Below are 112,887 nucleotides of genomic sequence, written 5' to 3'. Positions count from 1 at the left end.
CGCCAGGGTCTGCGCGGTCTGCTCGTACTTGGTGGCCTCGGCCTCGTCCCCGGCTGCGCGCGACCGGTCCGCGAGCACCAGCGCCTGGCGCGCCATCGCCTGGAGCCGCTCGACCTCCGACATCTGGCGGGAGAGCCGCATCTCCAGCTGGCGCTGGTTGCCGATCACGGCGGCGGCCTGCTGTACGAGCGCCTGGTGCTGGCGCTGGGCCTCCTCGATCGCCTGCTGGATCTGCACCTTGGGATCGGCGTTCTCATCGATCGCGGCGCCGAAGCGCGCCATCAGGTACTTCCAACCCTTGACGAACGGGTTCGCCATCTCCCCGGTATCCCCTCAGTGTCAGCGCGCCGGCCGCGCCACGCGGCGGCGCTTCCATGGTCGCAGTCCGGCGCCAACCGGACCCGGGACCTCAGGGGATCCGTGCCGGAGCTGCCACCCGGTGACCAACCCTACGCCGGCCCGCCGGCCGCCAGCCAGCGCCGACGTCCCCGCCCGGGCGGGCCCGGACGCGGAAGAGGCCGCCAGCGGCGTCAGGCCACGCAGACCACGTCGCGGTTGCGGTCGGTGTCGGTGGGGCGGACCAGGCGGGTCGTCCGCAGGGTCGCCTTGAGCGGGGAGTCCTGCCGTACGGAGACCGCGACCTTGCCGTCGGTCGCCACCCGGTGCAGGTTGGCCGCCGCCTTCTGGGGCGACGCGTCGGTCCGCGCGGCGGGCTGCTCGACGGCGTCGGCGGCGCCGCCACCGCCCGCACCGGCCAGCGCCGGCACCCTCGACTCCCGCTCGCTCGCCCCCCGGGCCGCGCCGCGCGCCGCGAGCCGCTCCGGCGCGCCGTCCGGCGTCACCAGCACGTCCGGCATCTGCTCGGCCAGCGCCACCGTGTCGCTGACCTCGCGCAGCAGCTCCGAGAGCCGAGCACCCAGCGCGTCGCAGATGGCCGCGAGCAGTTCGCTCGACGGCTCCTTCTGCCCGCGCTCGATCTCCGAGAGGTATCCCAGGCTGACGTTCGCCGCGGAGGAGACCTCGCGCAGAGTGCGGTGCTGCCCCTGTCTGCGGGCTCGCAACGCGTCACCGATCACCCGGCGTAGCAGGACCATGCGCACCTCCCCCTCCCGGAACGATCCAACCTCCGGGAATCGCCGTGGTCCCCGCCGTACCGGCCGGAGCCGATCACCCGGGGACCACGAAGCCTTCCCGCAACCGTACCCGTTGCGAGCCCGGACGACATCCCACCCGAGCCGGGAATCCGGCCGGGTGGCCCCGGGGTGACCCCGGTCACCCGGGCCGGGCGCCTCCCGCGCCGTCCGCGGGTCCCGCCGGCCGGGGGTGCCGACCGGCGGCACGGGGCGCCGGTCAGCGGTGGTTGCTCGGCACGGCCGGCGGGGCGGCGTGGATCCGGTCGGCGACCAGGCGCAGCGCCGCCAGGGCGGCGCCGGTGCGGACCGCCTCCCGTCCGCCGGAGAACTCCGCCCGCCGTACCTCGCTACCGGTCGGGCCGGCGACCGCCACGAAGACCAGCCCCACCGGCTTGCCGCCCTGCGGTTCCGGGCCGGCCACCCCGGTGGTGGCTAGGCACCAGTCGGCGCGGCAGCGTTCCCGCCCGCCCTCGGCGAGGGCGATCGCCACGTCCGGGTCCACCGGGCCCCGGGCGGCGAGCAGGTCCTCCGGTACGCCCGCCAGGGACGCCTTAAGCTCGGTCGCGTAGACCACCAGCCCGCCCTGGAAGACGCTGCTCACCCCGGCAATGTCGACGATCGTGCCGGCCACCAGCCCGCCGGTGAGCGACTCCACCGTCGCCAGCGTCTCGCCCCGCTCGGAGAGCGCGTGCACCACCGCCGCGGCCGGGCTGCCGAGCTGCTCGCCGCGGGAAACCTCGCCTTCCATCACACCGTCCCCTCACCACGCCGTCCGGCGTCACGCCGGACGGTACGTCCAACGACCATGCCGCGGGCCCGGCGCGCGTACCCGGTCCGGGGCGGCACCCACCCGGTCCGGGGCGGTACGCCTCGGGCGGAGCCAACCTCCGCGCCGGGCGGCGAGCCTCGGGCGGGCCGGACTCCCGCGATTCCCGCACCGGGGCGGCGTCAGCCCGCCCGGCGGCGCAGGCGCAGCGCGCGCACCACGTAGTCGAAACCGGTGACGGCGGTCACCAGGACCGCCACGCCCATGATCCAGAGGCCGACGTCCGCCAGGACGTCGGGCAGCGGCCAGAGGTACCAGACGATCGCGACGATCTGGAGCGCCGTCTTGATCTTGCCGCCCCGGCTGGCCGCGATCACGCCGTACCGGATCACCCAGAACCGGATCGCGGTCACGCCGAACTCGCGTACCAGGATCACCACCGTGATCCACCAGGGTAGCCGGTCGTACCAGGAGAGCAGCACCAACGCCGCGCCCGTGAGCGCCTTGTCCGCGATCGGGTCGGCGACCTTGCCGAACGAGGTGACCAGCTTGAACCGGCGGGCGATCCAGCCGTCGGCCAGGTCCGTCGCCGAGGCGAAGACGAAGGTCAGGCAGGCGGCTACCCGCCAGCCGAAATGCGTCATTCCGGACGCGACGACCGTACCGACGAAGACCGGTACCAGGACGAACCGCAGCGCCGTGAGCGCGTTGGCGGCATTGACGAGGGGCACCCGCCCGATCGAGGCGGCCGGCGGACGGTCGGTCGCCTTCGTCACCGGATCACCTCGCCCCACCCGCGCACGTCCCGCTCACGCCCTCGGCCCCGCTCACGCCGCTGCCGAGATCATCTCAACCGGTACGGCGAGCAGGTCGACGCCCTCGGTACCGGTCACCGTGGCCCGCACCAGGTCGCCCGGGCGCAGCGCGGCGAGGTCGACGCCGCCCGTGACCGGCGCCACCAGCGTGGTCGACCCGTCCACCTCGGGCGCCTGGTGGGCCGCGCGCCCCTCCACCACGCCGCCGTCGACCGAGTCGACCAGCACCTCCACGGTCGAGCCGACCCGCTCCTCGGCCCGCTGCGAGCAGAGCTCGTCGGCGAGCGCGCTGATCCGGTCGTACCGCCGCTTCACGGTCGCCGCCGAGACCTTGCCGTCCATCCCGGCGGCCTCGGTGCCGTCCTCGTCGCTGTAGTCGAAGACGCCGATCGCGTCGAGCCGCGCCGCCGAGAGGAACCGGACCAGCTCCTCCACGTCGCGCCGGGTCTCGCCGGGGAAGCCGACGATGAAGTTGCTCCGCGCCCCCGCCTCGGGAGCCAGCTCACGGGCGGAGGCCAGCAGGTCCAGGAAACGCTCGGTCGAGCCGAACCGGCGCATCCGGCGCAGCACCGGCTCGGACGAGTGCTGGAACGACAGGTCGAAGTAGGGCGCCACGCCGGGCGTGGTGGCGATCGCCTCGACCAGCCCCGGCCGGGTCTCCGCCGGCTGGAGGTAGCTCACCCGCACCCGGACGATCCCGGTGACGGCGGCGAGCTGCGGCAGCAGCTTCTCCAGCGCCCGGGGGTCGCCCAGGTCCTTGCCGTAGGAGGTCGAGTTCTCGCTGACCAGCACCAGCTCGCGTACGCCCGTCTTGGCCAGCCACTCGGCCTCCGCGAGCAGCTCGTCCGGGGTACGCGAGACGAAGGCGCCGCGGAAGGCCGGGATGGCGCAGAACGCGCAGCGCCGGTCACAGCCGCTGGCGAGCTTGAGCGAGGCGACCGGGCCGGACTCCAGTCGCCGGCGCAGCACCGGCCGCAGGTGCGCCGGGGTGTGCTCGTCGGCCGCCAGCTCGCCGCGGGCGGGAGCGCCGCCGTGGCCCGGGAGCACGACGTGCTGCGCGCCGTCGCGCCGCGCCACGGGCGTCAGCGGCAGGAGTTCCCGCCGGTCGCGGGGGCGGTGCGCGTCGATCCGCTCGCCGGCCAGCACCGCGCCGAGCCGCGCGGAGATCTCCGGGTAGTCGTCGAAGCCGAGCACCGCCTGCGCCTCGGGCAGGCTGTCGGCCAACTCCCGGCCGTACCGCTCGGCCATGCAGCCCGCCGCCACCACCTTGGCGCCCGTGTCCGCGGCGGCGAGCAGCGTCTGGATCGAATCCTGCTTGGCCTTCTCCACGAAGCCGCAGGTGTTGACCAGGACCACGTCGGCGCCCTCGCCGTCGGTGCTCACCTGCCAGCCGTCGGCGTGCAGCCGGGCGGCCAGTTCCTCCGAGTCGACCTCGTTGCGGGCACAGCCGAGGGTCAACAGGGCGACGCGGCGGCCATCGGCCGAGGGGGTGGAGGTTCCAGACACCCCCCGAGGGTACCGGGCGCCACCGACCGTCCCGCCGACGCGGGGGCGCGGCCGTCCCGCGTCCGCCGTCCGCCGGGCCGACCGGGCGCGGGCGCGGCGACGGCCGGCGAGGTCAGCCGCGTACCGCCACCCGGGTGAGCGCGTCGAGGAGGAAGACCTCGGTGCCGGCCAGCCCGACCGAGCAGAAGAGGCTCACCTGGTCGGCGTCGGCGCGCCCGGGCAGCTCGCCGGCGAGCACGGCGCCGAGTGAGCACAACCGCCCGGCGTACGGGCCGACGGCCGCGAGCATCGGCGGCTCGTACGCCCGCGCCTGGGCCGGCGAGTCGGTGACCAGCAGCCCGGCCCGGTCGAGCAGGTCCGGCCCGAACTCGGTCCGCCCGTGCTGCTTGAAGCCGACCGCGTTGACGTGGGTGCCCGGCGCCAGGTCCGCCGCGCGGATCACCGGCTCGGGGCTGGTGGTGGCGAGCACCACGACGTCCCGGTCGCGCACCGCCGCGCCGGCGTCGCCGACCGCGCGGGCGGGCACGCCCAGCTCGGCCCGGACCCGCTCGGCGAAGCGCTCCCGGGCGGCCGGCGTACGGGCGAAGACGCTGACCTCGCGCAGGGGCCGTACCGCCGCCGCGGCCCAGACCTGCGTCCAGGCCTGCCGGCCGGCGCCGATCACGCCCACCGTGGCCGCGTCCGGGCGGGCCAGCGCGTCGACGGCGACCCCGCCGAGCGCCCCGGTACGCCGCGAGCCGATCTCCTCGCCGACCGCGACCGCGCGCACCCGCCCGGTACCGGCATCGTGCAGCACCACCAGTTGCTCGCCCTCGGCGTGGCCGAAGGTGTCGTAGGAGCGGAAGCCGTACCACTCGCCGGTCAGGTGGCCCGCCGTCAGCACCAGCCGGCCGCCGCCCAACGGCGCGGACGCGCGGGGCGGGGCGACCAGTTCCCCGGCGTGCGCCGCCAGCAGCGCGTTCCGCATCGCCACGACGGCGGTCGGGGCGTCCAGTCCGGCGGCGACCTCGGCATCGGTGATGAACAACGTCATTCCGGCATCCTGATACTTCAAGGATGCTTGAGGTCAAGCCCCGGTGAGCACCCACCGCCCCGCCGAGCGGGCCGGGCGGGGACAGGTCCGGCGCCTGGACCGGTCAGCGCCGGTCCGGGAGCGGCTGGTTCGGATCCTGGGCCGGGAAGGGCTGCCGGAGGGTGAAGGCCCCCGGCCCGGGGCCCTCGGCCGCGAGCAGTTCCCGGCGCTCGCGCGCCTCGGCGAGGGTCGGCAGCCGCCCCGCCGGGATCCACCAGAGCACCAGGCGCGGTTCGAGACCGTCAGGGTGGAACCACTCGCGCCGGCGGCGCAGCGACTCCAGGTGCGGGCTGCGGTAGACGTAGTCGCGCAGGGTGTCGACCGACTCCCAGACCGTGAGGTTGACCAGCACGTCCGGCCCGAAGGGACGCAGCCCGGTCGCGTCGGCGGCCTCCTCGTCCCGCAGCCGCCAGACGAAGCCGGGCGCGGTGTCGGCGATGCCGTTGAGCACGGGTAGGTCCGCGACGAAGTCGGCCAGCCGCGGATCGTCGAGGGGTGCCCGCAGCCGGGCGAGGTTGAGCTGGGCGAGGTGGAAGCGCATACGGCGCAGCAAATCACCCGGACGACACTAAAGTCAATCAGAATTGTTTTTAGATGTCCCGTCCGGCGGCTCGATCAGCACGCAGCAGTGACCCGGGATCGGGTCGAGCCGGGACCGCCAGTCGTCCCGGCCGGCGCCGGCCAGGACCCCCTCGATCAGCGCCAGGTTCATCCCGCAGACCAGCGGCGGAAACTGCTCGGCGAGCCGGTCGAAGGGGCAGTTGCGCAACCGGATGGCCGTACCGTCGGAAACCGGCTGGTAGCCCCGCTCGGCGAGCAGCCCCGGCACGTCGCCCGCGACCGCGTCGCCGGCGGCGGCGGCGGACGACTCTCCCGCCGCGCGGGCCACCCGGTACAGCGTCTCCTCGGCGCCGGCCCGCTCGACCGCCTCGGCGAGCAGTTCCGCGGCCGACCGGTAGGCGCGGGGTGGGACGGTCACGACGTGCTCGCCCGCCGCACGCCGGTACAGCTTCGCCGGCCGTCCCGCGCCCGGACCGGTACGCCCCGAGCGCCGCGCGTAGGAAACCGCCAGCAGCCCGGCGGCGACCAGCTTGTCGAGGTGGAAGGCGGCCAGGGTACGGCCCACGTCGAGGGCGGCCGCCACCTCGTCCCGCCCGACCGGCCCGCTGGCCGCCACCACCGCCTGGTACGCCGCCCGGCGCACCGGGTCGGCCAGCAGGGACACGGCGTCGAGGCCGCACTCCGGATGCACGCCGCTCGTCATCGCACCAGTCTATTGACCACCCACGTTGGCACTAGAACCTCCCGCCGCCCGCTCCGCATCGACCACGGACTCACGGCCGTCGCGGAAGCGGGGCGCCCGTTCCCCGCGTTCCGCCACAACTCCATGATCGACGTGGAGATCGTCCGCCGGGGGCGGGGCTGGCCTGCGATTCTGGGGCGGTGGAGCAGCAGCCGGCGTCCGAGGACGCGGACCAGCGCGAGACCGCCCGGGGCCGGTCGGCGGAGCGCGAGGACGTGCTGCTCGACGTACCGGCGCTGAAGATCGAGCAGATCGAGCTGCAGGTCTCCAACCTGCGGGCACACGTCGCGCTCAACGCCGAGGTGCTCGACCTGCTCCGGCTCAACATCGGTGTCGACGCGGTCCTCGGCGAGGTGAGCCTGGACATCCGGGGCGTCGAGGCGCAGGCCCTGCTCAAGGTACGGCTCGACAACGTCGTACAGATCCTGGACCGGGTGCTGGCCACGATCGACCGGAACCCGGAGATCATCCACTCGCTCACCCGGGGCGCCGGCGCGGCGATCGAGCGGATCGGTCAGGGCACCGGAGCCGCCCTGCACCAGACTGCCCAGGGCGTCGGCACCGCCCTCGGCCAGGCCGGACAGGGCGTCGGCACCGTGCTGGGCCAGGGGGTGGAAGACCTGGTCGAGCGGGCCGGTCGGGGTACCGGAGACCTGACCCAGCAGGCGATCCAAGCCGAGCAGCAGGTGACCCACGCCGGGCAGCGGGCGGGGCAGGCGGCACAACGCACCGAGCAGGCGGCGCAACGCACCGAGCAGGCGGCGCAACGCACCGAGCGGGCGGCGGAGCGGGCCGAGCGGGCGGCGCAGCGGGGCGTCCAGAACGAACCCGGAGCACCGGGCAGGGCGCAATCAGGCAGGGCGCCAGGCGCGGAACCGGGCGGACCAGCCGGCCCCGGCGGACCGCAGGGCTCGCGGCAACCACCGCAACGCCCGCCGGAGCCGGAACCGGACCAGGAGCCGGACCAGCGCCGGAACGAGCCGGCCCCGCGACCCGAGCAGTCCCGCGACCGACGGGGCTACCGCGGTCTGCCCCGCCGCATCCGCCGCCGCTGGTAGCCGCACCCGGGCGCCGCCGGGTGGCCGCCTCAGTCGGCGCTCGCGACGACGGCGGCGTCCAGGCCACCGCCCTCGCCCGCCCGGCCGGGCCCGTCCCCCGCCGCCGGGCCCGGCGCGTCCTCCTGGAGCACCCGGCCCGACCGGATCTCACCCCGCCAGCCCCGTACCGCGTCCGGGTCGAGCAGCGTCTCCGTCATGACCCGGCGGACGAAGCGCAGCAGTCCGGCGCGTACCCGCCGCCGCACCGGCCCGCCCAGGTCGCCGCCCCGGCGGACGAGCCCGCGCGGGTCGAGCAGGGCGCGCGGGGAGAGGAGCCCGAGCGGGCGGTACGCCAGCACCACGAGGATGCGGGTCAGGTCCGGCGTGAGTTCGTGAAAGCTGACGGTGCCGTCCGCCACCCCCGGCTCGCCCCGCGAGCGCCAGACGACGCGCTCGTCCGGCACCTGTTCGAGGATGGCCACCTCCCACTCGCCCCGGGACCAGAAGACCGGGCCCCGGCCGCCGACCGCGCCCTCCGGCCCGTCGGGCCGGTCCGTACCCGGACGCGTCGCGAAGCCCGGGAACTCGTCGATCTGGGTCCACTGGTCGTAGGCGAGGCGTACCGGGACGCCCACGTCGACCTGGTCGACCACGTCCACGGACCCGACCGGACGCCACGGTCCGAGCAGCGGCGCGACCAGCCCGACGACCAGGTTCGGCAGCAGGCCGGCGAACGGGTTCGGGTCGACCGACTCCGTGTGCGGGCCGGCGGGCTCCCGCCTCATCCGCCGTACCCACCGGCGCGCGTGGAATGCATGGCGCCCCCCGTCGTACCGTGGCACCGCCCCCGCATCGGCGGCGCCGCCGTCTGGTTGCGAGTATCCGCAACCCGGCCCCGCCCGCGTGGCCGAACGCCGGATCCGCCCGACGGCGCCGACCCGTACCCGGGGTCAGCCGTCGCCGCGCAGCGGGGCCAGCGCCTCCTCCAGCTCGTCCGGCTTGACCAGGACGTCGCGCGCCTTCGACCCCTCGGAGGGCCCGACGATGCCCCGGGTCTCCATCAGGTCCATCAGCCGGCCCGCCTTGGCGAAGCCGACGCGCAGCTTGCGCTGGAGCATCGAGGTGGAGCCGAACTGCGAGGTCACCACCAGTTCGATCGCCTGTACCAGGAGGTCCAGGTCGTCGCCGATCTCCTCGTCGATCTTCTTCTTGGGGTCCTGCACCGGCGTCAGCACGTCCGGCCGGAACTCCGGTTCGCGCTGGTCCTTGCAGAACTTGACGATGTCGTTGATCTCGCCTTCGCTGACCCAGGCGCCCTGGATCCGGATCGGCTTCGAGGCACCCATCGGCAGGAAGAGCCCGTCGCCGCGGCCGATCAGCTTCTCCGCGCCGGGCTGGTCCAGGATGACCCGCGAGTCGGCCAGCGACGAGGTGGCGAAGGCCAGCCGGGACGGCACGTTCGCCTTGATCAGGCCGGTCACCACGTCGACCGAGGGGCGCTGGGTGGCGAGCACCAGGTGGATGCCGGCGGCCCGGGCCAGCTGGGTGATCCGGACGACCGAGTCCTCCACGTCGCGCGGCGCCACCATCATCAGGTCCGCCAGCTCGTCCACGATCACCAGCAGGTACGGGTACGGCCGGATCTCCCGCTCGCTGCCCGGCGGCGGTTTGATCTGGCCGGCGCGTACCTTCCGGTTGTAGTCGTCGATGTGCCGTACGCCGGCCGCGGCGAGGTCGTCGTACCGCATGTCCATCTCGCGGACGACCCACTCCAGCGAGTCGGCGGCCTTCTTCGGGTTGGTGACGATCGGGGTGACCAGGTGCGGGATCCCCTCGTAGCCGCTCATCTCGACCCGCTTCGGGTCGATCAGCAGCAGCCGCACCTCGTCCGGGGTGGCCCGGCTGAGGATGGAGACCAGCAGCGAGTTCAGGCACGAGGACTTGCCGGCGCCGGTGGCGCCCGCGATCAGGATGTGCGGCATCTTGGCCAGGTTGGCCACCACGTAGCCGCCCTCGATGTCCTTGCCGAGCGCCACCAGCATCGGGTGGTGGTCGCTGGCGGCGGCCCGGGACCGCAGCACGTCACCGAGGGCCACGTCCTCCCGGTCGGCGTTCGGGATCTCCACGCCGACCGCGCTCTTGCCCGGGATCGGGCTGAGGATGCGCACGTCCGGGGACTTGACCGCGTACGCGATGTTGCGGGAGAGCTGCGTGATCCGCTCCACCTTCACCCCGTGGCCGAGCTCCACCTCGTACCGGGTGACGGTCGGTCCACGGGTGAAGCCGGTCACCGCGGCGTCCACGTCGAACTGTTCGAAGACGCCGGTGAGCGCCGCGATCACCTCGTCGTTGACGCGGCTGCGGGACTTCGGCGCGCTGCCGGCGCGCAGCAGGTTGGCCGGGGGCAGCGTGTAGTCGCCGGCGAGGCCGGTGATGGCGAGCTGCTCGGCCCGGGTCGGCGCGGGCGAGTGGTCCGGCGGGCTGGGCGGCGGCTTGCGGGCCGCCGGCACCTTCGCGGGCGGCTTGCGCGGCAGCGGGATCGTCTCCTGGAGATCCAGGTCGTCGTCGTAGCCGTCGTCGTCCGCCCCGTCGCCCTCGGGCTCGGCGAGGGCGGCCTGGCGCCGCCGGGACGGCCGGCGGCGGGCCGGCGCGGCACCGGACTTCGCGACCGCCTCCTCCTCGTCGTCCTCGGTGTCGGGGCGGCCCAGCACGGCGCCGGCGAAGAGACCCAGCCGCTCCGGGATCTTGTTGATCGGGGTCGCGGTGACCACCAGCAGCCCGAAGAGCAGCAGCAGCACGAGCAGTGGTACGGCCACCCAGGAGCTGACGGCGTTCTTGAGGGTCTCCCCCACGCCCGCGCCGACCAGGCCGCCCGCGTAGTCGCGCTGCACGTTGTCGATCGGGTGCTGTCCGATGTGCAGCAGCGCGGCGGTGCCCACGATCAGCGCGGTCCAGCCGACCAGGCCCCGGCCGCGGTGCTCCTCCTCGCGCGGGGAGCGCATCAGCCGTACCGCGCCGATGGTCAGCAGCACCGGCAGCGCCGCGGCGACCGCGCCGAAGAAGAGCCGCACACTGTCGGCGACCCACCGGCCGAACGGCCCCGCGCCGGAGAACCAGATGGCGACGGCGGTCAGCAGCGCCAGGCCGAGCAGGAGCAGCCCGGCGCCGTCGCGTCGGTGCTCCGAGTCCAGCTCGCGGGCGGTCGCCGCCTGCCGTCCGGCGGCGCGCACCGCCCAACCGACGCCGTGCGCCAGTCCCATCCAGACCGCTCGCGCGCCCCGGCCCGCGTACACCGCGAGGCCCGTGCGCTGTGGACGGCGCGCGGGGGTGCGACCCCGCGCGGGCTGACGTCCCCGGCTCGGTTGCCGGGCACGGCTCGTCGCGGCACCGCGCGCGGACGACGCGCCGCGGCGCCGGCTCGCCTGAGAGGCACGGCCCGCCATAAGGTCATACGGTAGCGGCGCGGTCCAGCGAACACCCGCTTTTGCCGACCGTGTCCGGTACCGCCGCCATCGCCACCCGCACCATTGGTGATCTTCATCACCAGAAAGGGACGCCGCATGCCATCGCCGGGCTTCGAGGACACGTCGGACTCCCCCTCCGGCGAGGGGCGGTTGCGGACCCTGCAACCGCTCACCCACGACCTCATCGCGGCGACGCTGACCGCGCGGGGCTACACGTTCTACACCGACTCCGACGGCGACCTGGTCGGCAAGTGGGACGACAACCTGATCTACTTCTTCCGGCTCGGTACCGACGGCGACCTGCTCCAGGTCCGCACCCTGGCGGCGACCGAGTTCACCATCGACGACGTCCCCGCGCTGCACGCCTTCTGCAACTCCTGGAACCACGACCGGCTCTGGCCCAAGGCGTACGTGCACGTCAACGACGACGGCAGCGCCCGGGTCTGCGGCGAGGTGGTGGCCGACCTCGAACGCGGCGTCACCCCCGAGCAGCTCGACCAGCTGATCAGCTGCGGCATCTCGACCGGGTGCCAGATGTCCGACGCCGTCGCCGAGCTGCGGTCCTGAGGGGCGGAGTGTCCATGATGGAGCGTCGGTTCCAGGTCGACCTGCGCGGCGTCGTCGACCTGCTCAGCCACCACCTCTACGCCAGTCCCCGGGTCTACGCCCGCGAGCTGCTCCAGAACGCCAGCGACGCGATCACGGCGCGCCGGGCCGCCGACCCGGACGCGCCGGCCGGCCGGGTCCATGTCGAGCCGCTCCCCGACGGCGCGCTGCGCCTGCACGACAACGGGATCGGCCTGACCGAGCCCGAGGTGCACACCTTCCTGGCCAGCGTCGGGCGTACCTCCAAGCGCGACGAGCTGGGCTTCGCCCGGCAGGACTTCCTCGGCCAGTTCGGCATCGGGCTGCTCTCCTGCTTCATGGTGGCCGACGCCATCGAGGTGACGTCCCGCTCGGCCGCGGGCGGCCCGGCGGTGCGCTGGACCGGGTACGCCGACGGCCGCTACGAGGTGGCCGTGGACGACGACGCCCGCGCCGAGGTCGGCACCACCGTCACCCTGCGGCCCCGGGCCGGCGCCGAGCACTGGCTCGCCGCGGACCGGGTACGCGAGCTGGTCACCTCGTACGGGCACCTGCTCGACGCGGACGTGCGGCTCGGCGCGCCCGGCGCGGACGGCGTACGGCTGACCGAGCCGCTGGCGCCGTGGGAGGTCCCGTACGACGACCCGGCGGTACGCCGCGACGCCCTGCTCGACTACGGCGCCGGGCTGCTCGGCATCCGCCCGATGGACGTGATCGACCTGGCGGTACCGGAGGCGGGCCTGCGCGGCGTCGGCTTCGTCCTGCCCACGGCCGGCGCGGTCGGCGAGGGCGGGCAGCGGGTCTACCTCAAGCGGATGCTGCTCGCCGAGGACGCCCGGGGGCTCGTACCGGACTGGGCGTTCTTCGTCCGCTGCGTGGTGGACACCTCGATGCTGCGGCCGACCGCGAGCCGCGAGGCGCTCTACGCCGACGACCTGCTGGACCGGGTCCGCGAGTCGCTCGGCGAGCAGCTGCGCGACTGGCTGCTCGACCTGTCGGTCAACCACCCCGACCGGCTCGCCGCGTTCCTGCGGGTGCACCACCTGGGCGTCAAGGCCCTGGCGGTACGCGACGACGACATGCTGCGGCTCGTCGACGCCTGGCTGCCGTTCGAGACCAGCCGGGGCGCCATGCCGCTGCGGGTCTTCCGGCGCTCCGCGTCGGTGCTGCGCTACGTGGAGACCGTCGACGAGTTCCGGGCGCTCGCGGCGATCGCCAGCGGCGCGGGTACCCCGCTGGTCAACGCCGGCTACGCGTACGACACCGAGATCCTGGAGCGGCTGCCCCGGATCGACCCGCAGGTCACCGTACGGCGGCTGGACCCCGGCGAGCTGGGCGCCCGGCTCGAACGGCTCAGCCCCGCCCAGGAGGCCGAGGTGGCGCCGTTCCTGGCGGCGGCGGGTGCGGCCCTGGCCGAGCTGGACTGCGTGCCGCGGATCCGCCAGTTCGACCCGGTCACCGTCCCGGCGCTCTACCTGGCCAGCCGGGCGGCGCGCAGCCAGGACGCGGTGCGCCGGGACCTGGCCGGGGCCGACGAGCTCTGGTCGGACGTGCTCTCCGCGTTCGCCGAGGTGGAGGTCGAGCACCGCCCCGAGCTGGTCTTCAACTGGCGGCACCCGCTGATCCGCCGGATCGTCGCCACCCCCGGCGGCCCGGCCCTGCGGCACGCGGTGGAGGCGCTGTACGGTCAGGCTCTGCTCGCCGGGCACCACCCGCTGCGGGCGGTCGACACCGCCGCGTTGAACCGATCGTTCCTCGCCCTGCTGGACCGGGCCTTCACCGATCCGCCCACCCCGACCGGCTCCACCACCCCCACCCCGTCCACGGACGCGGCCAACCCGTCCACGGACATCCCCACCGAGGAGACCCCGTGAGCGACCCGCGAGGCAGCGGCATGACGAACCGGCAGGAGCTGGTGGACGCGCTGGCCGAGGCGCGGGACCTGCCGGACGGCGAAGGCAAGATCGCCGAGCTGGAGCGGATCGCCGCGCACGCGGACGCCGCCGGCGACGTACGGCTCGGCTTCGACGCGCGGTTCGAGCTGATCGAGGCGTACAACAACCACACCGAGCGGTGGCGGATGCTGCCGCCGTTCGGCTGGTGCCTGGCCGCCTTCGACCGCGACCCGTCGATGTTCGACGACTGGGACGCCGAGATGCTGCGCTGGTACCACAAGTGGGCCATCACCGCCCTGCGCAGCACCCCCCGGGTCGGGCTGGCCCAGACCCAGGCCGCCCTGGACGACCTGGAGCGGCGCTTCCGCGCCGGCGGACACAGCATGCAGGCGGTCTACAACCTGCGCTGCCGCATCGCCGACCACCTCGGCGACGAGGCCGCCGCCCGGGACTGGCTGGCGAAGTGGCGCACCGCCAAGCGCGACGAGAACAGCGACTGCGCCGGCTGCGACCCGTCCCGCCAGGCGGAGCTGCTCGCCGGTTGGGGCGAGTGGGCGGAGGCGGTACGGATCGTCGAGCCGGTGCTGCGGGGCAGCCAGGGCTGCACCGAGCAGCCCGAGAAGGCGCTGGTCACGGTGATGATGCCGTACCTGCGCCTGGGCCGCTACGACGAGGCCGCCCAGGCGCACGTCCGGGCGTACCGGCGGCACCGGCACGAGCGGGACGCGTTCCCGTACCTCGCCACGCACCTGCGCTTCTGCGCCCTGACCGGTAACCACGCGCACGGCCTGGACCTCCTCGCCGAGCACCTGGGCTGGCTGGACCGGCCCTTCGACGAGGCGTCGGCGATGGAGTTCGCGACCGCCGGGGCGCTGCTGTGCCGGCTCGCCACCGAGGCGGGACTGGGCGAGCGGATCATCCACCGCCCCGCGCACGAGCAGCGCCCCGCCGCCGAGCTGACCGTCGCCGCGCTCGGCGCCGACCTGCTCGCCGCCTCCCAGGACCTGGCCGGCCGCTTCGACGCGCGCAACGGCACCAGCCACCAGTCCGGGCGGATGGCCGCCTGGCTGGCCGAGCGTCCGGTCGACGAGACCGTACCGCTGCCCGAGCCGGCGCCGGCCCGCGCCTCCTCCCCGATGGGCGACGCCCCGGACGGCGGCCAGCCGGACGTGGTCGCCCCGCTGACCGTCGAGGCGATCGTGGCGGTGCTGATCGAGCGCGAGGACCGCTACATCGTCGACGAGGACGGCACCGTACGCGGCCGCTGGGGCGACGCCTTCGTCCAGTTCGAGCGGATGGGCGAGCGCGGTGAGATCCTGCACGCCCGGATCGTGGCGGCGCGGCGGCTCCCCACCGACCGCCTCACCGACGCGTACGAGTTCTGCAACTCCTGGAACCACGACCGGCCGATGCCGAAGGCGTACGTACACGACACCGGCGAGGGCGAGCTGATCCTGGCCGGCGACGTCACCACCGACCTGGAGCACGGGGTGACCGGCTCCCAGCTCGCCGTGCTGGTCAACACGACCCTGGCGACCGGGGCCGCCTTCGCCGCCGCGGTCGGCAGCCTGGCCTGAGCCCCCTTCGGCGACCCAGCCCGGTCGGCCGGCGCGATCGGCGACCGGGCTGGGTCCGCGTACCTAGGCGGCGCGGGCCCCGGGCTGCGTAGCCTGACCCCGGAGGGTGCGATGGGCTACCGGCTGTTGACCGCGGGCATCTTGGTGCTGCACTTCGGGTTCCTGCTCTACCTGGTGCTCGGCGGGTTCCTCGCCTGGCGCTGGCGGTGGAGCATCTGGCCGCACCTGGCGGCCGCCGGCTGGGGCGTGGTGATCGTCGCGAAGCTCTCCGACTGTCCCCTCACCTACGCCGAGTACTGGTCCCGGCGCCGGGCCGGCCAGACCGGACCGACCGAGGGCTTCATCGACCGGTACGTCGAGGGCGTGCTCTATCCCGAGCGCTACACCCTGCTGGTCCAGCTGCTCGTGGCGCTGTTGATCGTCACGTCCTGGACCGGCTTCCTCTACCGCCGCCACCGCCGCGCCCCCGCCACCTGACCCGTCCCCCTGCGGCCCGCCCGGCACCACGACCCCGCCCGACGCACGTCAGGCGCGAGGCACGGCAAGGTGGGGCCCACCGTGCCCGGCGAAGACATCAAGCGTGACGGGCTGAGCCGGGCATGGTGGGCCCCACCCCCAGCCCGACCCGCGAAACCACCGCCCAGCCCGACGGCCTCAGACCTCCACCACCGTAGGGACGATCATCGGCCGTCGCCGGTACGCGTCGTTGACCCAACGGCCGACGGTACGCCGGACGATCTGCTGGAGCTGGTGGGTGTCGGTGATGCCGTCGGTGGCGGCCCGGCTCAGCGCCTCGGTGATCAGCGGGATCACCGCGTTGAAGGCCTCGGGGTCCTCGGAGAAGCCCTTCGCGGAGACGGTCGGCCCGCCCACCACCTTGCCGGTGACCGAGTCGATGACCACGGTCGCCGAGATGAAGCCGCCGTCGCCGAGGATCCGCCGCTCGGTGAGGAGCGACTCGCCCACGTCGCCGACCGCGAGCCCGTCGACGTAGACGTACCGGCTCTTGACGTGCCCGACCAGCGTGGCCCGCCCCTCGACCAGGTCGACGACGTCGCCGTCCTCGCAGAGCACCACCCGGTCGGGCTCGACCCCGGACTCGATGCCGAGCCGGGCGTGCGCGCGCAGGTGGCGCCACTCGCCGTGCACCGGCAGCAGGTTGCTCGGCCGCACCACGTTGAGCAGGTAGAGCAGCTCACCGGCGGGGGCGTGCCCGGAGACGTGCACCTTCGCGACGTCCTTGTGGATGACGGTGGCGCCGGCCCGGGAGAGCTGGTTGATCACCCGGTAGACCGAGGTCTCGTTGCCCGGTACGAGCGAGCTGGCGAGGACCACGGTGTCGCCGGGCGCGACGGTGATGTGCCGGTGGTCGCCGGTGGCCATGCGGCCGAGGGCGCTCATCGGCTCGCCCTGCGAACCAGTGGACATCAGCACGATCCGGTCCGGCGGCAGGGCGGTCGCCTCGTCCAGCCCGACGACCAGGCCGGGCCGGATCCGCAGCAGGCCGAGGTCGCGGGCGATGCCCATGTTGCGCACCATCGACCGGCCGATGAAGGCGACCTTGCGGTCGTGCTCGTGCGCCGAGTCGAGCACCTGCTGCACGCGGTGCACGTGCGAGGCGAACGAGGCCACGATGATCCGACCCCGGGCCTTCGCGAAGGTCGAGTCGAGCACCGGACCGATCTCCCGTTCGGGCGTCACGAAACCGGGGATCTCGGCGTTGGTGGAGTCGGAGAGGAGCAGGTCCACGCCCTCGGCGCCGAGCCGGGCGAACCCGGCCAGGTCGGTGATCCGGCCGTCCAGCGGCAGCTGGTCCATCTTGAAGTCGCCGGTGTGCAACACCAGGCCGGCGGGGGTGCGGATGGCCACCGCGAGCGCGTCGGGGATCGAGTGGTTGACCGCGAAGAACTCGCACTCGAACGGGCCGAGCCGCTCCCGCCCGCCCTCGCGTACGGTCAGCGTGTAGGGCTCGATCCGCCGCTCGGCGAGCTTCGCCTCGACCAGGGCGAGGGTGAACTGCGAGCCGACCAGCGGGATGTCCGCCTTGTGGGCGAGCAGGTACGGCACCGCCCCGATGTGGTCCTCGTGCCCGTGGGTGAGCACGATCGCCTGCACGTCGTCGAGCCGGTCCAGGATCGGCGTGAAGTCGGGCAGGATCAGGTCGACGCCGGGCTGCTCGACGTCGGGGAAGAGCACCCCGCAGTCGACGACCAGCAGCTTCCCGTCGTACTCGTAGACGGTCATGTTGCGACCGATCGCACCCAGACCGCCGAGCGGGATGACCCGCAGGCCGCCCTCCGGCAGCGGCGGCGGCTCCGCCAGTTCCGTGTGCGATCCACTCACGCTCATGCCGCCGCCTCGCTCCGTTCCCCGCCGCCACAACCGATCAAACTACCGCCGTACCGGAGAGCTCCGCTCATGCCGGCAGTCCCAGGCCCGCCTCGGCGCAGTCGATCCGCAACTGCGCCAGCTCGTCGTCGGTGGCATCCACCAACGGCGGGCGGACCGGGCCGGCCGGCAGGCCGGAGGCCGCGAGCGCGGCCTTGACCAGGATGGTGCCCTGGGTACGGAAGATTCCAGTGAAGAGTGGCAGCAACCGGCGGTGCAGGGCAAGCGCTGCGCCGACATCGCCCCGGTCGTACGCCTCGATCATCCGCTTGGCGAGCGCCCCGGTGAAGTGGGTCGAGGTGCCGACCAGGCCGACTCCGCCGATGGCGAGCGTGGGGACGGTCAGCGCGTCGTCGCCGCTGTAGAAGGCGAGGTCGGTCCGGCTGGTCACCCAGGAGGTGGCGGTGAGGTCGCCCTTGGCGTCCTTGACCGCCACGATCCGCTCGTGCTCGGCGAGCCGTACCAGGGTCTCGGTGGCGATCGCCACGCCCGCCCGGTGCGGGATGTCGTAGAGCATCACCGGCAGGCCGCTCGCGTCCGCCACCGCGGTGAAATGCCGGACCAGCCCGGTTTGTGGCGGCTTGTTGTAGTACGGCGAGACCACCAGCAGCCCGTCCGCGCCGGCCTTCTCGGCCGCGGTGGCCAGCTCGATGGTGTGCCGCGTGTCGTTGGTGCCCACCCCGGCCACGACCCGCGCCCGGTCCCCGACCGCCTCGACCACGGCGCGTACCAGGCGTTCCTTCTCCGCGTCCGTGGTGGTCGGCGACTCACCGGTCGTACCGTTCACCACCAGCGCGTCGTTTCCCTGCTCGTCCACGAGGTACGTGGCGAGTTGGGCGGCACCGTCGAGGTCGAGGCCACCGTCCGGGGTGAAGGGCGTGATCATCGCCGTCAGCAGACGCCCGAAGGGCCGGGACAGGTCCCGTCCGGTCGCGGCAGCTCCGTCGTGGGTCATGCTGACAACCTAGCCGACGCCCATGGGCCGCCCGCCACGGAAGCCATCAGGACTGCTCGCCATGGGGACTGGTAGCGATCTCCGTACCGTCCGCCAGCGTCGAGATGGTGAAGTCGGCGAAGACGTTCGGGGCGACCCGCTGCAACTGCCGCAGGCACTCGATCGCCAGCTCGCGGATCTCGACGTCGGCCTGCTCGCTGGCGCGCATCGCCACGAAGTGCCGCCAGGCCCGGTAGTTGCCGGTGACCACGATCCGGGTCTCGGTGGCGTTGGGCAGCACCGCGCGGGCCGCCTGACGGGCCTGCTTGCGGCGCAGCGTGGGGCTCTCCACGTCCGCGAACCGCCGCTCCAGCCCCTCCAGCAACTCCGTGTACGCCCGCACGCTCGCCTCGGTCGCCTCGACGAAGCGCTTGTGCAGCTCGGGGTCCTCGGCGATGACCGCCGGCTCGACCATCGCGGCGTCCCGCTCCGGCACGTACCGCTGAGAGAGCTGGCTGTACGAGAAGTGCCGGTGCCGGATCAGCTCGTGCGTGAACGAGCGGGAGACCCCGGAGAAGTAGAAGGTCACGGTGCCGTGCTCCAGCACCGAGTAGTGCCCGACCTCCAGGATGTGCGCCAGGTAGCCCGCGTTGGTGGCGGTGGCCGGGTTCGGCTTGCGCCACGACTGGTAGCAGGCCCGGCCGGCGAACTCCGCGAGCGCCTGGCCGCCGTCGGCGTCGGTGGACCAGGGCACGTCGTCCGGCGCCTCGAAGTGGGTCCACGCGATCAGCTTGACCTGGGGCTGCACGAGTTGCGACATTCCTGGGACTGTAGTGGCAGGCCGCGCCCCTCCCAAGCGCGGGCACCGGCGCGTTGCCGGCGTCACGCGCGCCGCGCGGGGCCCTACACGTACAGCCAGGTGAACGGTGCCCAGGGCAGGTTGCGCAACACCGAGAAGGTCAGCCAGACGGCCAGGAAGACGCCGACCACCTTCGGGGTGACCCGCAGCTGCGGCAGCCGCCAGCCGAACGTGTGCGACAGCGCCCAGGCCACGTACAGGTAGATCAGGAACGGCAGCGCGAAGACGAAGACGACGTGGTGCCGCGCGGCCGCCGGCAGGTCGCCGTGCAGCACGTACCAGAGGGCGCGGGTGCCGCCACAGCCCGGGCAGTCCAGCCCGGTGGTGAGCTTCAGCAGGCAGGTCGGCATCGCGTCGGGGCTGGTCCTGGTCGGGTCGGCCAGCAGCGTGTAGCCGACCCCGGCGGCCATGCAGCCCAGCGCGGCGACCGGCGCCGCCCAGCGCGGCAGGCGGGCGTTGAGCCGGTTGACGAACCGGGTCAGCCGGTCCGGCTCGGCGTACTGGTAGTACGGTCCGCCCGCCGGCGGGTAGTAGTACTGGCCCGCGCCCGGTTCCTGGTGCTCGCGGTCCGGCGCGGTCGGGACGAAGGAACCCTCGGCAGCCGAACGCTCAACGCTCACCATCACGCCTCCACCTCGCCACGGTCACCTCACGGTACACCGGGCGCGCCGGCGAGCATCGCCGCGAGCGGGGCCGCGAGATCACCCGCCTCGGGCGGCGCCACGGCGCCCAACCCGAGCCAGCCGGCGAGCCGGTGCAGCTCCGCGGCGAGCCCCGCCGCCGTCTCCGTCACGTCCACGCCCGGCTCGACCCACGCGGCCGGCACCCGCAGCACGCCGGCCTTCCGGTCCGCCTTGAGGTCGACCCGGGCCGTGAAGCGATCCCCCTGCAGGTACGGCAGGACGTAGTAGCCGTGTACCCGCTGCGGCGCCGGCACGTAGATCTCGATCCGGTAGCTGAACCCGAAGAGCCGCTCGGCCCGGCCCCGCTCCCAGACCAGCGGGTCGAACGGGCTGACCAGCGTGCTCGCCCGGATCCAGCGCGGCAACCGCGCCTCGGCGTGCAGGTAGGCCGGACCCTTCCAGCCCCGCACCACCACCGGCCGCAGCTCGCCGGCCTCGACCAGTTCGGCGATGGCCGCCCGGGCGCCGGCGACGGGCAGCCGGAAGTAGTCGCGCAGCTCCGGCTCGGCCGCGACCCCGAGGGCGCGGGCGGCGACGGCGACCAGGGTCCGGTACGCCTCCGCGTCGCTGGGCGTCGGCGCGCCCAGCACCGCGGCGGGAAGCACCCGCTCGGGCACGTCGTAGAGGCGGGCGAACGCCGTGTTGCGGGCGGCGGCGGCGACCTCGCCGGACCAAAAGAGGAACTCCAGCGCCCGCTTGACCGCCGACCAGTTCCAGCCCCAGTTCTCCTTCTTGACGGGCGTGTCGTGCTCGATCTCGGCGGCCGTCAGCGGCCCGTTGGCGCGTACCTCGTCACGCACCCAGGCGACCAGCTCGGGCTGTTCCACCGCGATGCGGCGCATGCCGCCCCAGGCGTCGGTGTGCGCCGCCGCCATCCGCCAGCGCAGGGCCGGATGCAGCCCGACCGGCACCAGCGACGCCTCGTGCCCCCAGTACTCGAACAGCTCGCGGGGGCGCCGGTAGGCGGCCCGGTCCAGCAGCGCGGTCGGGTAGGGCCCGAGCCGGCTGTAGAGCGGCAGGTAGTGGGCGCGCTGGAGGACGTTGACCGAGTCCATCTGGATCAGGCCGATCCGGCCGAGCACCCGGCGCAGGTGGCGCAGCGTGGGCACGCCGGTCGGCGCCGGATCGGCGAAGCCCTGGGCGGCCAGCGCGATCCGGCGGGCCTGGGCGATCGTGAGCGACTCCGGAACGGTCATCGAACAGCACCCTAGTGGACCCGTACGACACGGCCCCCGCTCCTCCCCACCCCCGTCGATCAAGGAGTTCTGGCAGGGACAAAGAACCTCTACGGGGACAAAATTTCGACCACAAGTCCATGATCGGCGGGAAAGTCGTGGGGCGCGTCCGGCTGGACTCGACCGCCGGTGGGACCGAGACTGCCGGTATGGAGATCCGCCCGGAGCGACCCGAGGACGCCGAGCCGATCGCGGCGGTGCACATCCGGGCCTGGCAGGCCGGATACGCCGGGATCATGCCCGAGGAGGTGCTGGCCCGGCTCAACGTGGCGGCCTGGGCCCAGCGCCGGCGCGACGTCGGCACGGCCGACCCGGAGCACCCGTTCACCACCCTGATCGCCGAGCACGACGAAGAGGTGCGGGGATTCGTCACCTTCGGCCCGTACCGGGTCGACCAGGACTCCGACGACCTCGACCACCGGTACGCCGAGATCCTCTCCCTCTACGTCGACCCGGCGCACTGGGACACCGGCGTCGGCCGGCGGCTGCTCGACGCCGCGCTGGCCGGGTTGGCCGGGCGGGACTGGACCGAGCTGCGGCTCTGGGTGCTCGCGGAGAACGCCCGGGCCCGCCGCTTCTTCGAGCGGGCCGGGCTGGTCACCGACGGCGAGCGGTCAACGTACGAACTCCAGCGGACGGGGGGACGGTCGCCGCTCGGGCTGGTCGAGCTCCGGTACGTCGGAACCCTCGACCGGCTCGGCGGGGCGGATCGGCAGCACCAGCAGCAGGGCGATGCTGATCCACACGTAGAAGTTGCTGCCGAGGAAGCCGCTCACCCCCGGTGAGCCGTGCTCCCAGATCCAGACGAACCGGCTGATCAGCATCCCGTACCCGAACACGGCGAAGCCGAGCAGCCAGCGCCGCCGGCGGCTGCCGGCCGGTGCCCGGTAGGCGTTGTCGAGCACCAGCACCAGCGCCGGGATCAGCCAGACCAGGTGGTGCACCCAGGTCACCGGGCTGACCAGGCAGCCAACCACGGCGGTGAGCGCCATCCCGGTGGCCCAGTCGCCGGCCCGGGCCGCCGCCCGTACCCGCCAGAACCAGACCGCCAGCGTCGCCACGACCAGTACCAGCCAGAGCGCCCTGCTGGGCTCGGCCGGGTCGAGTCGCGCCACCACCCCCTGCAGGGACTGGTTGGAGATGAACGCCAGCGAGCCGACCCGGTCGGTGTTCAGGAGCGCGTCGAGCCAGTACTCGCGCGAGGCGTCCGGGGCGACCGCGGCGGCGAGGAGGGTGGCCGCGGCGGCGCTGGCGCTCGCCACGAACGCGGCCCGCCAGCGCCGGGTGACCAGCAGGTAGACGATGAAGATGCCCGGGGTCAGCTTGATCGCCGTGGCCAGCCCGATCCCGATCCCGCCGAGGCGGCGATACCAGGCGTCCTCGGAGTACCAGGACGGCCTCGCCGGGCCGCGCCAGCCGAGCGGGAGCGGCCCGACCAACCAGAACAGGTCGGCCACGACCAGGACCAGCAGCAGCATGTTGACCTGGCCGAAGTTGACCGTCTCCCGCATCGGTTCGAAGGCCGCCGCGAGGCAGAGCGCGACGGCGAACGCGAACCAGCGGGTCCAGCCCATCCGCCGGGAGATCGGGTCGACCAGCCACCAGATCAGCAGGGCGCTCACCACCACGGTCGCGGCGACGTGCAGCACGATCGCCGCCAGCCAGGGCAGGTACGCCATCGGCAGCATCGCCAGCGCCGCGAACGGCGGGTACGTGTAGCCGTACTTGCTGTTGGGCTTGAGGTAGTCGTAGATCTCGCCGCCGTCGCGGGCCCAGTAGCGGATCGCGCCGTAGTAGACCTTGAGATCGAAGAAGCCGTGCCGCACCGCGGCGACCGCGAGGAAGCCCGCCACCGCCACGGCGAGCGCCAGGACGAAGAGCGCCTGGTACCGGGTGCGCCGCGAGCCACCCACCGCCATCGTCGCTCCCCTCGGCCCGTACTCTTCCCAACCATGGCTCTGGGGTACGTCCGCCCGGCGCGTCCGTCCGACGCCGCCGAGATCGCCCGCATCCAGCTCGCGACCTGGCGTGTCGCGTACCGCCGGCTCCTACCCCGCCACGTGCTCGACAGTCTGGACGAAGCGTGGTTCGGCCGGCGGTGGAGCGCCGCGATCGAGACGCCACCGTCCGAGCGGCACCGGGTGCTGGTCGCCGTCGAGCAGGCCGAACAATCGTATCTGGTGGGTTTTGCGGCTTCCGGACCGGCCGACGAGCAGGCCCTCGCCCCGAACGAGCCGGCCGACGGACTGGGCCCGGAGGTGGCGGCCGTCACCGACCTGCTGGTGGAGCCGCGCTGGGGGCGGCGTGGCCACGGCAGCCGGCTGCTCGCGGCCAGCGTCGACCTGTGGCGCTCCGACGGGTTCACCGCCTCGGTCGCCTGGGCCTTCGACGGCGACGCGGCGACCCGCAAGTTCCTGGGCAGCGCCGGCTGGGAGCCGGACGGCGCGGCGCGGGCGCTGGACGTCGAGGACATGCTCGTACCGCAGCTGCGGCTGCACGTGAACCTGCCGGCGGCCTGACGCAAGGTGTGGGGTGGGGCCACCATGCCCGGCGAATCCCGTCAGGTTTGATGTCTTCGCCGGGCACGGTGGCCCCACCTTTTCTTGGGGCGTGGCTCCGTCCAGCTCGGTTCCGCTTCGCGGCGGCGGTGACTTCGTGACGGTGGGCGGGTGCCCCCTTCGCTGACGTGCTCGCCGAGCGGGGCGCGTTCGGGCGGGGTACGTTCCGGGTAGGTGCGTTCCGGGTGGGGTGAGTTCGGGTGGGGTGTGGGCGGTTCTTTCGGGTGTTACCGACCAGTACCAGGGTGTGGCTATCGGGAATGATCCGGCCCGCATGCTGCGAATACGTCCGAATTTGACAGGGTCCGATATCATTTACCGCGCCGGCAAACGAGGTGCCGTAAGGGCACCAATGCGACCTGATTCCAGGTACCCGTAATCGTGACGTCCATCCGCACAGCGCCGGTGTAGGAGACGGAAAATGGGAATTGGGCACGGGGATTCCAGCGCGCCGTTCGAGCAGTTGCCGCGATCACGCCGCGACGCCGACCGGAAACGCTATCGGAAGGCCAAAACATTGACGCCACCAATCGTGCTGGCGTCGACACTCGCGGCGCTCCTGGGCAGCGCGGCCTGCGGCTCGGACACGGCAGCCCAACCGGACGCGCTCACCACCACCCCGCCCCCGGCCGTCGTGGCGCCGGACGGCGGCAGCATCCGAATGGTGGAGCAGGGACTCTCCTCCATCTGGGACGGCGCCGGCAAGGAAATGGTCACGTACGGAATCGTCGTCGAGAACACCAGCCGGGATCGCGCGGCGGTCAAGACGAAGGTCACCATCCGGATCACGGACGGATCGGGTAAGGCGATCACCGACCTGGACGCCGGCAGCCCCGCGGTCGCCCGCGAAATCGGGGTGGTGCTGCCCGGGCAGCAGGTCGGCATCGGCGGTGACGTGTACGTCGACCGTCCGGGCGCCGCCAGCCTGCTCGTGGAAATCGCCGGCGCGACCTGGCTGCCGCCGGAGAACGAGCTGATTCCGGTGGCGCGGCTGGGCGCCAGCGAGATCCGCACCCAGGCCGCCTCCCCCGGTCCGGGGACGACGATCACGTTCGCGGTCGACTCGGAGTACCCGGACGCGCTCCAGGCCCCGAAGGCACAGGCGATCTTCCGCGACTCGCTCGGGCAGATCCTCGGCGGCACCGGCCCGAACCGCACCGCCGCCGACAACCGGTACGCCCCGGGTCGCTCGCAGGGGCAGATCCGACTGCCGCACGGCCGGCCGGACAAGACCGACGACTCGCGAACCGAGGTCTACCTCTCCCCGTTCTGACCGGCACCGCTCCCCCACGCGTCGATCTAGGGCAAATCGTCGTGATTAGAGATCAACTGACACGGATTTGCCCTAGATCGCCGGGGCGGCAGGGCGGCGCACGCCCCGTGTGGCGTCACGCCCCGACGGGCTCCCCCTCACCGACCTCGCTCCCGGCGGCGTCCCCCTCGCCGGCCTCGCTCCCGGCGGCGGCGATCAGCGCGTCGAGCAGCCCCGGAAAGCGCGCGTCCAGGTCCTCCCGGCGCAGCGACAGCAGGTTCTCCCGCCCGTAGGGGCGCTGCCAGATCACGCCGCTGTCGCGCAGCACCCGCCAGTGCCGGGTCAGCGTCGACTTCGACACCCCCGGCAGGATGCTGCCGCAGGATTGCTCGCCGCCGCCGGCCAGCACCCGCAGGATCTGCATCCGGGTCGGGTTACCCAGCGCGGTGAGGACGTTCTCCAGCCGGATCTGATGCGGCTCGGGATGCTGCGCGATCATGCCTCAGATCGTACCTCCGTACGCGTACGTGTGAACTATCCGACAGCGGCTTCCCAGCCCGGACGACCGTACGTATGTTGACGTACCCGTGAACTGTACGCGTTTATGCGTACTATCTCGTCCGGTCACCGGCCCCGCCCGGCACGACCACGCACGAAGGGACGTCGAGTGACGACCACAACCTCCCTACCGGCCACTGTGGATCGGGAAGCACCGCCCCGGCTCGGCTGGAGCCTGCTCCTGCTGGCGCTGGCGCAACTGATCTTCTCGCTCGACCTGAACATCGTCTACGTCGCGCTACCCGAGATCGGCACCGACCTCGGGTTCTCCCAACAGACCCAGCAGTGGGTGGTCAGCGCCTACGTGGTGTTCGCCGGCGGGTTCCTCCTGCTCGGCGGGCGCGCCGCCGACCTGCTCGGCCGGCGCCGGATGTTCGTGCTCGCCCTCACCGTCTACGCGCTCTCGTCCCTCGGCGGCGGACTCGCCCGCGACCAGGTCGTCATCGTCGGCGCGCGGGCCATACAGGGGATCGGCGGCGCGCTGCTCCTCCCCGCCACGCTCTCGCTGATCAACACGCTCTTCCCGGAGGGGCCCCGACGCAACCGGGCGCTCGCGGTCTGGGGCGGCGCGGGCGCCAGCGGGCTGACGCTGGGCGCGCTGCTCGGCGGCCTGCTCACCCAGGCGTTCGGCTGGCCGGCCGTCTTCTTCGTCAACGTGCCCCTGGCCGGGCTCGTCGCGCTCGGGGCGCTGGCGGTCATCCCGCGCGACCGGCCCCGGCCCGCGCACCGCCGGTTCGACCTGCCCGGCGCGCTGACGGTGACCGGTGGCTCGACCCTGCTCGTCTTCGCGCTCGTCCAGGGGCCCGAACTGGGTTGGACCGCGCCGGCGGTGATCGGGGCGGCCTGCGGTGCCGTGGTGCTGCTGCTGGCGTTCGCGCTCGTCGAGGCGCGGAGCCGGGATCCGCTGATGCCGCCCCGGCTGCTCGCCAACCGGAGCCTCGGGGTCGGCGTCACGGTCACGTTCCTCTACCTGGGTACGTTCGGCGCGCTGCCGTACTTCCTCACCGTGCTCCTGCAGACCGTGCACGGGTTCGACGCGCTACAGACCGGCCTCGCCTTCCTCGTACCCTCGGTCGCGATCGCGACGGGCACCCAGCTCGGCGAACGGCTGACCACCAGGTTCGGGACCCGGACGACGCTGCTGGCCGGTTTCGTGGTCGGCGCGTTCGGCACGGTCGTCCTCGCCCCGGCCTTCGCCGAGGACGCCGGCTACCTCGCGGCCGTACCGGGACTGGTCATCTCCGGCCTGGGTCAGGGCGTCGTCTGGACCGCCATGTGGATCGCCGCGGCGACCGGCGTCGCGCCGGAGGAGCAGGGCGTCGCGTCGGGCATGGCGTCGACCACGCTGAACCTCGGCAACGCCCTCGGCCTCGCCGTGCTGGTCGCGATCGCCAACGCCGGTACCGCCGGGCTCGCGGACGACCGGCTCCGTGCGGCGATCGCCGACGGTGGTCGCACCGCCGTGCTGCTGGCCGCCGCCGGCATGCTGCTCGGCGCGCTCGTCACGCTCGCGCTGCGGCGCCGCGCCACGGCCGGCCGGTGACCGGACCGGTCCGCGCGGGGACCACGGCTCCCGCACCGGGCGGGGCCCACGGGGGCGGCAGACGCCCATCGTCGTGGTGCCGCCCGCCGCCCGCCGCGCGGACCGGTACCCGAGCCGCCGGGGCCGGGTGCCGGACGCGGTGACCCGTCGCCGGGGGCCCGGCGTCCCGGCTCAGTCGAGCAGGGCGTCCAGGCCGACGGTGAGGCCGGGGCGCCCGACCACGGAACGGACCGCGAGCAGCACGCCGGGCATGAACGACGCCCGGTCGTACGAGTCGTGCCGGATGGTGAGCGTCTCGCCGGTCGTACCGAAGAGGACCTCCTGGTGCGCGACCAGCCCGGCGGCACGTACCGAGTGCACCCGTACGCCGTCGATCTCGGCGCCGCGCGCGCCCGGTACCTCGTCCTTGGTGGCGTCGGGGCCGGCGCCGCGGCCGGCGGCGGCCCGGGCCTCCGCGATCACGCGGGCCGTGTGGGTGGCGGTGCCGCTCGGCGCGTCGAGCTTGCCCGGGTGGTGCTGCTCGATGATCTCGACGGACTCGAAGAAGCGGGCGGCCCGCGCGGCGAACTGCATCATCAGCACCGCGCCGATGCCGAAGTTGGGGGCGATCACCACGCCCACGCCCGGCTTGTGCGACAGCCAGGTGCGGACCCGCTCCAGGCGCTGCTCGTTGAAGCCGCTCGTGCCGACGACCACGTTGATGCCCTGGTCGATGCACCAGTGCAGGTTGTCCATCACCACGTCGGGGTTGGTGAAGTCGACGACCACCTCGGCTCCGGCGTCGGAGGCGTTGAAGAGCCAGTCGCCCTGGTCCACCATGGCCACCAGTTCGAGGTCGTCGGCCGCGTCGACGGCCTTGCAGACCTCGATGCCCATCCGGCCCCGGGCCCCCAGCACCCCGACCCGCAGCGGCTCCGCCGCCAGGTCACGGTCCGCTCCGGCGGTCGGGCCACCCGTCTGTTCGCGCGCGTCACTCACGGGCACAACCTATCCCAATGCGGGCAGCCACGTGCCTGGGCGTCTCGACCCGCTCGCTCAGCCCCCGTGAGCCCCCCTGCGGCGTGGACATCCGGTCGCGGTGAAGCCCTCCCCGGCCGCCGGTCGCCTGGCAACGTCACCTCGGGTCTTCCGCACGGTCAGCGTCGGCGGCGCGACCACGACGTCCGCGGAGAGCAGCCCGAACCTCGACGACGAAATACCAGAGCAGCGCGATGGAGACCGGTACTCCGATCCATGCCCGCCAGCCGCCCTCTGACACGACTTCGGGCAGACGAATGGCCGTATAGAGCAGCACGAGCCCGATGACGAGCGGCTTCTTCCACGACACTCCGGATTTCACCATTGCCAGCGCCGTCGGTACGACACTCGGCCCCACGAGCTGCGCGACAGGCCTCGGGTCCAGCTGTTCAGCCTGCTACAGAAGCCGTTCCACCCTCTCGCGGCCGTATCGTGCGACCGGTCGCGCCAGAACCGACCCGCCGTCTTGAGGTTGTCCCAGTCACCGCCGATGCTCGCCGCCCAAAGACTTCCTCCCACCTTCGGCACCGCTCTCTTTCCACAGCTCTTCCAGTTCGACCGACAGCTCTTCCATTTTGCCCTCGTAAAGCGCTTCTTCGCCTTCCAGCTCAGCTTGGCGAAGCGACGGCGGCGTCCGGTGGGCTGGGCGCCGCTCAGCCGTTGGAGCGGCCCGAACCCAGAACCGCGGCGAGCAGCGCCACCGCGCGGTCGATCTCGCCGGGCGAGGTGGCCGCATACCCGAGCACCAGCCCCGGCCGACCGCCGGCGGTGAGCCGGGTCCGGGAGAGCGGCAGCGGGGCGAGCCCGGCCTCCGCCGCCCGCGCCACGACCGCCACGTCGTCGAACTCCGGCGGCAGCTCGACCACCAGGTGCAGCCCGGCCGCGACCCCGGTGACCCGCAGCCCGGGCAGGTGCCGGTCGAGGGCGGCGACCAGCGCGTCGCGCCGCCGCCGGTGCTCCGACCGGGCCCGGCGCAGGTGCCGGTCGTACGCGCCGCCGGCCAGCAGCTCCGCGAACGCCAACTGCTCCAGCACCGGCCCGCCGAGGTCGGCCCAGGTCTTGCGCGCCTCCACCGCCGCCCGCCACTTCCCCGGTACGGCGAGCCAGCCGAGCCGCAGCGCCGGGGCGAGCGCCTTGCTGACCGAGCCGACGTAGGCGACCGCGTCCGGGGCGATGCCCTGGAGGCAGCCGACCGGATCGCGGTCGTAGCGGAACTCGGCGTCGTAGTCGTCCTCCAGGATCAGCCCGCCGGTGCGCCGGGCCCACTCGACCAGGGCGGACCGCCGGGCCGGCGCCAGCACCACGCCCGACGGAAACTGGTGGGCCGGCGTGACGAAGACCGCCCGCACCCCGGTACGGGCCAGGGCGGCGACGTCCAGCCCGTCGCGGTCCACCGGCACCGGTACCAGGCGCAGGCCGTGAGTCTCCAGGTGGCCGCGTACCCCGTGACTGCCCGGATCCTCGAAGCCGACCTCGGTGATCCCGGCGTCCCGCAGCGCGGCGGCGAGCAGCGCGAACGCCTGTGCCGCGCCGGTGGTGACCACCAGCGCCCCGGCGTCGACGCGGGCCGCCCGGACCCGTCCCAGGTAGCTGGCCAGCTCGGTGCGGAGCCGGCGGGCGCCGGCGGGGTCGCCGTAGTCGAGGTCGGCGTCGGTCATCGCGCCGAGCGCCCGCTCGTACGCCCGCCGCCAGGCGCCGCGCGGAAACATCGCGGGATCGGGCACGCCCGGCCGCATCGGCCTGATCCCGCTGCCATGGCAGGGGGTCGGGTAGCCGCGGGAGTCCTCCGACGGAGGTTCCCGGAGCACCAGGGCGGGGGCCACGACGGTACCGGCTCCCCGGCGGGAGAGGAGTCGCCCCTCGGCGACCAGTTGCTCGTACGCCTCGACCACCACGCCCCGGGAGAGTCCCAGGTCGGCGGCGAGCGCGCGGCTCGACGGCAGCCGGGTGCCGGGCGCCAGCCGGCCCTCGGCGATGGCGTCCCGTAGCGCCGTGGTGAGTTGGCCGGCCAAGCCGGCGCGGGCCCGGTCCAGTTCGACGAGCGTCTCCAACATTTGGTCCTCCATTACGGACGTCGAGTGGCCCTGTCACGGGGACCACTGGCACCCTAGCGTCGGACCCCATGAAGGTCAGCGTCCTCCTCTGCGTTTTCGGCATGGCGATCGTCGGCAGCTCCGTGTCGCTGAGCCAGTTGCTGCTCGGCTATCCCACCCTGACCGGTCAGGCGCTGCGGTACGCCGCGGCCGCCGCCGTGCTGCTGCTGATCGCCCGCCGCGCCCCGGGACCCGCCCGGCCGACCGCGCGCGAGTGGGGCATCCTCACGGCGCTGGCGGCGACCGGGCTGGCCGCGTTCAACGCGTGCATCCTCGTCGCGCTGCCGCACGCCGACGCGGCCGTCGTCGGTACCGTCATCGGCGCGGCCCCGCTCGGGCTGGCGCTGATCGCGCCGCTGGCGCGCGGGGTCCGCCCCACGTACCGCATCGTCGCCGCGGCGGCGGTGGTGGTCGCCGGTACCGCCCTGGTCCAGGGCACCGGGCGGGCGGACGGGACCGGGCTGCTCGCCTCGCTCGGCGCGCTCGCCGGCGAGGTGCTCTTCTCGCTGCTCGCCGCCGCCGTCCTGCCCCGCCTCGGGGCGGTACGCGTCGCCGCCTACAGCTGCGCGCTGGCCGTACCGCTGCTGCTGCTCGCCGCGGTACCGGCCGGCGAGGTTCCCCGCTGGCGCGTACCGACGGCGACCGAGGCGGTCACGCTCGGCTACCTGGCGCTGATGATGACGGTGGTGGCGTTCCTGGCCTGGTTCACCGGGCTGCGGCGGCTCGGCGTCGAGCGGGCCGGCATGATCGTCGGGCTGATGCCGGTGGCCACGCTGGTCACGGCGGCGGTCCAGGCCGGACGCTGGCCGGATCCGGGCCAGGCGGCGGGCGTACTGGTGGTCGCCGCCGGGCTGGCGGTGGGCCTGACCGGTGTGCGTCCGTCGCCGCCGGTCGCGGATCCGGCCGCCGCCACCCGTCTCCCGGCCCGGCCGCCCCTCAGCGGCCCGGCGACGGCGGAGCCGGCGTCGCCACCGGCAACTGCTTGACCTCCTGTACGCCGGGCAGCTGGCGCGCCTGGGCCATGACCGGCTCGGCGCCGGCACCGTCGGGCAGGCGGCACCAGTACGACTCGGGCAGGCTCTCGGGGCGCACCTGGTCGAGCAGGTCGGGCCGGTCCTTGAACGCCTCCCGGAACCGCCGGTACGTCTCCGCCCGGTCGACGAACGTCACGGCGTCGACGCCCGGCAGCTCGCGCAGCCCCGCCCCGACGGCCTCCCGCTGCTGGTCGGTGAGGCCCGTGCTCAGGTAGACCACGATGTCGACCGGCACCGGCCGGGTGGGCGTCGTCTTCGGCAGGGTGACCGGCCCGCCCGTGCACCCGCTCACGAGTCCGGTCAGCAGTACCGCCACGAGCAGCGCGATCCTCCGCATGTCCGGAGCCTAGTCACACCTCGCCGCCGGAGCCGGGCCGTGGCCCGATCAGGACCCGGCGGCGGGCAACCTGGCCGCACCTCGCCGCCGGAGCAGGGCCGTGGCCTGATCAGGACCCGGCGGCGGCGGGGCCGAGGAGCTTCTCCAGCTCCGGGCGGATGCCGTCGGTCCAGGGCGCCGGACGCAGCGTCGCCGGGTCGAGGCGGACGATCACCCGCCGTCCCTCGGCGTGCACGGTCGCACCGTCGGCCGAGAGGATGCGGAAACCGTACTCGGCGCTGGTCCGGCCGACGCTGTTGAGCCAGAAGTGCACCAGTCGCTCGCCGGCCCGCCGGATCGGCAGGTGGTACGTGACCAGCAGTTCCCGGACCACGTGGAACGAGTCCGGCGCCTCCTCGACGGAGTCCACCGCGTAGCCGCGCCGGATCCAGTACGCGGCGAGTGCCCGCTCCAGCAGCGTCGCGTACCGGCTGTGGTGCAGCATGCCGAAGGCGTCGAGTTCGTCCCAGTTGACCTGCGCGGACTCGACGTGGCCGTACTCGACCGGGACGGGGGCGGTGGATGGCATGGCGGCTCTCCGGGAGAGGTCTGGATCGCGTCGCGAGCACGCGGGCCGGGCTCGCCGCGACGCACGCTACCCGGCCGGTCCGACCGAACGCCCCGGTCCAGATCTTTCTCACAGCGGCGAACCGGGTCTTTCTCACAGCGGTGAACCGGCCGGCCGATCGAGCCGCCGTTCCGCGCCCCACCCGATTTCGTTGGAAATTCCGGGTCGCCCGAATCAAGGTGACCGGTCGCCGACACCGGTCCGGCCGGGCGTGACTTCGGGTCGTCGACTCAATAGCATCGTTGAATCTCGACCAATGCCGAGGGAGCGGATGGATAGCGAGTACTGGAGCCGGTCGCACCCCGTGCTGGAGGTGCTCCGGTCCCGCCGGGAGAGACCCGATCCGCCGGGTCAGCGACGCGACGGATACAAGGTCGGACTGGCGGTCGAGGGCGGTGGGATACGCGGCGTCGTCTCGGCCGCGATGCTGGCCGCGCTCGAGGATTGCGGGCTACCTTTCACCGCCTTCGACGCGATCTACGGCACCTCCTCCGGCGCGATCAACAGCGCGTACTACATCGGCGGCAACACCTGGTACCCGCTGTCGATCTATTTCGACGACCTGAGTACCCCCGAGTTCGTCAACTTCCGCCGGCTGCTGACCGGAAACATCCTCAATCTCGACTACGCGCTGGACAAGGTGATCAGCGAGGTCAAGCCGCTGGACGTGCCCGGGCTGCTCGTCTCGCCGGTACCGCTGCACATCTCGATCACCAACGTCGACGAGCTCCGCACCGTGACGGTCGCCAAGTTCGAGTCCGTGGCGGAGGTGATGGCCGCGCTGCGGGCGAGCATGTGGCTGCCGGTGGCGATCCGGGGTACGACCCACTTCCGGGACTTCCGCGCGGTGGACGGTGGCGTGTTGACGGCGCACCCCTTCCAACTCGCCCTGGACGACGGCTGCACGCACGTGCTGTCCCTGAGCACGAGACCGATCCAACCGCCCAGGATGCGGTTCGGCCCCATGCACTACTTCACCTACTGGCACCTGGAACGGCTCCAGCGCGGCCTCGGTAGCGGGTATCTGGCGGCGGTCCGGCGGTACCGGACGGATCGTCGCCGGTTGCAGGCCAGGATGCGCGAACCCGGCGAGGCGCCGTACGTGCTGGATCTGGCGCCGCTGCCCTGGATGGCCGAGGTGAAGCGGCACGAGACGCGACTCGGCCCGATCCTGACCGGGGCACGGGGCGGCTACGAGCTGATGTGTTGCGCGATCGAGGGCATCGACCCGGGCATGGCCCAGTCCGGCGGGGTACAGGCCATACCCCGGTTCACCTTCGTGAGAAGAGACTATGGCTCCCGTTCGTTCGGTATCCCGCGTCCGGGAACTCCTCCGCGAATGCCGACAGCTGTCCAGCCGTCGGGGTCGGTCGGCGGTGCTGTCGAGGTGGACGACTGAGGACTGGCGCGCCGCGCTGGCGGACCTGCCGCTGGACGCCGGTACCTTCCAGGACCGGTTCGAGGTGCATCCCGACCGGCTGATCGCCGACCTGCGTACCTGGTGGCACGGCCCGGACCGGGCCGCCGGCGCGCTCTCCGGCAACCTCGGCCTGCTGATGCTCACGCTCATCTGCCTCAGGTATTCGGAGAACAACCGCACGGGCGTCGGGACCGACGGGCACGACTGCGCCGCGGACTGCCAACGGCTGGTCGCCGACCCGGCGGTACAGCGGGCGATCCACGCGATCTACACGCCGGGCAAGTTCCCCACCGACCTGCCGAACCTCGGCAGCCCGGCTCAGCAGACGAACGCCGAGCGGGAGTGGCGGGCCATCGACCCGGCCAGTCTCCGTTTCCACCGGCACGGGACCACGTCGTTCATCCTCGTCGGAAGCACCGTGCTGACGCACGGGCACCGCGGCGAGTTCGCGCTGAAGTGCCTCGTGCACCCCTACCTGCGGATCCCGGCGATCGCCCGGGCCACGGTCGACTACCAGCGGACCTACGGTGCCGAGACCGGCGAGTTGGAACACCTGATCCGGGTCTGGGCCAGCAGCGACAGCTGGATCCTGATGGATCTGGTCCACGGGGACCAGCTCGACGCGTACGTCCGGAAGCGCTTGGCGGCCGAGCGGCCCAATCTCGGGTTGCGGCTCGGACCGCTGGAGGAGTTGGGCACCGAGCTGCTCTCCGCGCTGGAGGAGCTGGAGCGACGCGGACAGCAGCACGGAGACCTGTCGATGTCCAACATCCTGGTCGTCGACCGCGGCGACCGGATAGTCCTGCGACTGATCGACCTCGGCCCGAACTACCTGCACACGCAGCGGATCCCGGGGCGTGCGGGCGGCGCCCAGTACGTCGCCCCGGAGGTGCGTTCGGACCGCGCCGACCTGCACCGGGCCGACCTGTACTCGCTCGGGCAACTGCTGATCAACTTCGCCGGCACCGCCAGCCCCGTCGACGGCACCGTCCCGGACGACTTCTACTCCGAGGCGCCACTGCTCGCCCGGTTCCTGGAGGATCTGATCGACAACGACCCGGCCCGGCGGCTGATCGTCTTCGAACCGGAGCCCGCCAAGCCGGTCTACCCGCAGTTGAAGACCTTCTTCACCGGGGAGATCGCGGCGATCCGCGCCACCCGCAAAGCCAGCCTGACCCATCCCCACTCCCCCTGGTACATGCACCTGCGCGAGCTGTTCCGCCCGCTCTCCGGGGCGCCCGCGGAGCAGCGCAGGCTGTGGGAGTTCCGCCGCGAGCACGACTCCCAGGGCAACCGGACCCGCCTGCCGGCGCACCTCGGCTGGCTGCACTGGTGGGCGATGGCCGGCGCCTACGCGTTCTTCGTGGCCGCCGCCGGGATCACCATGTGGTGGCTGCGCGACGTCGGCCTGGGCTGGGACAACCGGGCGATCGAGCTGCTCCAGCGCGTCACCGGCTCCAGCGAGGACCGGCTACCGTTCGTGGACGACCTGCGGGCGGGCGACTATCCGTTGCCGGACCCGCAGGGCAGCCTGCCGGCCCGGCTGGTGTGTCTGAGCTTCGCGTTCGCCGGCGCCAAGTACTACCAGAACCTCTTCGCCGGCCTCACCCCGCTGGTCGCCGTCGGGGTGGACCGCGCCCTCCAGGCGCGCGCGGTGATCGCCGAGGTCGCGATGCGCGCCATGACGCTGGTACCCGCCGTGCTCACCCTGATCCCCACCCTGATCGACCGCGACTGGTGGCCGATCTGCACGGCCATCGGCATCACCGCGACCTTCCTGTGCAACCTGGCCTGCGCCGGCTTCGCCCGGACCGCGCTGACCCGGGCCGCCGCCGCCGGGCTGACCACCGTACCCAGGGAGGCGGGAAACCCGGCCCGGCCCGACGTTCCTGGCGCCCGGGCGCTCAACAGTTGGGCCGGCACCGCGGCCTTCTACGGAGTGGCCTGCTGGACGATCGGACTGCTGATCTACCACGAGATCCTCCGGGACGTCCTCGTGTACGCGATCGCGGTCACGTCGATCAACGTCATCCTGTTCTACGTGGTCCGCTGCGGGGTGAACGCCCGCTATCTCCGCGCCGGCCTGGTTCGCGCGTGTCTGGCCGCCGAGCGGCTGAGCAAGCTCGAGAAGCGACGAGGTTCGCCCGTGCCACGCCAGGATCGACGCGCCCCGCGCGAGCCGAGGCGCCAGCTCGCCGCCCGGTGATCGCAGCGAGTGTGATCGGCTCCGGCACCGGTCCGCCGATCACGTCCTGATCGCCGGCGGCTTTCCCGAGAACGGTTGACACGGGCAGCAGCGACGGGGAGTATTCAACCTAGCGGTTGATTAACCGAACGGTTGAGAAAGGTGGCGACGGTGGACCGGCTGAGCGAGGTGTTCAATGCCCTCGCCGATCCGACCCGGCGGGCCATCCTGGCCCGGCTGGCGGAGGGCGAGGCGACGGTCAACCAACTCGCCGAGCCGTTCCCGATCAGCCTCCAGGCCGTCTCCAAGCACCTGAAGGTGCTGGAGCGGGCCGGACTGATCACCCGCGGCAGGGAGGCGCAGTGGCGGCCGTGCCGCCTCGATGCCGGGCCGCTGCGCGAGGTGGCCGACTGGATCGCCGACTACCAGCGGTTCTGGGCGGAGCGCTACGACTCGCTCGGCGACTACCTGCAGAAGCTTCAGTCCGAGAAGACGCGACAGGAGGAGTGAGATGGGCGACGAACTGACGGTGACCCTGCCGTCCGACCTGGAGATCAAGATGGTGCGCGTCTTCGACGCGCCGCGTGCGCTCGTCTTCGAGGCGCACGCGAAGTGCGAACACGTCAAGCACTGGTGGGGCCGGGGCAACCCGCTCGACTGCGAGATGGACTTCCGCCCGGGCGGCGGGTACCGCTTCGTCGAGCACGCGCCGGACGGCGAGTCGTACGCCTTCCGCGGCGAGTACCGGGAGATCCAGGCGCCGGAGCGGATCGTGCAGACCTTCGAGTTCGAGGGCATGCCCGGCCAGATCTGCGTCGAGACCCTCGAATTCACCGAGGAGGGCGGGAAGACGACGATCACCAGCGTCACCCGCTTCGACACGAAGGAGCAGCGCGACGGCATGGCCGCCTCCGACATGTCGGAGGGCGCCGGCCAGTCGTACGACGCGCTGGCCGCGTACCTGACGAAGCTCTCCTGAAGCCGGCGCTCCGGCGGGCGCCCGTCCCGCCGGAGCGCTCGCGCCCCCGCACCGGCCCCGGCGTAGGGTCGTGGTCGTGAGGGAACCCGGTGTCGCCCCGTTCTGAAGGCACGAACCGCCGGCTGCGGGCGAGTTCGCAGGAGCGCATCCTGACCGCCGCGCTGGAGGTCTTCGCCGAGCAGGGGTACGAGAACGCGACGATCTCGCAGATCACCGAGCGTGCGGCGGTCTCCCGGGGCCTGATCTCGTACTACTTCGCCACCAAGCGCGACCTGCTGCAGGCGATCCTCGGCCGGTGGCTGGACGGCCTGCTGACCCTGCTGGACGACCTGGACGCGGACGCCGCGCCGGACGACCTGCTGGCCGCCGTCATCGACCGCACGCTGGTCGGGGCGAGCGCGCACCTGGGTACGCAGCGGCTGGTGCTCTGCCTGATGCTGCAACCGGGCACCCGCGAGGTCTACGCGCGGGTGGAGCAGGAGCGCGCGGACGCGATGGTGGCGTTCGAGAACCGGCTGCGGGCCATCTTCGCCGCGCGCGGGTCGGCGGATCCCGCGGTGGAGGAAGTGCTCTTGCGCAGCCTGATCGAGGGCGTGCTCTTCAAGCTCGCGGTGTACGAGGAGACATACCCGCTGGACGCGATGCGGACCCGGCTGTACGCCCTGTACGGCCTCGGTGAGCCGGCCCCGCTGGCGTTGCCGGAGCACGTCTTCACGAAGACCGGGCGGCTGCGCGCGCCGGTCGACCGAGCCCGGTAGGGGCCGTTCGGTCATTGACCGTGGCTGATCACCCTTTCTATATTCGTGGCTCATCTACTGGATGGACGTCCAGTCAACGATGCTCCGTCCAGTCAACCAGGTTCCTTGGGGAGGACAGCACCGCCATGTCACGAAGATGGGGCACCACCAGGCCGGCGGAGACCGGCCAACCGGTCCCGGGCCACCGGCGATCCAGCAGGGCCCGGCTCGGCGCCGTGGCGATCGGCATCGGACTGGTCGGCTCGCTGATCATCAGCACACCCGGCCTGGCCAAGCCGCCACCGGACGACGTACCGATCGGCCAGGAACCGCCACAGCCGCCATCGCCACCTCCGCACCTGCCGCCGCCCGGCACACTGCAGGGGCTGGTCAACCTCGCGCCGCAGCAGAACTGCCCGGCCAACGGACCGATCGCGCCCTGGCAGGGCGCCGCCGGGGTGACCCCCCAACCGGGACAGCGGGTGGTCCGGATCGTGATCACCGGAGACTCGTACATGTCCGGCGAGGGCGCCGGGGACTACCTGAACGCGCGCGGGGTCATCCCGCCGCCCTACACCCGTAGCCCCCTCTCCCCCATGCCGATCATCCCGGACGGCTACACCGCCAGCGACTACAACACGGACTGGCGGCACCGCTCCCGGCACGCCGCCGCCCTGCTCGCCGTCGACGAGCTGCGCAAGGCGAACCCGAACGTGGTCTTCGACGTGGTCTTCAACGCCTCCTCCGGGGCGGAGACCAAGCACTACTGGACCGCGCAGTCGGACAACAACCGCGCCAACCCGCCCCAGTCCGCCGGCATCACCAACCAGACCAACCTGGTGGTCGTCGGCATGGGGGGCAACGACGTCGGCTTCGGCCCGCTGGTGGAGTACGCGCTGCTCTTCGACAACGAGACCGGCCTGGAGTCCCTGGCGGCCCAGCGTACGGCGATCATGAATCCTCGGCCGGACGACGTCGAGTGGGCCGACGCCAACGCCAGCCAGCCGAGCAGCCTGGTCTCCCGGTACATCAAGATGGTCCGGGCCATCCACGCCCAGGGGCCGAACGCCCGGGTCATGATGGTCACCTACCCGCAGGGCATCACCCGCACGCAGGGCGTCGACGGGATGATGGGCTGGCTGCTGATGAACTACGAGTACGACGTCCTGGTCAGGCTCGCGCCGCAGATCTCCGACGCGATGCGCCGGGCCCAGGAGATCCTGGTCAACCACGGCGTTCAGGCCGACCTGCTGGACATCCGCAACGCGTTCCAGGGACACACCCTGGGCAGCGAAGACCCGTACGTCAACGGGCTGACCGCGCAGACCGCACCGTCGCTGTTCAACGCCATGCAGGAGAGCGCCCACCCGAACCGCAAGGGCACCCAGGCCCTTTCCGCGCACTACGCCAAAATGATGGCGACCGAGCTGGGCGTGAACGCCCCGCCGAGCGGCGCCCGCCCCACCGGCGGCGTGGCCCAGCCCTGCCGGCCCGGCCTGCCGCCGCCCGGCAGCGGCAGCGGCAGCGGCGGGAGTGGCGGTACCGGCACCGGCGGCGGTGGTGGTGGCGGCGGCGGTGGCGGCTCCGGCGGTACGGGCACCCCGCCCGGCGGCGGGGACGGCGGTGGGGACGGCGGCGGCTGGTCCGGCCCGGACGTACCGCCGAGCGGCGGCGACGAGCCGGACCCCGACCCGTACTCCCCCGGCTACGGCGACATGGACCCGGTCGACCCGGTGAGCCCGCGCGACCCGTACATCCCCGGCGGGCTGGAGGGGCCGACGCCCACCCTGCCCACCAACCCCGTCCCCAACCAGCCCCCGCCGGGCAACGGCGGCGAGCCGGAGATGGCGGAGCCCAGCCTGAACTACGGTCCGACCTGGACCTGACCGGGTTGAGGTGATCAGACCAGGCGGCGCCCGTCCCCGTTCGGGCGCCGCCTGCGTCGTCTCCGCTCCCGGGACGCGGCCGCACCCACCGGCTCCCGTCGGGGTGCCTACCATGGCCCGGTGCGGCTCGCTGACTGGTTGCCGGACGTCTGGGCGCAGACCCGGACGGTACGGATCCTCGACGGCGGCGGGGACGGCGGACCGCTGCCCGAGCGCAAGATATTGGCGGGACTGGCCGACCCGGCGCAACTGGACAGGCTGCGGGGACTCAGCACGAGCGGACGGTTCACCGGCGACAGCTGTCGTTGCCTGGGGAACCTGACGCTGGCCCTGTACGACGTCGACGACCGGCTTCTCGGCAACGCGACCGTCCACGGGCATGGCAGGATCTCGTGGGAGCGAGCCGGGTTCGCCGACGACCTCGAGGTCGCCGAGCCGACCGCCCTGGCCCTCTTCCTCGCCGAGTGCGGCGTCGCCGGCCGCCTCGTCGGTCTGTTCACCGATCTCGTCATGGCCCTCGGGTACTACGAGGAGTCCGACGCGCCGCAGTTCCGCCCCGCCGGCGTCGCTGCCGCGCTGGCGGACCGCCAGGTGCCCGAGGCACTCCGCGCCGAGCTGGTCGGTGTCGCCGGCAACGTCGCGGCGGAGCTTCCGGACGATCGGGTACGCGAACTCGCGCGGCGCCTGACCGCCGCCGAACCGGACGGGGTCGCCCGTGCCCGTACGCTGCTGAACTGGCTCGGACGGCTGCCCTTTCCCACGGAGGCGCTGTGGGGCGAGGGCGTCCTGGTACGCCACCTGCTGGCCACGCTGCCCGAGCCGGTCATCGTCGCGGCAGCCGCCGCCGACCAGGCGACCGTGGCGCTCGGCGCGCTCAACTGGGGAGTCCATCAGCCGGACGACCGGGTGATCGCCGCCGCCATCGCACCGACCCTGCGCCGCCTGCTGCCCTGACCGGCAGTCCCGTACCAGCACCAGCGGCGCAGGCGTCTCTGCCGTACCACCCAGGCCGAGCAGGCCCCGCAGCCGGCAAGCACCGGCCCATCCGGGGCGGAGAACAAGGCCGGTGCTGAGTTCGCTGCTCTGCAACGGGAATCACCCCCGCATACGCGGGGAGCACGTCTGCGCCATCAGCAGGTCAAAGACGGTCTGGGGATCACCCCCGCGTGCGCGGGGAGCACGATCTTGCCGTCGGCCGGCGTGCCCATGATCTGGGGTCACCCCCGCGTGCGCGGGGAGCACGAGCCGGAAGAGTGGGAGGCGGTCTGCGCCACGGGATCACCCCCGCGTGCACGGGGAGCACGACGCCGCCCGCACGCGTACCGACCCGGAGGCGGAATCACCCCGCGTGCGCGGGGAGCAAAGACACCTCGCTGATAACGAGGAGATAGCAGGGGATCATCCCCGCCTGCGCGGGGAGCACGCGACTCGGGACTGCCCGGTCTGCGGCCTGCCGGGATCACCCCCGCGTACGCGGGGAGCACACGCTGATGCCAGTCGCCGGCACCGGCGCGGCGGGATCACCCCCGCGTACGCGGGGAGCACCACCCCGCCACGAACCACAGGATCACGCGCTTGGGATCACCCCCGCGTGCGCGGGGAGCACTCCAGCAGCTCCACCAGGCGCCCGAGGTTGCCGGGATCACCCCCGCGTGCGCGGGGAGCACTTCCAGTGCACGTGCTTGTCGTGCCGGTTGCGGGGATCACCCCCGCGTGCGCGGGGAGCACTCAAGCCAACGCTCAGCCTGGCTCACCCACTGGGGATCACCCCCGCGTGCGCGGGGAGCACGCTCGACTTGGAGAAGATGCGCTCGAAGTCGTCGGATCACCCCCGCGTGCGCGGGGAGCACACTTCCTGAGCTGCGCCGCTATAGATCAGAAGTCGCGTTTTTCTTCACTTGGTCTCCTGCCGGTTGGCCTGTGACGGCGCAAGGACTCGGACACAGTTCTACCGGACGAAGCTCCCGGCCGGCGGGCGTACCGGCCTGAGCCGCAGGGTCGTCCCCGTCGGCCGGTACGAACCGGACGCTGGCAGCAGCGAGATTGGCGGTTATCCGGGCCGGATCGCGACCGGTGCCGATGATCCGCACGCCGGCCAAGGGCGGGCGGTGGGCCACCGCGCGGCCGGTCAGGCCGGCTCCACCGATGAGGACGGTTGACATGCGGGGACGCTACCAGCGACGGCCACAGCGCCCCTGCCACGCGCGCTCCACTCTCACGATGCTTGGGACGAGTGCTTCACTCGGTCAGTCGGGGTACCCCTCGGCCTCGGCCTGGCGGACGAAGGACTCCAGCTCGGTCGGGGCCAGCCCCTCGTCTTCGAGGAGGCCGACGACCAGCAGGGTCTGCGCGGTGACGGCGGCGCGCTCCATCGGTACCGGGTCGCGCTCGCCGAGGGCCGCCCAGACCAATGATTCGGCCACGCCGGGATCGACATCCTGACCGGTGTGGTCGTAGCGCTCCCGCACGCTCGCCACGAACCGGATGATCGGGGCGCGATCCTGGCCGGGCCGGAACCGGCGGTGCACGGCGAGCCGGAACGCGGCGTCGAGCAGTTCGCCGTACCGCTGCCAGGCTGGCTCGTCGAAGCGGCGCAACCGCTGGTCGTGCTCGTACAGTCGCCCGGCGGCCAGGTCGCGCAGCGCCGCCGCGTACCGGCTCACCACGGGATGCTCCGGGCCAGCTCGCGGTAGACCTCGTACCGGACCCGGGCGAGGAACGCCCGCCAGCCCCGCCACCCGTGGGCGCGTCGCAGCAGCGCCCCGGCCGACGCCACGCCGGCCCGGCGCTCGGCCGGTTCGGGTGGCGTCGACAGCGCGGCCGGTGGTGGTGGCGGGTGCTCGCCCGGGGCGAGCTGGTCGGCGTACCGCTCCAAGGCCCGGACCCCGATGGCCAGCCGGGCGGCGACCAGGTCGAGCCGCGCGCACGCCGCGCCCCACCGGTCGGCGGTGGCCAGCGCCGTCGGCTGGTCGGCGCCGGCGCGCCGCAGCCGGTCCTCGGCCACGGCCAGGCCGCGCCGTACCCACGCGGCGTCGCCGGCCGCCAGCTCGGCCGCCTCCCGGGCGGCGGCCAGCCCGTCGAGGACGTTTCCGACGGCGTACGCGGGTGCGCCCGGCAGCCGCCGCGCCGCACTGAGACCGGTGTGGACCAGCGCCAACGCCTGCCACGATTCGGTCAGCGCGCTCTCCCAGCGGGTCAGCGCGGCCCGGGGCAGCGGATTCCGGCCGCCGCGCAGCTCGGCGCCCGCGCGGTCGGCGGCCTCCGCGATCCGCAAGCATGTCGCGCGTACGGTCTCAGCGGCGCCCTCGGCGGCGCCGACGGCTTGGATGATCGTGGTGGTCATCGCCCGGCCGCCTCCAGCACCAGGCGCGCGAAGCGCAGCTCCCAGCAGGGGTACGCGTCGCCGCAGGCGCAGTACCAGCGGATCACCTGCCGGGGACGGTGCCCGTAGACGATGTCGTGGGCGTCGTCGATGTCCTCGGTCGACGGAAAGTCGGGCGGTTGGGCGTGCGGGGTGGCGGTCACCGGATTCGTTCCTCCCGTGCTGGCAGTTGCGGGCAGGTCGACACACCCGGCCGGCCGGGATAGGGACCGACCAGCCGGGCTCTGTGCGGTGGTGACCAGCTCCGGGTTTGCAGACCTGGGAGCCGGTCACCGAGCAGCGTATATAACAGGTGATGTACGTGCAACTACCAATCGTGATCACTTGCCATACAAAGCTGTGCGTGATCGAATGGCGGGGCAGACCTGGGAGCCACACATGCCCGCCAAAGCGAAGTGGGCGCAGATTGTCGACGACATCCGCGCCCAGATTGCCTCTGGGGAACTCTCCCCTGGGGACAAGTTGCCGTCGACCTCGCAACTGTGCAAACAGTACGACGTCTCCGCGATCGTCGTGCGCCAAGCCATCAACGCGCTAAAGGTCGACGGCACGCTGGAGGGCGTGGGCGGCGTCGGCGTCTTCGTCGCCGAGCGCCACCAGTAGCCGCAGCCGCTTACTCGAACGCAATTTCCATTGCCTCAACTCGCCCCCGCGTGCGCGGGGAGCACGACGCAGCGGTGGCCCGGGTGCTGCGGGACACCGGATCACCCCAGCGTCCACGGAGAGCACCGGATGAGCCGAGCGGGCAAGCGGGCCCGCGTGGGATCACCCCCGCGTGCGCGGGGAGCACCTCAACCTGGGCACGCAGACGGGAAGCTGGGCCGGATCACCCCCGCGTGCGCGGGGAGCACACCAGCAGCTTCCGGTTCTCCCGGCTCGCCTCGGGATCACCCCCGCGTGCGCGGGGAGCACGCGGCGCCCCCGGTCACGCTCGACTACGACCAGGGATCACCCCCGCGTGTGCGGGGAGCACGCCCCGACCGGGCGCCTTACCAGGGCTTTTCAGGGATCACCCCCGCGTGCGCGGGGAGCACGGCGACGACACCCGGTCCCGGGGCGCGGGGCTGGGATCACCCCCGCGTGCGCGGGGAGCACGACGCCATACGCGAGGCTGCCGCGCTGGGAGACGGGATCACCCCCGCGTGCGCGGGGAGCACCTGGCCGCCGACGCTGACGCGCTGGTCTCGCTGGGATCACCCCCGCGTGTGCGGGGAGCACGCCCCGACCGGGCGCCTTACCAGGGCTTTTCAGGGATCACCCCCGCGTGCGCGGGGAGCACGGCGACGACACCCGGTCCCGGGGCGCGGGGCTGGGATCACCCCCGCGTGCGCGGGGAGCACGACGCCATACGCGAGGCTGCCGCGCTGGGAGACGGGATCACCCCCGCGTGCGCGGAGAGCACCTGGCCGCCGACGCTGACGCGCTGGTCTCGCTGGGATCACCCCCGCGTGCGCGGAGAGCACACGGACGGCTGGGCGCCGGTAAGGCGCCACTGGGGATCACCCCCGCGGGCGCGGGGAGCACGGGAGCGGGTGGACCAGGACGGAGCCCTCCACGGGATCACCCCCGCGTGCGCGGGGAGCACTAGGCACCCGCGCTGCGGTTCCGCTCGACCTGGGGATCACCCCCGCGTGCGCGGGGAGCACACGGTCTTCGTGCTCCGGGTGGTCCGCATCTGGGGATCACCCCCGCGTGCGCGGGGAGCACCGCATGTCGTCGTGGCCGTAGAACGCCCGCACCGGATCACCCCCGCGTGCGCGGGGAGCACAGAATCACATCACCGGCCTGGAATTGCTCCGGCGGATCACCCCCGCGTGCGCGGGGAGCACGCGACTACCCCAATGCTCGTAGCCGTGGCCGCCGGATCACCCCCGCGTGCGCGGGGAGCACGGCTGGTGGGTCAACGACATCGACCCCCGGAACGGATCACCCCCGCGTGCGCGGGGAGCACACTTCCTGACCTGGGCCTCTATAGATCAGAAACTGCGTTTTCATTCACTTGCAACCCGATCATGGAATCAGATGCTGCTCAGGTAGCCGCGTAAATCCTCATTGGCTCCCTGGAGCAAGCCCAGCGAGTCCTCCACGCGCTTACGTGCCAGCGTCAGCCGCCCATGAGTCTGCTGAACCACGTCCTGCCGACCGCCGGACAGCGCCGCCATGATCCGGTCATGGCTGGCGCGCATCGGCTCCAGCAACGACCCGAGTCCCTCATGCGCGCGTTCGAGCTGCTGGATCACCTCACCGATCCCAGAGATGATCTCGCCCGCTCCCCCGATCGGCCCGCTCCAGAAGTGCGACACCCGAGGCGCGTTGCCGCGAGACCCGCGACCGCTTCGTCGCGCACTCACGGCGCCTTTGCCCGCACTGTCAATCGAAGCGGCACGCTGCTGACGACGGTCGCGCCAGTGGTCAATGGTCGCGACAACCAGCGCCTTGCCGGCCGAGCCGACCATGCCGCCCACGACCGCGCCGCCGGTCGCCGCTACCGAGCTTGCGACCGGCAGGCCATAACGCGCACTGGCGAGCCCGAGCAGCATGCCAACGCCCGCGCCGCCCCATTCCGCGAGTTTCCCGAGCCCTTCCTTGGCGCTCTCGACGCCAAGCCGCCGGGCGAACGGCCGTTCCTTCTTCTGCGATCTGCGTTGTTTCCGCCCGTACCTCATGACGTCACGATCGGGTCCAGGAAGGCGCAGCCTGTTGAAATCAACAACGGTAGGTTCATCGCGGTGTCCCGAGCCACCTCCTCAGGCGTGAGATTCAGCAACTCCTCGCCTTCCTCCGCCTCCTCTGACTCATCCGCGTAGAAGGCGCAGGCGTCCCAGAGGCTCGGGTGCAGGTATGCATAGGACCACTGCGAGTAGACCTGAATGGGCACGGCTGCCTTGGCCTGACCGGCGTGGCCGATCCGATGAAGGTGTGGCTCTTCTGGGGTCGAGCCGAGTCCTTCGCCGAGCGGCAGGAGCTTGTAGCGGCGGAAGACGGCTTCCAGGGTGCCTTCCGGGTCGAACTCCAGGAGCAGGCCACGAGAGAGCAGGTCGTCCACGATCTCTTCGGCGCGCGGCTCGGGCCGGGGCACCGTCTGGAGGTACTGGATCAGGGCCTTACGGTCGATCTTGAGCTTGGCGTGCCGCTCGGCGTCCACAAAGGATGCTGCCCAGACCGCCGCCTCGGCCTCGGTCAGCTCGACCAGGTCGTCCCCGAGGTGGATTTCGTAGCACTCCGGCGTCGGGTCTGGCGGACGGACGTACCGGTAGCGCGGACCCATGGACAGCCCGACGGGCACGATGACGCGTGACATGACCTATCCCCTGCTCTCAAAACGAGGCAACGTAGCTCTTGGTCGACTCGACCGCGCCCTGCGCGAGCGTCGCCGCCTCGTTGAGCCGCTGCTTGACCTGCTCCATTCGGGCCAATGCCTCCATGACCCGGGGATGGTTCGTACCGGTGGTGACGGCCCGCAATTGCGCCACGGCCTGCTCCATGGACTCGGCAACCGCCCGGAGCTGCGACACCTGCCGGGCTGTCTCGTCCCCGAACCGAGCCACCCCGGCCTTCACCTGCTCGATGCTCGACACTGCGGGCTCCTCCCCAAGCCGCCGCCAATCCCAGCGCCGACCGTACCGAATCCACCACACCCCGTCAGCCCACCACACCGCCTATGAACTTCAATACCAACAACGATGACCGTCGGACTGAAAACACCACGCCCGCAGCCAGCCCAGACCCACCTCCGCATACGCCGGGATCACCTGTTCACGTGCGACCTCTGGCTGCCGATCTGGGGATCACCCCCGCGTACGCGGGGAGGAGCGTGACGGACCCTCGGGATCACCCCGCGTACGCGGGGAGGAGACGGCGCCCGGGTTGTTGCCGTTGTGCTCGACGGGATCACCCCCGCGTACGCGGGGAGGAGTTGCGCTTGGACCAGGCCGTCGCGCTGACGGAGGGATCACCCCCGCGTACGCGCGGAGGAGGGGCTTCGGGCGATTCTGGCGAGGTCGACGGTGGGATCACCCCCGCGTACGCGGGGATGAGGGCCGCTTGTCGCCACGCTGGGCGGCGTTCCGGGGATCACCCCCGCGTACGCGGGGAGGAGATGCTGTCGCCGGTCCGGATACCTCGCCATGTGGGATCACCCCCGCGTACGCGGGGAGGAGCTAGCGGATCAACTTGAGTCGGCCACGATCCTGGGATCACCCCCGCGTACGCGGGGAGGAGGTGGCGGTGTGCACGCTGTTCGCGCCGTTCCAGGGATCACCCCCGCGTACGCGGGGAGGAGTGTGATCAGTCGCCGGAACTGTGTGTGATCCACGGATCACCCCCGCGTACGCGGGGAGGAGGGCTAGCGGCGGGCCCCTCCCCGGTCACGGAAGGGATCACCCCCGCGTACGCGGGGAGGAGACCAGCGTCAGCACCCGCGTGTCCGGGTGGTTCGGATCACCCCCGCGTACGCGGGGAGGAGGCTTCCTGACCTGCGGTGCTATAGATCAACAATCGGGTTTTTCTTCACTAGCCCTCTCCTGCCGGCGGTTCGCTCGCCAGCGGTCGCGGTACCGATCCACGGGCCGCCGACCGCGCCCCGACGAGCGTACGGCTCGACAGTGGATCACTCACTGCTGCCGTGCCGCTCCTGTCGGCTACTCGACAGGTGGCTAGGACGTGAGGCTTCCTTCGGGCATTGTCGGCCCTCGTGTGATCGCGCGGTCGACGCAGCGTCAATCCTGACCGGGGCGTACCCGCGCAGTCGCAGCAATGGAAGCAGCCGATAGGTAGGTGTGGTGCCCGAGCAGGTGCGGCCCGATGTGCGGGCCTTCTGGGGCAAGGCTGGCCAGGCAAAACAGGGCGAGGTGACCGTCCCGCATCCGCTGATCTGCCACACCGTCGACACCGCCACGGTGACCGAACTGCTCTACGGGACGCTGGTCGGGCCGGTCGCCCGCGCCGAACTGGAGGCGGCGTTCGCGCCGCTCGGCGGTACCGCCCGGGGCTGGGTCGCATTGTTCTGCGGGCTGCACGACCTCGGCAAGCTCTCCCCCGCGTTCCAGGCGCTCCGCGCCGACGTGGCGACCGCGCACCTGCCCGCCGAAGGCTCGGCCAGAATCGCACGGCTGGCCGCGAAGCGCACCGGCCCCGACCGTACCGACACCCTGCACGGCGTGCTGACGACGTACCACCTGTCGCGCCTGCTCAGGTCGTGGGGCGCGGAGCCCGGCACCGCCCTGGCCGTCGCGCTGGCGCTCGGCGGCCACTACGGACGGTACTTCGCCGCCCAGGTGCTCACGAACGCGCGGGTCGCCGAACGGGACCACGGCGGCGCGTCGTGGGAGCCGTCGGTCGAGGAGCTGATCTGCCGTACGGCGGAACTGCTGGAACTGCCCGACCCGCGCTCGCTGCCCTGGTCCGACGTGCGGGTAAGCACCGCCGCGACGGTCGCGCTCGCCGGGCTGACCACGGTCACCGACTGGATCGCCTCCGGCTCGATCGACAAGAGGACGCACGCCGGAGCCGACGTCGACCTGGCCGAATACATCAAGCTTTCCCGCGAACGCGCCCGGGAGCAGGTGATCGACCGGCTCGGCTGGACCGGCTGGTCGTCGCCGCCCGCCGACACCGGCTTCGTCGGGCTCTTCGGGCAGGAGCCCCGGCCGCTCCAGGCGGCGATCGAACAGCTGGTCGCGGGCCGGACCGCACCCGGCATCCTGATCGTCGAGGCGCCGACCGGGGAGGGCAAGACCAAGGCGGCTCTCCAGGCGATGGTGAGCCTGGTCCGTCAGCTCGGGCTGGCCGGCTTCTACGTCGCGATGCCGACCCGGGCCACCAGCAACCAGGCGTACGAGGTGGTCACAAAGCTGTTGACGCAGCTCGGCCCCGGATTGACCGCGAAGCTGCTGCACGGTACGGCGGCGGAGTACCTCGCCGGCAGGCGCGCGCAGGAGGCGCGGGTCGACCCGGTCGGCGCGGCCGAGGTCGGCGGCGACGAGCCGGGCGGGGCCCAGGACGCGCACGTCCGGGAGTGGTTCACCTGGCTCCGGGGGCTGCTCGCGCCGCTGGCGGTCGGCACCATCGACCGCGTCCTCCAGGCCGGCATCCGGCGACCGTGGGCACCCGTACCGCTGGTGGGGCTGTCGAACCGGGTCGTGATCCTGGATGAGGTGCACAGCTACGACGTGCACATGTCCACGCTTCTCGACCGGGTACTCGCGTGGCTGGGCTGGCTCGGCGTACCCGTGATCGTTCTCTCCGCGACGCTGCCGGCCGCGCGCCGGGCCGAGCTGGTCACCGCCTGGTACGCGGGCGCGCGCCGCGGCCGTCCCGACCGGCTCGACCTGCCGCCGCCGTCGGGCTACCCCCGGGCGCTCTGGCTCGACCACCACGGCGTCCCGATCGAGGTACGCGCCGACGCCTCCCCCACCAACACCGACCGCCCGGTCCGGCTCGTCACCGTTCCCGACCGGGACCTGGTCGGGTGGGCGCTGGAGCGGGCGGCGCGCGGTTGGGGCGTGGCGATCGTCCACAACCTGGTGAAGCGTGCGGACCGGACCTTCGACGCGCTGACCAAGGCGGCGGCGTCGCTGCCGGAGCACCGACGGCCGAGGATCGTCAAGCTGACCGGCCAGCTTGCCGGCGGCCAGCGCGCCCGGGTCGAGGCCGAGTTGCGGCGGCTCTTCGGCGAGGACGGCACCCGCGCGCCCGCGTCCGGCTACATTGTGGTCGGTACCCAGGTGCTGGAGCAGAGCCTCGACCTGGACTTCGACGCGATGGCCAGCGACGTGGCACCGGTCGACGGCATCGTGCAGCGGGCTGGCCGGCTGCACCGGTTCCGCCGCATCGACCCGGACGCGCCGCCGGTGCTGGCCATCCTCGGCGTGACCGAGAAGCGGGCCGGCCCGAAGTGGGCCGCGTACACGGTCAACATCTACGCCGACGCGATCCTGCTGCGCACCTGGGCGCTGCTGCGTGAGCGTACCGAGCTGCGGCTGCCCGACGAGGTGCCGGAGCTGGTCGACGCGGTCTACGCCGAGCCGAACGGAATCGCCTGCCCGCCCGGCTGGGAGAGGCGCTGGGACGATGCCGCCGAGCGGCTGCGCCGGGCGCGGCGATCCGACGCGGACCTGGCGACCAGCATCTACCTTCCGCCGCCCGAGCCGGACCCGATGGTGTTGCGGGAGCTGACCAAGCACGTCCGCAACGTCGGGCAGACCCGCAAGCCGAGCCCCTGGAGCGAGCGCCATGGCTGACGAGGATTCGCTCCCGTTCGAGGACGCGGTCGACGTCGTGGTGCTGCGGGCCACGGGCGGGCAGACCGTACCGGTGGCGGGCGGCACCCCGATCGACCTGACGGACGACGACGAGCCGGTCGAGGATCTACTCGCCGAGCTGCTGGCGGCGACGGTACGCGTCCGCGCTGACGAGGGCGTTCCGCCCGAGGCTCTGGCGGCGCTGCGGGAGCTGCCGGTACCGGCCGCGTTCCGCGCCTCGCCCTGGCTGGACGCGAGCCGGGCGCTCGTCGTACGCGACGGCGTCGGCCACGCCGGCGGGCTGACCGTCTACTACGACGACGACAGCGGCCTGCGGATCGACTTTCCCGAGGCGGACTCCGAGGCGGATTCCGATGACCTTGACGACGACGGGGACGGGTGACCGGTGCGCTTCAACCTGCTCGACGAGCCGTGGCTGCCGGTGGTCCGCCTCGACGGTACCGCCGGCGAGGTCGGCCTGGTGGCGCTGGTGCGCGAGGCGCACGAGCTGCGCCGGATCGTGGGCGAGACACCGCCGATGACGGCCGCCCTGCACCGGCTGGTGCTGGCCTTCCTCTACCGGGTCTACCAGCCGTTGCCCAAGGGCGCCTGGGCCAAGCTCTGGCGGGCCGAGAGCCTTCCCGCCGATCCACCGGACGGCAGCGGGAGGCTACCCGAGGACGCGCGGCTGGCGACGTACCTGGCGAAGTACCGCGAGTACCTGGCGCGGTACGCCGACCGCTTCGCGCTCTTCGACGCGGAACGGCCGTTCTTCCAGTGTCCCGCCGTCGCGGGCGTGCCGGCATCCAGCGCGGCCAAGCTGGTGCCGTACCGCGCGGCGGGCAACAACGTCACCCTCTTCGACCACACGACGGCGGATGACGAGGTACGGCTTACCCCGGCCGAGGCGGCGCGCTGGTTGGTGACGTTGCAGGCGTACGACCCGGGCGGCATGAAGAGCCCCTACAAGACGGTCAAGTCGTCGGAGCGGGCGCCGGGCAACCGGTTCGGGATGGTGCTGGTCGAGGGCGCCACCCTCAAGGAGACGCTGCTGCTCAACCTGCTGCGGTACGAACCGGAGAGCCAGAAGCCGCGCAAGACCTGGCCGGACGACCGCCCGGTGTGGGAGGCCGACCCGCCCCAGCCCGAGCCGAACATCCGAGAGCCGCTCGGCTGGACCGACCTGCTCACCTGGTCGTCCCGCCGGGTCTGGCTCGTGCCGCGCGAGATCGACGGCGAGACGTACGTCGACCGGGTCGTCATCACCCCCGGCGACAGGCTCAAGGCCGAGCTTCAGGACAACGAGTGGATGGCCGCGTACCGGCGCAATCGGCTGCCGCAGAAGAAGACCCGGAAAAACGACAAGCCCTCGTACGGTCCGTGGTATCCCGTGCAGCTCCGGGTCAACCGCGGCGTCTGGCGGCACAGCCAGGAGCTGCTGCTGGCCCCGTCGGGCTCCGGCGAGGCTCACCAGCAGCGCCCCGACACGCTCGACCACGTCTCCGAGATGGTGGAGGCCGGCGAGATCGCCGAGGACGCCGTCTACACGCTGCGGGTCTTCGGGCAGCAACTCGACGCGAACGCGTCGATCGTGGAGCAGGTGCTGGAGGAGGCGGTCGCCGCGCCGGTCGTTCTGCTGCGGGCGGAGGAGGCCGTGGCCGGGCCGGTCATCGGCCACAGCGTTCAACTCGCGGACCGGGTCGGCGACGAGCTGCTGGCCATGGAACGCGCGTACCGGGCGCGGCTCGCCGCCTCGCTCTCTGCCGACCGCGAGCGCAAGGCCGGGCCGAAGAACCTCGAACTCGCGTACTGGCCTCGGCTGGTTCAGCCCTTCGACGTCTTCCTGCGGCGGTTCGCCGAAACGCTGCGCGCCGGCCGGCGCGACGAAACGGCGACCGCCGAGTGGGCCGACGCCGTACGCCGGATCGGCCAGCGGGCCGCGCAGGACTGGGCCGAGGGACCGCCCCGGCAGGGCCGCCACCTGGAGGCGGCGGCCGACTGCTACGGACAGTTCCTGGGCCAGCTCCGGCGGTGGCTCAACGCCTATCGCGGGCACATCGCCAGCTACCTCGAATAGGAGATCGGCAGCGTGGAAGCAACCAGGCCGCTCAACGAGCGGCAGCGGGCCGACGGGCAGCCGCGAGCCGACGAGTGGCAGCGGCGGCGGGCCTTCGTCCAGCAGCTCTACCGGCTGCACCGGGCGCTCACCTCCGAGAATCCTCGGCTCTCCGGCGAGGCCCGCCGTACGCTGGCCCGGCTGCGGCGCTCCTTCGCCGGTCCGCGCCAGGAGGCGGAGGCGTACGAGTTCGTCTTTCCCCACGATCCGCCGGAGCGTGAGCAGAAGCTGTGGCTGCTGGTCGCCGGCCTCTTCGCGCTGCACCCGCACGGCGACACCGGCACGGGACGGTCGGTCGGCACCGCGATGCGGATGCTCGCCGACGAGCGCGTCTCGGCGCAGCGCCGCTTCACCCAACTGGTCTCCGTCGACCCTGATCATCTGCCGTACTACCTGCGGCAGATGATCCAGCTCCTGCGCTCCGACGATGTCGCCATCGACTACCACCGGCTGCTGAGCGACCTGGTACGGATGCACTCCGGCCGGGAGGCGGCACAGGAGGTGCGGTTGCGCTGGGCGCGCGACTACTACCGGCCGCGCGTACCGGGAAACCGCTCGGCCGGGACCGGCGACGGCGCGGGCGACGCCGGGCAGGCCGCCTCGCCCGAGCCGCCGAGCCCCGAGGTCCCCGCAACCTCGCCGACCGACGCATAACCAGGGAGAACACCGATGATCATCGAGCTGCACCTGCTCCAGTCCTTCCCGGTCAGCAACCTGAACCGGGACGACGTGGGGCAGCCCAAGACGGCGACCTTCGGCGGGCACGTACGCGGCCGGATCTCCAGCCAGTCCCTCAAGCGCGCCGCCCGGGTCCTCTTCCAGAAGGACGGGCTGGAGCGCTACGGTCTCGACCCCGCCGAGATCGGCACCCGCACCAAGCGACTGGTGTCGGCGGCCGCCGGCATCCTCAGGGACAAGAACGGCCGGCCGGAGGTCGAGGCCGCGGGAGTCGCCGAGGCCGGCATCCGCGCCCTCGGCTTCGGCCTCGACGAGCGGCGCAAGGACCAGCGGCTCACTCAGTACCTGCTCTTCGTCGGCAGCACCGCCGCCGCGCTGCTGGCCGACTACTGTGAGCGGGACTGGGACCGGCTCGCCGCCGACGCCGCCGCGCGCGCCAAGGCCGCCGGCCGGAAGAAGGCCACCGACGGCGAGGAGAACGACGAGGCGGAGAAGAAGCAGAGCAAGGTCAAGCCGGACAAGCAGACCGTGGACGAGGCGAGGCGCATCCTCGACGCCGGCCGCGTGGTCGACGTGGCGCTGTTCGGACGCATGATCGCCGACAACAAGGACTTCAACGTCGACGCGGCCTCCCAGGTGGCGCACGCCATCTCCACCCACGCCGTGGCCAACGAGTACGACTACTACACCGCCGTCGACGACCTCCAGCCGGAGGACCAGTCGGGTGCCGACATGATCGGTACGGTCGACTTCAACGCCGCCTGCTACTACCGGTACGCCAACCTCGACCTCGACCAGCTCGCCAAAAACCTCAAGGGCGACACCGACCTGATCTCCCGAGCGACCCAGGCGTGGCTGAACGTCTTCATCGACGCGATCCCGAGCGGCAAGCAGAACTCCATGGCGGCGCTGACCCCGCCGGAGAGCCTGCTGGCCGTGGTCCGCGACCGGGGCGCCTGGAATCTCGCCAACGCCTTCCTCCGACCGGTCGACGAGGCGAACCTGATGGTCGCCTCGACGCGGGCGATGTTCGGCCACTTCGGCCGGCTGCGTGACTTCTACGGCGACGCCGACCTTCGTGCCGTGGCCGCCGCCTCGGTCACCGCCGACGTGGACGGCCTCCCCGAGCGGGAGGTGGTCGCGACCCGGGACGACATGGTCTCGCGCGTGCTCGCCGCGACGAAGGCGTGACGGTGCCGGTACGCACCCTCGCGCTCTGCCTCGACGCCCCGATGCAGTCCTGGGGCGTACGCTCGCGCGGCAACATCCGCGACACCGGCCGGGAGCCGAGCAAGTCCGGCGTGGTCGGGCTCCTCGGCGCGGCGCTCGGCGTCGAGCGCGAAGACACGGGGCGGATCGCCGATCTGGCCGGGCTGCGGATGGGCGTACGCGTCGACCGTGAGGGCATCCTCGAACGCGACTACCACACCGTGCAGAACGTGCCGACGACCACCGGCGGCGGGCACCGTACCGCCGTCAGCCACCGCTACTACCTCGCCGACGCGTTGTTCCTGGTCGTACTCGAAAGCGAAGACGCGACGCTGCTCGGCCGGATAGCCGAGGGCCTGCGGAAGCCGGTCTGGCCGCTCTTCTTCGGCCGGCGGGCCTTCGTGCCGGCTCGGGCGCTGGTCGGCGCCGGTCAGCCCGGCGAGCCACGCAGCGGCCTCGGCCTGTCGGACCGGCCGCTCGAATCGGTGCTGGCCGGGCACCCGTGGCTGGAGGATCGCGCCGAGGTGCGCGACGTTCAGCTCAAGCGGTCCGAGGGCGAGCGCGACCCGCTGCGTACCGTGGTCGACTGCCGCCCCGCCGACCCGGCGGCCGAGATCCGTCCCGACGTGCCGCTCTCGTTCGAACGGGCGAACCGCCGCTTCGCGACCCGCACGGTACGCACCGGTCACGTGTCCCTGACCGACGAGTTGATCCGGGCCGAGGAGATCCCGTGTACCTGAGCAAGCTGCTGATCAACGTTTACTCCCGGGAGTTCCGGCGCGACCACGCCGACATCCGGCAGATGCACCGCACGGTGATGTCCGGCTACCCCGATCTGCCCGACGACACCCCCGCACGGCAGTCCCAGGCGGTCCTCTGGCGGCTCGACGGTATGCACCGCGGCTTCGTCCAGTACGTCCAGTCCCTCGGCAAGCCCGACTGGAGCCGGCTACCAGCGGACTACCTCACCGAGCCCGCGCAGGTCCGCAGCCTCCAACCGGTCCTCGACGCGATCGCACCCGGACGCCGGTTCAGCTTCCGACTGGTCGCCAACCCCGTCCGGACCATCCCTCGCCCCGTCGACCGACCGCCTGTCGAGGCGGGCAAACGGACCCACGGCATGAAGGTCGCCCGCCGCGACCCGCAGGAGCAGCTCGAATGGCTGATCCGCAAGGGCGAGCAACACGGCTTCGTCATCCCGGCCGCCGCCAACGGCCGGCCCGATGCCGCCCCGTCGCCGTGTCTGGCCCTGACCGGGCAGAGCCGACCGGGCGACCGAGGCCCGATCACCATCGAGCCCGTACGGTTCGAGGGCCACCTGATCGTCACCGACGCCGCCGCGTTCACCGAAGCGCTGCACGGCGGGATCGGCCGGGCCAAGGCGTACGGCTGCGGCCTGCTCAGCCTCGCCCCACCCCGACAATCCTGAGCACGATCCACCCCCGCGTGCGCGGGGAGCACATGCGGCACTCGCCAGCCGGTACGCCTGACTGGGGATCACCCCCGCGTGCGCGGGGAAGAGGAACCGGCGTCACCAGGTTGAGGGCCTGGCGAGGGATCACCCCCGCGTGCGCGGGGAAGAGAACGATCAGGCTCTCAATGAAGTTGATGACCCGGGATCACCCCCGCGTACGCGGGGAAGAGATGCACTCCGCGACGCGCTTCCGGTCGTCCGGGGGATCACCCCCGCGTGCGCGGGGAAGAGTCAGTCGATGCCGACGGGCTGTATCAGGACTCGGGATCACCCCCGCGTGCGCGGGGAAGAGAGCAGGATCTTGTAGGCCGTGTTGCTCGACGTGGGATCACCCCCGCGTGCGCGGGGAAGAGACTTCGTGACCTGCGCTTCCGTAGATCACTTACAGCCTTTTTCATTCACTTGCGAACCGATCATGGCGTCAAGCGCGGGTGAGCGTCCGGCGCATCGGGCGGCCCGGGCCGCCGGCGGATCGGGCGGCCGGTTGGCCGACGGTCGGTCAGCGCCGCTGTGGCAGTGCGTCCCACGGAATCGCGGCACGCAATGCGGCCAGCGCGTCCGCGCGCGCGGCGCACCGCTCGGCGTCGCCGGTGTCGATGTCGCGCCATTTGATCGTGCGCAGGAGCTGGTCTCCCTCCATCCACCAGCCCGGAAGTTCGCCCGCCGTGGTCATCTCCCGCACCCGGGGCGTGACGATGGCTCGCGCAAACTCGGGATCGTCGGTGTGATCGGTGGGCGAGTCCGCCGACGGCGAGAAGCCGAACACGTCGCTCGGCGGCGGCGTGCCCTGTGCCGATCCGGCATGGCCGAAGAACGCATCCGCCATGCTGCCCCTGACGCCTCTGCCGGTCTCCGTACCAATCAGGTAGTGGACGAAGCCCTCACTCACATAGGGGACGGAGATCGGCAGCCGCATCCGCCACACCGTCTGCGTGTCCAGGTTATGGCGTACGTCGCAGATGGTGATGTCGGCGCCATCGATCTGTCCGCTGAGGACATCTTCCGCCCGCGCGGGCCCACCACCGGTGGGCACGCCCGCGACCCTCTCGGCGGTGCGCCTCCCCCTGATGTCGACGTTGGCGGTCCGCTGGTAGGCCCAGCTTCGCCGGGCCGCCAGATCGCGCAGCCGCCGTCTCCGGATCGCCGTCAGCACGACATGACGTACGACCGCGAACACCACGAGCGCCACGATCCCCACCAGGATCCCGGCGACAACGACGACCCCGGGGCTGTACTGCGGCAGGGCCTTCACCGCGGAGTAGATCCCGAAACCCGCGCCGAACAGCAGGACGAAGCCACCGGGGAACGTACGCTTCGCCGGGCTCCTCGGCCCCCACCACACTCCGAACGCTCCGACCAGGAGCAGGGCGAACGTGCCGGCAACCGCCGTCGAAAACACCAACGCGTCCAACACGCTGCCGAGGGCGACCGCCACGACGATGAGCAACAGGGTCTGGACCCTGACCGACAGGTTCACCGGCCACACGATGCCACAAGCGATGCGTCCGCGCGGCCCGGTCGATGGCCCGCCCGCCACGGGTCACCGCGGTCACCCGGTAAGCCCTCGTCGACTCCGTTCCTCTGCTACCGGTGATCCTGCTGGCACGCCGTACCAACGGGGTGGCCCTACCAGATGAAGATGGGGGGTCGGGGCGGGCGTACCGGCCTCGGTGGTACGACGGGGCGCGGCGGCGGGCGGTACTCGGGCACCGGCGGTCGGTAGCCGTACGGGTCGGGCATGACGGGGTACCGGTACGGGTAGCTCGGCAGCCTCGGGAACTCGTACAGTCTCGGCAGTTCCAGCGGCCGCACCTCCAACGGACGCGGTCCCAACGGCAGCCGCTGCCGGGCCCTGGCCTCCGCCAGCAGCTTCGCGGTCACCTTCTGGTCGATTAGCGCGGGGGCGTTGCGCAGCTCGGTCAGCGTCCGGATGCGGGTCTCGGCCAACAGTTGGGCGCGGGGCGCGGCCCGCTCGACCGGCTTGCTCACGTCCGTCTGGTCGACGATGGCCTGCGCCTCCTGCCGCACGGCCGCGTCGAACCCCTGGGGGTCCCGCAGCGCCGTGGCGACGAGCCGGTCGTACGCCCTGGCCATCCGGTCCTGCACGGTTTTGTCGACGGCGTCGGCGAACGCCTGGAGCAGCGGCTCCAGCATCGGAACCGCGTCGGTCAGGGGCTTGGTCAGCGCCAGGATCCGCTCGCTCGCGAGTTTTTCGAGCTGTAGCGCCACCTTCTTCCGCCCGTCGGCCACGAGGTCGATGCCCTCCCCCTCCGGTCGGGCGTCCATCGCGTACCGCGCGGCGGCGACCTGCTCGGGGGTGACGCCGGCCGGCGTCCCGGTCCGCCCGGTGGGGCTGCTGCGCAACTCGCCGTCGAGGGCCTCGACCCGGGTACGCCGTGCCGTCTCCGCCAGCACCGCCTGGTCGACCGAGGGCACCGATACGTTGTGCCCGGTCTTCGCGTACGAGGCGGCCTTGCCCGCGTCGTCGAGCACGTCCGCCGCCGTCGCCTGCTCGTTGAGCGCCTGCCGATAGATACCCGGGAAACCGGCGTAGACCTTGGCGTAGAGCCCGCCGGCCACCCGCTGCGACAGGTCCGCCTCGACCCGCTTGGTGACCTCCGCGTACCCTTCCTGGGCGATTTTCAGCCGCAGCCGCAGGTCGGCAGAGGGTACGCCGAGCTGCATGCCGAAGAAGGAGAAGGCCGCGAGCGTGGCCAGCCCGGCCGCGAGCGGACCGCTGTACCTGGTGTAGAGGTCGGCGCCGCCGTTGAGCGCGGACGCGGCGCGGTACCGCCACCCGCGCCCGGTCTGTTCGCCGGCGACCCGTTGGCTCGCCCGCCTCCGCAACAGGAGCAGCGTCAGCAGGTAGACGCCGGCCAGGACGGCGAGCACCCCGAACTGGGTCAGGCTGAGGTTCTCGGAGAAGAACGCCGACACCGCCTCGAAGCTCCGCTGGAGCGAGCCGAGCCAGCCGACGCTCGACGAGTCACCGAGGAGTCGCAGGTAGACCGCCAGCAGGCAGTAGAAGGTGGCCGCGATCCCGATCGGGATCAGGTAGAGCACCCCGGTCGCGCAGAGGTTGTAGCGCAGGCCCTCCCGCGCCTCGACCCGCCGGACGTACCGCCGGCAGAACACCACGAGTCCCCAGCTCGCGCCGACGACCAGGGCGAACGGCGTGACCAGAACGCACAGGCCCAGTACCGCCAGTCCGGCGAAGCCGATTCCTCGCATCAGTTTGTCGGCCGTCATCTCGCACTCCCGCCCGCATGACGACTCATCACCTAGCACAAGCGAACCACACCGGACCAAAAGGATCATGGCGACCGATACCGCACAGGTTCCGAAGTTTCGGCGGGCGCGTTCCGGCGACCCGGCCGGGCGTGGGCCACACCGCCGGCGGCCCTTCGTGGCCGCGCCGCTGGGCGGGCGTACGGTGCCGAGCATGACGCAGCTTCTCCTGATCTCCGGCAGTACCCGGGAGGGGTCGACCAACACGGCCGCCCTGCGCACGGCGGCCTCGGTCGTCCCCGAGGGCGCCACCGCCACGCTCTACGGTGGTCTCGTCTCGCTTCCCGCGTTCGTCCCCGGCGACCAGGCACCGCCGGCCGCCGTCACCCAACTCCGCGAGGCGGTCGAGACGGCGGACGCCGTGCTGTTCTGCACCCCGGAGTACGCGGGCACCCTGCCGGGCAGCCTGAAGAACCTGCTCGACTGGCTGGTCGGCAGCGGCGAACTCAACGACAAGCCGGTCGCCTGGCTCTCGGTCGCCGCCCCGGGCCGCGGCGAGGGAGCGCGCACCACGCTGGAGACCGTGCTCCGGTACGTGGACGCGAAGCTACTGGCGTCGGCGTGCGCGCGCGTCCCGGTGCCGCGTGACGCGGTAGCGCCCGACGGCGGCATCGCCGACCAGGGCATCCGCGCCGCGCTCGCGGCGGCGATGGCGGATCTCGTCGGCGCGCTCGACGCCGACTAACGGGACCTCGCGAACGATGATCGCTCGGTAGCATGTCGCGGTCTCCGCCAAGCGATCTTCAATGAGTGAATTCGAAGGTGCTGCTCTCATGTCCCAGCCCGTCCCGTCCCCGCAGCCCGGATACGCCCAGCCGGCGTACGCCCAGCCCGGCTACGCCGTCCCGACGCAGCAGCAGTACTCGCCGCAGCAGCCGCCCTACGCGCCACAACAGCCGCCCCACTCGCCGCAGCAGCAGCCCTACGCCCAGCCGCAGCAGTACGCGCCGCAGCAGCCGTACCCGGTGGCCGGGCCGGGGCAGCAGGCGCCGGAGGTGGAGTGCCGGCTGTGCCGCAGCGTGCCGGCGGCGCGCGCGAAGTTCCGGGGCCACCAGGGCATGATCATCATCATGCGGTTCCTGTCGCTCGACGGGCCGTTCTGCCGCGACTGTGGACTCGCGACCTACCGCCGGATGACCTCGCGCACGCTGGTGCAGGGCTGGTGGGGGTACGCGTCCTTCATCATCACGCCGCTGGTGGTGCTCTACAACCTGATCCCCCGGCAGAAGGTCGCGAGCCTGCCGGCGCCACGCCCGGCGGCGCACGGCCAGAGCCAGCATCCGCTCGATCCGTCTCCGGCGCTGCTGATGCGCCCGATGACCATCATCGGCCTGGCCATCCCGTGGCTGCTGCTGATGCTGCTCGTCGCCCTGATCGTGGTGAACAACACCTGACCGGCCGCCGGCGCGCCGTGGGGGTGGGCCGGGGTGAGGTGATGCGGCAGCTACTCCCGTCGCCGGCTCGACCGTGGAGCCGGCAGGGTTCCCCCATGTCCGTGTTCACGTTTCCGCCGGAGGACGTCCTTCGCGCGCGGGAGAAGCTGGTTCTCGACCACTTCCGGGACGAGGTACGCCAGGACTGGGACGACGTACTGTCGACGTTCCCGCACCCGCACTACGAGCTCGTCCCCTCGATGACCGTCCACGACGGCGACGAGGCGGTCCGGAGGTACTACCACGACACCCGGGTCGCCTTCCCCGACCAGAACCACGAGATCATCGCGATCCGGCACAGCGCGGACGCGGTGATCGTGGAGTTCTGGCTGATCGGCACGCATCTCGGACCGCTCGGCGCGATTCCGCCCACCGGCGGCCGGCACCGTACCCGCATGACGGCGTACTTCCTCTTCGACGAGCACGAGAACCTCGTCGCCGAGCGCGTCTACTTCGACCAACTCACGATCTTCAAACAACTCGTCGGCGGGCTGGACCGGAGACGCCCACGCGACCTGTTGAAGCTGGTCCGCGCCGTCCTCGGGCTGCTGAGGACGGCCGGGAGGGAACCCGACCCGCGCCTTCAGCCGCCCCCGGGCGAGCCCCTCGCCGAGCGCCCTCGGTAGTCGCGGTCGCCGGCCAGCACCGCCGGCCGGCATCGTCCGCCGGGCGCCGGGCGCCGGGCGAAACGATGGGACAGAGCTGGCTTGAGTACCGGTACCCAACCCCGGGTGGGTGATCGGGGCCCCACGGCGGCGACCGGTCGCGGATCCTTGAGCGATGAGCGAACGGAGCATGGGCAGACCGCTGGCCGTCGTGGCCCAACTCGGCGCGGTGTGGGTGCTGGGGACGGCGCTGCCGATGTCGGGGGTGATCCTGGTGCTCGCCGCCTACGTCGGTGGGACGGTGCTGGTCGTCGTGAGCGCCCTGCTGACCACGGCGGTCGTCCTCGCGTGCCTGTTCGCGGTGGTCACGTCAACCCGTGAGGTGTCGCTCCTCGGCGCGACCGCCCGGCGTCGGGCGCTCTGGGCGGTCCTGGTCCTGGTCCTCGGCAGCGTCGGCTGGCTGTTGGAGTACCGGCTCGTCGACATCACCGCGCTTGGCGGAAGTCCCGGCCCGCTCTTGACGTACCTGCTCTGGGGATTCCCGTTCGCCCTGGTGGCCGGGGTGTTCCTGCGCGGCTGGCCGTACCGCTTCGGCGCGCCGGCGGTGGCCCTGGTGCTGGTCGGCGCCGGCCTGGTGGCGTCGCGCCCCGAACCGCCGGGCGAGTTCGATGCCTGGCTGGCCGCCAACAACCTGACCCGGGAGACCGCCTACGCCGTCGCCATACCCGGTTACCTGCCCGACAGCGGTCGCGACTACGGCAACGGGCTGGGCGGCGGAAGCTTCCACCCCCGGGATCCCGGCGCGGTCCCGCCGGACCGGTACCTCACCATCACCGCGCACGACCAGCTCGTACCGGGCGAGGGGATGTGCGGGCAGCCGACCGCCCTGGACTCGCGCCTGGCGTGGGGCTCCTGTACGGCCGAGGCGGGCGGTCTGGTCTACCGGTACAACGAGGTCGCGCACGGCTACCAGGTGCCGGTCGGCCACCGTCAGGTGACCGTCGTGGGGACCCCGGCGGTCGAGCACGACCTGCTCCGGGCCGCGGCGTCGAGCCTGCGGCCGGCCACCGCCGCCGAGCTGGGCGCCCAACCGAACGGGGCCGGTGAGTACTACGCCGCGACGGTTCCCGGGTACGTCGGTCAGGTCACCGGAATTCCCGCCGGGATGCTCTACGCACCGGCCGACGGGACCGGCAACGGCGCGCGGACGGTCGCCATCACGCTGTACGCGGCCCACGCGGACGGCGGCGCCATCTGTTTCCAGACCACCGAGTGCACGCCGGACGGCAGCGGACTCACCTACGTGCGCAACCAGGACACCCACGGGTACGTGGCCCGGCACGGCGCGGTGAACGTACGGGTGTTGGGCGGCCCACGGGTGGACCGCACGCTGCTCCGGCAGGCCGCCGTGGCCGCCCGACCGGCCACCGACGCGGAGCTGCGTCGGGCCCTCCCCGCGCCGACGCCGCGCGGCGCGCTGGACCGCTTCCGGGAGTGGCTCCGGGAATTCTGAGTCCCGAGTGTCGGGTCGGGCTGCCGAGGACGGGCTCGGCACATCCCCTACAGCGTCCTAGGACAACTGGTCTCGGCGATGGTCCCCGCGGGCCGGGCCGACCAGGCCCGTCTCGTACGCCACGATCACCGCCTGGACGCGGTCGCGCAGCCCGAGCTTGCCGAGGATCCGGCCGACGTGGGTCTTCACGGTCGCCTCGGAGAGGTGCAGCCGCTCGGCCAGCTCGGCATTGCTGTGCCCGCGCGCCACCAGCACGAGCACCTCCCGCTCCCGGGGTGTCAGCGCCGCCAGCTCCCGGTGCCCGGTGGCGGCCGGGGTCTCCTGGCGGGCGAAGCGTTCGACGAGCCGCCGGGTGATGCTCGGGGCGAGCAGCGCGTCCCCGGAGCGGACCAGCCGGACGGCCGCCACGAGTTGCTCCGGCGAGACGTCCTTGAGCAGGAAGCCGCTGGCCCCGGCGGCGAGCGCCGCGTAGACGTACCGGTCCAGGTCGAAGGTGGTGAGGATGACCACGCGCGGTTGGTCCGCCGCCCCGGTGAGGATGCGGCGGGTCGCCTCCAGGCCGTCGACCTCGGGCATCCGGACGTCCATGAGCACGACGTCGGGCCGGGTGCGCCGCACCGCCCGCACCGCGTCGGCACCGTCGACGGCCTCGGCCACCACCTCGATGCCGTCGGAGGCGAGGATCATGCGGAACCCGGCCCGGACCAGAGCCTGGTCGTCGGCGATCACCACCCGGGGCGCGGCGGCGGTCACGGCATGCCCAGCGGGATGACGGCGTCGACCCGGTACCCGTCGCCGGTGAGCTGCGGACCGCTGCGCAGCGTGCCGCCGTAGACGGCGAGCCGTTCGCGCAGGCCGAGCAGGCCGCGACCGGAGCCACCCGCGCCGGTGGCGCGGCCACCGTCGTCGGTCACCTCGACCCGCAGCTCGTCGTCGCCGTAGTGGAGCCGCACGGCGGCCGAGGCGCCGGAGGCGTGCTTGACGGCATTGGTGAGCGCCTCCTGCACCACCCGGTACGCGGCGAGCGCCTCACCGGCCGGCACCGGCCGGGGCCTACCGGTGACGCTGAACGCGACCGGCATGCCGGTCTCCCGGACCCGGCCGACCAGCGCCTCGAGCTGCTCCAGCCCCGGCTGCGGGGCGAGCGCCGCGTCGTCGCCGGCGGCGGCCAGCAGCCCCATGACGTGCCGCAGCTCCGTCATCGCGGTACGCCCGGCGCCCTCCACCGCGCGCATCGCCTCCCGCGCCTGCTCGGGCGCCGAGTCGATGACGCGCCGGGCGGCGCCGGCCTGGATGACCATCACGCTCACGTTGTGGGTGACCACGTCGTGCAGCTCCCGGGCGATCCGGGCGCGCTCGGACTCGACCGCCCGGCGCAGCGCCTCGGCCCGTTCCCGCTCGGCCGCGGCGAGCCGCTGCTGCCCCTGCTCGGCCCGGGAGCGCCACAGTCGCAGCGCCAGCCCGGCGAGGACGACGAGCGCGAGCACGAGGCTGCCCACGTAATGCTGCGGGACGGTCGGCATGCCGTCGCGGGTGAACCGCCAGGCCAGCAGCCCCAGCAGACCCACGGTGCCGAGCGTCTGCACCCGGTACGGGCTGTAGGCGGTGGCGCTGTACGCCGCGATCACGCAGTCGTAGTAGGTGACCCGGGGCAGCGCGCCGACGACCGGCAGGGTCAGCAGGAGCACGGCCCAGAGCACGGTCAGCGGGTACCGCCGCCGCAGCGCCAGCGCCGTGGCGGCGGCGAGCGCGACGACGACCAGGGGTACCGGGTCCGCGCCGTCCTGGTCGACCGGGACGTCGTACGCGTAGTCGATCGAGGCGCCGGCGAGGACCAACGCGAAGGTGATGTCGAAGAGTTGCCCGCGCGGCGACGGCCGCGGCGGCGGCCCGCTCGGCCTCAGCGCCGCCTCGATCCGGGCGGCCTGCTCGTCCCACACCCGGCCATTATCCGTGCCGGCCCCGGCTCCGGCGTCGGCCCGAGTGTCCACCCGGGTACGCCGTCGGACTACGCCGCGCGGACGACCCCGCCGGACGCGGTACCCGGAATCCGACCGCGCGCCGACGCGGTGCGGACCTCGCGGTCCCTAGCGTCGGCGGCGACCAGTTCGGACGAAAAATGGGAGGCCGGCGTGCCGGTGATCGAACTGCGGGGCGTGTGCCGCCGCTACGACGCGGGACCGCCCGCGCTGGACGACGTGACGTTGACGGTGGAGCCGGGTGAGGCGGTGGCGGTCCTCGGCCCGTCCGGCAGCGGCAAGTCGACGCTGCTCAACCTCGTCGCCGGCCTGGACCGGCCCGACGCCGGTACGGTCACCGTCGCCGGGGTACGCCTCGACGGGCTGGGCGAGGCCGCCTCGGCCCGCTACCGCCGCGCCCACGTCGGCATGGTCTTCCAGTTCTTCAACCTGCTCGACGACCTCACCGTCACCGACAACGTCGTGCTGCCGGCGCTGCTGGCCGGCACGTCCCGGACCGAGGCGCACCGGCGCTGCGCGGCGCTGCTGGAGTCGCTCGGCCTGGCCCGGCACGCGGCGGCGTACCCGGGGCGGCTCTCGGGCGGGCAGCGGCAGCGGGTTGCGGTCGCCCGGGCGCTGATGAACCGGCCCACGCTGCTGCTCGCCGACGAGCCGACGGGCGCGCTCGACAGCGCCTCCGGCGAGGACGTCTCCCGGCTGCTCACCGAGCTGAACGCCGAGGGGCAGACGCTGATCCTGGTCACCCACGACGAGATTCTCGCGGCGCGCTGCGCCACCCGTACCGTCCGGATCGTCGACGGCCGGGTCCACTCCGACGAACCGTCCGCCGCCGCGCGCCCGTCCGCCGGAGCGGTCCGGTGACCGGCCTCGGTACGGTCGTCCGCTCGGGGGTGCGGCGGCGCCGGGTACAGACCGTGGTGATCGCGCTCGCGGCGTTCCTGGCGGTGACGGCGGCGGTACTGGCCGGGTCGCTGCTGGTCGCCTCCACCGCGCCGTTCGACCGGTCCTTCGCCGCGCAGCACGGGGCACACCTGAGCGCCCTCTTCGACGGCGCGCGGGCGAGCGAGGCCCAGGTCGCCGCGTCCGCGCACGCACCCGGCGTGGCCGAGGCCGCCGGCCCGTTCGCGGTGGTGACGCAGACCCCGTCGCTCGGTCCGGACGCGGAGACACCCGCCGGGATGGAGCTGCCGCCGCTGACCATCGTCGGTCGGGCCGAGCCCACGCGGGGAGTGGACCGGGTCGCGCTGGTCGAGGGGCGCTGGGCGACCGGGCCGGGCGAGATCGTCCTCGCCGAGGGCGCGCCGGTCGGCACCCGGCTGGTCTTCGCCGACCTGCCCGGCCGCCCCGCCGTCACCGTCGTCGGCCGCGCCCGCTCGACCAGCCAGACGGCGGAGGCCTGGGTCGTCCCGACCGCGATCCCCGGCCTGACCTCGCCGGGCGCGACGCCCGGCCGGCAGATGCTCTACCGGCTCGCCGCCCACGGGAGCACGTCGGACGTGGCGACCGGACTGGCCGCCGTCACCTCGACGGTCCCGGGCGGGGCGCTGCTGGGCAGCCGGTCCTGGCTGGCCAGCAAGGAGGCGGCCGACCGGAACACGGCCCTGTTCGTGCCGCTCCTGGTCGCGTTCGGGCTGCTCGGCCTGGTGATGGCCGTGCTCAGCGTCGGCGGTGTCGTCGCCGGCGCGGTCGGCGCCGCCACGTACCGCATCGGGGTACTGCGGGCGCTCGGGTTCACGCCGGGACAGGTCGTGCGGGCGTACCTGGGCCAGGCACTGATCCCGGCCGCGGTCGGCATCGGACTCGGCGTCGTCGCGGGCAACCTGCTCGCCGTCCCGATCCTGACGACCACCAGCGAGGTGTACGGGACCGGCCCGTCCGGCGTCGCGCCCTGGGTGGACGTGGTGGTCGTCGCCGCCGCCGTGGCCGTGGTGGCCGCGACCGCCTGGCTGGCGTCCTGGCGGGCCGGACGGCTGCGCCCGGTGGAGGCCCTGACCGTCGGGCGTGCGCCGGCTGTCGGTCGTGGCCGGTCCGCCGCCGCGCTGGCGGCCCGGCTGCCGCTGCCCCGGCCGATCAGCCTCGGGCTGGCCCAGCCGTTCGCCCGGCCGGCCCGACTGACCACGATGATCGCGACGGTCGTCTTCGGTACCGCCGCCGTGGCGCTCGCCGTCGGCCTGGCCGCCTCGCTCAACCGGATCGAGGCCGCCCGCACCCACGACACCGCCGACGTGGCGGTCGGCCCGTCCCGACCGCCCGGCCAGCCGGGGCCGGGACCGAAGGCCGGGCCGGGGTCACGGCCCGAACCGGGGCCGGACGCCGCGACGGTACGCGCCGCGATCGCCGCGCGCCCGGGTACCGGGGCCGCCTACGGGATCGCCGAGACCACCGCCGCCGTCGCCGGGGTACCGGGCGCCGTCGAGGTCCTGGCGTTCACGGACGACCCCTCGTGGGCCGGGTACGAGCTGACCGAGGGCCGCTGGTTCCGCGACCCCGGGGAGGTGCTCGTGCCGACCCCGCTGCTCACCGCGGTCGGGGCGAAGGTCGGCGACACCATCAGCCTCAGCGTGGACGGCCGTCCCGTGCCGGTACGCGTCGTCGGCGAGGTCTTCTCCACCAGCAACGAGGGCATGCAGGTCTTCACCCGACTCGACACGATGCTCGCCGCCGAACCGGGGCTCCGCCCACGGGAGTACCGGGTCGACGTGGCGGACGGGGTGGACGTCGCCGGCTACGTGGCGGCGCTGGACGCGGCGGTACGGCCGCTGGGCCTGCGCGCCGAGGTCAACCGGGCCGGCCAGAGCGAGGTACTGCTGGCGCTCGGCGCGCTGACCGGCCTGCTCACCCTGATGCTGGTCGCGGTCGCGGGGCTCGGAATCCTGAACGCCGTCGTCCTGCAGACCCGCGAGCGGGTACGGGAACTCGGCGTACACAAGGCGCTGGGCATGACGCCCCGGCAGGCGGTAGCCGTCGTGCTCTCCTCGGTCGTCCTGTTCGGACTGGTCGGTGGCGCGCTCGGCGTACCGGCCGGGATCTCCCTGCACGGCGTGCTGCTGCCGGCGATGGGGCACCGCGCGGGCGTCAACCTGCCGCAGGTCGTCCTCGACGTCTACCGGCCCTGGTCGGTCGCGCTGCTGGGTCTCGGTGGCCTGGTCATCGCCGTGCTGGGTGCGCTGCTGCCCGCGCTTTGGGCCGCCCGGATCCGAACGGCGACGGCGCTGCGCACCGAGTAGGCGCCGCGGCTCGAACAGGCGCCGCGGACCGAACCGGCGCCGCCGGGCTCAGCCGAAGATCCGGCTCAGCTGGGCGTCGAGCGCGTCGAGGGCGGTCCGCGGCGCGTACTGCTCGGTGAGCAGGTAGATGCCGAGCCCCTCCATGACCGCCAGCAGCCCGGCCGCGGCGGTCGCCGGATCGACGTCGGCGGCGGCGCCGGCCGCCTGGGCGGCGCGGATCTGGTCGGCGACGAAGCCGACCAACTGCGGCGTCTCCTGGCGCAGCGACGCGGCGGCGACCGGTCGTACCGCGGCGTAGGCGAGGAAGGCCAGGGCGACCCGGGCGTCGGCGCGGCGCGCCTCGTCGAGCGGCAGCAGCTCGGTGATCATCGTGCGGATCAGCTCGCGCGGGGCCGGCGCCGGACCGAGCCGGCCGACGGCCTCGGTGATCCGGGCCTCGCCGCGCTCCCGCACCACTGCCATGGCGAACTCCATCATCTCTTCCTTGGTGCGGAAGTAGTGCTGCACCATCCCCGTGGTCACGCCGGCCTCGGCGGCGACGTGGCGCAGGCTCACCGCCTCCAGGCCGTCCCGGGCCGCGACCCGCATGAGGGCGTCGACGATCAGGGTCCGCCGCTCGTGATGATCGACGATTTTCGGCATGCCGCCATGATTTCACATTGCGATCGACTTGAAACCGCTCGCCGCGTCGGTTACATTACAGTCGTAATGCAAAAGCGGAGGGAGCCGGGAATGTCGCGTGAGCCGCACCGAGAGACTGCCGGAGATCCGATCGAGCCGACCGGGGCCGGTGTCGACGCCGCGCCGCGTCCGTCGCTGGCCCGGCGGGCCATGGCGTACGAGTCGGCCATGTGGAGCAGCTTCTTCCGCTGGGTACTCCGACGCCCCGGCACGGACCAGCCCGACGCCGAGCCGTTCAGCTACCTCGGGGTGGTCCGCCCCATTCTGATCATGTTCATCGTCCTCTCCGCCGTGGAGATCCCGATCTTCGACCTGATCGTCAGCCATCTCGTGCCGTGGCGGCCCGCCCGGTGGATCGTCCTGGCGCTCGGGGTCTACGGGCTGGTCTGGATGCTCGGCCTGCTCGCGATGCTCCAACTCCACCCGCATCTGCTCGACGACGACGGCATCCGGGTGCGCAACGGCGCCACCCTCGACGTGCGCATCGCCTGGGCGGACGTCGAGGCGGTCCACAAGCGGTACCGGTCGCTGCCGTCGAGCAAGGGTGTCCAGCTCGAACGCGACGACGACGGGTTGGTCGTCAACCTGGGCGTCGGCAGTCAGACCAGCGTCGACGTCACCCTGCGGTGGCCGACCCGGCTCGCGTTGCCGAGCGGCCCGAGCGAGCCGACCACCCGCGTGCGCCTCTACGTTGACGACCCGGACGCGTTCGTCGCCGCCGCCCGCCGGAGGCTGTCCGCCGCGGCCCCGCCGGAGCCACCGACCCCGGGGCGGCCACGGACCTCGCGGACCTCGGCGCTCCCCCGCTGACCCGCCGACCACGCCCGCCCCGCCGGGCTCGCGGCCCGGTGGGGTACGGCCGCGCGCCAGCGGTCAGCCTCCGCTAGGTACGCCGGAGCGTTTCAGGAAGCGCAGGCCCTGCCGGAGGTACGCACGGGGGTTGGTGTCGAGGTGCGCCGCCCACTCCGGATCGGGCTCACCGCGCATCCAGGCGTACCGGGCCAGGGCGTAGCCGAACATCGGCTCGGTCAGGTAGCCCAGCCGGCTCGCCGACCAGCCACCGTGGTCGCCGGCGAACTCGAACGCCGCATTGGCCGTGAACACCCCGAGCCCGAGATAGACGGTGAGCAGATCCGTCAGGGGCTCCTGGTCCCGCCGGTCCGGATCCACCCGACCCTCGCCGAGCAACCGCTCGTGCGCCAGTTCGTGGGCCACCGTGGCGACCAGCGCCAACGGCCTGAGCCCGAGCGACTCCGCCAGCGAGACGACGGCCCTGCCCGCCACCACCCGATAGTGTCCGGCCGCCCCCGACCAGCTGGTGGTGCCGCCGACCAGCTTCCGCAGCTCCCGGTCGGCCGCCCGGTCAGAGTGCAGCTCCACCCGGATCCGACCGGGATCGACCCGCGCGTACCCGCAGACCCGGGTCACCGTACGGCGCATGTCCTCCGCCGAACCGGCGTACGCGCCGGGAAAGAAGTCATCGGTGGGGAGCACCACCGGCGAGCGCAGCCACGAGTCGCCGAACTCGCCCCGGAACCAACTCAAGTTCTCGTCTATCCAAACCTGCTCCTCGGCAACCACAGGGCAGCCGCGCCGGAGCCATCCCATCGATCCACCTCCCTGCCCGGATGGTAGGGGGCGCGGCCAGCCGGCGGGTGCGCCCGAGAATCGCCTCGCCCGGTTCGCGTCCATGCCGGTATGGTGACGCGGCCGGCCGCGGGACTCGGGCGCGACTTCCGGAACCCGCCTATGAAGCGATGCTCTCGCAGTTCGTACCCCCACTCCCCGGCCGGCCTCCACCCCCGTACCCGGAAGGCGGGCCGCCGGAATGTCGCCATCGGACCGGATCGCGTGCGAGGACGTGGTCATGTTCGTCAACGCGGCGATCACGTCGACCGGACAGCGGGAGTTCCACGAGGGCGCGGCCGAACAGCGGATCTCCCTGGCCTTCCTGCACGAGTACGTGCTGGGCAACTACCGCGACCTGTACGCGGCGACGCTGGCGCTGGACATCAACCACTTCAACGCCGCCCGGGTCGTGACGAACCTGCTGCACACGGCGCGCTCGGCCACGCCCGCCCAGCGCGCCGCCGAGGGGCGGCTGATCGCGGCGCGGCTGCGGCTGCTGCCGCCCCAGCGGGTCTACGGCGTGCTGCGCGAGCTGCGCCGGCTGCGGGTCAACAACCGGCGCACCCGGGCGATCGTGCGGGACTGGTTGGCGACCCGACCCGACCCCGCGTTCGACGCCGTCAAGTACCGCCGCTCGCTGCGGGTCGCGGCCCGCCACGCGCACCTGCGGCTCCCCGACGAGGTCGGCACCGTCCTGTTCGACTGGCGCCGGCCGAAGCGGTACGACGCCCCGATCCTGGAGGCGTGGCGGCGGGCCCACTACGAACAGCGGGCGCTGTACCAGCTGCCGTACACGGTCGCCGAGGGGCTCGCGGCGCGGCACGGCATCGACCGGGCGCGCTTCCTCACCGGCATCGCCCCGAAGCTCACCGGCGGCGAACGGCTGCGCCTGCAGACCTCCGCCGAGCGCCTCAAGGTCGACAACGTCGCACCGGACCTGGACCGGGTGTCGCTGACCCGGCTCGCCGGGTACGCCCTCTCGCTGCCCCGGCCCGAGCGGGCCCGCCGCCGCGACGAGCTGACCCGGGCCCTGCGCGCGGCGGCCCGGCGCGCCGCCGGCCGGCGGGCGGGCACCTGGGGCAGGGTCGTCGCGGTCCTCGACGACAGCTACTCGTCCTCCGGCTCGGGGGTCAAGCGGCGGCGCCCGCTGATCGCGGCGCTGGCCACCCACTACCTGCTCGACGCGCTCGCCGCCGACTACACCGGCCTCTGGCTGACCCACCGGGGCGATCCGCTGCTGGTGCACCCGATCGGGTCGACCGGGCTGGGCGACCGCCTCCTCGACGGGCTCGAACGCCGACCCGACCGGCTCGTGATCGTCTCGGACGGCTGGGACAACGCGCCGCCCGGCCAGGCCGCCGAGGTGCTGCGGGTGTGGCGTACCCGGCTCGATCCGGAGCAGCGGACGCTGGTCGTGCACCTCAACCCGGTCTACGACGGCGACGCCTTCGACGTACGGCGGCTCGCGCCCGGCGTGGCGACGGTGGGCGTACGTAACGCCGAGGACGTCGCCGCGCTGGTCGAGCTGGCCCGCTTCGCCACCGGCGCGGCCGGCTTCGGCGAGCTGCGCGAACACCTGGCCGACCGGGTCGAGCGGTTCCTGGCCGACCCCGGTCCGGGCACCGAAGCCGACGCCGCACTCCGGCCCGACGTCGCGACGGAGGCGGCGTGAGCACGGTCGAAGGTGCGGGCCCGGCGCCGAACAGCCTGGACCTGAGCGGGCTGGTCACCGGAGCCGCGCAGACCTGGGGCGCGATCCGGCTGGTACCGCTGCTGCGCCAGGCACCGATCACGGACCTGCGGCTGCACGCCCGCCTCTACGACGCCGACGAGCCGTCGGTCGTCCAGGTGGGACCGCGCACCGGCTACGTCGCCTACGTACCGCACGCGTTCGTCGCCTCCTGGAGCACCGACGGCACGCCCATGGCCGCGTACGGCACCCAGCTGCGCGACCCGGAGGAGCGGCGCCCGCCCGACGGCATCGGCCTGCACTTCCGGCGGCGGATGGCCCGGCGCGAGGAGAAGCGGCGGCTGCGGCTCCTGCCGCTGCACCTGGCCCTGGAGGGATATCTCGCGCTGCAGTTCGGCGGACCGTCGATCGCCTGGGAGGAGTGGACCCGGCGGACCGTCACGCGCGGGCTGTCGCCCCGGGCCGAGGCCGCGTACGTGGGCGCCGCGATCACCGGGCTCGACGACGCGCTGCGGATCTTCGAGATCCACGCCGACCAGTGCGGCGTGCTGATCTACGCGGCCGACGCGCTCGCCGCCGCACTCGTCGTACCGCACCCGGACGACTACCGGGCCCTGCACCCGACGCTGCTGCACGACATGTACGGCGAGCTGCTCTACGAGTACGCCCGCCTGCACCGGGCGGCGGTGCCGGAGTTCCGGACCCGGCTCGACGCCGAGCGGGTCGACAGCGTCGCCGACCTGCGGGCCCAGCTCGCCCACGCCCGCGCCGAGTGGTCGCGGTTCCACGCCCTGATGGCGGACGGGCTGCTCGGCGAGCGGATCACCACGGAGCCGGTGTACCGGCTGGGGCGCTTCACCCTGTCCCGGTTCCTGCCCGCCTTCGACCCGCGGGTGGAGAACCACCTCGGCGAAATGATCACCGACGAGGCCGGGACGCTGGCGTACCTCAAGACCTTCCGGCTCTCGGCCGCCCAGACCCGCCGCGGGCACCTGCTGTCGCAGCTCGCGGCCCACGACTGGCACCTCGACGCCACCGCCGAGGCCCTCGGCACCGACCGAAACGGACTGACCGGCCGGCTCGACGGCGCCGGCCTCGGCCACCTGCTCCGGCCCGACATCATCGACGCGTACCGCCACCAGGCCCGGCGGCGGCAGCTCGCCCGACCGCCCCGCCGGTACCGCTGACCACTCCTTCGCAGATCGGCAATACTTCTCGTTGCCGCTGACAAGTCGGGACAGTGGCAGCGGTGGTACCGGCACGCGATCCCCGAAGCGGAGCAGCTGTACGCGATCTACCTGAAAGAACGCGATGAGGAGACCGGACAATGAGCGAGGTCCGGCGTCGGCGAGATTCGGGGCACCTGGAGCGCGCGATCGAGACGGCCGGCGGTCAGGAGGCGTTCCAGGCCGCCTATGACCAGATGCTCGACGAATCGCGCGGCTGGCGCTTGGCGGACATGCGTAAGCGCCGAGGTCTGACGCAGGAGCAGGTGGCGCTTCGGATGGGCGTCTCGGTGGCTCGCGTCTCGCAGATCGAGGGCGGCGACGTGTCGACCCAGGAGGTGCTGAACCGCTACGTGGAAGCGCTCGGTGGAACGCTGAAACTGATCGCCGACTTCGGCGACGAGCAGCTGAAGGTCGCGTAGGCGGTGGAACCGGGCGTGACCGCCGTCAGCCGGCGGCGGTGAAGTCGCCCTCGCTGAACGGGCCGACCACGGCCAGCGACATCGGCCGGGAGAGCAGCTCGCCGGCGAGGGCGTTCACCTCGTCCAGGGTGACGGCGTCGACCCGGGCCAGCAGCTCGTCCACGGAGAGCACGTTGCCGTAGAGCAGCTCGCCCTTGGCCAGCCGGCTCATCCGGGAGCCGGTGTCCTCCAGGCCGAGGACGTACGAGCCCTTCGCCATCCCCTTGCCCCGGGCCAGCTCGGCCGCGGTGACGCCGTGCGCGGCGACCTCGGCCAGCTCGGCGCGGGCCAGCTCCAGCACCTCGTCGACCTTGCCCGGGGCGCAGCCGGCGTAGACGGCGAAGACGCCGCTGTCGGCGTACTGGCTGGAGTAGGAGTAGACCGAGTACGCGAGGCCGCGCCGCTCGCGGATCTCCTGGAACAGCCGGCTCGACATGCCGCCGCCGAGCACGTTGTTGAGCACCCCGAGGGCGAACCGCCGGTCGTCGAGGCGGTCGATGCCGGCGCAGCCGAGCACGACGTGGGCCTGCTCGGTCTCCTTGTGCTCGACCGCGGTCTGTCCCGTGCGCACCCGTACCCGGGGGGTGGCCGGCCGGGGCTTGGCCGGCTGGGCCGGTCCGGTGTCCAGCGGCGTACCGCGCAGCGCCTGGCGGACCAGCTTGACCACGGCGGTGTGGTCGAGGTTGCCGGCGGCGGCGACCACGATCTCGGGCGCGGTGTAGCGGCGCCGGTAGAAGCCCTGGATCTGCCGGCGCGTCATCGGGGAGATGGTCTCCTCGGTGCCGGAGATGAGCCGGCCCAGCGGGTGCTCGGCGTAGACGGCCTTGGCGAAGAGGTCGTGCACCTCGTCACCGGGCTCGTCGTCGTGCATGGCGATCTCTTCGAGGATCACGCCACGCTCGGTCTCCACGTCGGCCGGTTCGAGCAGCGAGTCGGCGACCAGGTCGCACATCACGTCGATGGCGAGCGGCAGGTCGTCGTCGAGGACCCGCGCGTAGTAGCAGGTGTATTCCTTGGTGGTGAAGGCGTTGGTCTCGCCGCCCACCGCCTCGATCTCGGCGGAGATCTGCAGGGCGTCGCGCTTGTGCGTGCCCTTGAAGAGCAGGTGCTCCAGGAAGTGCGAGACGCCGGAGAGGCTGGGGCTCTCGTCCCGGGAGCCGATGTTCACCCAGATCCCGAACGAGACGCTGCGCATCGTCGGGATCGCCTCGGTGATGACCCGAAGCCCGCTGGGCAGCACCGTACGTCGCACGGTGCCGCCCAGCGGGTCGCTGGTCAGCGTACGGGTCACCGCCCGCGCCAGGGCCCCGGCGCCCGGGCCGCCGGCCGCCGTCACGGGTCGGGCGGGGTGGACCCGCTGACCCCGTCGATCCAGGTACCGCTCTCGTCTCGCCCGGTTCAAGGGACCATGACTCCTAGATCGACGGGGGTGGTGCTGCCGGGGATGTCGCGGCAGCGGGTGCCGCGACGGGGTCAGGAGTGCCGGTTGCGCCGGCGACGCGGCTCGCCGCCGCCCTCGCCGCCCTCGGCGCCACCCTCCCGCTCACCCCGGCTGGGGCCACGGTCGCCACGGTCCCGGTCGCCACGGTCGCGCGGGCCACGGTCGCCCCGGTCCCGGCCGGCGGGCCGCTCGCTGCCGGCGGCCTCCGCCGGTGCCGGCGCGGCCTCGCCCTCCGGGCGGACCTTGTCCAGGTAGATCTTGCCCCGGGCGTCGATGTCCGCGATCTGCACCTCGACCTTGTCGCCGACGTTGAGGAAGTCCTCGACCCGCTCGACCCGCTTGCCGTCGCCCACCTTGGAGATGTGCAGCAGGCCGTCGCGGCCCGGCAGCAGCGAGATGAACGCGCCGAAGGCGGCCGTCTTCACCACGGTGCCGAGGAACTTGTCGCCGACCTTCGGCAGCGTCGGGTTGGCGATCGCGTTGATCCGCTCCACGGCCGCGTCCGCGGAGGGGCCGTTGGTCGCGCCGACGTAGATGGTGCCGTCGTCCTCGATGGAGATCTCGGCGCCGGTCTCGTCCTGGATCGCGTTGATGGTCTGGCCCTTCGGCCCGATCACCATGCCGATCTTGTCGACCGGGATCTTCACGGTGGTGACCCGGGGCGCGTAGTCCGACATCTTCGCCGGGCTCTCGATCGCCTGCTGCATCACCCCGAGGATGGTGCCGCGGGCCTCGTGCGCCTGCTGCAGCGCGGCGGCCAGCACGTCCGACGGGATGCCGTCGAGCTTGGTGTCGAGCTGCAGCGCGGTCACGAACTCGGGCGTACCGGCGACCTTGAAGTCCATGTCGCCGAAGGCGTCCTCGGCACCGAGGATGTCGGTCAGCGTCACGTACTCCGTCTTGCCGTCCACCTCGTCCGAGATGAGGCCCATGGCGATGCCGGCGACCGGCGCCTTGAGCGGCACACCGGCCGAGAGCAGCGCCAGCGTCGAGGCGCAGACCGAGCCCATGCTGGTCGAGCCGTTGGAGCCGAGCGCCTCGGAGACCTGGCGGATGGCGTACGGGAACTCCTCGCGCCCCGGCAGCACCGGGATCAGCGCCCGCTCGGCCAGCGCACCGTGGCCGATCTCGCGCCGCTTCGGCGCGCCCACCCGGCCGGTCTCACCGGTCGAGTACGGCGGGAAGTTGTAGTTGTGCATGTAGCGCTTGGACTTCTCCGGCGAGAGGGTGTCCAGCGACTGCTCCATCCGGAGCATGTTCAGCGTGGTGACGCCGAGGATCTGCGTCTCGCCCCGCTCGAAGAGCGCCGACCCGTGGACCCGGGGCAGCACCGCGATCTCGGCGGTCAGCGGCCGGATGTCGCGCGGGCCGCGACCGTCGATGCGTACCTGCTCGCGCAGCACCCGGGCGCGGACCTCGGCCTTGGTCAGCGAGCGCAGCGCGGCGCCCAGCTCCTTCTCGCGGCCCTCGAACCGGCCCGCCAGCTCCTCGTAGACCCGGTCCTTGATCCGGTCGAGGGCGTCCTCGCGCTCCGCCTTGGCGGCGATCTTGAGCGCCTCGGCGACGTCGGACCGGGCGACCCCGGCCACGGCCTCGTACGCGTCGTCCTGGTAGTCCAGGAAGACCGGGAACTCGGTCACCGGCTTGGCCGCGACCTCGGCGAGTTCGCTCTGCGCCCGGCACAGCTCGCGGATGGCCGGCTTGGCGGCCTCCAGGCCGCTCGCCACGACCTCCTCGGTCGGCGCGGTGGCACCCGCGGCGACCAGCGCCACGGTGTGCTCGGTGGCCTCGGCCTCGACCATCATGATCGCCACGTCCCCGTCGGGCAGCACCCGTCCGGCGACGACCATGTCGAAGGTGGCCCGGGCCAGCTCCTCGTGGGTCGGGAAGGCGACCCACTGGCCGTCCACGTGCGCCATCCGGGTCGCCCCGATCGGGCCGGAGAACGGCAGGCCGGAGAGCTTGGTCGACATCGACGCGGCGTTGATCGCGACGACGTCGTACGGGTGCTGCGGGTCGAGCGCCAGGACGGTCTCGACGATCTGGACCTCGTTGCGCAGGCCCTTGACGAACGACGGGCGCAGCGGCCGGTCGATCAGGCGGCAGGTGAGGATCGCGTCCTCGCTCGGCCGGCCCTCGCGGCGGAAGAACGAGCCGGGGATGCGCCCCGCGGCGTACATCCGCTCCTCGACGTCGACGGTCAGCGGGAAGAAGTCGAACTGCTCCCGCGGCTGCTTGCTCGCGGTGGTGGTGGAGAGAACCACCGTCTCGGCGAGCTGGGCGATGACGGAGCCGGCGGCCTGACGGGCCAGCCGGCCGGTGGAGAAGGTGATCTCACGGGTACCGAACGACCCGTTGTCGATCACGGCCTTGCTGTGCTGGTTGCCGAGATTGTTCTGCTCGGTCATAGGTGCGTCGTGCTCCTTCGATCGTGGGCTCACGACCTCGGGGAGCTGCTCAGACGGCCGGTCTTCGATCGAAGCGCCCGGGTGTCGGCGGTTGCCGACCGGCCCGGGGGCCACTACCGGAGACCGGTACGCCGACCGGCTCCCCAACGGGATGGTCGCGCTGGCCCGGGTGTGGGTGGTGACCGGTGGCGGGGAAGCCCTCCGGGCGGCCGTACGCGCTGGCGCCGGCGCCCGCGGCGAGGGCTTCCCCGCTCAGGTCACCGGCGCAGGCCGAGTCGCTCGATGAGCGACCGGTAGCGGTTGATGTCCTTCTTCTGCATGTAGTTCAGCAGCCGACGGCGACGGCCGACCAGCAGCAGCAGACCACGGCGGCTGTGGTGGTCGTGCTTGTGCACCTTGAGGTGCTCGGTGAGGTCGGCGATCCGCTTGGTCAGGACCGCGACCTGCACCTCGGGGGAACCGGTGTCGCCCTCGGCGGTCGCGTACTCCTGGCGGATCTTGCTCTTTGCTTCCTGGTCGAGCGCCATTTTCTCCCTGTTTCGATGGGTTCCGTTGCGGTCCGCCGGCGATCCGGTGGGATCGGGCGGGTGGACCTCGCACCCGCGGCGTCGTGCAGGCACGCGAGGCCATCGTCGGTGACCCGACGTTCCCGCAAGGTTACCAGCTCACGGCCGCACGCCCGACTCAAGGGCCGGCCGCGGCCACGGCGGCCGTCCCGGACCACCCCCCGGGGCGCTCAGCCGAGCAGTCGCCGGGTCTGCGCCACGTCCTCGTTCATCTGGGCGATGAGCGGCTCGATCGTGGCGTACCGGCGGGTCTCCCGCAGCCGCGCGACGAAGTCCAGCGCCACCCGCTCGCCGTACAGGTCGCCGTCGAAGTCCAGGGCGTACGCCTCGACCCGCCGCTCCTGCCCGGAGAAGGTGGGGTTGGTGCCGATCGACACCGCCGCCGCCAGCCGGGGCGGCGCCGGCTGGCCGGCCCGGGTGGGCTGCCGGACCAGCCAACCGGCGTAGATCCCGTCCGCCGGCACGGCCGCGTACCGGTGGCAGAGCAGGTTCGCCGTCGGGAAGCCCAGCTCCCGGCCGCGCTGGTCGCCCCGGACCACGACGCCCTCCAGCCGGTGCGGGCGCCCGAGCGCGGCGGTCGCCGCCGTCACGTCGCCCGCGTCGACCGAGGAGCGGATGTACGTCGAGGAGAAGACCGTACCGTCGTCGCTGACCAGCGGCGCCGGGTCGACCGCGAAGCCGAAGGTACGGCCCAGCCGCTCCAGCAGGGCGACGTCACCAGCGGCCCGGTGCCCGAAGCGGAAGTTGTCGCCGACCACGACGACGGCGGCGTGCAGGTGCTCGACCAGCACGTCGTGCACGAACTCCTCCGCCGGCAGGCGGGAGAAGTCCGGGGTGAACGGCACGACGCAGAGCACGTCGACCCCGAGCGCCTCGATCAGTTCGGCCTTGCGCTCCGGCTCGGTGAGCACGGCCGGGTGCGAGCCGGCGCGGACCACCTCGGCCGGGTGCGGGTCGAAGGTGAGCACGACCGACTGCACCCCGAGGTCCTTGGCCCGCTTGACCGCGTGCCCGATGGTCGCCTGGTGACCCTTGTGCACGCCGTCGAAGACGCCGATGGTGACCACCGACCGGCCCCAGCCGCCCGGCGCGGCCTGGTATCCCCGCCACCGCTGCATCCGAACTCCGCCTCCCTGTCGACCCTGTACCGCCCGCCGGCGCGGCGCGTCCGGCACGCCGCCGCCCGCCCAGTCCTCGTCCCGCCCGCTCAGGCCGGGGCGAGGACGATCTCCGCCCGCGCCCGGCCGCCGTGCTCCCGCACGATGGCGATCAGCCCACCCGCCGGGTCGAAGACCGCGTACGGGCCGTCGATGCCGGCCGGGTCGAGCGGACCGCCGTGCGAGAGCACCTTCGTCTCGTCGGCGTCGGCCTGCCGCTGCGGGAAGAACCGCCGCGCGGCCGTCTCGACCGGCAGGCCGATCACGTCGGGCGCGCGCCGCTCCAACTCCTCCAGGGTGGCCGCCTCGGCGAGCGTGAAGCCGCCGACGGCGGTACGCCGCAGCGCGGTGAGGTGGCCGCCGACGCCGAGCGCCGCACCGGTGTCCCGCGCGATCGCCCGGATGTACGTGCCGGAGGAGCAGGTCACCTCGACGTCCACGTCCACCACGTCCGGTACGTCCCGGCGGATCGCCAGCACGTCGAGCCGCTCGACGGTGACCCGGCGCGGCGCCAGCGCCACGGCCTCGCCGTCGCGTACCCGCTTGTAGGCGCGCTGCCCGTCGATCTTGATGGCGCTGACCGCGCTCGGCACCTGGTCGATCTCGCCGCGCAGCGCGCCGAGGGCGGCCTTGATCTCGTCGTCGCCCACGGCACCGGCCGGTACCGTCGCGGTCACCTCGCCCTCGGCGTCGTCGGTGATCGTGGACTGGCCGAGCCGGATCGTGCCGGCGTAGCTCTTCCGCGCGCCGATCACGTACGTGAGCAGCCGGGTCGCCCGGTTCACGCCGATCACCAGTACGCCGGTGGCCATCGGGTCCAGGGTGCCGCCGTGGCCGACCCGCCGGGTCCGGGCCAGCCGGCGGACCCGGGCCACCACATCGTGCGACGTCATCCCGGCCGGCTTGTCGACCACGATCAGACCGTCGGTTCGCTCGCTCAAGCCGCCACCTCGCCGTACCCGCTCACGACCGTCAAGCCTGCCAGACGCGACGCCGTCCCGGCGCCCGGGTCGCCACCTCTGCGACCGGCACCACCGCCGCCGCCGTACGCACGGCGGGCACCGGACCGATCGGCCGATTCCGTGGTGATCGATCCCTGCCAAGATCCTTGAGTCCTCTCGCGCGTCCCGGAGAAGCTGACCCATGCAGAGCGGTACCGACCCGACGCTGCCGCCAGGCAGCCCTGCCCGTACGGCCGCGGAGATCTCCGCGGCGGGCCCCGCGCCGGGCGGCGGCGCGTCCACCGGCGGCCGGCCCCGGGTCGCGCTGCCCGAGTGGATGCGGGACCCGGCGGCGAGCCCCGTACCGGTCCGGCGGCGCTGGATCGACCGGCTGGCGGAGCACCCCGGACTCCGGCGGGCCCGCGAGGCGTGGTGGCGGTGGCGGGACCGTCCCCGCCTGTCGGAGCGGTATCCCCGGGCCGTCCCGGTGATCTCGTTCTTCGTGGTGGCCGCGGTGGCGAGCCTGCTGGTCGCGGCCACCCTCTACGTCTTCGTCACGATGCGGTCGGAGATTTGGTCGACGGAGCTCGAACTGCCCCGGTGACGGCCCAGCGGCCGCTGCGCAGCCGCAGCAGCAGGCCGACCAGGCGGGCCACCACGAACAGGGTGAGTCCGGCCCAGATGCCGCCGAGACCCAGGTCGAGCCCGTGGGCCAGCCAGATCGCCGGCAGGAAGCAGCCGAGCGCCGCGACGATGGTGAGGTTGCGCAGGTAGCGGACGTCGCCGGCCCCGATCATCACCCCGTCGAGGGCGAAGACCACCCCGGCCAACGGCTGCATCGCGGCGAACCACGGCCAGGCGACCATGGCCTGGTCGCGTACCACCTGGTCGGCGCTGAACAGCGCGGGGATGGCTCCCGCCCCGGCGGCGAGCACGGCGGCGAAGACGAGCCCGCAGCCGCCGCCGATGAGCGCCACCCGGCGGGCCAGCCAGCGGGCGCCGTCCGCGTCGCCACCGCCCAGCGCCGCGCCGACCAGCGACTGCGCGGCGATGGCGAGGGCGTCGAGCACCAGCGCGGTGAAGAACCAGAGCTGGAGGGCGATCTGGTGGGCGCCGACCGCCGCGGCGCCGAACCGGGCGGCCACCGCGGTCGCCGACAGGAAGCTCGCCTGGAACGCCAGGCCGCGCACCAGCAGGTCGCGGCTGAGCACGAGCTGCTGGAGGATCAGCCGGGGTTTCGGCCGCAGCGACACCCGCTCGGCGATCAGCGCCCCGGCGAAGAGCAGGCCGCCGATCGTCTGGGCGGTGGCGTTCGCGATGGCCGAGCCGACCAGGCCGAGCCCGAGCGGGTAGACCAGCAGCGGGCAGAGCACGGCCGAGAGCAGGTTGGCGCCGAGCACGAAGTAGAGCGGGCGGCGGGCGTCCTGCACCCCGCGCAGCCAGCCGTTGCCGGCGGCGGCGAGCAGCAGTCCGGGCGCGCCCAGCGCCGCGACGCGCAGCCACTGCGCGGCGGCGCCGGCCACGTCGGGGCCGCCGCCGGCGAGGGTACGCGCCAGCGGGCCGGCCGCGAACTGGAGCACGACCGCGACGAGCAGGCCGGCGGCGAGGGCCAACCACGACGCCTGCACGCCCTCGGCGACGGCCGCGGCCCGGTCGCCGGCGCCGAAGCGGCGGGCGGAGCGCCCGGTGGTCCCGTACGCCACCACCGTGCCGAGCCAGGCGACGAGCGTCAGCGTGGTACCGCCGACGGCGAGGGCGGCGAGCGGCACCTGGCCGAGGTGCCCCACCACGGCCGTGTCGATCAGTACGTAGAGCGGTTCGGCCGCCAGCACCACCAGCGCGGGCAGCGCCAGCTCGGCGATGCGGCGGGCGGTGATGGCGGAGCGGATCTGCGGGGACGCGGCGAGCTGAGACATCGCCGTCGATCGTGGCAGATCGCGGGTAAGGAGCGCAATGCGGATGGGAACTTACCCCGGGCGTCGCCCGGAGCGGGCCGTACGCGGCGGCCGGCCGGGCGGGCGGCGGCCCGGCGGCAGCGGCGGGCGACCGGGGCGCGTCAGCTCCGGTCGCCCGACGCGGACCGGTCGCTCACTGACGGGTGTCCATCGACGTCTGCAACGCCCGACGGACCAGCTCACGGGCCTCGTCGGTGGTCTCGGGCTTCGGCTTCGGCTTGCTCGACTGCATTTCGGAACTCCTTCCAGGGCGCGCCGGGCCGGCGGAAACGCGCGGCCAGCGCTGCGGGCATGACCTGCTGAGCGCCCTCGACGGTCACCCCGGGATCGCCGGAGAGTTGACCGGGGGGCAGCGTGAGCCCGGGTCGGTCGGACCCTGGAGGCATGCGGTGGCTGGTGCGTACACCGTCACCCATGTCGCGCCGTCGCTCACGCCAGCGCCGAGAACCCCGCCGCCGGGTCGCTCGGTTCAGGAGCGGAATGCCCGGGGCGGGCGGCCAAGGGTGAGGACGGTGCTCATCAAGACCCAAATTAGCGTTAAGTCAGGGCCACGACCGGTGTTTCCCGCGATACGGAACGGTACGGGCCGGGCAAGCCGGTCATCGGGCGAAGAAGTGCCAGCCCAGCCACCACCAGAAGCCGAGCAGGCCGATCCGCCCCACCGGGACCGGACCCACCTCGTACCGCATCAGGTAGGCACAGACGTCCCCGAGGGTCGGGATGCGGGAACGCTCACCGCGACGGTCCTCCCGGCGCGCCGCCCACTCGACGACGCCGAAGAGCACGAGGGCGAGCGCGAATCCCCCGATCGCCAACAGCCGCAGGCTCATCGCCGCACCAGCGCCCAGAACGCGGAGAGCCACCCGAAGTAGGCCAGCGAGCGCATCAGCTCGTCCTCGATTAGCGGGTCCGCGATCCGGGAGAAGGTGGGGAACTCGTCGCCGGCGTCCAGCACGAAGGTGACGCCCTCCAGCAGGCCGAAGGCCAGCACCGGCAGCAGCCACCAGAGCGTGCCCGGACCGAGCCGGGCCGGCCCCCGGCGGCGCGGCATCCGGTGCGACAGCCCCAGCCAGATCAGCGCCCCGCCGGTACCGAGGGTGTAGAGGTTGGCCGGCAGCGAGAACGACGGCAGCTGACCACCGACGTACGACAGCGCGGCGAGTACCGGAACCGTGACGACGGGCCGGTCCCAGGCCCGGGGTGCCTCAGCGACCAACTCCGGAGGCTGTTCCATCACCCGATTGTCCCCGCGCTCACGCAGCGCGGGAACCCCGATACTCCCCGGGATTATCCCTGATCTTCGATGCCCAGCAGGGCCGACGGCAGCTGTGCGCGGACCGCGTCGACGACGTCGGTGGCGCTCCCCCGCCCGGTGAAACCGGCGGCGAGGCGGTGCCCGCCACCGCCCAGGGCGATCGCCACCCGGCTGACGTCCACGCCGCCCTTGCTGCGCAGCGAGACCGCCCACTCCGCCTCGCCGGTCTGCTTGACCAGGCAGCTCACGTCCGCCTCGGCGGTGCACCGGATCGAGTCGATCAACGGCTCCAGCACGTACGGCCGCTGGCCGTACCGGGCCAGGTCGTCGAGGGTGGCGTAGGTCCAGACCAGGCCCAGACCGGCGGCGGACTCCGGCTCGAACCGGGTACGGGTCAGCACGTCGGCGTGCAGCCGGACCGCCCCGTACGGGCGGGTGTCGAAGATCCGGCGGGAGATCTCGCCGGGGCGGATCCCGGTGGCGAGCAGCCGCGCGGCCATCTCGTGCACGGCTGGCGTGGTGGCGTCGAAGCGGAACGAGCCCGTGTCGGTCGCCAGCGCCACGTAGAAGCACTCGGCCACCGACGCGTCGAGCGCGCCCCCGAGCCGGGTCAGCAACTGCTCCGCGACCACGGAGGTGGCGGCCGCGAACGGGTCGACCAGGTTGACCGTCCCGAACCGGGTGTTCGAGGCGTGGTGGTCCAGCACCAGAGCATGCTCCGCCCGGCCCAGCCGGTCGAAGAGGTCTCCCAGCCGGGACTCGCTGGCGGCGTCGAAGCAGATCACCAGGTCCGGGTCCGGGTACGCCCGCTCGGCCGGGACCACCAGGTCCAGGCCCGGCAGCCCGCGGAACGGCTCCGGCACCTCGGGCGGGCCGGGGAAGGTCGCCTGCAGCTCGCGCACGCCGAGGGCGCGCAGCCCCAGCGCGAAGCCGAGCATGCTGCCCAGCGCGTCGCCGTCGGGGTTGACGTGGCAGATCAGCAGCACCCGCCCGGCGTCCGGCAGGTCGCGGACGGCGGCGACGGCCGCCGCCCACTCCGCCTCGGTCGGCCCGGCGTCGATGCGCGGCGCGCGTACCACCGCGGTGGTGCGGGCCGGCCCGGTCCCGGGTCGGTCCGCACCGACGCCGCGCGGATCGGCGTCGGGTGCCACGGCGACCCCGCTCACCGGGATTCCTCTGCCGCGGCGGGGCCGTCCTCGTCGTCCAGGTCGCCCTCGTCCTCGTCGTCCCGCTCCAGCCGGTACGGCTGCGCGTCACCGGCGTACTGCGCCTGGGCCGCCCGCCGCTGCACCTCGGCGTCGGCGCTGCGCGCCGCGGCCAGCAGCTCGTCGATGTGCTTGACCTGGTCCTGCACGTCGTCCAGGACGAAGGTCAGGGTCGGCGAGTGGCGCAGTCCGAGGGCCTTGCCGACAGTGCTGCGCAGCATGCCCTTGGCGCTCTCCAGGGCCGCCGCGGTGGAGGCCTGGGCCGCCGCGTCGCCGAGCACCGTGTAGAAGACCGTGGCGTCCCGCAGGTCGGCCGTGATCCGCGCGTCGGTAATCGTGATCATGCCGAGACGCGGGTCCTTGATCTGCGTACGCACCACCGAAGCCACCAGTTCCCGCACGCGCTCGGCGTGCCGGCGCACCTTGGCCGGGTCCGTCATCTCCCACCTCCACGGCATCCTGCTTGCGGCCGTACCGGTGGCGCACGGCGCCGCCGGTCGAACCCCCCAACGTCTGGAACACTACCTGCGCCGCCCGACGCGATGCGCGTGCCAGCCGGCGTCCAACCCACCAACACCCCGCGCCGGTACGCGACGGCGCGACGGACAGACGGCGCCATGCGCACCGACGAACGATCAGTCGTCCTCGCCGTACAGCCGCCGGCGTACCGACAGCAGCTCGGCCTCGGGCCGGCCGGCGACCAGCCGCTCGCACGAGTCGAGCACCTCGCGGACGTGCCGCGCCTCGGCGGCCACCACGGCGACCGCGATCTGGGCCCTGCCGTGCAGGTCCAGCGCGCCGACCTCGGCCGCGGAAACCTCGAAGCGCCGTAGCGCGGCCAGGATGGGACGTACGTATCCGCGCTTCGCCTTCAGGGACCGGGAGTCCCCCGGCAGCAACAGGTCGAAAAGCGCCGTTCCGGTAAACATCGCTCCGCAGGATACCGGTCCACTACCGGAAGTGATCAAGGGGTTTACGCCGTGACCGGCGTAAACCCCTTGATCAGTTGAGCGTCTTACCGAGGCCCTCTCAGGCGCGGGGCTTCTCCCGCATCTCGAAGGTCTCGATGATGTCGCCGACCTGGACATTGTTGTAGTTGCTCAAGGTCAGACCGCACTCGAAGCCCTCGCGGACCTCGGTGGCGTCGTCCTTGAACCGCCGCAGCGAGCTGATCGACAGGTTGTCCGCCACGACCGAGCCGTCGCGCAACAGCCGGGCCTTCGCGTTCCGGCGGATGATGCCGGAGCGGACGATACAACCCGCGATGTTGCCGATCTTGGACGAGCGGAACACGTCGCGGATCTCCGCGGTGCCGAGCTCGACCTCCTCGTACTCCGGCTTGAGCAGACCCTTGAGCGCGGCGTCGATCTCCTCGATGGCCTGGTAGATGACCGTGTAGTACCGGATCTCCACGCCCTCGCGGTCGGCGATCTCGCGGACCTTGTTCGAGGCCCGCACGTTGAAGCCGATGATCGTGACCGGCTCTTCCGAGGCGCTCGCCAGCATCACGTTGCTCTCCGTGATGGCACCGACGCCACGGTCGAGGATCCGCAGCTGGACCTCCTCGGGGATGTCCAGCTTGAACAGCGCGTCCTCCAGGGCCTCCACCGAACCGGAGACGTCACCCTTGAGGATGAGGTTGAGCGAGGTCTTCTCGCCCTCCTTGATCTGCTCCATGAGCGTCTCAAGGGTGGCCCGGCCACGGGAGTTGGCGAAGCTCGCCGCCCGCCGCCGCGCCTGCCGCTGCTCGGCGATCTGCCGCACCGTGCGGTCGTCCTCGGCCGCCAGGAAGGTGTCGCCCGCGCTGGGTACCGCGGTCAGACCGAGTACCAGCACCGGACGGGCCGGACCCGCCTCGCTGACCTGCTTGCCGTTCTCGTCGAGCATGGCCCGCACGCGACCGTGCGCGCCACCGGCGACGATCGAGTCGCCGGCCCGCAGGGTGCCCTTCTGCACCAGCACCGTGGCCACCGCGCCGCGCCCCTTGTCCAGGTGCGCCTCGATCGCCACACCCTGCGCCGGCCCGTCGATCGGAGCGGTCAGCTCCAGCGACGCGTCGGCGGTGAGCAGGACGGCCTCGAGCAGGTCGTCGATGCCGATGCCCGGCTTGGCCGCCACGTTGACGAACATGGTGTCGCCGCCGTACTCCTCGGCGACCAGGCCGTACTCGGTCAGCTGCTGGCGTACCTTGTCGGGGTTCGCCTCCGGCTTGTCGACCTTGTTGACCGCGACCACGATCGGGACGTTCGCCGCCTTGGCGTGGTTGAGCGCCTCGATCGTCTGCGGCATCACGCCGTCGTCGGCCGCCACCACGAGGATGACGATGTCGGTGACCTGGGCACCACGGGCACGCATGGCGGTGAACGCCTCGTGACCCGGGGTGTCGATGAACGTGATCGCCCGCTCTTCGCCGTCGTGCGGTACGTGCACCTGGTAGGCACCGATGTGCTGGGTGATGCCACCGGCCTCGCCCTCGACCACGTTCGCCTTGCGGATCGCGTCGAGCAGCTTGGTCTTACCGTGGTCGACGTGACCCATGACGGTCACCACCGGCGGGCGGCTGACCAGCCGATCCGAGTCGATCTCAGCGTTCAGGTCGATGTTGAACTGCGCGAGCAGCTCGCGGTCCTCGTCCTCCGGGCTGACGATCTGCACGTCGAAGCCGAGGTGCTCACCCAGCAGGAGCAGGGTGTCGTCGGAGCACGACTGGGTCGCGGTGACCATCTCGCCCAGGTTGAACATCTCCTGGACCAGCGAACCCGGGTTGGCGTTGATCTTGTCGGCGAAGTCCGACAGCGAGGCGCCGCGCGACAACCGTACGACCTGACCGCTGCCCCGGGGCGCACCCGAGCTCATGGTCGGCGCGGACAGGTTGTCGAACTCTTGCCTGCGCTGCTTCTTCGACTTGCGACCGCGGGTCGGCTTGCCACCGGGACGCCCGAAGGCACCCGCGGCACCGCCGCCGCGACCGCGACCGCCGCCACCGGGACGACCGGCACCGCCGGCCGGGGCACCGCCACCGCCACCGGGACCGCCACGGTAACCACCGCCGCCGCCACCGCCACCGGGGCCGCCACGGTAACCACCGCCGCCGCCACCGCCACCGGGGCCACCGCGGTAACCACCGCCGCCGCCACCGCCACCGGGACCGCCGCGGTAACCACCGCCGCCGCCACCGCCACCGGGACGACCGGCACCGCCGGGCGCGCCGGGGCGACCGGGGCCGCCACCCGGACGGCCGGGCCGCTGGGTCGGCATGGAGGCCGGGCTGGGCCGCGGCGGCATCGACGCCGGGCTCGGCCGAGGCGGCATCGACGCCGGGTTGGGACGCGGACCGCCGCCGCCGGCCGCGGGCCGCTGGCCACCCGGGGTGATGCCGAACGGGTTGTTGCCGCCGCTGCGCGCCGGCGGACGGCCACCGGGACGACCCGGACCGGGCGTCGGTGCGCCGGGCGGGGTCGGCCGGCCGGCCGCGGGGCTACCCGGGCGCGGCGGTACGGAACCGGGACCCGGCTTCGGGCCGGGCCGGGCCGGGGCGTTGCCGCCCCCGTCGGAGGGACGCTCCGGGCGGGCGGTCTGCTGCCGGGCGGCCTGGGCGGCCTTCACAGCCGCCTCCTGCTCCGCCTTGAGGGCCGCGGCGCGCGCCTCGGCGGCCGCCACCTCGATGTCGTGTGCGCTCGCCGGCTTGGCGACCGGGGTCGCCGCCGGCGGGGGACCCGGAACCGGGCCCTTCGGCTTGGCCGGAGGCGCCATCGGACGCCGCGGGGGCGCCGGCTTGGCGGAGATCCTGGGCTCGCCGGGGGTGGTGGGCTTCGGGGTTGGCGTCGCCGCCGGAGCCGCCGGTGGGGCGGCCGGGGCCGGCGTGGGCGCGGCCGACGACGACTGTACGAACGCCCCTCGCAGCCGCCGGGCCACGGGGGCCTCGACGGTGCTGGACGCGGACTTGACGAACTCGCCCATTTCCTTCAGCTTGGCGAGAACGGTCTTGCTTTCGACCCCGAGCTCCTTAGCCAGCTCGTGAACGCGGGCCTTGCCTGCCACTGCACTCCTCACTCCGAGGTCGTGCGGGCAGCACCCGCAGCGACCTCACTCGTGCACTTGAAGCCTGGTCATTTCTGGGACTTCATCGTGTGCTCATGTTGGTCGTCCTACCTTGCTTGCTGTGCGACCCTCGCCCGGTCGGGCTGACCGGCCGTAGTGGTTGACGCGTCAATGTGCCCGGCAAGCTCACCGATGTCAGGGACACCGGCGATACGCAGCGCCCGCCCGAAGGCTCGACGCCGCTGTGCCAACGCCAGGCAAGCCGGATCCGGGTGCAGATGCGCTCCCCGACCCGACAGTCTGCGGGCCGGATCGGGCCGGAGACTGTGACCAGTCCCGTCGCCGACCGCGACGATCCGCAGCAACTCGTGGGCCGGCGCACGTCGCCGGCAACCCACACAGGTGCGCTCCGGCCACGCACGTCGTACCACTAGGAAAGTTTACCCCTACCCGGTCGAGATCGCGCCGCCCGGCTCCGGGACGTGATCAGCACCGCTCCGACTCGGGGCCGGCGCCGGCCCGCCCGACTGCTCCGCGTCGGAACGGATATCGATGCGCCAGCCGGTCAGACGGGCCGCGAGCCGGGCATTCTGCCCTTCCCGCCCGATCGCCAGCGAGAGCTGGTAGTCGGGCACGGTGACCCGGGCGGTACGGGTCGCGGCGTCGACCACCTCGACCCGCAGCGCCTTGGCCGGCGACAACGCGTTGCCGACGAAGGTCGCCGGATCCTCGGACCAGTCGATGATATCGATCTTCTCGCCGTGCAGCTCGCTCATGACCGCGCGGACCCGCTGACCCATCGGGCCGATGCAGGCGCCCTTGGCGTTGACGCCGGGAGCGGTCGAGCGTACGGCGATCTTGGTGCGGTGACCTGCCTCACGCGCGATGGCGGCGATCTCGACCGTACCGTCGGCGATCTCGGGCACCTCGAGGGCGAAGAGCTTCTTCACCAGGTTCGGGTGCGACCGCGAGAGCGTGATCTGCGGGCCCCGCAGCCCCTTGGCCACGTGTACGACCACGCAACGCAACCGCTGGCCGTGCTCGTATATTTCCCCCGGCACCTGCTCCGAGGCGGGCAGTACCGCCTCCAGCTTGCCCAGGTCGACGGTGACGATGCCCTTCTCGGCCCGCGCCTCGTGCGCCTGGATCACGCCGGTGACCAGGTCACCGTCGCGGCCGACGTACTCGCCGAAGTGCACCTCGTCGGTGGCCTCCCGCAGCCGTTGCAGGATGACCTGTTTGGCCGTCATAGCGGCGATCCGACCGAAGTCGTGCGGAGTGTCGTCCCACTCCCGGACCACCGTGCCCTCGTCGTCGACCTCCTGGGCGTAGACCAGGGCCGCCCCGGTCCGCCGGTCGATCTCGACGCGGGCATGGGTCTCCGCGCCGTCCGTGTGCCGGTACGCCGTGAGCAACGCGGTCTCGATCGCCGCGAGGATCGTGTCGAACGGGATCTCCCGCTCGCGCTCCAGGGCGCGCAGCGCCGCGAGGTCGATGTTCACCTCTCCTCGCCCTCCACATCTTCGTCGTCGGTGTCATCGATCTCGTGCAGATCCTCGTCGGCGACCTCGTCGAGCCGGTGGAACTCCACCTGCACCCGGCCGGGGCCGAGGTCGGCGTACGCCCACTCGCCGCGCTGACCGTCCAGGTCCAGGACGACCCGCTCGTCGTTCGCCTCGACCACCCGGCCAGTGACCTGCCGGTCCGCCGCGGGCCGCTCCGGCGTACGCGGGCCGGGCAGGCCGCCGGCGCCCTTGACGGTCACCTTCACCAGCCGCCCCACGTTGCGGCGCCAGTGCCGGGGCAGCGTCAACGGCCGGTCCACGCCGGGCGAGCTCACCTCGAGCTGGTACTCCCCGGCCACGATGTCGCCGCCGGCCTCCTCGGCCCGGTCCAGCGCCACCGAGATCACCCGGGACACGTCGGCGACGGCGTCGAGGCTGATGCCCCCGTCCCCGTCGACCATCACCCGCACCACGTGCCGGCGCCCCGCCCGCGAGACCGACAGCTCCTCCAGGTCGTAACCGGCCTCGGTCACGACGGGCTCGATCACCTCGCGGAGCCGCTTCCGCCGGGCGGTGAGGTCACCGCGCGCGGTGAGATCACCTCGGGGGCGCTCGCCAGCGCGCGGGCCACCCGCCGATCTGGCGGTAGCACGACCACGCTGCGTCATCTCCGCACCCCTCTACGCAATTGTCGACAGCCCTCGCGGGCAGCCATGCCAGGACGCCACCGGGCTCGTACACGCCCGGCGGCTGCGCAGAGCGTAACGCGCCGAGCGGCCGACGCACCGGCCGGCGCACCGACGACGCGGGCCGGTCCCCGCCGGCCGGCCAGATCCCGGTGCGCCGCGATCCGGGACGCGCCCCCCGCCCGACGGTGATGGTGTTGACTTGGACGGTGCGGATCGGAATCCCGGATCAGAACCACCGCCCGCCGGGGCACTCCCGGCGCGCGGTGCTGCGCGCGGGCGCCCTGGCCTCGGTCACGGCCGTCACCGCGCCGCTCGCCGGCTGTGACCTCTTCGACGGCTCGGACGAGCGGGACCGGGGTCCCGACCCGCTCGCCGGCCTGGTCACGGGCGCGCTCGACCTCGCCGCGCGGCACGAGGCCGCGGCGGCGGCCTTCCCCGACCTCGCCGCGCGGCTCACCCCGATCGCGCAGGCGCACCGGGCCCACGCGGCCGAGCTGGCCCGGGTGATCGCGACCCCGCTGCCCAGCGGCGCGCCGACCGTACCGGCGGGCGGGGCGGAGACGGACGACCGGGCCACCCTGGCGGCCCTGCGCAAGGCCGAGCAGCGGGGGCAGGAGGAGGCGACCCGGCTCTGCGTCGACGCGCCCGCGAGCCGCGCGGCCCTGGTCGGCAGCATCGCCGCCGCCCGCGCCACCCACGCCGAGGTGCTGCGGTGAGCGAGGGGCTGACCGCGGCGCTCGCCGCGGAGTACGCGGCGATCTACGCGTACGGGCTGATCGGGGTGCGGCTCCCCCGCTCCTCGGTCGCCGACGCGCGGGCCGCCGAGGCGGCGCACCGCGGCCGGCGGGACAGCCTCGTGGTGCTGCTCGCCCAGGGCGGCGCCACCCCGCCGGCGGGCGCGCCGTCGTACGCGCTGCCGTTCCCGGTCACCGACGGGCCGAGCGCGCTGCGGTTGGCGGTGGAGGTGGAGGACCGTACGGCGGCGGTGTGGCGGGCGGCGCTGCCCGGTACGACGGGTGAGCAGCGCGCGCAGGCCCTCGCCGGACTGACCGACTGCGCGGTACGGGCCACCCGGTGGCGCCGGGCGGCCGGGGTGGAGCCGCTCACGGTGGCCTTCCCGGGCCGTACCGCGTAGCGCGGGCGTCCCCGACGCCTCCGTTTGCGGCCCGGCATACCCGGTATGCATACTGCCTGTCCGTGTCGATCCGCCACGGCCTGCTCGCCCTCCTCGAACGCGGCCCGATGTACGGCTACCAGCTCCGGGCCGCCTTCGAGGAGTCGACCGGATCGACCTGGCCGCTCAACATCGGGCAGGTCTACACGACGCTCGGCCGGCTCGAACGGGACGGCCTGGTGCGCGCCCTGCCGGGGGGCGAGGGCGGGCAGCGGCCGTACGCGATCAGCGACGCCGGCCGCGCGGACCTGGGCCGCTGGTTCACCACGCCGATCGGGCGCGCCGACCCACCCCGGGACGAGCTGTCGATCAAGCTGACCCTGGCGATGTCGACGCCCGGCGTGGACGTCGCCCGGGTGCTGCGCACCCAGCGGAAGGCCACGATGGCGGCGCTGCGCCGGTTCACCCGGCTCAAGCAGGAGCGGGCGGCCGACGACGACCTGCCCCGGCGGCTGGCCCTCGACGCGATGATCTTCCGGGCCGAGGCGGAGGTCCGCTGGCTGGACCACTGCGAGGCGCACCTGGGCCGGCCCGGCTGACGCCCCGCGCGCCCGGCTCGGCCACGGCACGCGGGTCGGCCGGTGCAACCGCAGCGCGCGTCGCGCGGCGGGACTGCGGCGGGCGGCCGGGACCGGCAGACTGTGGCGATGTCCGCCCTCGGAAGGCTCGCCCGCCGGTTGGGGCACCGGCGTTCGTTCGCCACGGTCGCCCGGCTCGTCGTACCCGTGGACCGGCTCGTCGGACGGCTCACCCGGGGTCGGGTGGTCGCCCTCGGGCTGGCGCCCTCGCTGATCATCACGACCACCGGCCGCCGGTCGGGCCGCCCCCGGAGCAACCCGCTGCTCTACGTGCCCGACGGCGACGCGTACGTGGTGATCGGGTCGAACTGGGGTGGGCCGAACCAGCCCGCCTGGGCGCTGAACCTCGCCGCCGACCCGGCCGCCACGGTGACGGTCCGGGGTACCCGGGTCCCGGTACGGGCGCGGCTGGCCACCGGCGCCGAGCGGGACCGGCTCTGGGAGCTGCTGGTGACCGAGTGGCCGCCGTACCGCAGCTACGTGGAGCGCGCGGGCGGGCGCGACATCCGGATCTTCCGGCTGGAACCGGACGCCCGGCCCGTCGGGTAGCCCGCGCGGCGCGTGGCGCGGCGGTCAGCCGATCCCGCCGCCGCCGATCCCGATGACCCGGCCCACCAGGTACGTCACCGCGGTGGCGAGCGCGCCGAGCAGCAGCTGGCGTCCGCCGCTGATCCACCAGCTCCGGTTCGTGTACCGCGCGACCAGCGCCCCGGCCACGAAGAGGCCGACGCCGCCGACCCCGAGCGCCAGCCAGAGGCTGGTGAAGCCGACCAGGTACGTCAGCAGCGGCACCAGGGCCCCGATGGAGAAGCAGACGAACGAGGAGATCGCGGCGGTCCAGGGGCTGGGCTGCTCGTCGGGATCGACCCCGAGTTCCTCGCGTACGTGCTGGCGCAGCGCCTCCTCGGGGTTGCGGCCCAGCGCCTCGGCCACCTGCAGCGCGACGTCGCGCGGCACCCCGCGGGAGACCCACGTCTCGGCCAGTTCCCGCGCCTCGGCCTCGGGGTGCCGTTCCAGCTCCCGGCGCTCCTTGGCCACCTCGGCGGCCACCTGCTCGTTCGACGAGCGCACGCTGGTGTACTCGCCGAGCCCCATGGAGATCGCGCCGGCCACCAGGCCCGCGAACCCGGTCAGCACGATGCTGTGCGACGAGACGCCGCCGCCGCCGACCCCGGCGATCAGGGCGATGTTGGTGACCAGCCCGTCCATGGCGCCGAAGACGGCCGGGCGCAGCCAGCCGCCGGAGACGTCCGCGTGGTGCGGCTCGCGCACCGCCCCTGGCGCGTCCGTCACGGGAGGGTGAGGATCTCGTGGCCGTCCTCGGTCACCACGAGGGTGTGCTCGAACTGCGCCGTCCATCGCCGGTCCTTCGTGACCACCGTCCAACCGTCGTCCCACATGTCGTACTCGTGGGTGCCGAGGGTGATCATCGGCTCGATGGTGAAGGTCATTCCGGGCTCCATCACGTCCGTCGGGCGCGGGCTGTCGTAGTGCGGCACGTAGAGGCCGCTGTGGAAGGCCTCGCCGATCCCGTGTCCGGTGAAGTCGCGGACGACGCCGTACCCGAACCGGCGGGCGTACGACTCGATCACCCGGCCGATCACGTTGATCTGGCGCCCCGGCGCGACCGCCCGGATGCCCCGCATCATCGCCTCGTGGGTCCGCTCGACGAGCAGCCGCGCCTCCTCGGAGACCTCCCCGACGCAGAAGGTCGCGTCGGTGTCGCCGTGCACGCCCCCGATGTACGCGGTGACGTCGACGTTGATGATGTCGCCGTCCTCCAGCACGGTGGAGTCGGGGATGCCGTGGCAGATGACCTCGTTGAGGCTGGTGCAGCAGGACTTGGGGAAGCCCTTGTAGCCGAGGGTAGACGGATAGGCGCCGTGGTCGAGCAGGAACTCGTGCACCACCCGGTCGATCTCGTCCGTGGTGACGCCGGGCTTGCAGTGCTCACCCGCGAGCTGGGTGGCCTGTGCGGCGATCCGCCCGGCGACGCGCATCTTCTCGATCGTCTCCGGGGTCTGCACGTGCGAGCCGCGCCACTGCTTCGGACCCGACTTGCCGACGTACTCCGGACGGACGATGTTCGAGGGCACCTGCCGCCTCGGGGAGAGGCGGCCAGGGGTCAGCGGCGCGCGGACGGTCATGAGCCAAGCCTATCGCCGGCCCCCACCGGCCCTCACCACTCGGTGACCCCGGCCACGGGCCGGCAGCCACGCGACCCGCGATCCCTGGGCGGCCCGCCGTTTACGGGTCGGAAATCCATCGGCAAATCAGCTACAACACAGGAACCGTGTCCTGATCACGCCGGTCGATGCGTCCCGAGTCCCCCGGCCGCACCCCGGCGTCGCCCCCAACCGGAGAGGTCACCGCCCATGCCCCACGAGATCGTGCCGCGGCACCCGCGCCGCCTGACGGTACGGTTCACCACCCTTGTCGGCCTCCTCGCCACCGCGCTGCTCACCGTCGCCACGCTCGGCCCCGCCGGCACCACCCGGGCCGCCGACCGCCCCGGTCCGTTCCCGCTCGACCTGGAACGGACCGGCATCCTCGACCTGCAACGGGCGCTCGCCGCCCGGCGGATCACCTCGGTCGAGCTGACCCGGGCGTACCTCGACCGCGTCCACGCGCTCAACAGCCGGGGGCCGAGCCTCAACGCCGTACGGGCCATCGCGCCCGACGCCCTCGACCAGGCGCGCGCCGCCGACGCGGCCCGCCGGTCCGGCCGGGCACGCGGACCGCTGCACGGCATCCCGGTCCTGGTGAAGGACAACATCGACGTCCGGCGGATGCCCACCACGGCCGGCGCCCTCGCGCTCGCCCGGTCGTACCCGAGCGGGGACGCCTTCCTGGTGACCCGGCTCCGGGCCGCCGGCGCGATCATCCTCGGCAAGACCAACCTGACCGAGTTCGCGAACTTCACCACCAACGGGATGCCGTCCGGCTACAGCGGACTCGGCGGCCAGGTGCTCAACCCGTACGACGTGAGCCAGACCCCGAGCGGGTCCAGCTCCGGTTCCGGGGTGGCCGCGGCGACCGCGCTGGCCGCCGTGACCGTCGGTACCGAGACCTCCGGCTCGATCCTCAGCCCGTCGGTGGCGAACTCGCTGGTCGGGGTGAAGCCCACCGTCGGCCTGGTGAGCCGGACCGGGGTGGTGCCGATCTCCGCCACCCAGGACACCGCCGGACCGATGGCCCGCTCGGTCTACGACGCCGCCGCGCTGCTCACCGCGCTCACCGGGATCGACCCGGCGGACCCGGCCACCGCGGGCAGCGCCAGTTCGGCCGGTACCGACTACACCCGGGCGCTGGACCCGGCCGCCCTGCGCGGCGCCCGCATCGGCGTGGCCAGCACCGCCACCGGCAACCAGGGCGAGGCGCTGGCCGCCGCCAAGGAGGTGCTGCGGCAGCAGGGCGCCACGCTGGTCGACGTCACGGTGGAGACCGGCGGGTTGCCGCCGAGCATCCTGACGTACGAGTTCAAGCGGGACCTCAACGCGTACCTGCGGCGGCTGCCCGCGAACGCGCCGATGCGCACCCTCGACGACGTCGTACGCTTCAACGCCGCGCACGCCGCCGAGGGCACGATCAAGTTCGGCCAGACGCAGCTCACCGCCTCGAACGACGTGCACCTGGACGACCCGGCGACGAGGGCGGCGTACGAGTCCAACCGGGACGCCGGGGTGGCCGCCGCCCGGCAGCGGATCGACTCGGTGCTGACCGCCAACGACCTCGACGCGATCCTCTTCCTCGGCAGCGGCTCGGCCGGCATCGGCGCCCGTGCCCAGTACCCGTCGGTGGCGGTGCCGATCGGCTACGACCCGGCCAACGGCCGCCCGATCGGCATCAGCCTGCTCGGCACCGCCTGGAGCGAGGCGCGCCTGCTCGCGCTCGCGTACGGGTACGAGCAGGCGGCGCACCGCTGGCTACCGCCCAGCCAGGTCAACCCGTCGCTGTTCCGCTGCGCCGCCGAGGTGACCGTCGGCCGCGGCTGCGCCCCCTGAGCGGCGTCCCCCGGCCGCCAGCCTCCGCGATCCCTCCGCCGCCAGCCTCCGCGATCTAGGGCAAATCCTCGTCAGTGGATCTCCATTCACGAAGATTTGCCCTAGATCGGCGGGTCACTGGCGTTCTCGCGCTAGCCGGCGGGCTGTTCCAGCTGCGCGCGGATCTCGACGAATTCGTCGCGCCGGTCGCGCAGGCTGTCGGAGAGGAACCGCACGATGCCGACGCTGTCGTTGTCCGCCCAGGCGCACACCGCCTGCTTACCTTGACTCGAATGGCCGACGACGCACTTCGCGTCACCGCCGAGCGGGCCGGGTCGTACGGGGCGGATGTCGGTCGCGTCGTCGATGGCCGCGACGATCGCCCAGAGCAGAGCGCTCGGCTCGTCGATCGTCCCCGCGGCGGCGCTGACCACGATCGCATCCTCCGTCTCGGTCCGGCCGCCGTAGGGTGCGGCGATCGCGCTCGTGGTCTCGCCCACCTCCAGCCTCAGGGCCGCCAGTGTCTCGCGTGACGCGTTCCAGAGCGGCCGGCTCGGTGACTGGGGTAGTCCGCCCAGGGTTTGCGGAGTAACCAGTCGGATCCGAGGCTCGGACGCCACCTCCCGTGCGGCGAAGTTGCGATCTCCGCCTAGCAGCGGAAGTGCCGTGCAGCCCGCGCTGAGCACGGTGGCCGCCGTTACGACCAGCACCCCGAGCAGGCGGCGCCCCGCCCCGCCCGCGATCGGGCGAAAATCCGTCACAGGTCCCCCGTTTCTAATGAGGACAGTGACGATACGGCGTCACGGTGACGATGTCGGTGGGACGGTTCGCCGCCGGCTAGGAGAGATCGATCACGAGGCCGGGGGTGGCGACGGTGAGCGCGCCGTCGTACCCGCGCCGGGCCGCGGCCGTGGCCGCCGCCGGGTCGGTACCGGGCCAGAGGTGGGTCAGCAGCACGCGGCGCGCGCCGGCCCGGGCGGCGTACGCGCCGACCTCGGCGGCGGTGGAGAGGTTGCCGGCCCGCCGCGGGTTCACCACCTCGGGATAGGTGGCCTCGGCGATCAGCAGGTCGGCGTCGCGGGCCAGCTCCACCAGGCCGTCGCTGGGGCCGGTGTCCCCGGTGTACGCCACGACCGTGCCGTCCGCCGAGAACCGGGCCCCCGCGTTCGGCACGAAGTGCGGCAGGAGGCGGGTGGCCACCCGCAGCGGACCGATCTCGAACTCCGCGCCGGGGCGGAACTCGTGCAGCTCGTACGCCTGGTCGATCAGGCCGGGATCGTCGATGGCGAGCAGCCGGTCGAGGCTGCCGGGCGGGGCGTGGACCGGCAGCGGCGGCCGGGGCGGGTCGGCCAGCGCCCGGGCCCGCAGCAGCGGCTGGAGATCCGCGCAGTGGTCCGGGTGTCCGTGGCTGACGTAGACCGCGTCGATCCCGTCGACCGGCGTACGCGCCAGCAGCTGCGGGAACGTGGCGTAACCGGGGTCGACCAGTACCCGCGCGTCCGCGTGTTCGATCAGGTAGCCCCCGCAGCCCTGCCGCGCCGTCGGATGCGCCCCGACCCCGCCCAACACCGTGACCCGCACGGGCCGAGGGTATCGCCGATCAGCTTTACGAACGCGCGAACGGGTCGATCAGAGTCGCCCGGTCTTGATTCCGGAGGTGAAGGCGGCCCAGGCGCCCGGGGCGAAGGTCAGCACCGGCCCGCTCGGGTCCTTGCTGTCGCGTACCGCCACCCGGTCGCGCAGCTCCGCCACCTCGACGCAGGCCCATGGTCCCGCACCTACTTGATCTGGTTGGCCAAGCTCCGCATGAGTTTGCGGGACTCTACCGGCCCGAGCGCTGCGGCCGTCAGACGATCCCACAACCGAGTGTAGGCGCGGACCGCGCCGGGACGGTCCGGATGATCGGCGTCGGTGAACGTCTCCAGGTAGACCACGTCGGCGGCGACCTCCTCGCCGAACCGGAGGATGGTGAAACCGAATGAGGCGGTCTCGTAGGTCTGCGCGTGGGGGTGACCGGCAACCGACCGCGCCGGCGGCCCCCGTACCGTCAGTTGCCGCTGCGACGGCGCGGGCGGCCGGGCCGCTTGGTGCGGCGGACCGGTGTCCGGCGCGGGCCGCCGCGACGAGTCCGGGGCGTGCTGCCGGCCCGCGCGCTCGGCCGCCGCCCGGCCCGGCGGCGGTGCGCCTGCCCGCCCTGCCCGCGCCCGGTGAGGAAGAGGCCGGCGCCGCAGACGACGACGAGCACGGCGCCGGCCACCCCGGCGCCGCCCTGGAATCGGCCGCGGTTGCCGCTCAGGGTGCCGAACTCGGCGACGAAATCGGTCGGGTCCGCCGGATTGATCCAGATCTTCACGGGGGTACCGGCCGGCTCGCACGCCTCCCAGCAGCCGACCTCGCCGGTACGGGTGCGGCCGTCGAACTCGTAGCGCAGGTGCATGGTCTCGCTGTCGCTCGACCGACCGCGCTTTTTGATCACCAGGTCGTAGATCATGGCGTCGGCGGGTACGCCCTCCCGGCGCAACTCCTCGGCCCAGCGGTCGAGCTCCAGCTGGGTGTGGACCGGCCACCAGAACAGCCCGATCCCCAGCAGGATCCCGAGCGGTTGCAGGTACCGCGCCCGCCAGCCACGCTCCAGCCATGCCCACACGCGGGACAGTGTGCGCGGTGCGATCAAGGTACGGGAATCAGGCGGTCAGGCGAGGAACAGGCCGAGCACCCAGACCGCCGCGACGGTCAGCGCCGCCGCCAGCTCGACCAGCATCGACAGCCCGGTCGCCTTGACCGCCTGCCGGGTGGAGGGCCAGGCCAGCCGCGAGTCGCCGAGCCGGACCCGTTCGGCCAGCCACACCCCGAGCACGAAGCCGATCGGCAGGCCGACCACCGGGATCACGAAGAAGCCGACCAGGCCGAGCGCTCCCCCGGCGAGCAGGGTGCGGTTCGGCACCCCGCTGCGCTTGAGGTTGCGCCCCGGCCAGGCGTACTTGACGACGGTGCCGGCGAGCACGACCAGGGTGACCACGGCCAGCACCACCCACCGGCCCCAGCCGGCGCCGCCGAAGACCGCCCAGACCAGCACCCCGAGCCAGCAGAGCGGCAGCGCCGGCAGGACCGGCACGACCACCCCCACGATGCCGGCGACGATCGCCACCGCGCAGAGCACCGTCACCGCCGTCTGGCCGTCCGTCAGCTCCATAGCCCAACCCGTCGATGGTCGCGAGTTCAGTCCGTCCGTTCCTTACCCAACAACGCGGTGATCTCCGCGGCCGGCGCGGGCGCACCGAAAAACATCCCCTGCCCGTCGTCGCAGCCCAGGGCCCGCAGCAGCTCCGCCTGCTCCGCGGTCTCCACCGCCTCCGCGGTGACCGAGAGCCCCAGCGCGTGCGCCAACCGCACCAGCGCGTCCACGATCCGCTCGTCGACCATGCCGCGCGGGTCGCCCGAGCGGATCCCCTCCACGAACGGCGCGGCCAGCTTGAGCGAGTGGATCGGCAGCCGGCGCAGGTACGCCAGGCTCGAATATCCCGTACCGAAGTCGTCCACGGCCAGCCGCACGCCGAGCGCGGAGAGCCGGTGCAGCGTACGCAGGGGCTCACCGGCCGAGCCCATCAACGCGCTCTCGGTCAGCTCCAGTTGCAGCAGCTCGGCCGGGAGCCCGGTGCGGCGCAGCACGTCGGCGACGGTACGGACGATCGCGGCGTCGTTGGCCTGCCGGGCGGCCAGGTTCACGCTGATCACCAGCCCCGCCTCGGGGAACTCGCGGCGCCACCGTTCCCCGTCGGCGCACGCGCGCTCCAGCACCCACCGGCCCAACGGGACGATGAGGCCGGTCTCCTCGGAGAGCCCGATGAACCGGTCGGGCCCGAGCAACCCCAGCTCCGGGTGGCGCCAGCGGACGAGCGCCTCCACGGCGCGCAACGAACCGTCGGCGAGCGCCAGGATCGGCTGGTAGTCGACCTCGAACTCGCCCCGTTCCAGCGCGGCCGGCAGCCGCGCCGCCAGCGCCGCCTTCGCCCGGTCGCGGGCGCTGCGGACCGGATCGTAGAGCGCCCACCGGCCGCGCCCCTCGGCCTTCGCCCAGTACAGCGTGGTGTCGGCCGCCTTCATCAGGTCCAGTCGGCTGGTTTCGTCGATCGGCCCCTCGACGATGCCGATGCTCGCCGAGACCACCAGCTGCTGGTCGCCGATGAGCACCGGCGTGGCGACCGCCGTCAGCGCCCGCTCGGCCACCTCGACCACCTCGTCGGCCCCGGACGGGCCCTCGACCAGGATGACGAACTCGTCGCCGCCCATCCGGGCCACCAGGTGCCCGCCCTCGGCGCCGCACTCCGCCAGCCGCTGCGCGATGACCACCAGCAACCGGTCGCCCAGGTCGTGCCCGAGGCTGTCGTTGATCCCCTTGAAGCCGTCCAGGTCCAGGAAGCAGACACCCACCCGGTGCTGCGGCGGCGCCCCCGCGAAGATCCGATTGAGCCGCTCGAAGAGCAGCGTACGGTTCGCCAGCCCGGTCAGCGGGTCGTGCAGCGCCTGGAAGCGCAGCCGCTGCTGCAGCTCGTGCCGCTCCGTGATGTCCTCGACCATGGCGACGCCGAACCGGGGCGACCCGTCGTCGTGCCGGATCAGCGAGAGCGCCAGATGGGTCCGGACCAGGCTGCCGTCCTTGCGGTAGTAGCGCTTCTCGACCTGCAACGTCGGGTAGTCGCCGGCCACGAGCCCCTGGTACAGCTCCCAGATGCGGCGCTCGTCGTCCGGGTGGGCGAGGTTGCTCCACGGCATGTGGCGCAGCTCGGCGACGGTGTAACCGAGCATCCGGGCGAACGACTCGTTCACCTCGACCAGCCGCCCGGCCGTGTCCGCGATGGCGATGCCGATCGCCGCGCCGGTGAAGACCGTGCGGAACTTGTCCTCGCTGTCGCGCAACGCCCGTTCAACCAGGTCCCGGGCCTGCCACGCGGACCGGGCGATCCGTTCCTGCTGGCTGAAGGTCCGGTCGCGCAGGGCGCCCGCGAACCCGGCGGCCAGCGCGCCCTGCAGCGCCGCGACGCGCTCGCGTACCGCCGGCGAGGCCGCCGCCGCGGGCAGCACCGTGTCGAGGAACCCGTCGCCGAGGGCGCGGACCGACCAGCCGAGCACCGCCGGCTCGGCCAGGTGCGCCTCCACGAGGGCGCGGCCGACCTCGTACGCGGGCGCGGTGGCGAACGGCTCGGCCAGCGCCGCGGCGGCGAGGCGGGTCGTCTGTACCAGCAGCAGCCGCTCGACCTCGGCGGCGCTCATCGGTACGAAGACGTGCTGGGCCACCGCCTCGCCCCAGCGCGCCGCGAACGACCGGGCGCCCGGCGGCGCGGCGTCCGCGGCGTCCCCGGCGCGTGGGGTGGCGGCGGCGTCCCTGGCGTCCGTAGTGCCCCTGGCGTCCGCGGCGTCCGTGGCTTCCCCGGCGCGTGGGGCGGGAACCCGCGCCTCAGACGCGGCCGCCACTGCCCGCCGGTCCGGTGGTCGCATCGTCCGCCCCAGTTCGCCCAGGGCCGCTGGCCCCCGTCAGCCCGACCCGTCCTCGCCGTGCCGGTCGGTGCAGGTCACTCTAGGAGGCCGGCGTCGTCAGCAACAGTGCGGAAACGCAACGTTCACCGCCGCCGGGTCGGGACGGGTCCTGGGCGTCGACCGCCTCCAGCAGCAGGGAGATGCCCTGCCCGACCCCGATGCACATGGTGCAGAGCGCCCGCCGTGCGGCGCGGTGGCGCAGCTCCAGCGCCGCGGTGAGCGCGAGCCGGGCGCCGCTGGCGCCCAGCGGATGGCCGAGCGCGATGGCGCCGCCGTTCGGGTTGACGTGCTCGGCGTCGGCCGGCAGGCCCAGCTCCCGCAGCACGGCCACCGCCTGCGCGGCGAACGCCTCGTTCAGCTCGACCACGTCGACCTCGCCGAGGGTCAACCCGGTACGGGCCAACAGGCGCCTCGTCGCGGGTACCGGCCCGATGCCCATGATCCGTGGCGGTACGCCGGCGACCGCGGCGCCGACGACGCGCGCCAGCGGGGTCAGGCCGTACCGCTCGACGGCGGCCTCGCTCGCCACCAGCAGCGCCACGGCGCCGTCGTTGACCCCGGACGAGTTGCCGGCGGTGACGGTACCGCCGTCGCGGAACGGGGTCGGCAGGGCGGCCAGCTTCTCCGGCGACGTCTCCCGGGGGTGCTCGTCGACGCCGACGCGCCGGGTGCCGCGCCGCCCCTCGGGCACCTCGATCGGGGCGATCTCCTCGGCGAGTCGCCCGTTGGCCTGCGCCTTGGCGGCGCGCTGCTGCGAGCGGAGCGCGAAGGCGTCCTGGTCGACCCGGTCCACGCCGTACTCGGCCGCGACGTTCTCGGCCGTCTCCGGCATCGAGTCGACGCCCCAACCCCGCTCCATCAGCGGGTTGACCAGGCGCCAGCCGATGGTGGTGTCGTACATCTCGGCGTTGCGGGAGTAGGCCGAGGTCGCCTTCGGCAGGACGAACGGCGCCCGGCTCATGCTCTCCACGCCGCCGGCGACGACCAGGTCGGCCTCGCCCGCGACGATCGCGCGGGCGGCGCTCGCCAGCGCGTCCAGGCCCGAGCCGCAGAGCCGGTTGACGGTACTGGCGGGCACGGTCTCGGGCAGGCCGCCGAGGAGTGCGGCCATCCGGGCCACGTTGCGGTTGTCCTCGCCGGCCTGGTTGGCGCAGCCGAACACGACGTCGTCGACGGCCGCCCAGTCGACCGAGTCGTGGCGGGCGACGAGTTCCCGGATCACGTGGGCCGCGAGGTCGTCGGGGCGTACGCCCGCCAGCGCGCCCCCGTACCGGCCGATGGGGGTGCGGACGCCGCTCACCAGATATGCCGCTGTCACGCCCCGCAGGATAGCCGGGCCCCGGCGGGCGGAACATGATCGCCTTTCACCCGGCGGCGGGTCCGTCCCGGGTGGCCCGGTAGCCTCGGCCGCGGCACCACGGCGGGCGGCATCGCGCCGAGCGCCGCGAGCAGACCGGGATGGGAAGGATCGGCCTTGACAGCGGAGCGGATCGAGAACGGGAACCGGGGCGGGACCTCGCCCGCCGCGGCTTCACCCGCCCCCGCTGGTGCTCCCCTGCCGCCCCTGTCCGCCCTCGAACTGGCGACCGTGGAAGAGGGCCGCGGCGCGCGCGAGGCCCTGGCGGCGGTGGTCTCGCTCGCCCGGAAGGCGGACGAGCTGGGGTTCCGCCGCATCTGGGTCGCCGAGCACCACCGGTTCCGGTCGGTCGGCAGCGTCGCACCGCCCGTACTGGCCACCCAGCTCGCGGCGACGACCGCCGGCATCCGGGTCGGCTCGGGCGGGGTGCTGCTGCCCAACCACGCCCCGCTCGCGGTCGCCGAGCAGTTCACCACCATGGCGGCTCTGCACCCGGGGCGGGTCGACCTCGGCATCGGCCGCGGGCCGGGTACCAACGACGCCGGCACCATCCGGGCGCTCCGGCGCGGCGCCGAGCAGACGACGGAGGCCGAGTACCGCGCCGGCCTGATCGAGCTGCTGGACTACCTGGCCGAGGCCGACCGGGTGCCGGTGATCCCGGGCGCCGACGCGCTGCCCGAGCCGTGGCTGCTGGCGTCGAGCGTCGCGGGCGCCGAACTCGCCGCCGAGCTGGGGCTGCCGGTCGCCTTCGGGTACCACATCCGGCCCGGCAACGCCGTCGAGGCGCTCGGCCGTTACCGCGAGCGGTTCCGGCCGTCGCGGTGGCGGGAGTCCCCGTACACGCTGGTGAGCGTGCAGACGCTCTGCGCACCGACGGAGGCCGAGGCCGCCTGGCTGGGCCGGCCCGCGCAGCTGGCCATGGCGGAGGCCCTGCAGGGCCGCGGCGACGACGCGCGGCTCCTGCCGCCCGAGCAGGCGGCGACCGTCACCCTCCCGGGCGAGGTGGAGGAGCGGCTCGGACAGATGTGGGCGACCCAGGCGCAGGGCTCGCCGGAGACGGTACGCCGCCGCCTGGCGGCCGTGGCCGAGCAGACCGGCGCGGACGAGCTGATGCTCTCGACCCCGATCTACGATCCGGCCATCCGGCTGCGCTCGCTCGATGCGGTGGCCGCCCTCGCCCAGCACGCCTAGCGCCGCCCGGCGCGGCGTGACCCGGCCCGGTGCGTTCGGGGCCGGCCCGGCGCGCTCGGTCAGGTCACGCGGTGCGCTCGGGAGGGCGCTTCCGCGAGGGAGGGCGACGACCGGGCGCCCTCCCTACAGTGGGGCGTATGGCGCGAGCGCAGTTCACGCAGGAGACCTCGCAACGCGGGGAGTTCGTCCGGCAGGGCAACCGCTTCACCGACCGGGTCAGCGCCCGGTCCGACTCGCCGCCGGGTGGCGGACCGGACGCCCAGGGCCGCTGGCCGCTGGAGCCGGGCCGCTACCGCCTGGTCTGGTCCCGGGCCTGCCCGTGGGCGCACCGGGCCCGGATCGTCCGCGGACTGCTCGGACTGGACGAGGCGATCTCGCTGGCCACCGTCGACCCGATCCGCGACGAGCGCGGCTGGCGCTTCAGCCTGGACCCGGACGGGCGGGACCCGGTGCTGGGCATCGAGTACCTCGCCGAGGCGTACCGCGCCACCGACCCCGGGTACCAGGGGCGGGTCACGGTACCGGCGCTGGTGGACACGGTCACCGGGCGGGTGGTCAGCAACGACTACCCGCAACTCACCCTCGACTTCGCCACCGAGTGGCGGCTGCTGCACCGGCCCGGGGCGCCGCACCTCTATCCGGAGCCGCTCCGCCCGGAGCTGGACCGGCTGATGGCCGAGATCTACGCCGACGTCAACAACGGCGTCTACCGCTGCGGCTTCGCCACCTCCCAGGAGGCGTACGACGAGGCGTTCGTACGCCTCTTCGACCGGCTCGACGCGCTCGGCGAGCGGCTGGCCGACCGGCGGTACCTGATGGGCGACGCGATCACCGAGGCGGACGTACGGCTCTTCACCACGCTGGTCCGGTTCGACGTGGCGTACCACGGGCACTTCAAGTGCAACCGGAACAAGCTGACCGAGCTGCCGGTGCTCTGGGCGTACGCCCGGGACCTGTACCAGACGCCGGGTTTCGGGGAGACGGTCGACTTCGACCACATCAAGCGGCACTACTACGGCACCCATCCGGCGATCAACCCGACCGGGATCGTGCCGCTCGGCCCGGACCTCTCCGGCTGGACCACACCGCACGGGCGTGGCTGAGACGCGGCGCGCCACCGTCGGGGCACGCCGCGCCACGGTCCTGGCCGCCACGGCCGCGGCCTGCACGGCGGGCGGCCTGGCCGCGGTGCTGGTCGCCGTGGCCGCCGGTCCCGGCTCCGGGCTGACCGGGTACGTGAGCGAGGCGGGCAGCGCGGGCGCGCCCTGTCCGGGGCTGTACCGGCTCGGGATGCTGGCGCTGGCCGGAGCGCTGCTGCTGCTCGCCGGGGCACTGCCGGTGGCGCTGCGGCTGGCGGCCGGGCTGCTCGCGGCCGGCGCCGCGGCGACCGTCACCTCCGCCGCGGTCCCGTGCAGCGCGGGCTGCCCGCTGCCGCCGTACGAGCCGACGACGGTCGCCGACGTGGTGCACGGCGCGGTCAGCATCGGCGCGGTGGCCGCCAGCGTCTTCGCGATGCTGGCGGTGGCGTTCTCGCCGTGGGCGGCCCGGCCGCTGCGCCGGCTCGGCGGGCTCGCCGCCGCCGTCGCGCTGCCGCTGTCGGCCACGGCCGGGCTGGCGCTGCTGCTGGTGGGGCGGGGTCCGCTGATCGCGCTGGTGGAGCGGGTGCTGCTGCTCGACATCGCGGCCTGGGTGCTGGCCTCCGCCGTGCTCATCGGGCTCCGCAACGGCGCCGGCGTCCCCGCGCCCGACGAGCCATGACGGTCGGCCTCAGGCGGGCGTCGCCGGCCCGGACGGGCACGACCATCGGCATCGGCCCGGCCCGCCGGTGCGCGGGCCACGACCATCGGCCTCAGGCGCGGCCGGTGGAGCGCCGGCCCCGGTGCGAGAGCGAGTCGAGGATGACCGCCGCGAGCAGCACCGCAGCGGTGATCATGAACCGTACCGACGAGTTGAGCTGGAGCAGGAACATCCCGGAGGTGATCGAGCCGAGCACCAGGCTGCCGAGCAGCGCCCCGTACGTCGACCCGCGCCCGCCGAAGAGGCTCACCCCGCCGATGACGGCGGCGGCGATGGCGACCAGCAGCACGTCGGCGGCGCCGGTCGACTGGCTGGCCGCGTAGCCCCGGGAGGCGGTGAGGATCCCGCCCAGCGCGGCGCAGGCCGAGGCGAGCACGAAGACCGAGATGCGGATCAGCGACACGTTGATGCCGGCCCGGCGCGCCGCCTCGACGTTGCCGCCGACCGCGAAGATGTTGCGCCCGTACCGGGTGCGGCGCAGCACCAGGTCGACCACGACCACCAGCCCGACGAAGATGAGCAGCCCGACCGGCACCCCCTGCCAGGCGTTGAGCACCGCGACCGTACCGGCGATCACGATCGCCAGCCCGACGATCCGCAGCAGCGACCGGATCGGCGAGCGGATGGGCAGCCCGGCCGAGGAGCGGCGCCGGCTGTCGACCAGCACCGCGCCGGCGTAGACGAGCACCACGAGCGCGCCGAGCAGCCAGCCGACCCAGCCGGGCAGGTTCGTGTGCGTGATGTAACCGATCTGCCCGGTGTACGGGAAGTTGATCGTCCCCTCGGGGCTGAGCAGGTAGAGCTGGAGCCCGGACCAGCCGATGTTGCCGGCCAGCGTCACCACGAAGGCGGGCACCCCGAGCTTGGCGAAGATGCTCCCCTGCAACGTACCGATCAGCGCCCCGAAGATCAGTACGACGATGATCGCGGCGATGTCGCCCCACTGGTTCCGTACGTTCAGCACGGCGAGCAGGGCGGCGGCGACCCCGGCCACCGACCCGACGCTCAGGTCGATCTCGCCGAGCAGCAGCACGAGCACCACCCCGACGCTGATGGTGCCGGTGGCGGCGATCTGCAACGTCAGGTTGGAGAGGTTCTGCGGGGTGAGGAAGGCGTCGTTGAGCAGCTGGAACGCGACCCAGATGACGATCAGGCCGATGATCACGGGCCAGGCGCCCAACTCGCCGGTACGGACCCGGCGCCGGATGGTCCGCCACGGATTCCGCCCGCCCTGCCCGCTCGGGGCCCGTACACCGTCGCCGGCGGGCGGCTCGGGACTGGTCGTCGCGGTACTCACAGCCGCTCCTCGGGGTCGGCGGGGCCGGGCACGTCGGCGCCGTCGGGGGCCGGTCGCGGGATCTCCTCGCCCGCCGCCGACCGGGCGCGCCGCCGGCTCACCGCGTTGTCGAGGGCGCCCGTGATGGCCTGGACGATCTCCTCCTGGCTGGTCCGGTCCGGGTCGAAGACGCCGGCGTTGCGGCCGAGCCGCAGCACCGCCACCCGGTCGGCGACCGCCCGCACGTCGGCCAGGTTGTGGCTGATCAGCACGACGCCGAGCCCCCGGTCCTTGAGCCGCTCGATCAGGTCGAGCACCTCGGCGGTCTGCGCCACGCCGAGCGCGGCCGTCGGCTCGTCCAGCAGCACCACCTTCGGCTCGCCGAGCAGCGAGCGCGCGATCGCCACCGACTGCCGCTGCCCGCCCGAGAGGCCGGCGGTCTGCACCCGTACCGACGGGATCCGCACCGAGAGGCTGGTGAGCAGCTCCCGGGACCGCCGCTCCATCCCGATCTCGTCGAGGATCCCGGCGCGGGTGCGCTCCCGCCCGAGGAAGAGGTTCGCGACCACGTCCAGGTTGTCGCAGAGCGCCAGGTCCTGGTAGACGGTGGCGATGCCGAGCGAGGTGGCGTCGGCCGGCTTGTTGAGCTGCACCGGCCGGCCCTGCCAACGGATCTCGCCGGTGTCCCCGGGGTCCACCCCGGCGATGACCCTGATCAGGGTGGACTTGCCGGCGCCGTTGTCTCCCACCAGGGCGACCACCTCACCGGCGTAGACCTCCAGCGAGACGTCGGAGAGCGCCTGCACCGCCCCGAACCGTTTGGAGATGCCCTGGAGCGCGAGCACGGGCGTATCGGCCACCTCGGACCACCCCGCCGGTCAGGAGATGCCGGCCGCGGCGCACGGCTGGGCGAACGACCCGGTACAGATCTGTTGCGGGGTGTAGAAGCCCGCCTTGATCACCGTGTCCTTGATGTTGTTCTTGGTGACCGCGACCGGCGTGAGCAGCACCGAGGTGACGTCCTGCGTACCGTTGTTGCGCTGCACCGTCGGCTGCCCGCTGAAGACGTTGCCGGTGGCCGCGGCGACCGCCATGGCGGCGGCGGTCTCCGCCTCGGGCTTGATGTCCTTGAAGACCGTCATGAACTGGTCCCCCGAGACGATGCGCTGCACGCCGGCCAGTTCGGCGTCCTGGCCGGTGACCGGCGGCAACGGGCTCGGGAACCCGGAGCCCTTCATCGCGGCGATCGCCCCGCCGGCCGTACCGTCGTTGGCCGCGTAGACGCCGATGATCCGATTCCGGCCGAGCGCGGTGATGGCCTGCTCCATCTCCTGCTGCGCCTGGTCCGGCGACCAGTCCGGGGTGTCGAACTCCTTGCCGATGTTCACCTTGCCGTCCAGTACCGAGTGCGCCCCGGCCTTGAAGTCGGCCGCGTTCGGGTCGGTCGGCGAACCGTTGATCATCACGATGTCTCCGCGCTTCGGGTCGCCACCCTTGCTCAGCTGGTCGAGCAGCGACTGCCCCTGCAACTGCCCGATCTTGCGGTTGTCGAAGGAGACGAAGTACGTGACCGGCCCCTGCGCGAGCCGGTCGTACGAGACCACCGGGACGTTCTGCGCCTTCGCGCTGCTGACGATCGCGCCCGCGGCCTTGGCGTCGACCGGGTCGAGGATCAGCACCTTCGCGCCCTGGGTCAGCATCGCCTCGGCCTGCGACTGCTGCTTGGCCGCGTCCTGGTCGGCGTTCTGGAACAGCACCTGGCACTTGCTGCACAGCTGGCCGAGCCGGTCGGTGATGAGGGGGCGGTCGAACGTCTCGTACCGGGTGGTCTTCGACTCGGGCAGCAGCAGGCCGATCTTGAACCCGTTCGCCGTGCTCTCCCTGCCGGCGACCTTGCCGCCCCCGCCGGCACCCCCGCCGCCGTTGCCGCCACCGCAGCCGGCCGCCGCGAGAACCACCGCGAGCAGCGCTCCGGCAACGATCACCATCCGGCGCTCTCGTCGTACCATCCGCCACCTCCCCGATCGCCTCTGCCGCTCCTGTCAGCTTGGCGCACCCCACGACGATTTGTCGTTGATTCGCTACTCTGAGCAACGACGGGTCGGGGGCGACGAGGGAACAACCGGACGGGAGCCGCGACCACCGACCACGCCGCACCGGCACGACAGGTCAGAAGAGCCGCGACAGGTCAGAAGAGCACGGTGGCGAAGGTACCGACCGGGCGGAAGCCGCAACGCTCGTAGACGCGGCGGGCAGGGACGTTGTAGTCGTTGACGTAGAGGCTCACCGTCGGCGCCACCCGCGCCAGGGCGTCGCGCACCACCGCCGCCATCGCGGCCGTGGCCAGCCCCTGTCCGCGCCACTCCGGCGCCACCCAGACGCCCTGGATCTGGGCGGTCCGGCGGGTCACCACCGCCAGCTCGGCCTTGAAGACCACCTGGCCGTCCACGAACCGGGCGTACGCGCGACCGGTCCGGACCAGCTCGGCCACCCGCCGCCGGTAGCTGCGCCCGCCGTCCTCCAGCAGCGGCGAGACGCCGACCTCCTCGGTGTACATCGCTACCGCGGCCGGGAAGAGCCGGTCGACCTCGTTGGTGCGTACCCGGCGCACGTCGGGGTCGACCGGGCCGGCGGGCACGGCGTCCGTGGCCAGCAGCGGCTGGTTGGGGCGTACGTCCCGAGCCGGCCCCCAGTGCGGCCCGAGCCGGTCCCAGAGCCCCAGTACCGCGTCGGCCCGCCCGACGATCGAGGAGCAGAGCCGCTCCTCGCCCGCGAGCAGTTCGGCGAAGGCCGCCACCGCCGGGGCGCCCGCGAGCACCGGGGTGAGGTGGCCGCCCAGCCAGCAGAGCGCCTCCAGCCGCCGGCGCGCCCCGTACCCGAGCACCCGGCCGTCGGCACGCCACCAGGAGAGGCCGTGCGCGGCCACCCGCTCGGCCACCTGGGCGGCGGCGAAGGGATCGCGGTCGAGCAGCCGCTCGACCGCGGGGCGTTCACCCTCGCCCAACTGGCGTACCGGCGCGATCAGCACGCCTTTTAGCCTGCCAGATGCGACCGGCCCGGGCGGTGCCGACGTCCGCCCCGGTGCCACGTCGGCACCGCCCGTCACCGGCGGACGGCCGGACGCCCAGCTCAGCCGCCCGGGGCCCCGCGCCGGCGGCTGTCGCCACCAGGCCTCGGGCGGCTGTCGCCACCAGGCCTCAGGCCGCTGCCGCCACCGGCTCCTCCGCGCGTACCCGGGCGCGGGCGGCCCAGCCGACGACGGGCGGCACCAGCGCGCCGAGGCCGAGGAAGAGGGCACCCAGCACCAGCCAGCCGGGCACCCCCCAGCCGAGGGCGAGCGTGGTCACCACGACCGGGGCGAGCATGTTGCCCAGTTGCAGCCCCATCCCGTACGCGCCCTGGTACTGGCCCTGCGCGTGGGCCGGGGCGAGCCCGAACGACAGGCCCCAGCCGGCCGCCGCGTGCCACAGCTCGCCGACCACGTGCACGAACGCGCCGAGCACGAGCAGGCCGACCGCGACCGGCGTCGGTACCATGCCGCTGGCGGCGAAGAGGGCGCAGGCCGCCGCGATGGCCAACCCGGCGCGGCGCGAGGCGCGGGCGGCCCGCGGCACCTCCTCGGTGCCCCGGGACGCGCGGACCTGCAACAGGATCACCATGCTGGTGTTGACCAGCATCAGTACCGAGATGAGCCAGTGCGGCGCCGAGGTGTGCCCGGCGATCCAGAGCGGCAGGGCGATGTTGAGCAGGCTGAAGTGCATCGACATCAGGCCGTCGAGCAGGGTGAAGGTCAGGAAGGGCCGGTCCCGCAGCGCGACCAGCCGTGGCCCGTGCGCCGGCGCCGGCATCGGCGGGATCGCCGGAAGCCGGGTGAGGATCGCCGCGGCGGCCAGGTAGCTGACCGAGTCGGCGAGCACCAGCAGCACGTACGCCGTCCGGGTGTCGGCGGCGATGCCGAAGCCGGCGATCACGGAGCCGAGCGAGATCCCGACGTTCGTGGTGGCCCGCAGGTACGCCCGGGTGCGAACCCGTTGGTCGGGCGGGACCGCGCCGGCGATGACGGCGCCCCGGGCACCCCGGAACGCGGCGTCGGCCAGGGCGGCGCCGGCGCCCACGAGGAGGAAGAACGGCAGCGACCGGACGGCGGTCAGCGCGGCGCTGAAGCCGCTCGCCGCGATCATGGCGACCAGTTGCACCCCGCGCGGCCCGTACCGGTCGGCCAGGTAGCCCATGGGCGTGCTGGCGACGAGGTTGACCAGGGCGATCACCGTGAGACCGAGGCCGACCTGCGCGGCGCTGAGCCCCACCGAGCGGGTGAGGAAGAGCGCGCTGGCCGTCAGCCAGACGCCGCGGCCGATGGTGTTGGCGAAGGTGGCGACGGTGAGAACTCGGGCCGCACCGGGCTCAGGCAAGATCGGCATGCCCTCCAGCAAACAATACGTACGTACGGTTTGCAAGTCCGATCCACGCCTCGGCCTCAAACGACTTGTCGCCGATACGTTGCCGATATATCGTCAATACATCAGCGACAGTACGAGAGGAGCATGGCAGATGGGTTTCCATCAAGGTCTGCACCACCTGCACCAACTACAGGAGGCACGAATGCGTGGCTACGGATTCCCGGGCTTTCCGGGCTTCCCACCGGTACCCCCGGGCGGGCACGGTCACGGTCCGCACGGCGGTCGGGGTCGCGGCCGGGGTCGCGGTCGTCGGCCCAACGTCCGCGGCGCGGTGCTCGCGCTGCTCACCGAGCGGCCGATGCACGGGTACGAGATGATCCAGGAGCTGGACTCCCGCACGGGCGGCGCCTGGCGTCCCAGCCCCGGCTCGATCTACCCGACCCTGCAGCTGCTGGAGGACGAGGGAGTGATCGTCAGCTCGGCGGAGGAGTCGGGCGGCGGGCGGAAGCGCTTCACGCTGACCGAAGCGGGTCGGCAGGAGGCGACCGAGGCGGCCCAGACGCCGCCGTGGAACGAGTTCGCCGAGGGTACGGTCAACAGCTGGCACGAGATTCGCGACGCCGGCTTCCAGGCGATGAACGCGCTGCGCCAGGTCATGCTGACCGGCACCGACGACCAGCGCGAACGCGCCGCTCAGGTGCTCGACGAGACGCGCCGCAAGCTCTACGCCATCCTCGCCGAGACCGAGTGACGCCCGACCCCGGACCGGCAACGGGGGTGGACGCGCCGACCGCCGGCCATCGGCGGGCGCGTCCAGCGGATCCGGGGCGCGGCACCGCCGCCGAACAACGCCGGAGGTCGAGCGAACAGCAGCGGTCCCGGGGAGTTTTCCCCGGGACCGCTTCGCCATCTCACGACTACTGCCGTCACGTCTGCTGCCGTCGCGACTGCTGACTACCACCTCGACGTTGGCCGAGGACCCCGAACCGGCGGGCCACGGGTGGTGCCGGAGCACCGACGAGTGCGTCACGGACGGCGTCCGACCAGGACAGGGTGTGGGGGCGGCGTGCCCGCGACGGGATCAAGCCTGACCGCCCAGAGCGGGCATGCCGCCCCCACACCCCCGGACCGCCACCCGGCCGG

At 73.1% G+C, this 112,887-nt stretch carries 105 protein-coding genes, 6 pseudogenes and 4 CRISPR repeat arrays (1 of these 115 only partly in view); of the genes and pseudogenes, 46 read left to right on the top strand and 65 right to left on the bottom strand.

The features are described 5' to 3' along the window. The 8 genes from AB0J86_RS21155 to AB0J86_RS21120 form a co-directional block, all read right to left on the bottom strand. Positions 1-318, bottom strand: the 5' portion of a protein-coding gene (locus tag AB0J86_RS21155; protein ID WP_363859271.1) for a PspA/IM30 family protein. The gene continues 546 nt to the left of window position 1, outside the view; 318 of the gene's 864 nt are visible here — the first part of the coding sequence; its start codon is at positions 316-318; the stop codon falls past the left edge of the window. A gap of 212 nt (positions 319-530) precedes the next feature. Next, positions 531-1,094 (bottom strand): helix-turn-helix transcriptional regulator, encoded by a 564-nt coding sequence (locus tag AB0J86_RS21150; protein ID WP_363859270.1) that lies wholly within the window; start codon positions 1,092-1,094, stop codon positions 531-533. Between the two features lie 256 nt (positions 1,095-1,350). Further along, positions 1,351-1,881 carry a CinA family protein gene (locus AB0J86_RS21145; RefSeq protein ID WP_363859269.1) on the bottom strand — a complete coding sequence of 177 codons (531 nt, stop codon included), beginning with the start codon at positions 1,879-1,881 and terminating at the stop codon, positions 1,351-1,353. Between the two features lie 200 nt (positions 1,882-2,081). Beyond that, positions 2,082-2,675: a CDP-diacylglycerol--glycerol-3-phosphate 3-phosphatidyltransferase gene (gene pgsA / locus AB0J86_RS21140; RefSeq protein WP_363859268.1), complete on the bottom strand. Its 594-nt coding sequence runs from the start codon at positions 2,673-2,675 to the stop codon at positions 2,082-2,084. A 51-nt stretch (positions 2,676-2,726) separates the two neighbouring features. Then, positions 2,727-4,220: a 30S ribosomal protein S12 methylthiotransferase RimO gene (rimO, locus tag AB0J86_RS21135; RefSeq protein WP_363859267.1), complete on the bottom strand. Its 1,494-nt coding sequence runs from the start codon at positions 4,218-4,220 to the stop codon at positions 2,727-2,729. Positions 4,221-4,332: 112 nt separating this feature from the next. Continuing rightward, positions 4,333-5,253, bottom strand: a complete 921-nt coding sequence (locus tag AB0J86_RS21130) for an ornithine cyclodeaminase family protein (RefSeq protein WP_363859266.1) — start codon at positions 5,251-5,253, stop codon at positions 4,333-4,335. A 103-nt stretch (positions 5,254-5,356) separates the two neighbouring features. After that, the gene (locus AB0J86_RS21125; RefSeq protein WP_363859265.1) at positions 5,357-5,833 is read right to left on the bottom strand and encodes a DUF3291 domain-containing protein; all 477 of its coding nucleotides are present in this window, start codon (positions 5,831-5,833) and stop codon (positions 5,357-5,359) included. Between the two features lie 33 nt (positions 5,834-5,866). Next, positions 5,867-6,556 carry a transcriptional regulator gene (locus tag AB0J86_RS21120; RefSeq protein ID WP_363859264.1) on the bottom strand — a complete coding sequence of 230 codons (690 nt, stop codon included), beginning with the start codon at positions 6,554-6,556 and terminating at the stop codon, positions 5,867-5,869. Positions 6,557-6,735: 179 nt separating this feature from the next. Between AB0J86_RS21120 and AB0J86_RS21115 the strand changes: the two genes are divergently transcribed. Next, positions 6,736-7,653 carry a hypothetical protein gene (locus AB0J86_RS21115; protein WP_363859263.1) on the top strand — a complete coding sequence of 306 codons (918 nt, stop codon included), beginning with the start codon at positions 6,736-6,738 and terminating at the stop codon, positions 7,651-7,653. A gap of 29 nt (positions 7,654-7,682) precedes the next feature. Here AB0J86_RS21115 and AB0J86_RS21110 read toward each other — a convergent pair whose 3' ends face one another. Together AB0J86_RS21110 and AB0J86_RS21105 are read right to left on the bottom strand one after the other, a co-directional pair. Beyond that, complete coding sequence (locus AB0J86_RS21110; RefSeq protein ID WP_363859262.1) at positions 7,683-8,417, bottom strand: hypothetical protein; 735 nt, start codon at positions 8,415-8,417, stop codon at positions 7,683-7,685. 165 nt (positions 8,418-8,582) lie between these two features. Continuing rightward, positions 8,583-11,075: a DNA translocase FtsK gene (locus AB0J86_RS21105; RefSeq protein WP_363859261.1), complete on the bottom strand. Its 2,493-nt coding sequence runs from the start codon at positions 11,073-11,075 to the stop codon at positions 8,583-8,585. A gap of 117 nt (positions 11,076-11,192) precedes the next feature. Between AB0J86_RS21105 and AB0J86_RS21100 the strand changes: the two genes are divergently transcribed. The 4 genes from AB0J86_RS21100 (at position 11,193) to AB0J86_RS21085 (ending at position 15,630) form a co-directional block, all read left to right on the top strand. Next, complete coding sequence (locus AB0J86_RS21100) at positions 11,193-11,663, top strand: YbjN domain-containing protein (RefSeq protein WP_363859260.1); 471 nt, start codon at positions 11,193-11,195, stop codon at positions 11,661-11,663. Positions 11,664-11,677: 14 nt separating this feature from the next. Continuing rightward, the gene (locus AB0J86_RS21095) at positions 11,678-13,555 is read left to right on the top strand and encodes an HSP90 family protein (RefSeq protein WP_363859259.1); all 1,878 of its coding nucleotides are present in this window, start codon (positions 11,678-11,680) and stop codon (positions 13,553-13,555) included. Further along, a complete protein-coding gene (locus AB0J86_RS21090; RefSeq protein ID WP_363859258.1) occupies positions 13,552-15,153 on the top strand; it encodes a YbjN domain-containing protein in 1,602 nt (533 codons plus the stop codon). Before AB0J86_RS21095 ends, AB0J86_RS21090 begins: the two co-directional genes overlap by 4 nt. Positions 15,154-15,264: 111 nt before the next feature. Beyond that, on the top strand, positions 15,265-15,630 hold the full coding sequence (locus AB0J86_RS21085) for a DUF2784 domain-containing protein (protein WP_363859257.1): 366 nt from the start codon (positions 15,265-15,267) through the stop codon (positions 15,628-15,630). Between the two features lie 177 nt (positions 15,631-15,807). On the opposite strand, the gene AB0J86_RS21080 is transcribed toward AB0J86_RS21085, so the two are convergent. The 5 genes from AB0J86_RS21080 to AB0J86_RS21060 form a co-directional block, all read right to left on the bottom strand. Beyond that, positions 15,808-17,496 carry a ribonuclease J gene (locus tag AB0J86_RS21080; RefSeq protein ID WP_363859309.1) on the bottom strand — a complete coding sequence of 563 codons (1,689 nt, stop codon included), beginning with the start codon at positions 17,494-17,496 and terminating at the stop codon, positions 15,808-15,810. 73 nt (positions 17,497-17,569) lie between these two features. Beyond that, positions 17,570-18,496, bottom strand: coding sequence for a 4-hydroxy-tetrahydrodipicolinate synthase (dapA, locus tag AB0J86_RS21075; protein ID WP_363859256.1), 927 nt, complete (start codon positions 18,494-18,496; stop codon positions 17,570-17,572). Positions 18,497-18,542: 46 nt separating this feature from the next. Beyond that, positions 18,543-19,295 carry an FAD-dependent thymidylate synthase gene (gene thyX, locus AB0J86_RS21070; protein WP_363859255.1) on the bottom strand — a complete coding sequence of 251 codons (753 nt, stop codon included), beginning with the start codon at positions 19,293-19,295 and terminating at the stop codon, positions 18,543-18,545. 83 nt (positions 19,296-19,378) lie between these two features. Continuing rightward, a complete protein-coding gene (locus tag AB0J86_RS21065) occupies positions 19,379-19,957 on the bottom strand; it encodes a DUF2752 domain-containing protein (protein WP_363859254.1) in 579 nt (192 codons plus the stop codon). A 26-nt stretch (positions 19,958-19,983) separates the two neighbouring features. Next, a complete protein-coding gene (locus AB0J86_RS21060; RefSeq protein WP_363859253.1) occupies positions 19,984-21,213 on the bottom strand; it encodes a crosslink repair DNA glycosylase YcaQ family protein in 1,230 nt (409 codons plus the stop codon). 119 nt (positions 21,214-21,332) lie between these two features. Here AB0J86_RS21060 and AB0J86_RS21055 point away from each other — a divergent pair. Further along, a pseudogene (locus AB0J86_RS21055) lies at positions 21,333-21,836 on the top strand (GNAT family N-acetyltransferase); the annotation flags it as partial. A 30-nt stretch (positions 21,837-21,866) separates the two neighbouring features. Here AB0J86_RS21055 and AB0J86_RS21050 read toward each other — a convergent pair. Continuing rightward, positions 21,867-23,171, bottom strand: a complete 1,305-nt coding sequence (locus AB0J86_RS21050) for a glycosyltransferase 87 family protein (RefSeq protein WP_363859252.1) — start codon at positions 23,169-23,171, stop codon at positions 21,867-21,869. Between the two features lie 33 nt (positions 23,172-23,204). Between AB0J86_RS21050 and AB0J86_RS21045 the strand changes: the two genes are divergently transcribed. Together AB0J86_RS21045 and AB0J86_RS21040 are read left to right on the top strand one after the other, a co-directional pair. Beyond that, positions 23,205-23,771: a GNAT family N-acetyltransferase gene (locus AB0J86_RS21045; protein WP_363859251.1), complete on the top strand. Its 567-nt coding sequence runs from the start codon at positions 23,205-23,207 to the stop codon at positions 23,769-23,771. 571 nt (positions 23,772-24,342) lie between these two features. Further along, positions 24,343-25,083, top strand: coding sequence for a hypothetical protein (locus tag AB0J86_RS21040; RefSeq protein ID WP_363859250.1), 741 nt, complete (start codon positions 24,343-24,345; stop codon positions 25,081-25,083). Positions 25,084-25,198: 115 nt separating this feature from the next. On the opposite strand, the gene AB0J86_RS21035 is transcribed toward AB0J86_RS21040, so the two are convergent. Further along, positions 25,199-25,561: a helix-turn-helix transcriptional regulator gene (locus AB0J86_RS21035; RefSeq protein ID WP_363859249.1), complete on the bottom strand. Its 363-nt coding sequence runs from the start codon at positions 25,559-25,561 to the stop codon at positions 25,199-25,201. Between the two features lie 168 nt (positions 25,562-25,729). Here AB0J86_RS21035 and AB0J86_RS21030 point away from each other — a divergent pair, with 168 nt between their 5' ends. Beyond that, a complete protein-coding gene (locus AB0J86_RS21030) occupies positions 25,730-27,163 on the top strand; it encodes an MFS transporter (RefSeq protein WP_363859248.1) in 1,434 nt (477 codons plus the stop codon). A gap of 171 nt (positions 27,164-27,334) precedes the next feature. Here the strand turns inward: AB0J86_RS21030 and dapB are convergent, their stop codons facing one another. From dapB to AB0J86_RS21015, 3 genes are all read right to left on the bottom strand, one after another. Beyond that, positions 27,335-28,087, bottom strand: a complete 753-nt coding sequence (dapB, locus tag AB0J86_RS21025) for a 4-hydroxy-tetrahydrodipicolinate reductase (RefSeq protein WP_363859307.1) — start codon at positions 28,085-28,087, stop codon at positions 27,335-27,337. A 190-nt stretch (positions 28,088-28,277) separates the two neighbouring features. Continuing rightward, complete coding sequence (locus AB0J86_RS21020; protein WP_363859247.1) at positions 28,278-28,490, bottom strand: hypothetical protein; 213 nt, start codon at positions 28,488-28,490, stop codon at positions 28,278-28,280. A 343-nt stretch (positions 28,491-28,833) separates the two neighbouring features. Beyond that, positions 28,834-30,234 carry a PLP-dependent aminotransferase family protein gene (locus tag AB0J86_RS21015; protein ID WP_363859246.1) on the bottom strand — a complete coding sequence of 467 codons (1,401 nt, stop codon included), beginning with the start codon at positions 30,232-30,234 and terminating at the stop codon, positions 28,834-28,836. A gap of 68 nt (positions 30,235-30,302) precedes the next feature. Between AB0J86_RS21015 and AB0J86_RS21010 the strand changes: the two genes are divergently transcribed. Continuing rightward, positions 30,303-31,259: a DMT family transporter gene (locus tag AB0J86_RS21010; protein WP_363859245.1), complete on the top strand. Its 957-nt coding sequence runs from the start codon at positions 30,303-30,305 to the stop codon at positions 31,257-31,259. Here AB0J86_RS21010 and AB0J86_RS21005 read toward each other — a convergent pair. Both AB0J86_RS21005 and AB0J86_RS21000 read right to left on the bottom strand, forming a co-directional pair. Beyond that, complete coding sequence (locus tag AB0J86_RS21005; protein WP_363859244.1) at positions 31,210-31,644, bottom strand: permease-like cell division protein FtsX; 435 nt, start codon at positions 31,642-31,644, stop codon at positions 31,210-31,212. The two genes, AB0J86_RS21010 and AB0J86_RS21005, sit on opposite strands and share 50 nt — an antisense overlap. Positions 31,645-31,753: 109 nt before the next feature. Further along, the gene (locus tag AB0J86_RS21000; protein WP_363859243.1) at positions 31,754-32,212 is read right to left on the bottom strand and encodes a hotdog domain-containing protein; all 459 of its coding nucleotides are present in this window, start codon (positions 32,210-32,212) and stop codon (positions 31,754-31,756) included. A 310-nt stretch (positions 32,213-32,522) separates the two neighbouring features. Between AB0J86_RS21000 and AB0J86_RS20995 the strand changes: the two genes are divergently transcribed. The 7 genes from AB0J86_RS20995 (at position 32,523) to AB0J86_RS20965 (ending at position 40,412) form a co-directional block, all read left to right on the top strand. Further along, positions 32,523-33,650, top strand: coding sequence for a patatin-like phospholipase family protein (locus AB0J86_RS20995; protein ID WP_363859242.1), 1,128 nt, complete (start codon positions 32,523-32,525; stop codon positions 33,648-33,650). Next, positions 33,628-35,877 (top strand): serine/threonine-protein kinase, encoded by a 2,250-nt coding sequence (locus AB0J86_RS20990; protein ID WP_363859241.1) that lies wholly within the window; start codon positions 33,628-33,630, stop codon positions 35,875-35,877. The genes AB0J86_RS20995 and AB0J86_RS20990 overlap by 23 nt, the downstream gene beginning before the upstream one ends. 150 nt (positions 35,878-36,027) lie before the next feature. Next, positions 36,028-36,366: a metalloregulator ArsR/SmtB family transcription factor gene (locus tag AB0J86_RS20985; protein WP_363859240.1), complete on the top strand. Its 339-nt coding sequence runs from the start codon at positions 36,028-36,030 to the stop codon at positions 36,364-36,366. Position 36,367: 1 nt separating this feature from the next. Next, positions 36,368-36,835, top strand: coding sequence for an SRPBCC family protein (locus AB0J86_RS20980; RefSeq protein WP_363859239.1), 468 nt, complete (start codon positions 36,368-36,370; stop codon positions 36,833-36,835). Positions 36,836-36,924: 89 nt separating this feature from the next. Further along, positions 36,925-37,593, top strand: coding sequence for a helix-turn-helix domain-containing protein (locus AB0J86_RS20975; RefSeq protein WP_363859238.1), 669 nt, complete (start codon positions 36,925-36,927; stop codon positions 37,591-37,593). 125 nt (positions 37,594-37,718) lie between these two features. Beyond that, positions 37,719-39,458, top strand: a complete 1,740-nt coding sequence (locus AB0J86_RS20970; RefSeq protein WP_363859237.1) for a hypothetical protein — start codon at positions 37,719-37,721, stop codon at positions 39,456-39,458. Positions 39,459-39,578: 120 nt separating this feature from the next. Further along, a complete protein-coding gene (locus tag AB0J86_RS20965; RefSeq protein WP_363859236.1) occupies positions 39,579-40,412 on the top strand; it encodes a hypothetical protein in 834 nt (277 codons plus the stop codon). A gap of 137 nt (positions 40,413-40,549) precedes the next feature. Beyond that, a CRISPR array of direct repeats spans positions 40,550-41,308; the repeat unit is 28 nt; unit sequence GGATCACCCCCGCGTGCGCGGGGAGCAC. A gap of 396 nt (positions 41,309-41,704) precedes the next feature. Here the strand turns inward: AB0J86_RS20965 and AB0J86_RS20960 are convergent. From AB0J86_RS20960 to AB0J86_RS20950, 3 genes are read right to left on the bottom strand one after another with little or no spacing between them, the layout of a single operon-like run. Next, on the bottom strand, positions 41,705-42,121 hold the full coding sequence (locus tag AB0J86_RS20960; RefSeq protein ID WP_363859235.1) for a hypothetical protein: 417 nt from the start codon (positions 42,119-42,121) through the stop codon (positions 41,705-41,707). After that, on the bottom strand, positions 42,118-42,801 hold the full coding sequence (locus tag AB0J86_RS20955) for a hypothetical protein (RefSeq protein WP_363859234.1): 684 nt from the start codon (positions 42,799-42,801) through the stop codon (positions 42,118-42,120). The genes AB0J86_RS20960 and AB0J86_RS20955 overlap by 4 nt, the downstream gene beginning before the upstream one ends. Further along, positions 42,798-42,983, bottom strand: a complete 186-nt coding sequence (locus tag AB0J86_RS20950) for a hypothetical protein (protein ID WP_363859233.1) — start codon at positions 42,981-42,983, stop codon at positions 42,798-42,800. The genes AB0J86_RS20955 and AB0J86_RS20950 overlap by 4 nt, the downstream gene beginning before the upstream one ends. A 208-nt stretch (positions 42,984-43,191) precedes the next feature. Here AB0J86_RS20950 and AB0J86_RS20945 point away from each other — a divergent pair, with 208 nt between their 5' ends. Then, positions 43,192-43,443 carry a winged helix-turn-helix domain-containing protein gene (locus tag AB0J86_RS20945; RefSeq protein ID WP_363859232.1) on the top strand — a complete coding sequence of 84 codons (252 nt, stop codon included), beginning with the start codon at positions 43,192-43,194 and terminating at the stop codon, positions 43,441-43,443. 37 nt (positions 43,444-43,480) lie between these two features. Continuing rightward, a CRISPR array of direct repeats spans positions 43,481-44,791; the repeat unit is 28 nt; unit sequence GGATCACCCCCGCGTGCGCGGGGAGCAC. Between the two features lie 67 nt (positions 44,792-44,858). Here the strand turns inward: AB0J86_RS20945 and AB0J86_RS20940 are convergent. Genes AB0J86_RS20940 through AB0J86_RS20930 form a run of 3 tightly spaced genes read right to left on the bottom strand, consistent with a single transcriptional unit; the run spans position 44,859 to position 46,418 of the window. Then, positions 44,859-45,506, bottom strand: a complete 648-nt coding sequence (locus tag AB0J86_RS20940) for a hypothetical protein (RefSeq protein ID WP_363859231.1) — start codon at positions 45,504-45,506, stop codon at positions 44,859-44,861. Then, on the bottom strand, positions 45,503-46,141 hold the full coding sequence (locus AB0J86_RS20935) for a hypothetical protein (protein ID WP_363859230.1): 639 nt from the start codon (positions 46,139-46,141) through the stop codon (positions 45,503-45,505). Before AB0J86_RS20935 ends, AB0J86_RS20940 begins: the two co-directional genes overlap by 4 nt. A 16-nt stretch (positions 46,142-46,157) precedes the next feature. After that, the gene (locus tag AB0J86_RS20930) at positions 46,158-46,418 is read right to left on the bottom strand and encodes a hypothetical protein (protein WP_363859229.1); all 261 of its coding nucleotides are present in this window, start codon (positions 46,416-46,418) and stop codon (positions 46,158-46,160) included. Between the two features lie 249 nt (positions 46,419-46,667). Further along, a CRISPR array of direct repeats spans positions 46,668-47,305; the repeat unit is 28 nt; unit sequence GGATCACCCCCGCGTACGCGGGGAGGAG. Between the two features lie 316 nt (positions 47,306-47,621). On the opposite strand from AB0J86_RS20930, the gene cas3 reads away from it, so the two are divergent. The 7 genes from cas3 to cas6e are packed head-to-tail and all read left to right on the top strand — an operon-like array spanning position 47,622 to position 55,513. After that, on the top strand, positions 47,622-50,081 hold the full coding sequence (cas3, locus tag AB0J86_RS20925) for a CRISPR-associated helicase Cas3' (protein ID WP_363859228.1): 2,460 nt from the start codon (positions 47,622-47,624) through the stop codon (positions 50,079-50,081). Beyond that, positions 50,074-50,484 (top strand): hypothetical protein, encoded by a 411-nt coding sequence (locus tag AB0J86_RS20920; RefSeq protein WP_363859227.1) that lies wholly within the window; start codon positions 50,074-50,076, stop codon positions 50,482-50,484. Before cas3 ends, AB0J86_RS20920 begins: the two co-directional genes overlap by 8 nt. 3 nt (positions 50,485-50,487) lie before the next feature. Then, a complete protein-coding gene (casA, locus tag AB0J86_RS20915) occupies positions 50,488-52,158 on the top strand; it encodes a type I-E CRISPR-associated protein Cse1/CasA (protein ID WP_363859226.1) in 1,671 nt (556 codons plus the stop codon). Positions 52,159-52,170: 12 nt separating this feature from the next. Continuing rightward, entirely contained in the window at positions 52,171-52,851 is a 681-nt protein-coding gene (casB, locus tag AB0J86_RS20910) for a type I-E CRISPR-associated protein Cse2/CasB (RefSeq protein ID WP_363859225.1), read from the top strand. 15 nt (positions 52,852-52,866) lie between these two features. Continuing rightward, complete coding sequence (gene cas7e / locus AB0J86_RS20905; protein WP_363859224.1) at positions 52,867-54,066, top strand: type I-E CRISPR-associated protein Cas7/Cse4/CasC; 1,200 nt, start codon at positions 52,867-52,869, stop codon at positions 54,064-54,066. Between the two features lie 2 nt (positions 54,067-54,068). Then, positions 54,069-54,824 carry a type I-E CRISPR-associated protein Cas5/CasD gene (cas5e, locus tag AB0J86_RS20900; protein ID WP_363859223.1) on the top strand — a complete coding sequence of 252 codons (756 nt, stop codon included), beginning with the start codon at positions 54,069-54,071 and terminating at the stop codon, positions 54,822-54,824. Next, positions 54,815-55,513, top strand: a complete 699-nt coding sequence (cas6e, locus tag AB0J86_RS20895) for a type I-E CRISPR-associated protein Cas6/Cse3/CasE (protein ID WP_363859222.1) — start codon at positions 54,815-54,817, stop codon at positions 55,511-55,513. Before cas5e ends, cas6e begins: the two co-directional genes overlap by 10 nt. 3 nt (positions 55,514-55,516) lie before the next feature. Then, positions 55,517-55,911: a CRISPR direct-repeat array (repeat unit 29 nt; unit sequence GGGATCACCCCCGCGTGCGCGGGGAAGAG). A 146-nt stretch (positions 55,912-56,057) separates the two neighbouring features. Here the strand turns inward: cas6e and AB0J86_RS20890 are convergent. After that, the gene (locus AB0J86_RS20890) at positions 56,058-57,035 is read right to left on the bottom strand and encodes a hypothetical protein (protein ID WP_363859221.1); all 978 of its coding nucleotides are present in this window, start codon (positions 57,033-57,035) and stop codon (positions 56,058-56,060) included. A 149-nt stretch (positions 57,036-57,184) separates the two neighbouring features. Continuing rightward, positions 57,185-58,807 (bottom strand): hypothetical protein, encoded by a 1,623-nt coding sequence (locus AB0J86_RS20885; protein WP_363859220.1) that lies wholly within the window; start codon positions 58,805-58,807, stop codon positions 57,185-57,187. Positions 58,808-59,000: 193 nt separating this feature from the next. Here AB0J86_RS20885 and AB0J86_RS20880 point away from each other — a divergent pair, with 193 nt between their 5' ends. From AB0J86_RS20880 to AB0J86_RS20865, 4 genes are all read left to right on the top strand, one after another. Beyond that, a complete protein-coding gene (locus AB0J86_RS20880) occupies positions 59,001-59,531 on the top strand; it encodes an NAD(P)H-dependent oxidoreductase (protein WP_363859219.1) in 531 nt (176 codons plus the stop codon). Positions 59,532-59,619: 88 nt separating this feature from the next. Continuing rightward, positions 59,620-60,240, top strand: a complete 621-nt coding sequence (locus tag AB0J86_RS20875) for a hypothetical protein (protein WP_363859218.1) — start codon at positions 59,620-59,622, stop codon at positions 60,238-60,240. A 95-nt stretch (positions 60,241-60,335) separates the two neighbouring features. Continuing rightward, the gene (locus tag AB0J86_RS20870) at positions 60,336-60,905 is read left to right on the top strand and encodes an ester cyclase (RefSeq protein WP_363859217.1); all 570 of its coding nucleotides are present in this window, start codon (positions 60,336-60,338) and stop codon (positions 60,903-60,905) included. Positions 60,906-61,059: 154 nt separating this feature from the next. After that, on the top strand, positions 61,060-62,397 hold the full coding sequence (locus AB0J86_RS20865; RefSeq protein WP_363859216.1) for a hypothetical protein: 1,338 nt from the start codon (positions 61,060-61,062) through the stop codon (positions 62,395-62,397). A gap of 57 nt (positions 62,398-62,454) precedes the next feature. Here the strand turns inward: AB0J86_RS20865 and AB0J86_RS20860 are convergent, their stop codons facing one another. Further along, a complete protein-coding gene (locus AB0J86_RS20860) occupies positions 62,455-63,150 on the bottom strand; it encodes a response regulator transcription factor (RefSeq protein ID WP_363859215.1) in 696 nt (231 codons plus the stop codon). Further along, positions 63,147-64,337, bottom strand: coding sequence for a histidine kinase (locus AB0J86_RS20855; RefSeq protein ID WP_363859214.1), 1,191 nt, complete (start codon positions 64,335-64,337; stop codon positions 63,147-63,149). The genes AB0J86_RS20860 and AB0J86_RS20855 overlap by 4 nt, the downstream gene beginning before the upstream one ends. A gap of 192 nt (positions 64,338-64,529) precedes the next feature. Here AB0J86_RS20855 and AB0J86_RS20850 point away from each other — a divergent pair, with 192 nt between their 5' ends. Then, complete coding sequence (locus tag AB0J86_RS20850; protein WP_363859213.1) at positions 64,530-65,237, top strand: ABC transporter ATP-binding protein; 708 nt, start codon at positions 64,530-64,532, stop codon at positions 65,235-65,237. Then, on the top strand, positions 65,234-67,603 hold the full coding sequence (locus AB0J86_RS20845; RefSeq protein WP_363859212.1) for an ABC transporter permease: 2,370 nt from the start codon (positions 65,234-65,236) through the stop codon (positions 67,601-67,603). Before AB0J86_RS20850 ends, AB0J86_RS20845 begins: the two co-directional genes overlap by 4 nt. A gap of 48 nt (positions 67,604-67,651) precedes the next feature. On the opposite strand, the gene AB0J86_RS20840 is transcribed toward AB0J86_RS20845, so the two are convergent. Beyond that, complete coding sequence (locus AB0J86_RS20840; protein WP_363859211.1) at positions 67,652-68,245, bottom strand: TetR/AcrR family transcriptional regulator; 594 nt, start codon at positions 68,243-68,245, stop codon at positions 67,652-67,654. Between the two features lie 90 nt (positions 68,246-68,335). Here AB0J86_RS20840 and AB0J86_RS20835 point away from each other — a divergent pair, with 90 nt between their 5' ends. After that, entirely contained in the window at positions 68,336-69,094 is a 759-nt protein-coding gene (locus tag AB0J86_RS20835) for a hypothetical protein (protein WP_363859210.1), read from the top strand. Between the two features lie 63 nt (positions 69,095-69,157). Here AB0J86_RS20835 and AB0J86_RS20830 read toward each other — a convergent pair whose 3' ends face one another. Beyond that, entirely contained in the window at positions 69,158-69,892 is a 735-nt protein-coding gene (locus tag AB0J86_RS20830) for a hypothetical protein (RefSeq protein WP_363859209.1), read from the bottom strand. Between the two features lie 220 nt (positions 69,893-70,112). Here AB0J86_RS20830 and AB0J86_RS20825 point away from each other — a divergent pair, with 220 nt between their 5' ends. From AB0J86_RS20825 to AB0J86_RS20810, 4 genes and pseudogenes are all read left to right on the top strand, one after another. Further along, positions 70,113-71,585: a hypothetical protein gene (locus AB0J86_RS20825; RefSeq protein ID WP_363859208.1), complete on the top strand. Its 1,473-nt coding sequence runs from the start codon at positions 70,113-70,115 to the stop codon at positions 71,583-71,585. Further along, a complete protein-coding gene (locus tag AB0J86_RS20820) occupies positions 71,582-72,790 on the top strand; it encodes a hypothetical protein (protein ID WP_363859207.1) in 1,209 nt (402 codons plus the stop codon). Before AB0J86_RS20825 ends, AB0J86_RS20820 begins: the two co-directional genes overlap by 4 nt. Before the next feature lie 12 nt (positions 72,791-72,802). Beyond that, positions 72,803-72,934 (top strand): annotated as a pseudogene (locus AB0J86_RS20815) (DNA-binding protein); the annotation flags it as partial. Beyond that, entirely contained in the window at positions 72,931-73,251 is a 321-nt protein-coding gene (locus AB0J86_RS20810) for a helix-turn-helix transcriptional regulator (RefSeq protein ID WP_363859206.1), read from the top strand. The pseudogene AB0J86_RS20815 and the gene AB0J86_RS20810, both read left to right, overlap by 4 nt. A 25-nt stretch (positions 73,252-73,276) precedes the next feature. Here AB0J86_RS20810 and AB0J86_RS20805 read toward each other — a convergent pair whose 3' ends face one another. The 5 genes from AB0J86_RS20805 to truB form a co-directional block, all read right to left on the bottom strand. Further along, a complete protein-coding gene (locus AB0J86_RS20805) occupies positions 73,277-74,626 on the bottom strand; it encodes a pitrilysin family protein (protein ID WP_363859205.1) in 1,350 nt (449 codons plus the stop codon). Positions 74,627-74,763: 137 nt separating this feature from the next. Then, positions 74,764-77,139, bottom strand: coding sequence for a polyribonucleotide nucleotidyltransferase (locus tag AB0J86_RS20800; RefSeq protein WP_363859204.1), 2,376 nt, complete (start codon positions 77,137-77,139; stop codon positions 74,764-74,766). 257 nt (positions 77,140-77,396) lie between these two features. Further along, the gene (gene rpsO, locus AB0J86_RS20795; protein ID WP_363859203.1) at positions 77,397-77,666 is read right to left on the bottom strand and encodes a 30S ribosomal protein S15; all 270 of its coding nucleotides are present in this window, start codon (positions 77,664-77,666) and stop codon (positions 77,397-77,399) included. Between the two features lie 209 nt (positions 77,667-77,875). Beyond that, positions 77,876-78,823 (bottom strand): bifunctional riboflavin kinase/FAD synthetase, encoded by a 948-nt coding sequence (locus AB0J86_RS20790; protein WP_363859202.1) that lies wholly within the window; start codon positions 78,821-78,823, stop codon positions 77,876-77,878. Between the two features lie 89 nt (positions 78,824-78,912). Beyond that, a complete protein-coding gene (truB, locus tag AB0J86_RS20785; protein WP_363859306.1) occupies positions 78,913-79,755 on the bottom strand; it encodes a tRNA pseudouridine(55) synthase TruB in 843 nt (280 codons plus the stop codon). 250 nt (positions 79,756-80,005) lie between these two features. Here truB and AB0J86_RS20780 point away from each other — a divergent pair, with 250 nt between their 5' ends. Beyond that, positions 80,006-80,407, top strand: a complete 402-nt coding sequence (locus tag AB0J86_RS20780) for a hypothetical protein (RefSeq protein ID WP_363859201.1) — start codon at positions 80,006-80,008, stop codon at positions 80,405-80,407. Here AB0J86_RS20780 and AB0J86_RS20775 read toward each other — a convergent pair. The 11 genes and pseudogenes from AB0J86_RS20775 to rimP all read right to left on the bottom strand — a co-directional run bounded on the left by AB0J86_RS20775 (position 80,358) and on the right by rimP (position 90,432). Beyond that, positions 80,358-81,719 carry an MATE family efflux transporter gene (locus AB0J86_RS20775; protein WP_363859200.1) on the bottom strand — a complete coding sequence of 454 codons (1,362 nt, stop codon included), beginning with the start codon at positions 81,717-81,719 and terminating at the stop codon, positions 80,358-80,360. The genes AB0J86_RS20780 and AB0J86_RS20775 overlap by 50 nt on opposite strands. Positions 81,720-82,357: 638 nt before the next feature. Then, a complete protein-coding gene (locus tag AB0J86_RS20770) occupies positions 82,358-82,582 on the bottom strand; it encodes a DUF6186 family protein (RefSeq protein WP_363859305.1) in 225 nt (74 codons plus the stop codon). A gap of 2 nt (positions 82,583-82,584) precedes the next feature. Further along, on the bottom strand, positions 82,585-82,992 hold the full coding sequence (locus tag AB0J86_RS20765; RefSeq protein ID WP_363859199.1) for a hypothetical protein: 408 nt from the start codon (positions 82,990-82,992) through the stop codon (positions 82,585-82,587). 53 nt (positions 82,993-83,045) lie between these two features. Further along, on the bottom strand, positions 83,046-84,092 hold the full coding sequence (locus AB0J86_RS20760) for a bifunctional oligoribonuclease/PAP phosphatase NrnA (RefSeq protein WP_363859304.1): 1,047 nt from the start codon (positions 84,090-84,092) through the stop codon (positions 83,046-83,048). Between the two features lie 83 nt (positions 84,093-84,175). Next, the gene (gene rbfA, locus AB0J86_RS20755) at positions 84,176-84,658 is read right to left on the bottom strand and encodes a 30S ribosome-binding factor RbfA (RefSeq protein WP_363859198.1); all 483 of its coding nucleotides are present in this window, start codon (positions 84,656-84,658) and stop codon (positions 84,176-84,178) included. 195 nt (positions 84,659-84,853) lie between these two features. Continuing rightward, complete coding sequence (locus AB0J86_RS20750; protein WP_363859197.1) at positions 84,854-85,147, bottom strand: DUF503 domain-containing protein; 294 nt, start codon at positions 85,145-85,147, stop codon at positions 84,854-84,856. A 100-nt stretch (positions 85,148-85,247) separates the two neighbouring features. Further along, positions 85,248-87,074: a translation initiation factor IF-2 gene (gene infB / locus AB0J86_RS20745; protein WP_363859303.1), complete on the bottom strand. Its 1,827-nt coding sequence runs from the start codon at positions 87,072-87,074 to the stop codon at positions 85,248-85,250. Between the two features lie 1,044 nt (positions 87,075-88,118). Beyond that, positions 88,119-88,259 (bottom strand): annotated as a pseudogene (locus tag AB0J86_RS20740) (translation initiation factor IF-2 N-terminal domain-containing protein); the annotation flags it as partial. 93 nt (positions 88,260-88,352) lie between these two features. Then, positions 88,353-88,690, bottom strand: a pseudogene (locus AB0J86_RS20735) (YlxR family protein). 15 nt (positions 88,691-88,705) lie between these two features. After that, positions 88,706-89,761: a transcription termination factor NusA gene (gene nusA, locus AB0J86_RS20730; RefSeq protein WP_363859196.1), complete on the bottom strand. Its 1,056-nt coding sequence runs from the start codon at positions 89,759-89,761 to the stop codon at positions 88,706-88,708. Further along, positions 89,758-90,432: a ribosome maturation factor RimP gene (gene rimP / locus AB0J86_RS20725; protein ID WP_363859195.1), complete on the bottom strand. Its 675-nt coding sequence runs from the start codon at positions 90,430-90,432 to the stop codon at positions 89,758-89,760. Before rimP ends, nusA begins: the two co-directional genes overlap by 4 nt. A gap of 227 nt (positions 90,433-90,659) precedes the next feature. Between rimP and AB0J86_RS20720 the strand changes: the two genes are divergently transcribed. The 4 genes from AB0J86_RS20720 to AB0J86_RS20705 all read left to right on the top strand — a co-directional run bounded on the left by AB0J86_RS20720 (position 90,660) and on the right by AB0J86_RS20705 (position 92,754). Then, positions 90,660-91,169: a hypothetical protein gene (locus AB0J86_RS20720; protein WP_363859194.1), complete on the top strand. Its 510-nt coding sequence runs from the start codon at positions 90,660-90,662 to the stop codon at positions 91,167-91,169. Continuing rightward, positions 91,166-91,588: a ferritin-like domain-containing protein gene (locus AB0J86_RS20715; RefSeq protein ID WP_363859193.1), complete on the top strand. Its 423-nt coding sequence runs from the start codon at positions 91,166-91,168 to the stop codon at positions 91,586-91,588. The genes AB0J86_RS20720 and AB0J86_RS20715 overlap by 4 nt, the downstream gene beginning before the upstream one ends. A gap of 62 nt (positions 91,589-91,650) precedes the next feature. Continuing rightward, positions 91,651-92,166: a PadR family transcriptional regulator gene (locus AB0J86_RS20710; RefSeq protein WP_363859192.1), complete on the top strand. Its 516-nt coding sequence runs from the start codon at positions 91,651-91,653 to the stop codon at positions 92,164-92,166. Between the two features lie 108 nt (positions 92,167-92,274). Beyond that, entirely contained in the window at positions 92,275-92,754 is a 480-nt protein-coding gene (locus AB0J86_RS20705; RefSeq protein WP_363859191.1) for a nitroreductase family deazaflavin-dependent oxidoreductase, read from the top strand. A 24-nt stretch (positions 92,755-92,778) separates the two neighbouring features. On the opposite strand, the gene AB0J86_RS20700 is transcribed toward AB0J86_RS20705, so the two are convergent. Both AB0J86_RS20700 and map read right to left on the bottom strand, forming a co-directional pair. After that, complete coding sequence (locus AB0J86_RS20700) at positions 92,779-93,498, bottom strand: VIT1/CCC1 transporter family protein (RefSeq protein ID WP_363859190.1); 720 nt, start codon at positions 93,496-93,498, stop codon at positions 92,779-92,781. Continuing rightward, positions 93,495-94,352 (bottom strand): type I methionyl aminopeptidase, encoded by an 858-nt coding sequence (gene map, locus AB0J86_RS20695; protein ID WP_363859189.1) that lies wholly within the window; start codon positions 94,350-94,352, stop codon positions 93,495-93,497. The genes AB0J86_RS20700 and map overlap by 4 nt, the downstream gene beginning before the upstream one ends. A gap of 228 nt (positions 94,353-94,580) precedes the next feature. On the opposite strand from map, the gene AB0J86_RS20690 reads away from it, so the two are divergent. Then, positions 94,581-96,209, top strand: coding sequence for an amidase family protein (locus AB0J86_RS20690; protein WP_363859188.1), 1,629 nt, complete (start codon positions 94,581-94,583; stop codon positions 96,207-96,209). Between the two features lie 131 nt (positions 96,210-96,340). Here the strand turns inward: AB0J86_RS20690 and AB0J86_RS20685 are convergent, their stop codons facing one another. From AB0J86_RS20685 to pcaF, 8 genes and pseudogenes are all read right to left on the bottom strand, one after another. Then, a complete protein-coding gene (locus AB0J86_RS20685; protein WP_363859187.1) occupies positions 96,341-96,898 on the bottom strand; it encodes a hypothetical protein in 558 nt (185 codons plus the stop codon). Between the two features lie 127 nt (positions 96,899-97,025). Continuing rightward, the gene (locus tag AB0J86_RS20680; RefSeq protein WP_363859186.1) at positions 97,026-97,769 is read right to left on the bottom strand and encodes an MBL fold metallo-hydrolase; all 744 of its coding nucleotides are present in this window, start codon (positions 97,767-97,769) and stop codon (positions 97,026-97,028) included. Between the two features lie 48 nt (positions 97,770-97,817). Further along, positions 97,818-97,949: pseudogene (locus AB0J86_RS20675) on the bottom strand (DUF397 domain-containing protein); the annotation flags it as partial. A gap of 17 nt (positions 97,950-97,966) precedes the next feature. Beyond that, entirely contained in the window at positions 97,967-98,239 is a 273-nt protein-coding gene (locus AB0J86_RS20670; protein ID WP_363859302.1) for a Scr1 family TA system antitoxin-like transcriptional regulator, read from the bottom strand. Then, complete coding sequence (locus AB0J86_RS20665) at positions 98,236-98,835, bottom strand: DUF3592 domain-containing protein (protein WP_363859185.1); 600 nt, start codon at positions 98,833-98,835, stop codon at positions 98,236-98,238. The genes AB0J86_RS20670 and AB0J86_RS20665 overlap by 4 nt, the downstream gene beginning before the upstream one ends. A 45-nt stretch (positions 98,836-98,880) precedes the next feature. After that, positions 98,881-99,381: a DUF456 domain-containing protein gene (locus tag AB0J86_RS20660; protein ID WP_363859184.1), complete on the bottom strand. Its 501-nt coding sequence runs from the start codon at positions 99,379-99,381 to the stop codon at positions 98,881-98,883. A gap of 26 nt (positions 99,382-99,407) precedes the next feature. Beyond that, positions 99,408-101,660: an EAL domain-containing protein gene (locus tag AB0J86_RS20655; RefSeq protein WP_363859183.1), complete on the bottom strand. Its 2,253-nt coding sequence runs from the start codon at positions 101,658-101,660 to the stop codon at positions 99,408-99,410. 184 nt (positions 101,661-101,844) lie between these two features. Beyond that, positions 101,845-103,041 (bottom strand): annotated as a pseudogene (pcaF, locus tag AB0J86_RS20650) (3-oxoadipyl-CoA thiolase); the annotation flags it as partial. Between the two features lie 156 nt (positions 103,042-103,197). Here pcaF and AB0J86_RS20645 point away from each other — a divergent pair. The 3 genes from AB0J86_RS20645 to AB0J86_RS20635 all read left to right on the top strand — a co-directional run bounded on the left by AB0J86_RS20645 (position 103,198) and on the right by AB0J86_RS20635 (position 106,029). Continuing rightward, entirely contained in the window at positions 103,198-104,271 is a 1,074-nt protein-coding gene (locus tag AB0J86_RS20645) for an LLM class flavin-dependent oxidoreductase (protein WP_363859182.1), read from the top strand. A gap of 137 nt (positions 104,272-104,408) precedes the next feature. Beyond that, complete coding sequence (locus AB0J86_RS20640) at positions 104,409-105,374, top strand: glutathione S-transferase C-terminal domain-containing protein (protein WP_363859181.1); 966 nt, start codon at positions 104,409-104,411, stop codon at positions 105,372-105,374. After that, positions 105,367-106,029, top strand: coding sequence for a DUF998 domain-containing protein (locus AB0J86_RS20635; protein ID WP_363859180.1), 663 nt, complete (start codon positions 105,367-105,369; stop codon positions 106,027-106,029). The genes AB0J86_RS20640 and AB0J86_RS20635 overlap by 8 nt, the downstream gene beginning before the upstream one ends. Before the next feature lie 91 nt (positions 106,030-106,120). Here AB0J86_RS20635 and AB0J86_RS20630 read toward each other — a convergent pair whose 3' ends face one another. The 5 genes from AB0J86_RS20630 to AB0J86_RS20610 form a co-directional block, all read right to left on the bottom strand. Next, positions 106,121-107,365, bottom strand: a complete 1,245-nt coding sequence (locus AB0J86_RS20630; RefSeq protein WP_363859179.1) for a sugar ABC transporter permease — start codon at positions 107,363-107,365, stop codon at positions 106,121-106,123. Further along, positions 107,362-108,204: an ATP-binding cassette domain-containing protein gene (locus AB0J86_RS20625; RefSeq protein WP_363859178.1), complete on the bottom strand. Its 843-nt coding sequence runs from the start codon at positions 108,202-108,204 to the stop codon at positions 107,362-107,364. Before AB0J86_RS20625 ends, AB0J86_RS20630 begins: the two co-directional genes overlap by 4 nt. Positions 108,205-108,222: 18 nt before the next feature. Beyond that, positions 108,223-109,353, bottom strand: coding sequence for a sugar ABC transporter substrate-binding protein (locus AB0J86_RS20620; RefSeq protein WP_363859177.1), 1,131 nt, complete (start codon positions 109,351-109,353; stop codon positions 108,223-108,225). A gap of 179 nt (positions 109,354-109,532) precedes the next feature. Further along, complete coding sequence (locus tag AB0J86_RS20615; RefSeq protein WP_363859176.1) at positions 109,533-110,372, bottom strand: GNAT family N-acetyltransferase; 840 nt, start codon at positions 110,370-110,372, stop codon at positions 109,533-109,535. 169 nt (positions 110,373-110,541) lie between these two features. Further along, entirely contained in the window at positions 110,542-111,765 is a 1,224-nt protein-coding gene (locus AB0J86_RS20610; RefSeq protein ID WP_363859175.1) for an MFS transporter, read from the bottom strand. Between the two features lie 130 nt (positions 111,766-111,895). On the opposite strand from AB0J86_RS20610, the gene AB0J86_RS20605 reads away from it, so the two are divergent. Continuing rightward, positions 111,896-112,495 (top strand): PadR family transcriptional regulator, encoded by a 600-nt coding sequence (locus AB0J86_RS20605; RefSeq protein ID WP_363859174.1) that lies wholly within the window; start codon positions 111,896-111,898, stop codon positions 112,493-112,495. Positions 112,496-112,887: the final 392 nt, after the last annotated feature.

It is taken from the genome of Micromonospora sp. NPDC049559 (genome assembly GCF_040676675.1).
Classification (GTDB): domain Bacteria; phylum Actinomycetota; class Actinomycetes; order Mycobacteriales; family Micromonosporaceae; genus JBFAPK01.
This window is presented reverse-complemented; position numbering and strand designations above follow the sequence as displayed.

What these genes read in the sequence shown, in the direction of transcription:
- AB0J86_RS21150 (WP_363859270.1), bottom strand. Translation starts at nt 1,094, where the DNA reads ATGGTCCTGCTACGCCGGGTGATCGGTGACGCGTTGCGAGCCCGCAGA.
- AB0J86_RS21145 (WP_363859269.1), bottom strand. Translation starts at nt 1,881, where the DNA reads ATGGAAGGCGAGGTTTCCCGCGGCGAGCAGCTCGGCAGCCCGGCCGCG.
- AB0J86_RS21130 (WP_363859266.1), bottom strand. Translation starts at nt 5,253, where the DNA reads ATGACGTTGTTCATCACCGATGCCGAGGTCGCCGCCGGACTGGACGCC.
- AB0J86_RS21125 (WP_363859265.1), bottom strand. Translation starts at nt 5,833, where the DNA reads ATGCGCTTCCACCTCGCCCAGCTCAACCTCGCCCGGCTGCGGGCACCC.
- AB0J86_RS21120 (WP_363859264.1), bottom strand. Translation starts at nt 6,556, where the DNA reads ATGACGAGCGGCGTGCATCCGGAGTGCGGCCTCGACGCCGTGTCCCTG.
- AB0J86_RS21110 (WP_363859262.1), bottom strand. Translation starts at nt 8,417, where the DNA reads ATGAGGCGGGAGCCCGCCGGCCCGCACACGGAGTCGGTCGACCCGAAC.
- AB0J86_RS21105 (WP_363859261.1), bottom strand. Translation starts at nt 11,075, where the DNA reads ATGGCGGGCCGTGCCTCTCAGGCGAGCCGGCGCCGCGGCGCGTCGTCC.
- AB0J86_RS21100 (WP_363859260.1), top strand. Translation starts at nt 11,193, where the DNA reads ATGCCATCGCCGGGCTTCGAGGACACGTCGGACTCCCCCTCCGGCGAG.
- AB0J86_RS21095 (WP_363859259.1), top strand. Translation starts at nt 11,678, where the DNA reads ATGATGGAGCGTCGGTTCCAGGTCGACCTGCGCGGCGTCGTCGACCTG.
- AB0J86_RS21085 (WP_363859257.1), top strand. Translation starts at nt 15,265, where the DNA reads ATGGGCTACCGGCTGTTGACCGCGGGCATCTTGGTGCTGCACTTCGGG.
- dapA (WP_363859256.1), bottom strand. Translation starts at nt 18,496, where the DNA reads ATGACCCACGACGGAGCTGCCGCGACCGGACGGGACCTGTCCCGGCCC.
- thyX (WP_363859255.1), bottom strand. Translation starts at nt 19,295, where the DNA reads ATGTCGCAACTCGTGCAGCCCCAGGTCAAGCTGATCGCGTGGACCCAC.
- AB0J86_RS21065 (WP_363859254.1), bottom strand. Translation starts at nt 19,957, where the DNA reads ATGGTGAGCGTTGAGCGTTCGGCTGCCGAGGGTTCCTTCGTCCCGACC.
- AB0J86_RS21060 (WP_363859253.1), bottom strand. Translation starts at nt 21,213, where the DNA reads ATGACCGTTCCGGAGTCGCTCACGATCGCCCAGGCCCGCCGGATCGCG.
- AB0J86_RS21050 (WP_363859252.1), bottom strand. Translation starts at nt 23,171, where the DNA reads ATGGCGGTGGGTGGCTCGCGGCGCACCCGGTACCAGGCGCTCTTCGTC.
- AB0J86_RS21045 (WP_363859251.1), top strand. Translation starts at nt 23,205, where the DNA reads ATGGCTCTGGGGTACGTCCGCCCGGCGCGTCCGTCCGACGCCGCCGAG.
- AB0J86_RS21035 (WP_363859249.1), bottom strand. Translation starts at nt 25,561, where the DNA reads ATGATCGCGCAGCATCCCGAGCCGCATCAGATCCGGCTGGAGAACGTC.
- AB0J86_RS21015 (WP_363859246.1), bottom strand. Translation starts at nt 30,234, where the DNA reads ATGTTGGAGACGCTCGTCGAACTGGACCGGGCCCGCGCCGGCTTGGCC.
- AB0J86_RS21010 (WP_363859245.1), top strand. Translation starts at nt 30,303, where the DNA reads ATGAAGGTCAGCGTCCTCCTCTGCGTTTTCGGCATGGCGATCGTCGGC.
- AB0J86_RS21005 (WP_363859244.1), bottom strand. Translation starts at nt 31,644, where the DNA reads ATGCGGAGGATCGCGCTGCTCGTGGCGGTACTGCTGACCGGACTCGTG.
- AB0J86_RS21000 (WP_363859243.1), bottom strand. Translation starts at nt 32,212, where the DNA reads ATGCCATCCACCGCCCCCGTCCCGGTCGAGTACGGCCACGTCGAGTCC.
- AB0J86_RS20995 (WP_363859242.1), top strand. Translation starts at nt 32,523, where the DNA reads ATGGATAGCGAGTACTGGAGCCGGTCGCACCCCGTGCTGGAGGTGCTC.
- AB0J86_RS20980 (WP_363859239.1), top strand. Translation starts at nt 36,368, where the DNA reads ATGGGCGACGAACTGACGGTGACCCTGCCGTCCGACCTGGAGATCAAG.
- AB0J86_RS20970 (WP_363859237.1), top strand. Translation starts at nt 37,719, where the DNA reads ATGTCACGAAGATGGGGCACCACCAGGCCGGCGGAGACCGGCCAACCG.
- AB0J86_RS20955 (WP_363859234.1), bottom strand. Translation starts at nt 42,801, where the DNA reads ATGACCACCACGATCATCCAAGCCGTCGGCGCCGCCGAGGGCGCCGCT.
- AB0J86_RS20945 (WP_363859232.1), top strand. Translation starts at nt 43,192, where the DNA reads ATGGCGGGGCAGACCTGGGAGCCACACATGCCCGCCAAAGCGAAGTGG.
- AB0J86_RS20940 (WP_363859231.1), bottom strand. Translation starts at nt 45,506, where the DNA reads ATGAGGTACGGGCGGAAACAACGCAGATCGCAGAAGAAGGAACGGCCG.
- AB0J86_RS20935 (WP_363859230.1), bottom strand. Translation starts at nt 46,141, where the DNA reads ATGTCACGCGTCATCGTGCCCGTCGGGCTGTCCATGGGTCCGCGCTAC.
- AB0J86_RS20920 (WP_363859227.1), top strand. Translation starts at nt 50,074, where the DNA reads ATGGCTGACGAGGATTCGCTCCCGTTCGAGGACGCGGTCGACGTCGTG.
- cas7e (WP_363859224.1), top strand. Translation starts at nt 52,867, where the DNA reads ATGATCATCGAGCTGCACCTGCTCCAGTCCTTCCCGGTCAGCAACCTG.
- AB0J86_RS20885 (WP_363859220.1), bottom strand. Translation starts at nt 58,807, where the DNA reads ATGACGGCCGACAAACTGATGCGAGGAATCGGCTTCGCCGGACTGGCG.
- AB0J86_RS20880 (WP_363859219.1), top strand. Translation starts at nt 59,001, where the DNA reads ATGACGCAGCTTCTCCTGATCTCCGGCAGTACCCGGGAGGGGTCGACC.
- AB0J86_RS20875 (WP_363859218.1), top strand. Translation starts at nt 59,620, where the DNA reads ATGTCCCAGCCCGTCCCGTCCCCGCAGCCCGGATACGCCCAGCCGGCG.
- AB0J86_RS20870 (WP_363859217.1), top strand. Translation starts at nt 60,336, where the DNA reads ATGTCCGTGTTCACGTTTCCGCCGGAGGACGTCCTTCGCGCGCGGGAG.
- AB0J86_RS20865 (WP_363859216.1), top strand. Translation starts at nt 61,060, where the DNA reads ATGAGCGAACGGAGCATGGGCAGACCGCTGGCCGTCGTGGCCCAACTC.
- AB0J86_RS20840 (WP_363859211.1), bottom strand. Translation starts at nt 68,245, where the DNA reads ATGCCGAAAATCGTCGATCATCACGAGCGGCGGACCCTGATCGTCGAC.
- AB0J86_RS20835 (WP_363859210.1), top strand. Translation starts at nt 68,336, where the DNA reads ATGTCGCGTGAGCCGCACCGAGAGACTGCCGGAGATCCGATCGAGCCG.
- AB0J86_RS20830 (WP_363859209.1), bottom strand. Translation starts at nt 69,892, where the DNA reads ATGGGATGGCTCCGGCGCGGCTGCCCTGTGGTTGCCGAGGAGCAGGTT.
- AB0J86_RS20825 (WP_363859208.1), top strand. Translation starts at nt 70,113, where the DNA reads ATGTCGCCATCGGACCGGATCGCGTGCGAGGACGTGGTCATGTTCGTC.
- AB0J86_RS20810 (WP_363859206.1), top strand. Translation starts at nt 72,931, where the DNA reads ATGAGCGAGGTCCGGCGTCGGCGAGATTCGGGGCACCTGGAGCGCGCG.
- AB0J86_RS20800 (WP_363859204.1), bottom strand. Translation starts at nt 77,139, where the DNA reads ATGACCGAGCAGAACAATCTCGGCAACCAGCACAGCAAGGCCGTGATC.
- rpsO (WP_363859203.1), bottom strand. Translation starts at nt 77,666, where the DNA reads ATGGCGCTCGACCAGGAAGCAAAGAGCAAGATCCGCCAGGAGTACGCG.
- AB0J86_RS20790 (WP_363859202.1), bottom strand. Translation starts at nt 78,823, where the DNA reads ATGCAGCGGTGGCGGGGATACCAGGCCGCGCCGGGCGGCTGGGGCCGG.
- truB (WP_363859306.1), bottom strand. Translation starts at nt 79,755, where the DNA reads ATGACGTCGCACGATGTGGTGGCCCGGGTCCGCCGGCTGGCCCGGACC.
- AB0J86_RS20780 (WP_363859201.1), top strand. Translation starts at nt 80,006, where the DNA reads ATGCAGAGCGGTACCGACCCGACGCTGCCGCCAGGCAGCCCTGCCCGT.
- AB0J86_RS20775 (WP_363859200.1), bottom strand. Translation starts at nt 81,719, where the DNA reads ATGTCTCAGCTCGCCGCGTCCCCGCAGATCCGCTCCGCCATCACCGCC.
- AB0J86_RS20765 (WP_363859199.1), bottom strand. Translation starts at nt 82,992, where the DNA reads ATGGAACAGCCTCCGGAGTTGGTCGCTGAGGCACCCCGGGCCTGGGAC.
- rbfA (WP_363859198.1), bottom strand. Translation starts at nt 84,658, where the DNA reads ATGACGGACCCGGCCAAGGTGCGCCGGCACGCCGAGCGCGTGCGGGAA.
- AB0J86_RS20750 (WP_363859197.1), bottom strand. Translation starts at nt 85,147, where the DNA reads ATGTTTACCGGAACGGCGCTTTTCGACCTGTTGCTGCCGGGGGACTCC.
- infB (WP_363859303.1), bottom strand. Translation starts at nt 87,074, where the DNA reads ATGAGCTCGGGTGCGCCCCGGGGCAGCGGTCAGGTCGTACGGTTGTCG.
- rimP (WP_363859195.1), bottom strand. Translation starts at nt 90,432, where the DNA reads ATGACGCAGCGTGGTCGTGCTACCGCCAGATCGGCGGGTGGCCCGCGC.
- AB0J86_RS20705 (WP_363859191.1), top strand. Translation starts at nt 92,275, where the DNA reads ATGTCCGCCCTCGGAAGGCTCGCCCGCCGGTTGGGGCACCGGCGTTCG.
- map (WP_363859189.1), bottom strand. Translation starts at nt 94,352, where the DNA reads ATGACCGTCCGCGCGCCGCTGACCCCTGGCCGCCTCTCCCCGAGGCGG.
- AB0J86_RS20690 (WP_363859188.1), top strand. Translation starts at nt 94,581, where the DNA reads ATGCCCCACGAGATCGTGCCGCGGCACCCGCGCCGCCTGACGGTACGG.
- AB0J86_RS20660 (WP_363859184.1), bottom strand. Translation starts at nt 99,381, where the DNA reads ATGGAGCTGACGGACGGCCAGACGGCGGTGACGGTGCTCTGCGCGGTG.
- AB0J86_RS20640 (WP_363859181.1), top strand. Translation starts at nt 104,409, where the DNA reads ATGGCGCGAGCGCAGTTCACGCAGGAGACCTCGCAACGCGGGGAGTTC.
- AB0J86_RS20620 (WP_363859177.1), bottom strand. Translation starts at nt 109,353, where the DNA reads ATGGTACGACGAGAGCGCCGGATGGTGATCGTTGCCGGAGCGCTGCTC.
- AB0J86_RS20610 (WP_363859175.1), bottom strand. Translation starts at nt 111,765, where the DNA reads ATGCCGATCTTGCCTGAGCCCGGTGCGGCCCGAGTTCTCACCGTCGCC.
- AB0J86_RS20605 (WP_363859174.1), top strand. Translation starts at nt 111,896, where the DNA reads ATGGGTTTCCATCAAGGTCTGCACCACCTGCACCAACTACAGGAGGCA.